Annotated in this window: 111 protein-coding genes and 4 pseudogenes (2 of these 115 only partly in view); 52 read left to right on the forward strand and 63 right to left on the reverse strand. The window is 67.4% G+C overall.

Annotated features, from left to right (window positions below):
* The 4 genes from AMYHA_RS22890 to AMYHA_RS22905 all read left to right on the forward strand — a co-directional run.
* On the forward strand, positions 1-825 hold the 3' portion of the coding sequence (locus tag AMYHA_RS22890; RefSeq protein ID WP_051400219.1) for a PucR family transcriptional regulator. 444 nt of this gene lie to the left of the window's left edge; only the last 825 of its 1269 coding nucleotides appear in the window; its start codon lies beyond the left edge, outside the window; the stop codon is at positions 823-825.
* A gap of 107 nt (positions 826-932) precedes the next feature.
* Positions 933-2579: a zinc-binding metallopeptidase family protein gene (locus AMYHA_RS26080; protein ID WP_051400220.1), complete on the forward strand. Its 1647-nt coding sequence runs from the start codon at positions 933-935 to the stop codon at positions 2577-2579.
* Positions 2576-3067 (forward strand): poly(ethylene terephthalate) hydrolase family protein, encoded by a 492-nt coding sequence (locus tag AMYHA_RS22900; protein WP_157362347.1) that lies wholly within the window; start codon positions 2576-2578, stop codon positions 3065-3067. The genes AMYHA_RS26080 and AMYHA_RS22900 overlap by 4 nt, the downstream gene beginning before the upstream one ends.
* A gap of 200 nt (positions 3068-3267) precedes the next feature.
* A complete protein-coding gene (locus AMYHA_RS22905; protein WP_084037448.1) occupies positions 3268-4464 on the forward strand; it encodes an FG-GAP repeat domain-containing protein in 1197 nt (398 codons plus the stop codon).
* Positions 4465-4520: 56 nt separating this feature from the next.
* On the opposite strand, the gene AMYHA_RS26085 is transcribed toward AMYHA_RS22905, so the two are convergent.
* Positions 4521-5474 carry an extracellular catalytic domain type 1 short-chain-length polyhydroxyalkanoate depolymerase gene (locus tag AMYHA_RS26085; protein WP_051400222.1) on the reverse strand — a complete coding sequence of 318 codons (954 nt, stop codon included), beginning with the start codon at positions 5472-5474 and terminating at the stop codon, positions 4521-4523.
* A gap of 4 nt (positions 5475-5478) precedes the next feature.
* Positions 5479-5718, reverse strand: a complete 240-nt coding sequence (locus tag AMYHA_RS27240) for a hypothetical protein (RefSeq protein ID WP_157362349.1) — start codon at positions 5716-5718, stop codon at positions 5479-5481.
* Between the two features lie 115 nt (positions 5719-5833).
* On the opposite strand from AMYHA_RS27240, the gene phaZ reads away from it, so the two are divergent.
* Positions 5834-6631, forward strand: a complete 798-nt coding sequence (gene phaZ, locus AMYHA_RS22915; RefSeq protein WP_231104868.1) for a poly(3-hydroxyalkanoate) depolymerase — start codon at positions 5834-5836, stop codon at positions 6629-6631.
* Between the two features lie 134 nt (positions 6632-6765).
* Here phaZ and AMYHA_RS22920 read toward each other — a convergent pair whose 3' ends face one another.
* Positions 6766-7962: a helix-turn-helix domain-containing protein gene (locus tag AMYHA_RS22920; RefSeq protein ID WP_051400223.1), complete on the reverse strand. Its 1197-nt coding sequence runs from the start codon at positions 7960-7962 to the stop codon at positions 6766-6768.
* 144 nt (positions 7963-8106) lie between these two features.
* Here AMYHA_RS22920 and AMYHA_RS22925 point away from each other — a divergent pair, with 144 nt between their 5' ends.
* A complete protein-coding gene (locus tag AMYHA_RS22925; protein ID WP_034274469.1) occupies positions 8107-9600 on the forward strand; it encodes a long-chain-fatty-acid--CoA ligase in 1494 nt (497 codons plus the stop codon).
* Entirely contained in the window at positions 9597-11282 is a 1686-nt protein-coding gene (locus AMYHA_RS22930; RefSeq protein ID WP_034274471.1) for a PHA/PHB synthase family protein, read from the forward strand. The genes AMYHA_RS22925 and AMYHA_RS22930 overlap by 4 nt, the downstream gene beginning before the upstream one ends.
* A 407-nt stretch (positions 11283-11689) precedes the next feature.
* Here the strand turns inward: AMYHA_RS22930 and AMYHA_RS22940 are convergent, their stop codons facing one another.
* Positions 11690-11893, reverse strand: coding sequence for a helix-turn-helix domain-containing protein (locus AMYHA_RS22940; RefSeq protein ID WP_034274475.1), 204 nt, complete (start codon positions 11891-11893; stop codon positions 11690-11692).
* The gene (locus tag AMYHA_RS22945; RefSeq protein ID WP_157362354.1) at positions 11893-12744 is read right to left on the reverse strand and encodes a DUF2975 domain-containing protein; all 852 of its coding nucleotides are present in this window, start codon (positions 12742-12744) and stop codon (positions 11893-11895) included. The genes AMYHA_RS22940 and AMYHA_RS22945 overlap by 1 nt, the downstream gene beginning before the upstream one ends.
* 213 nt (positions 12745-12957) lie before the next feature.
* Here AMYHA_RS22945 and AMYHA_RS22950 point away from each other — a divergent pair, with 213 nt between their 5' ends.
* A complete protein-coding gene (locus AMYHA_RS22950; RefSeq protein WP_034274479.1) occupies positions 12958-14184 on the forward strand; it encodes an acyl-CoA dehydrogenase family protein in 1227 nt (408 codons plus the stop codon).
* Between the two features lie 41 nt (positions 14185-14225).
* Positions 14226-15047, forward strand: a complete 822-nt coding sequence (locus AMYHA_RS22955; RefSeq protein WP_034274482.1) for an SDR family oxidoreductase — start codon at positions 14226-14228, stop codon at positions 15045-15047.
* On the opposite strand, the gene AMYHA_RS26090 is transcribed toward AMYHA_RS22955, so the two are convergent.
* The 16 genes and pseudogenes from AMYHA_RS26090 to AMYHA_RS23030 form a co-directional block, all read right to left on the reverse strand.
* Entirely contained in the window at positions 14993-15514 is a 522-nt protein-coding gene (locus AMYHA_RS26090) for a MarR family winged helix-turn-helix transcriptional regulator (protein ID WP_169732973.1), read from the reverse strand. The genes AMYHA_RS22955 and AMYHA_RS26090 overlap by 55 nt on opposite strands.
* 181 nt (positions 15515-15695) lie before the next feature.
* Positions 15696-16211, reverse strand: coding sequence for a hypothetical protein (locus AMYHA_RS22965; protein WP_034274484.1), 516 nt, complete (start codon positions 16209-16211; stop codon positions 15696-15698).
* Positions 16212-16221: 10 nt separating this feature from the next.
* The gene (locus AMYHA_RS22970) at positions 16222-16842 is read right to left on the reverse strand and encodes a hypothetical protein (protein ID WP_051400225.1); all 621 of its coding nucleotides are present in this window, start codon (positions 16840-16842) and stop codon (positions 16222-16224) included.
* Between the two features lies 1 nt (position 16843).
* Positions 16844-17959: an MCE family protein gene (locus tag AMYHA_RS22975; protein ID WP_231104869.1), complete on the reverse strand. Its 1116-nt coding sequence runs from the start codon at positions 17957-17959 to the stop codon at positions 16844-16846.
* Positions 17959-19122 (reverse strand): MCE family protein, encoded by a 1164-nt coding sequence (locus AMYHA_RS22980; protein WP_034274486.1) that lies wholly within the window; start codon positions 19120-19122, stop codon positions 17959-17961. Before AMYHA_RS22980 ends, AMYHA_RS22975 begins: the two co-directional genes overlap by 1 nt.
* A complete protein-coding gene (locus AMYHA_RS22985; protein ID WP_034274488.1) occupies positions 19119-20279 on the reverse strand; it encodes an MCE family protein in 1161 nt (386 codons plus the stop codon). The genes AMYHA_RS22980 and AMYHA_RS22985 overlap by 4 nt, the downstream gene beginning before the upstream one ends.
* On the reverse strand, positions 20276-21292 hold the full coding sequence (locus AMYHA_RS22990) for an MCE family protein (RefSeq protein WP_034274490.1): 1017 nt from the start codon (positions 21290-21292) through the stop codon (positions 20276-20278). The genes AMYHA_RS22985 and AMYHA_RS22990 overlap by 4 nt, the downstream gene beginning before the upstream one ends.
* Positions 21289-22278 carry an MCE family protein gene (locus AMYHA_RS22995; RefSeq protein WP_051400494.1) on the reverse strand — a complete coding sequence of 330 codons (990 nt, stop codon included), beginning with the start codon at positions 22276-22278 and terminating at the stop codon, positions 21289-21291. The genes AMYHA_RS22990 and AMYHA_RS22995 overlap by 4 nt, the downstream gene beginning before the upstream one ends.
* 53 nt (positions 22279-22331) lie before the next feature.
* Positions 22332-23474 carry an MCE family protein gene (locus AMYHA_RS23000; protein WP_051400226.1) on the reverse strand — a complete coding sequence of 381 codons (1143 nt, stop codon included), beginning with the start codon at positions 23472-23474 and terminating at the stop codon, positions 22332-22334.
* Complete coding sequence (locus tag AMYHA_RS23005; protein WP_084037662.1) at positions 23471-24334, reverse strand: MlaE family ABC transporter permease; 864 nt, start codon at positions 24332-24334, stop codon at positions 23471-23473. Before AMYHA_RS23005 ends, AMYHA_RS23000 begins: the two co-directional genes overlap by 4 nt.
* A 5-nt stretch (positions 24335-24339) precedes the next feature.
* On the reverse strand, positions 24340-25134 hold the full coding sequence (locus AMYHA_RS23010) for an MlaE family ABC transporter permease (RefSeq protein ID WP_051400227.1): 795 nt from the start codon (positions 25132-25134) through the stop codon (positions 24340-24342).
* Positions 25131-26168, reverse strand: coding sequence for an ABC transporter ATP-binding protein (locus AMYHA_RS23015; protein WP_084037451.1), 1038 nt, complete (start codon positions 26166-26168; stop codon positions 25131-25133). The genes AMYHA_RS23010 and AMYHA_RS23015 overlap by 4 nt, the downstream gene beginning before the upstream one ends.
* Before the next feature lie 11 nt (positions 26169-26179).
* Complete coding sequence (locus AMYHA_RS23020) at positions 26180-27895, reverse strand: aldehyde dehydrogenase family protein (RefSeq protein WP_034274492.1); 1716 nt, start codon at positions 27893-27895, stop codon at positions 26180-26182.
* Entirely contained in the window at positions 27895-29454 is a 1560-nt protein-coding gene (locus AMYHA_RS28495) for a GMC family oxidoreductase N-terminal domain-containing protein (RefSeq protein ID WP_034278526.1), read from the reverse strand. The genes AMYHA_RS23020 and AMYHA_RS28495 overlap by 1 nt, the downstream gene beginning before the upstream one ends.
* A gap of 168 nt (positions 29455-29622) precedes the next feature.
* Positions 29623-30444, reverse strand: a pseudogene (locus AMYHA_RS28500) (alpha/beta hydrolase); the annotation flags it as partial.
* A 13-nt stretch (positions 30445-30457) separates the two neighbouring features.
* The gene (locus tag AMYHA_RS23030; protein ID WP_034274495.1) at positions 30458-31951 is read right to left on the reverse strand and encodes a flavin-containing monooxygenase; all 1494 of its coding nucleotides are present in this window, start codon (positions 31949-31951) and stop codon (positions 30458-30460) included.
* A 188-nt stretch (positions 31952-32139) separates the two neighbouring features.
* On the opposite strand from AMYHA_RS23030, the gene AMYHA_RS23035 reads away from it, so the two are divergent.
* Entirely contained in the window at positions 32140-32766 is a 627-nt protein-coding gene (locus AMYHA_RS23035) for a TetR/AcrR family transcriptional regulator (protein ID WP_034274498.1), read from the forward strand.
* Between the two features lie 99 nt (positions 32767-32865).
* On the opposite strand, the gene AMYHA_RS23040 is transcribed toward AMYHA_RS23035, so the two are convergent.
* The 10 genes and pseudogenes from AMYHA_RS23040 to AMYHA_RS23080 form a co-directional block, all read right to left on the reverse strand.
* The gene (locus AMYHA_RS23040) at positions 32866-34164 is read right to left on the reverse strand and encodes a saccharopine dehydrogenase family protein (protein WP_034278528.1); all 1299 of its coding nucleotides are present in this window, start codon (positions 34162-34164) and stop codon (positions 32866-32868) included.
* 37 nt (positions 34165-34201) lie between these two features.
* Positions 34202-35692 (reverse strand): flavin monoamine oxidase family protein, encoded by a 1491-nt coding sequence (locus tag AMYHA_RS23045; protein ID WP_196776951.1) that lies wholly within the window; start codon positions 35690-35692, stop codon positions 34202-34204.
* Positions 35693-35780: 88 nt separating this feature from the next.
* Positions 35781-36221 (reverse strand): FAD-dependent oxidoreductase, encoded by a 441-nt coding sequence (locus tag AMYHA_RS27245; protein WP_051400228.1) that lies wholly within the window; start codon positions 36219-36221, stop codon positions 35781-35783.
* Position 36222: 1 nt separating this feature from the next.
* Positions 36223-37128: an NAD(P)-binding domain-containing protein gene (locus AMYHA_RS28105; RefSeq protein WP_034274502.1), complete on the reverse strand. Its 906-nt coding sequence runs from the start codon at positions 37126-37128 to the stop codon at positions 36223-36225.
* A 24-nt stretch (positions 37129-37152) separates the two neighbouring features.
* On the reverse strand, positions 37153-37356 hold the full coding sequence (locus AMYHA_RS23060; RefSeq protein WP_034274504.1) for a hypothetical protein: 204 nt from the start codon (positions 37354-37356) through the stop codon (positions 37153-37155).
* 10 nt (positions 37357-37366) lie between these two features.
* A complete protein-coding gene (locus tag AMYHA_RS23065) occupies positions 37367-38902 on the reverse strand; it encodes a class I adenylate-forming enzyme family protein (protein WP_034274506.1) in 1536 nt (511 codons plus the stop codon).
* Positions 38903-39078: 176 nt separating this feature from the next.
* Positions 39079-39384, reverse strand: a complete 306-nt coding sequence (locus tag AMYHA_RS27675; RefSeq protein WP_034274509.1) for a hypothetical protein — start codon at positions 39382-39384, stop codon at positions 39079-39081.
* Positions 39372-39482, reverse strand: a pseudogene (locus AMYHA_RS28465) (ABC transporter ATP-binding protein); the annotation flags it as partial. The pseudogene AMYHA_RS28465 and the gene AMYHA_RS27675, both read right to left, overlap by 13 nt.
* On the reverse strand, positions 39475-40836 hold the full coding sequence (locus AMYHA_RS23075) for an NAD(P)/FAD-dependent oxidoreductase (protein WP_034274511.1): 1362 nt from the start codon (positions 40834-40836) through the stop codon (positions 39475-39477). The pseudogene AMYHA_RS28465 and the gene AMYHA_RS23075, both read right to left, overlap by 8 nt.
* 42 nt (positions 40837-40878) lie before the next feature.
* Positions 40879-41574 carry a hypothetical protein gene (locus tag AMYHA_RS23080; protein ID WP_034274513.1) on the reverse strand — a complete coding sequence of 232 codons (696 nt, stop codon included), beginning with the start codon at positions 41572-41574 and terminating at the stop codon, positions 40879-40881.
* A 253-nt stretch (positions 41575-41827) separates the two neighbouring features.
* On the opposite strand from AMYHA_RS23080, the gene AMYHA_RS23085 reads away from it, so the two are divergent.
* Positions 41828-42463, forward strand: a complete 636-nt coding sequence (locus tag AMYHA_RS23085) for a TetR/AcrR family transcriptional regulator (RefSeq protein WP_231104870.1) — start codon at positions 41828-41830, stop codon at positions 42461-42463.
* A 91-nt stretch (positions 42464-42554) separates the two neighbouring features.
* On the opposite strand, the gene AMYHA_RS23090 is transcribed toward AMYHA_RS23085, so the two are convergent.
* The 7 genes from AMYHA_RS23090 to AMYHA_RS23120 are packed head-to-tail and all read right to left on the reverse strand — an operon-like array spanning position 42555 to position 50456.
* Positions 42555-44018 (reverse strand): aldehyde dehydrogenase family protein, encoded by a 1464-nt coding sequence (locus AMYHA_RS23090; protein ID WP_034274516.1) that lies wholly within the window; start codon positions 44016-44018, stop codon positions 42555-42557.
* A 17-nt stretch (positions 44019-44035) separates the two neighbouring features.
* Positions 44036-45145: a Zn-dependent alcohol dehydrogenase gene (locus tag AMYHA_RS23095; protein WP_034274518.1), complete on the reverse strand. Its 1110-nt coding sequence runs from the start codon at positions 45143-45145 to the stop codon at positions 44036-44038.
* 57 nt (positions 45146-45202) lie between these two features.
* Entirely contained in the window at positions 45203-45976 is a 774-nt protein-coding gene (locus tag AMYHA_RS28110) for an enoyl-CoA hydratase/isomerase family protein (protein ID WP_034274520.1), read from the reverse strand.
* A gap of 2 nt (positions 45977-45978) precedes the next feature.
* Positions 45979-47610: a class I adenylate-forming enzyme family protein gene (locus AMYHA_RS23105; RefSeq protein WP_084037454.1), complete on the reverse strand. Its 1632-nt coding sequence runs from the start codon at positions 47608-47610 to the stop codon at positions 45979-45981.
* Positions 47607-48389 carry a gamma-glutamyl-gamma-aminobutyrate hydrolase family protein gene (locus AMYHA_RS23110; protein WP_157362606.1) on the reverse strand — a complete coding sequence of 261 codons (783 nt, stop codon included), beginning with the start codon at positions 48387-48389 and terminating at the stop codon, positions 47607-47609. The genes AMYHA_RS23105 and AMYHA_RS23110 overlap by 4 nt, the downstream gene beginning before the upstream one ends.
* Before the next feature lie 23 nt (positions 48390-48412).
* Positions 48413-49783: a glutamine synthetase family protein gene (locus tag AMYHA_RS23115; protein WP_034274526.1), complete on the reverse strand. Its 1371-nt coding sequence runs from the start codon at positions 49781-49783 to the stop codon at positions 48413-48415.
* Entirely contained in the window at positions 49776-50456 is a 681-nt protein-coding gene (locus AMYHA_RS23120) for a hypothetical protein (RefSeq protein WP_084037455.1), read from the reverse strand. The genes AMYHA_RS23115 and AMYHA_RS23120 overlap by 8 nt, the downstream gene beginning before the upstream one ends.
* 228 nt (positions 50457-50684) lie before the next feature.
* On the opposite strand from AMYHA_RS23120, the gene AMYHA_RS23125 reads away from it, so the two are divergent.
* The 7 genes from AMYHA_RS23125 (at position 50685) to AMYHA_RS23155 (ending at position 60285) form a co-directional block, all read left to right on the forward strand.
* Positions 50685-51104 (forward strand): hotdog fold domain-containing protein, encoded by a 420-nt coding sequence (locus AMYHA_RS23125; protein ID WP_034274528.1) that lies wholly within the window; start codon positions 50685-50687, stop codon positions 51102-51104.
* Positions 51101-52627, forward strand: coding sequence for a flavin-containing monooxygenase (locus AMYHA_RS23130; RefSeq protein WP_034274530.1), 1527 nt, complete (start codon positions 51101-51103; stop codon positions 52625-52627). Before AMYHA_RS23125 ends, AMYHA_RS23130 begins: the two co-directional genes overlap by 4 nt.
* Before the next feature lie 134 nt (positions 52628-52761).
* The gene (locus AMYHA_RS23135) at positions 52762-53685 is read left to right on the forward strand and encodes an alpha/beta hydrolase (RefSeq protein WP_231104871.1); all 924 of its coding nucleotides are present in this window, start codon (positions 52762-52764) and stop codon (positions 53683-53685) included.
* Between the two features lie 5 nt (positions 53686-53690).
* On the forward strand, positions 53691-55055 hold the full coding sequence (locus AMYHA_RS23140; protein WP_034274535.1) for a flavin monoamine oxidase family protein: 1365 nt from the start codon (positions 53691-53693) through the stop codon (positions 55053-55055).
* Positions 55056-55099: 44 nt separating this feature from the next.
* Positions 55100-56674 (forward strand): long-chain-fatty-acid--CoA ligase, encoded by a 1575-nt coding sequence (locus AMYHA_RS23145; protein WP_034274537.1) that lies wholly within the window; start codon positions 55100-55102, stop codon positions 56672-56674.
* Between the two features lie 168 nt (positions 56675-56842).
* Positions 56843-57820 carry an adenylate/guanylate cyclase domain-containing protein gene (locus AMYHA_RS23150; protein ID WP_034278538.1) on the forward strand — a complete coding sequence of 326 codons (978 nt, stop codon included), beginning with the start codon at positions 56843-56845 and terminating at the stop codon, positions 57818-57820.
* A gap of 179 nt (positions 57821-57999) precedes the next feature.
* Complete coding sequence (locus AMYHA_RS23155; RefSeq protein ID WP_034274539.1) at positions 58000-60285, forward strand: ATP-binding protein; 2286 nt, start codon at positions 58000-58002, stop codon at positions 60283-60285.
* 26 nt (positions 60286-60311) lie between these two features.
* Here the strand turns inward: AMYHA_RS23155 and AMYHA_RS23160 are convergent, their stop codons facing one another.
* Positions 60312-61004: a lipase family alpha/beta hydrolase gene (locus tag AMYHA_RS23160; protein WP_231104872.1), complete on the reverse strand. Its 693-nt coding sequence runs from the start codon at positions 61002-61004 to the stop codon at positions 60312-60314.
* A 254-nt stretch (positions 61005-61258) separates the two neighbouring features.
* On the opposite strand from AMYHA_RS23160, the gene AMYHA_RS23165 reads away from it, so the two are divergent.
* The 10 genes from AMYHA_RS23165 (at position 61259) to amaP (ending at position 66596) form a co-directional block, all read left to right on the forward strand.
* A complete protein-coding gene (locus tag AMYHA_RS23165) occupies positions 61259-62260 on the forward strand; it encodes a TerC/Alx family metal homeostasis membrane protein (protein ID WP_034278542.1) in 1002 nt (333 codons plus the stop codon).
* Positions 62261-62468: 208 nt separating this feature from the next.
* Positions 62469-63083, forward strand: coding sequence for an RNA polymerase sigma factor (locus tag AMYHA_RS23170; protein ID WP_051400230.1), 615 nt, complete (start codon positions 62469-62471; stop codon positions 63081-63083).
* Positions 63080-63535 carry a hypothetical protein gene (locus tag AMYHA_RS23175; RefSeq protein WP_051400231.1) on the forward strand — a complete coding sequence of 152 codons (456 nt, stop codon included), beginning with the start codon at positions 63080-63082 and terminating at the stop codon, positions 63533-63535. The genes AMYHA_RS23170 and AMYHA_RS23175 overlap by 4 nt, the downstream gene beginning before the upstream one ends.
* 158 nt (positions 63536-63693) lie before the next feature.
* Positions 63694-63972: a GlsB/YeaQ/YmgE family stress response membrane protein gene (locus AMYHA_RS23180; protein WP_034274541.1), complete on the forward strand. Its 279-nt coding sequence runs from the start codon at positions 63694-63696 to the stop codon at positions 63970-63972.
* A gap of 37 nt (positions 63973-64009) precedes the next feature.
* Positions 64010-64483, forward strand: a complete 474-nt coding sequence (locus AMYHA_RS23185) for an Asp23/Gls24 family envelope stress response protein (protein WP_034274543.1) — start codon at positions 64010-64012, stop codon at positions 64481-64483.
* Between the two features lie 10 nt (positions 64484-64493).
* Complete coding sequence (locus AMYHA_RS23190) at positions 64494-64802, forward strand: hypothetical protein (protein WP_034274545.1); 309 nt, start codon at positions 64494-64496, stop codon at positions 64800-64802.
* A gap of 39 nt (positions 64803-64841) precedes the next feature.
* On the forward strand, positions 64842-65018 hold the full coding sequence (locus AMYHA_RS27475) for a hypothetical protein (RefSeq protein WP_034274547.1): 177 nt from the start codon (positions 64842-64844) through the stop codon (positions 65016-65018).
* On the forward strand, positions 65015-65401 hold the full coding sequence (locus tag AMYHA_RS23200) for an Asp23/Gls24 family envelope stress response protein (RefSeq protein ID WP_084037456.1): 387 nt from the start codon (positions 65015-65017) through the stop codon (positions 65399-65401). Before AMYHA_RS27475 ends, AMYHA_RS23200 begins: the two co-directional genes overlap by 4 nt.
* A gap of 62 nt (positions 65402-65463) precedes the next feature.
* On the forward strand, positions 65464-66000 hold the full coding sequence (locus tag AMYHA_RS23205; RefSeq protein ID WP_034278550.1) for a DUF6286 domain-containing protein: 537 nt from the start codon (positions 65464-65466) through the stop codon (positions 65998-66000).
* Positions 65997-66596, forward strand: coding sequence for an alkaline shock response membrane anchor protein AmaP (amaP, locus tag AMYHA_RS23210; RefSeq protein ID WP_034274549.1), 600 nt, complete (start codon positions 65997-65999; stop codon positions 66594-66596). The genes AMYHA_RS23205 and amaP overlap by 4 nt, the downstream gene beginning before the upstream one ends.
* A gap of 147 nt (positions 66597-66743) precedes the next feature.
* Here amaP and AMYHA_RS23215 read toward each other — a convergent pair whose 3' ends face one another.
* Genes AMYHA_RS23215 through AMYHA_RS23250 form a run of 8 tightly spaced genes read right to left on the reverse strand, consistent with a single transcriptional unit; the run spans position 66744 to position 75542 of the window.
* Complete coding sequence (locus tag AMYHA_RS23215) at positions 66744-67640, reverse strand: bifunctional 5,10-methylenetetrahydrofolate dehydrogenase/5,10-methenyltetrahydrofolate cyclohydrolase (RefSeq protein ID WP_034274551.1); 897 nt, start codon at positions 67638-67640, stop codon at positions 66744-66746.
* Complete coding sequence (locus tag AMYHA_RS23220) at positions 67637-68257, reverse strand: cyclodeaminase/cyclohydrolase family protein (protein ID WP_034278552.1); 621 nt, start codon at positions 68255-68257, stop codon at positions 67637-67639. Before AMYHA_RS23220 ends, AMYHA_RS23215 begins: the two co-directional genes overlap by 4 nt.
* On the reverse strand, positions 68257-69108 hold the full coding sequence (gene purU / locus AMYHA_RS23225; RefSeq protein ID WP_034274553.1) for a formyltetrahydrofolate deformylase: 852 nt from the start codon (positions 69106-69108) through the stop codon (positions 68257-68259). Before purU ends, AMYHA_RS23220 begins: the two co-directional genes overlap by 1 nt.
* A gap of 60 nt (positions 69109-69168) precedes the next feature.
* Positions 69169-70542 (reverse strand): L-serine ammonia-lyase, encoded by a 1374-nt coding sequence (locus tag AMYHA_RS23230; RefSeq protein WP_034274555.1) that lies wholly within the window; start codon positions 70540-70542, stop codon positions 69169-69171.
* Positions 70539-71153 carry a sarcosine oxidase subunit gamma gene (locus tag AMYHA_RS23235; protein ID WP_034274557.1) on the reverse strand — a complete coding sequence of 205 codons (615 nt, stop codon included), beginning with the start codon at positions 71151-71153 and terminating at the stop codon, positions 70539-70541. Before AMYHA_RS23235 ends, AMYHA_RS23230 begins: the two co-directional genes overlap by 4 nt.
* Complete coding sequence (locus tag AMYHA_RS23240) at positions 71143-74004, reverse strand: 2Fe-2S iron-sulfur cluster-binding protein (RefSeq protein WP_034274559.1); 2862 nt, start codon at positions 74002-74004, stop codon at positions 71143-71145. Before AMYHA_RS23240 ends, AMYHA_RS23235 begins: the two co-directional genes overlap by 11 nt.
* Positions 74001-74279, reverse strand: a complete 279-nt coding sequence (locus AMYHA_RS23245) for a sarcosine oxidase subunit delta (RefSeq protein WP_034274561.1) — start codon at positions 74277-74279, stop codon at positions 74001-74003. Before AMYHA_RS23245 ends, AMYHA_RS23240 begins: the two co-directional genes overlap by 4 nt.
* Before the next feature lie 18 nt (positions 74280-74297).
* On the reverse strand, positions 74298-75542 hold the full coding sequence (locus tag AMYHA_RS23250) for a sarcosine oxidase subunit beta family protein (RefSeq protein ID WP_034274563.1): 1245 nt from the start codon (positions 75540-75542) through the stop codon (positions 74298-74300).
* A 73-nt stretch (positions 75543-75615) separates the two neighbouring features.
* Here AMYHA_RS23250 and AMYHA_RS23255 point away from each other — a divergent pair, with 73 nt between their 5' ends.
* Entirely contained in the window at positions 75616-76284 is a 669-nt protein-coding gene (locus tag AMYHA_RS23255; protein WP_084037458.1) for a GntR family transcriptional regulator, read from the forward strand.
* 39 nt (positions 76285-76323) lie between these two features.
* On the opposite strand, the gene AMYHA_RS27255 is transcribed toward AMYHA_RS23255, so the two are convergent.
* The 8 genes from AMYHA_RS27255 to AMYHA_RS23295 all read right to left on the reverse strand — a co-directional run bounded on the left by AMYHA_RS27255 (position 76324) and on the right by AMYHA_RS23295 (position 87416).
* On the reverse strand, positions 76324-78639 hold the full coding sequence (locus AMYHA_RS27255; RefSeq protein WP_034274565.1) for an FdhF/YdeP family oxidoreductase: 2316 nt from the start codon (positions 78637-78639) through the stop codon (positions 76324-76326).
* A gap of 3 nt (positions 78640-78642) precedes the next feature.
* Positions 78643-80304, reverse strand: coding sequence for a BCCT family transporter (locus AMYHA_RS27260; RefSeq protein ID WP_051400232.1), 1662 nt, complete (start codon positions 80302-80304; stop codon positions 78643-78645).
* The gene (locus AMYHA_RS23270) at positions 80301-81497 is read right to left on the reverse strand and encodes an aromatic ring-hydroxylating oxygenase subunit alpha (protein WP_084037459.1); all 1197 of its coding nucleotides are present in this window, start codon (positions 81495-81497) and stop codon (positions 80301-80303) included. Before AMYHA_RS23270 ends, AMYHA_RS27260 begins: the two co-directional genes overlap by 4 nt.
* A 19-nt stretch (positions 81498-81516) precedes the next feature.
* A complete protein-coding gene (locus AMYHA_RS23275; protein WP_034274568.1) occupies positions 81517-83967 on the reverse strand; it encodes a GcvT family protein in 2451 nt (816 codons plus the stop codon).
* Positions 83968-84013: 46 nt separating this feature from the next.
* Positions 84014-84643 (reverse strand): MBL fold metallo-hydrolase, encoded by a 630-nt coding sequence (locus tag AMYHA_RS23280; RefSeq protein ID WP_034274571.1) that lies wholly within the window; start codon positions 84641-84643, stop codon positions 84014-84016.
* Positions 84640-85725, reverse strand: coding sequence for an S-(hydroxymethyl)mycothiol dehydrogenase (locus AMYHA_RS23285; RefSeq protein ID WP_034274574.1), 1086 nt, complete (start codon positions 85723-85725; stop codon positions 84640-84642). Before AMYHA_RS23285 ends, AMYHA_RS23280 begins: the two co-directional genes overlap by 4 nt.
* Before the next feature lie 30 nt (positions 85726-85755).
* Positions 85756-86442 carry a hypothetical protein gene (locus tag AMYHA_RS23290; protein WP_084037460.1) on the reverse strand — a complete coding sequence of 229 codons (687 nt, stop codon included), beginning with the start codon at positions 86440-86442 and terminating at the stop codon, positions 85756-85758.
* Between the two features lie 194 nt (positions 86443-86636).
* Positions 86637-87416, reverse strand: a complete 780-nt coding sequence (locus tag AMYHA_RS23295) for an IclR family transcriptional regulator (RefSeq protein WP_034274577.1) — start codon at positions 87414-87416, stop codon at positions 86637-86639.
* 146 nt (positions 87417-87562) lie between these two features.
* Between AMYHA_RS23295 and AMYHA_RS23300 the strand changes: the two genes are divergently transcribed.
* The 3 genes from AMYHA_RS23300 to AMYHA_RS23310 all read left to right on the forward strand — a co-directional run bounded on the left by AMYHA_RS23300 (position 87563) and on the right by AMYHA_RS23310 (position 89831).
* On the forward strand, positions 87563-87928 hold the full coding sequence (locus tag AMYHA_RS23300) for a bifunctional 3-phenylpropionate/cinnamic acid dioxygenase ferredoxin subunit (RefSeq protein ID WP_034274580.1): 366 nt from the start codon (positions 87563-87565) through the stop codon (positions 87926-87928).
* A complete protein-coding gene (locus AMYHA_RS23305; RefSeq protein ID WP_034274582.1) occupies positions 87925-89112 on the forward strand; it encodes an NAD(P)/FAD-dependent oxidoreductase in 1188 nt (395 codons plus the stop codon). Before AMYHA_RS23300 ends, AMYHA_RS23305 begins: the two co-directional genes overlap by 4 nt.
* Before the next feature lie 206 nt (positions 89113-89318).
* Positions 89319-89831 (forward strand): DUF4262 domain-containing protein, encoded by a 513-nt coding sequence (locus AMYHA_RS23310; protein WP_034274584.1) that lies wholly within the window; start codon positions 89319-89321, stop codon positions 89829-89831.
* 125 nt (positions 89832-89956) lie between these two features.
* On the opposite strand, the gene AMYHA_RS23315 is transcribed toward AMYHA_RS23310, so the two are convergent.
* Positions 89957-90316: an ArsR/SmtB family transcription factor gene (locus AMYHA_RS23315; protein WP_034274586.1), complete on the reverse strand. Its 360-nt coding sequence runs from the start codon at positions 90314-90316 to the stop codon at positions 89957-89959.
* Between the two features lie 104 nt (positions 90317-90420).
* Between AMYHA_RS23315 and merA the strand changes: the two genes are divergently transcribed.
* Positions 90421-91833 carry a mercury(II) reductase gene (gene merA / locus AMYHA_RS23320; protein ID WP_034274588.1) on the forward strand — a complete coding sequence of 471 codons (1413 nt, stop codon included), beginning with the start codon at positions 90421-90423 and terminating at the stop codon, positions 91831-91833.
* A gap of 21 nt (positions 91834-91854) precedes the next feature.
* Here merA and AMYHA_RS23325 read toward each other — a convergent pair whose 3' ends face one another.
* Entirely contained in the window at positions 91855-92319 is a 465-nt protein-coding gene (locus tag AMYHA_RS23325) for a hypothetical protein (RefSeq protein ID WP_051400235.1), read from the reverse strand.
* 247 nt (positions 92320-92566) lie between these two features.
* On the opposite strand from AMYHA_RS23325, the gene AMYHA_RS23330 reads away from it, so the two are divergent.
* The 6 genes from AMYHA_RS23330 to AMYHA_RS23355 all read left to right on the forward strand — a co-directional run bounded on the left by AMYHA_RS23330 (position 92567) and on the right by AMYHA_RS23355 (position 97229).
* A complete protein-coding gene (locus tag AMYHA_RS23330) occupies positions 92567-92791 on the forward strand; it encodes a heavy-metal-associated domain-containing protein (protein ID WP_034274591.1) in 225 nt (74 codons plus the stop codon).
* Positions 92788-95067, forward strand: a complete 2280-nt coding sequence (locus AMYHA_RS23335; RefSeq protein WP_196776952.1) for a heavy metal translocating P-type ATPase — start codon at positions 92788-92790, stop codon at positions 95065-95067. The genes AMYHA_RS23330 and AMYHA_RS23335 overlap by 4 nt, the downstream gene beginning before the upstream one ends.
* Complete coding sequence (locus AMYHA_RS23340; RefSeq protein ID WP_051400236.1) at positions 95064-95705, forward strand: DUF7482 domain-containing protein; 642 nt, start codon at positions 95064-95066, stop codon at positions 95703-95705. The genes AMYHA_RS23335 and AMYHA_RS23340 overlap by 4 nt, the downstream gene beginning before the upstream one ends.
* A gap of 19 nt (positions 95706-95724) precedes the next feature.
* Positions 95725-96150, forward strand: a complete 426-nt coding sequence (locus AMYHA_RS23345; RefSeq protein WP_084037664.1) for a heavy metal-responsive transcriptional regulator — start codon at positions 95725-95727, stop codon at positions 96148-96150.
* Positions 96147-96899, forward strand: a complete 753-nt coding sequence (locus tag AMYHA_RS23350) for a methyltransferase domain-containing protein (RefSeq protein ID WP_034274593.1) — start codon at positions 96147-96149, stop codon at positions 96897-96899. The genes AMYHA_RS23345 and AMYHA_RS23350 overlap by 4 nt, the downstream gene beginning before the upstream one ends.
* Positions 96900-97028: 129 nt before the next feature.
* Positions 97029-97229, forward strand: a complete 201-nt coding sequence (locus AMYHA_RS23355; RefSeq protein ID WP_034274595.1) for a hypothetical protein — start codon at positions 97029-97031, stop codon at positions 97227-97229.
* On the opposite strand, the gene AMYHA_RS28505 is transcribed toward AMYHA_RS23355, so the two are convergent.
* Positions 97215-97511 (reverse strand): hypothetical protein, encoded by a 297-nt coding sequence (locus AMYHA_RS28505; RefSeq protein WP_034274598.1) that lies wholly within the window; start codon positions 97509-97511, stop codon positions 97215-97217. The two genes, AMYHA_RS23355 and AMYHA_RS28505, sit on opposite strands and share 15 nt — an antisense overlap.
* 169 nt (positions 97512-97680) lie before the next feature.
* Here AMYHA_RS28505 and AMYHA_RS23365 point away from each other — a divergent pair, with 169 nt between their 5' ends.
* The 6 genes and pseudogenes from AMYHA_RS23365 (at position 97681) to AMYHA_RS23390 (ending at position 102414) form a co-directional block, all read left to right on the forward strand.
* Positions 97681-98460: a DUF427 domain-containing protein gene (locus AMYHA_RS23365; RefSeq protein ID WP_196776953.1), complete on the forward strand. Its 780-nt coding sequence runs from the start codon at positions 97681-97683 to the stop codon at positions 98458-98460.
* A 50-nt stretch (positions 98461-98510) separates the two neighbouring features.
* A pseudogene (locus AMYHA_RS23370) lies at positions 98511-99056 on the forward strand (IS630 family transposase); the annotation flags it as partial.
* Between the two features lie 123 nt (positions 99057-99179).
* Positions 99180-100445, forward strand: coding sequence for an IS256 family transposase (locus AMYHA_RS23375; RefSeq protein WP_034277011.1), 1266 nt, complete (start codon positions 99180-99182; stop codon positions 100443-100445).
* 93 nt (positions 100446-100538) lie between these two features.
* Positions 100539-101099 (forward strand): annotated as a pseudogene (locus tag AMYHA_RS23380) (IS630 family transposase); the annotation flags it as partial.
* Positions 101100-101123: 24 nt separating this feature from the next.
* Complete coding sequence (locus AMYHA_RS23385) at positions 101124-101675, forward strand: peroxiredoxin-like family protein (protein ID WP_034274604.1); 552 nt, start codon at positions 101124-101126, stop codon at positions 101673-101675.
* Between the two features lie 40 nt (positions 101676-101715).
* A complete protein-coding gene (locus tag AMYHA_RS23390) occupies positions 101716-102414 on the forward strand; it encodes a DsbA family oxidoreductase (protein WP_034274606.1) in 699 nt (232 codons plus the stop codon).
* Between the two features lie 10 nt (positions 102415-102424).
* Here the strand turns inward: AMYHA_RS23390 and AMYHA_RS23395 are convergent, their stop codons facing one another.
* Positions 102425-102862 (reverse strand): VOC family protein, encoded by a 438-nt coding sequence (locus AMYHA_RS23395; protein WP_231104873.1) that lies wholly within the window; start codon positions 102860-102862, stop codon positions 102425-102427.
* Between the two features lie 82 nt (positions 102863-102944).
* Between AMYHA_RS23395 and AMYHA_RS23400 the strand changes: the two genes are divergently transcribed.
* Both AMYHA_RS23400 and AMYHA_RS23405 read left to right on the forward strand, forming a co-directional pair.
* Positions 102945-103595, forward strand: coding sequence for a TetR/AcrR family transcriptional regulator (locus AMYHA_RS23400; RefSeq protein WP_034274610.1), 651 nt, complete (start codon positions 102945-102947; stop codon positions 103593-103595).
* A gap of 210 nt (positions 103596-103805) precedes the next feature.
* The gene (locus AMYHA_RS23405; protein ID WP_196776955.1) at positions 103806-104255 is read left to right on the forward strand and encodes a nitroreductase/quinone reductase family protein; all 450 of its coding nucleotides are present in this window, start codon (positions 103806-103808) and stop codon (positions 104253-104255) included.
* A gap of 75 nt (positions 104256-104330) precedes the next feature.
* Here the strand turns inward: AMYHA_RS23405 and AMYHA_RS23410 are convergent, their stop codons facing one another.
* Entirely contained in the window at positions 104331-104906 is a 576-nt protein-coding gene (locus tag AMYHA_RS23410) for a dihydrofolate reductase family protein (protein ID WP_034270230.1), read from the reverse strand.
* Between the two features lie 130 nt (positions 104907-105036).
* On the reverse strand, positions 105037-105369 hold the full coding sequence (locus AMYHA_RS23415) for a helix-turn-helix domain-containing protein (protein WP_034274613.1): 333 nt from the start codon (positions 105367-105369) through the stop codon (positions 105037-105039).
* 156 nt (positions 105370-105525) lie between these two features.
* Here AMYHA_RS23415 and AMYHA_RS23420 point away from each other — a divergent pair, with 156 nt between their 5' ends.
* Positions 105526-105957, forward strand: coding sequence for an Hsp20/alpha crystallin family protein (locus AMYHA_RS23420; RefSeq protein ID WP_034278574.1), 432 nt, complete (start codon positions 105526-105528; stop codon positions 105955-105957).
* 70 nt (positions 105958-106027) lie between these two features.
* Positions 106028-106234 (forward strand): hypothetical protein, encoded by a 207-nt coding sequence (locus AMYHA_RS23425; protein WP_034274615.1) that lies wholly within the window; start codon positions 106028-106030, stop codon positions 106232-106234.
* Between the two features lie 233 nt (positions 106235-106467).
* On the opposite strand, the gene ltrA is transcribed toward AMYHA_RS23425, so the two are convergent.
* Positions 106468-107730, reverse strand: a complete 1263-nt coding sequence (gene ltrA / locus AMYHA_RS23430; protein WP_231104874.1) for a group II intron reverse transcriptase/maturase — start codon at positions 107728-107730, stop codon at positions 106468-106470.
* A gap of 866 nt (positions 107731-108596) precedes the next feature.
* Here ltrA and AMYHA_RS23435 point away from each other — a divergent pair.
* Together AMYHA_RS23435 and katG are read left to right on the forward strand one after the other, a co-directional pair.
* Entirely contained in the window at positions 108597-109064 is a 468-nt protein-coding gene (locus AMYHA_RS23435; protein WP_034274617.1) for a Fur family transcriptional regulator, read from the forward strand.
* Positions 109057-111288 (forward strand): catalase/peroxidase HPI, encoded by a 2232-nt coding sequence (gene katG, locus AMYHA_RS23440; protein WP_034274619.1) that lies wholly within the window; start codon positions 109057-109059, stop codon positions 111286-111288. The genes AMYHA_RS23435 and katG overlap by 8 nt, the downstream gene beginning before the upstream one ends.
* Positions 111289-111433: 145 nt before the next feature.
* On the opposite strand, the gene AMYHA_RS23445 is transcribed toward katG, so the two are convergent.
* Complete coding sequence (locus tag AMYHA_RS23445) at positions 111434-112261, reverse strand: SGNH/GDSL hydrolase family protein (protein WP_034274621.1); 828 nt, start codon at positions 112259-112261, stop codon at positions 111434-111436.
* A gap of 279 nt (positions 112262-112540) precedes the next feature.
* On the opposite strand from AMYHA_RS23445, the gene AMYHA_RS23450 reads away from it, so the two are divergent.
* A protein-coding gene (locus tag AMYHA_RS23450) for a SulP family inorganic anion transporter (protein ID WP_034274623.1) crosses the window boundary here: on the forward strand, positions 112541-113160 show its start. It continues 871 nt past the right edge of the window; 620 of the gene's 1491 nt are visible here — the first part of the coding sequence; the start codon lies at positions 112541-112543; its stop codon lies beyond the right edge, outside the window.

Here is a 113160-nt window from a genome sequence, read left to right on the forward strand (position 1 = left end):
GCGGGCTACCTCGAGCAGCGGCGGACGATCTTCGACGACGAACATTCGGCCCGGCAGACGCTGCTCTCCGCGCTCCTGGAGGGCAGGCCCGCAGGCGACGCCGCGGCGCAGGCAGGACTGCGGCTGGCACCCGGTTACGTGGTGCTGGCGGTGGCGATCGCCCCGCACCCGCAGGAGAACGAGCCAGGCCTGGATACCGGCGTGGTCGCGCGCCGTAAGCTGCGCCGCCTGCGCACGGAGCTGGACCGGCGGCTGCGGGAGCCTGCGCTCTCCTCACTCACCACCGAAGGCGGCACCATCGTGATACCCCTGGCCGCCGCGCCGGGCCAGGGAGCCGACGACTGGGAGTGGGCGCGGATCCGCAAGGTGGTTGCGGCACTGACGACGGCGGCCGGGGTGGAGGTCGCCGCCGGAGCGACCACGGCCGCGCCCGAGCAGGTCGCCGCCGCCGCGCGAATCGCCCAGGAGGTCCTGGACGTGGCCGCCGCCAAGGGTCACACCCGGGGTGTGTTCCGGCTCGAGGACGTCCTGCTGGACTACCAGCTGTCCCGGCCGAGCCCGGCCCGGGACCGGCTCGCCCGGCTGCTCGACCCGATCGGCGACCAGGAGGAGCTGCTGGCCACGCTCCGCACGTACCTGCGACTCGGGGGCCGGCGGCAGGCCGCGGCAGAGCTCCACGTGCATCCGAACACCGTCGACTACCGAATCCGCCGGATCCACCAGCTCACCGGCCTGGATGCCACCCAGCCGGCTGACGTGAGCATTCTCGAAGGGGCTCTCGTGGCCCGGCGCGCGCTGCGCGAACCGGCAGGTGATCCTCCATAGGCACAACGGTGCCGCGCACGCACTTGTGCACCGGACCAACCTCGTCATCCGCGACCTGATCGGTCGATTCCCTAGCACCTCCTCGTACACGCACCGCAAGGAACACCATGGAGCACACGCTCTCCCGCCGCGGATTCCTCACCGGGACGGCCGCGACCCTCACCATCACCGGCATCGGGCTCGGCTCGCGCCCGGCAGGAGCGTTCCCCTTGCTCGGTGGCCTCAGCCCAGCGAGCAGCGTCGACCCGTCCCAGCTGCCGTCGGCGGGAGGCTTCCAGCGCGAGGTCCACAAGATGGTGCGGCTGGGCCCCCGCCTGCCGGGCACCTTGGCTCACGACCGCTTCGTCGACCGGCTGGACGCCGGGTTCCGCACCGCCGGCCTCTCAGTCACCCGCGACACCCACCACTTCGAGCGGTGGCTGGCCAAGGACTTCGCGCTGGAGGTTGTCGCCGGCAGCCGCGCCGGGGCCGTCGACGTCGCCTCCTACTACACGTACGCGGGCCAGACGCCCCCCGAAGGTGTCGTCGGCCCTCTGGCCTACCTCGGGCCGCTGCCGTCGCTGGGCATCACCGGCAACGGGACCGACATCCAGACCGTCGCCGAGTCGCTGAGCGACTTCACGGCGAATCTGCCGGACGCCGTCCGCGGACTCATCGCCGCCGTGCCGGGTGGTGTCGCCGACAAGATCGTCGTGATGGACGCGGTCGTGCCGCCGCTGCCGCTGGGAGCGATCTACCCGCTGCTGACCTACGCGCACGACCCGGACGGCACGATGTCGCCCGCCCACGACTTCAAGCGGATGTTCACCACGCTGATCACCCTGCCCGTGCTGACCCCGTTCAAGGAGGCCGGCGCGGCGGGGGTGGTGTTCATCCTCGACGCCTCCCCGGAGAACGCCCGCGGCCAGTACACCCCGTTCATCCACGGCTACCAGGACCTTCCGGCACTGCTGGTGGACCGGGTCGCCGGAGCGGGCCTGCGCACCGCGGCCGCGGACGCGTCGACCGCCCGGCTGACCCTGGTCGCGTCCCGCACTCCCGATGTGCCGTCCGACAGCCTGATGGCGGTGCTTCCCGGCAGCGGCCCGCGGAAGGACGAAGTCATGATCGTCCACACCCACACCGACGGCCAGAACGCCTTCGAGGAGAACGCGGGCATCGCGCAGGTGGCCCTGGCGCGCTACTTCGCCCGCAAGAAGCTCGACCGCACCCTGGTGTTCAGCAGCGTGACCGGGCACTTCGCCGCCGAGCTCCCCGAGACCCACGGGTTCATACACGACCATCCCGAGATCATCGACCGTGCGGTGGCGAACCTGACCCTCGAGCACCTCGGCGCCACCGAGTGGCTGGACAACGCCCGCGGCTACTACCCCACCGGGCTCGAGGAGCCCGCGGAGATCTTCCACTCGCTCACCCCGATCACCGCCAGCGGGATCGAGTCACTCCAGGCGACCGACCTGCGACGCACGCTGCTGCTGCGCGCGATCGGCCCGTTCTTCTTCGGCGTCGGCGCCGGGCTGCACGCCCAGGGTATCCCCAGCCTGGCCTACATCAGCGCCCCGAACTACCTCCTCGCCCTGGACGGCAAGAACGGCCACCTCGACAAGTTCGACGCCGCCCGGATGCGGCAGGAGACCCTCTGGTCGGCCGACGTGCTGCACCGCCTCGACCAGGTCGACGCCGCGCTGCTCCGCGCCGGTGACGCCGCGCTCTACGAAACGCTCCCCCTGCCCGCGTTTCCCCCGGAAGGATGATGGTCGCCGAAGACCAGCACCCCGGCAGCGTGTTCCACGGCAAGATCGACGAGACCAAGGTCGGCGCTGCGGGACACTCCCAGGGCGGCGGTGCGATCGCCGCGGGCGCCGACCCGATCGTCGACGCCACGATTCCGATCCAGCCCGGCCCACAGGGCACAGTGTCCGACCTCAAGGGACCGGCGTTCTTCGTCGCCGGCCAGTTCGACTGGATCGTGCCGTCGTTCTACGTCCAGTTGCGCTACTCCGAGGCCGGCCATGTGCCCGCAGTGTTCGGCGAACTGCGCGGTTCGGACCACTTCTTCCCCGGCGACACCCGGATCCGGCTGGCTGGAGCCGTCACCGCGTGGTTCCGCTTCCACCTGGCCGGCGACGAGAACGCGCGCGGCATCTTCTTCGGGCCGACCGCGAGCTGCGGCATCTGCACCGACACCCAGGCGTGGTCGAAAGTCGCCCGCAACGCCAAGGCACAAGCCATCCCCGGCTGAATCCACGCCCCCACGGCTCAGCCGCCCGTCACCATGAGGAGAGGTGACGGGCGGCTGTCTCTTTTCCGGCTGGAATCACGATGCGGGTTGATCTTTGATTCGTCACAACACCGCCGAGATTATTTCGTTCAGGTCACCACAAACGATCTCGTGATCCTTCGTTGAACCAGGCGTACCCGTAATCTCCAGTTGGGATCGGAATGACGAAAAAGCGATTCTCAGTGCTCCGTAGCACCTGCGTGCTACTCACTGCCGCGCTCGCCGGCGGCCTGACGGTCAGCGGCGCCGCGCACGCGGCTCCGGCCGCCATCTCGTTCGCACCCGCGACGTTCCACGCCACCGGCGAGGACGGCTCGGCCAGCCTCGACAACAACGGCACAGAGTCGGCCGATTTCGATCGCGACGGTCACATCGACGTCGCGCTCGTCGCGCCATGGCAGGACAACAAGATCGTGGTGATGTACGGCGACGGCACCGGCGACTTCAGCAGCCCACAGACCATCACGATCGGAGACTCCAACAACAACGTCTACGTGGGTGACTTCGACGAGGACGGCTGGACCGACATCGTGGTCACCTCGGAGTCCCTGGTGTCCGTGCTGCTCAACGACGGCGGCCGCGAGTTCCACGCCGGTGATACCTACGACCTGCAGCAGTCGCCGTTCCAGCAGGCAGGCGACACCCTCGACTCCGACGGCGACGGCACGCTCGACCTCGCCCTCAATACCCCGGATGGGATCAAGGTGCTCTTCGGCAACGGCGACGGCACCTTCGCCATGGGGCCGCTGACGACGCCGCCCGGCAGTTCGTCTGGTGGCATCGTGTCGGTGGACGCGGCCGACCTCAACAACGACGGCATCGTCGACCTGGTCGCCGGGGACGCGGGCAGCCAGCTGGTGTTCGCGCTCCTCGGCGACGGGACCGGGAGCTTTGCCACGTCCTCGACGAAGTTGGTCCCGTTCGAGCCGACCACAGTGCGCGCGGGAGACCTGACCCGCAGCGGATGGGACTCGGTGGTCGCACTGCCGGAGTCCAGCCCACCCGGCGCGACCGCTGCGGTGCTGCTCAACGACGGCGCCGGCAATCTCGACTCGCCGACCTACTACGACGCGGGGGTGGCGAACCCGGTGGGAGCGCTTGGCGACTTCAACGGCGACGGCGACCCCGACATCCTGTCGGTGAACACGGTCAGCGGTGACCTGGTCGTACTCGCAGGCGTCGGCGACGGCACATTCGTGGAGGCCGGGAAGTTCGCCAGCTCCAGCGGCGCACAGACCCCCACCATCGCGGACTTCGACGGCGACGACCGCGCGGACATCGCGGTGCCCGCGGACTGCCCCGACTCCTTCAACTTAGAGGACGAGATCTGCCTGGCGTCACTGCTGAACCAGTCGTGATCGCGCGAAAGGCGCCGGCCGCACCAGGGGCCGGCGCCTTTCGCCGTGTGCCGGACTCAGCCGCAGCCGACGCCGGGGCCGCCGCGCTTGTGGTCGAGCAGGAAGTCCAGCATCAGCCGCTGGAGATTGAGCCCCTCGTCCTCCGAGAGCAGGAAGCCGTTGACCAGGTGCTCGTGCGGCGAGGTCAGGAAGTGGCCCAGCTCGCAGGCTTCGTCGGCGGTGGTGTAATGCTCGACGGTCAGCGGCAGCGGGCCCAGGTCGGTATCCACCACGACCGGCTCGGCGCTGGACGGAAGCCGCGAAACCGAGCCGTTGTCCTCGCCGTCGTCGGCGAAGTCGTCGGTTCCCAGCCACTGCAGCATGTTCGCCCGGCCGATCGGGTAAATGCTGATCTCGTCCGTGGCCCCCTGCAGGATCCACGCGGGCATCGGGCGAGCCCGCTCACCCATCTCGACAAAGGCGGCCTCACCTGAGGGGTCGAAGGCGTAGGGCGCCCCCGCCGACGGCGCGATCGCGGCGTACACGTCCGGGTAGGCCGCGCCCATCACCGTCGACATCGCCCCGCCCGCGGAGTACCCGCCGACGTACACGCTATCGGGGTCGACCGAGAGCTCGTCGATCAGCGACGTCGTGATCCCACCGATGATCGACGCCTCGCCCTGATCGCGGTGCTGGTGAGCGTCCTCGAACCAGTTCCAGCACTGGCTGGCGTTGGCGTCCTCGGATTGCACCGGGTAGGCGAGCGTGAAGCCCTCCTCCTCGGCGACCAGCGCCAGCGCGTGGCCCGCCTCCATGGTCAGCGGGCCGCCGCAGCCATGCAGCCAGACCATCAGCGGGTTGTCGTTGGCGCCCGAGTTCGGGACGTAGAGGAAGTAGGTGCGGGTGCCGGCATCGTTGGTGTAGGTCCGCTCGACCATCTCCCCCGGCGGCGCGGACTGCGCGGCGACGGACGTGCCGGCCGGTATCAGCGCGACCGCGAGTAGGGCAGCGAGGAACAGGCGACGAATCATGGTTTCACTCCTCTGTTCCGTGCCGGTCCTCGGCACGCTTTACGGCGTCGGTCAGGCCGGCGTTGCGGATCACGACCGCGTCCCAGACCCGCCCGCCCGGCGACGCTACGCCTTGCGTGATCGGTTTCACAACACGAACTGCTCGGCACACGTCACGAACCGTTGTGAAATATCTCAGCGAATTACCAGAATTCTTGAGAAAGCTCCCAAGCTGTTGTTCACCATACTGTTCGGTGTTGTCCATGCTGGTTTCCCGGAGCCTTTTGTGCGAATGTTTGGTGACAACCTCAACGAGTGAGGAAGCCGAGTTTTCGATGACGAAGGCAATGCCGCCGCAGGCGTTTCATACCCGAAGCCGGATGATCGACGTTGACGGACAGCGGCTGCGGGTGGCGATCCGGGCAGGCGCGGACGACCGGCCGCCGCTGGTGCTGATGAACGGCATCGGCGCACCTTTGGAGGTTTTGCAACCCTTCGTCGATGAGCTGGATCCCGCCTGGGAGGTCATCCGGTTCGACGTCCCGGGCATCGGCGGCTCGCCGTTGCCACCACGGCCGTATCGCTTCCCGTCGCTGTCCCGGATGGTCGGGCAGATGCTGGACGGGCTCGGCCACGACACCGTCGACGTCCTCGGCATCTCCTGGGGTGGCGGCCTCGCGCAGCAGTTCGCGTGCACCGAGCGCCGCCGCTGCCGCCGGGTGGTGCTGGTCGGCACGGGGGCGGGGATGGCGATGGTGCCCGCGCGCCCCCGGATCCTGCTGCGGATGGCCACGCCACGGCGCTACCGCGATCCCGAGTACCTCCAGCGGGTCGCCGGCGAGCTGTACGGCGGCAGCATGCGCACCGACGGCGAGCGGACGGTCGAGTTGATGCACACCGCGATGCGGGGCGGCCAGCTCCGCGGCTACGCGTTGCAGCTGGCCTGCGGCGCCGGCTGGACCAGCGCACCGTTCCTGCCGCTGCTGCGGCAGCCGACGCTGGTGCTGGCCGGTGACGACGACCCGATCATCCCGGTGGTCAACGGCCGGTTCCTCGCCGCCCTGATCCCGAAGTCGCGGCTGCACATCTACCCCGGCGGGCACGTCGACCTCGCGGCGAAGCCGGACCTGCTGACCCCGCTCATCGAGGACTTCCTCAGCGAGGACGGCCATGCCTGACGGGCCATCCGCGACCGGATGATGCGAGTGGCGGGCATACCCGACTTCGACACCGAGGTGGCCGCCGTCGCGCGCGCGTTGCGTCCTGGCACCGGTGAGGTGGTGTTGGATCTGGCTTGCGGACTGCGGGCTGTTCAGCGCCTTCCTCCGGGCCCGATTCGGTGCGCTTGCATCGCGAGATAGATCTCGGCGGCCTCTGCGGGCTGCGCCAGATTGCGGCCGGTGAGCTCGGTGAACCGGTTGAGCCGGTACCGAACGGTGTTGCGGTGGCAGTGCAGTCGCTCGCCCGCCGCGGAAGGCTCACCTTTGGCGGCGAACCAGGCATCCACGGTGCCCAGCAGCACCTCACGGTCTCGGCCCGGCAGCTGCAGAACCGCTCCGAGCACCGCCTGAACCAGTTCGGCAGCGGCGTCGGGCGCGCTGGCCAGCAGGATCGGGATCGACGCCTGGTCGTAGCGGATCACCTCGCAGCTGCCCTCGGGCGCGGCGGCGACGGCAAGCCGCGCCTGCCGGGCGGCCTGGTGCGTACCGTCCAGGCTCGAATACGCGGCACTCACGCCAACCGGCGCGGTGGTGTGCGTCCGCAGGTAGGAACACAGGTCGTCGAGCGGCACGCGCTCGGTCAGCGACACCACGCCGACGTGAGCGTCGCGCTCGACACGCCACGCCGACCGCACGCCCCGCCACGCCAGCGCACCCTCGACCCCGGGAACGGCCTCCTCGGCCGGGCTCGCCGCGGCGCACACGACGGTGAACGTCCCATGGTGTGGCAGCCGCAGCATCGCGGCACAATCGAACAGCCGCGCCCCCTCGAGCAGGTCCCCCGCGAGGAGCGCATCAAGGGCGGCGTCCCGTGCCCGCGCGTCACGACGCATCTGCTCGGTGACCGCATCCTGGTACGCGGCGGTCAGCGCCTGCGAGTAGTCATCGACCAGACCCCAGACGTCGGTGGCCAACTCGAGCAGCGCCTGCGCGGCATCCGGGTCCTGCCCGGCGACCTCGATGAGCTTCCCCCACACGTAGCCGGTCCCGATCCGGTACGCGCGCAGCACCGCGGCCAGCGGCATCCGCTGCTCGGCGCGTTTCCTGCCGGTCTCCCCCGGCGCCGCGAGTCCGGGCCCCTTGACGCCGGCGAGTTGGCTGAGGATCGCGACCATGTTGTGCCGGTTGGTGGCGCGCAGGTCGGCGCGGCTGACCAGGTCACCGTCGCCGTAGGCCGGCTCCTCCTTCTCGATCAGCACGGACACCCCGTCGGCCAGCTCGTCAACACGGCCGAGCAGCGCCCGCGCAGCGGACACGACGAGGGGATGGGGGTTCAACGCCGAGCGCACCCATCCAGGGTAAGTCCGGAACCTTGATTGTGCACCAGCACAACGCGCGCCGTGACCGACCTGTTCCCGCGTCCATTGCTCCAAACAGCCCATCAGCGGAAGGTTTTCCCCAGGAGCCAACCACCCGGAAATCGGAGAGCCGCCATGAACATCACGGACAATCTTGTGCAGACCGCCAAAAGCCACGGCGACCGGGTTGCTCTGAAACTGGACGACATCGAACTGACCTACGCACTGCTCGAGGCGTCGACCCGCAAGGTCGCCGGGCTGCTGCGCGAGCACGGCGTCGAGCCGGGCGACCGGGTCGGGGTCATGCTCCCGAACGTGCCGCACTTCGCCGCGCTTTTCTACGGGATCTTGCGGGCAGGCGCCGTGGTCGTTCCGATGAACCCGCTGCTGAAGGAACGCGAGGTCGCTTACTACCTCGGCAACTCCGGCGCGAAGGTGCTCTTCGTGTGGGAACTGTTCGCCGCCGAGGCCGAGCCGGGAGCGCGGATCGCCGGCGCGGAGACGATCGTCGTGGACCCCGTCGAGTTCATGGCTAAGGTGATGGCGGCACAGTCGGTGGACGAGGTCGTGGAGCGCGCGGACGACGACACTGCGGTGATCCTCTACACATCAGGCACCACCGGCCAGCCCAAGGGCGCCGAGCTCACCCACGCCAACCTGGACCGCAACATCGAGATCTGCGTCGACGACATCCAGCACCTGACCGAGAACGACGTGATGTTCGGAGGGCTGCCGCTGTTCCACGTGTTCGGCCAGACGTGCGGGCTCAACGCCTGCGTGAAGGTCGGCGCATGCCTGACCCTGCTGCCCAAGTTCGACCCGGCGAAGGCCCTAGAAGTGCTGCAGCGGGACAAGGTGACCGTGTTCGGTGGCGTGCCCACCATGTACGTGGCGCTGGTCAACCACCCCGAACGCGACTCCTACGACCTGTCGTCGCTGCGGCTGTGCGTCTCCGGTGGGGCCGCGATGCCGGTCGAGGTGATGAACGCGTTCGAGGCAGCTTTCGGCTGTGTCGTCCTGGAGGGCTACGGGCTGTCCGAGACGTCACCGGTGGCGTCGTTCAACTTCCCGGACAACCGCCGCGCGGGCTCGATCGGCACCCCGGTGAACGGTGTCGAGTTCACGATCGTCGACGGCGACGGCAACGAGGTCGCAGACGGTGAGGTCGGCGAGATCGCCATCAAGGGCCACAACATCATGAAAGGCTACTGGGCCAAGCCGGAGGAGACCGCGAAGGCCATCGCGGACGGCTGGTTCCACACCGGCGACATGGGCCGCAAGGACGCCGAGGGCTTCTACTTCATCGTGGACCGCAAGAAGGAGATGATCATCCGCGGCGGCTACAACGTCTACCCGCGCGAGATCGAGGAGGTCCTGTACGAGCACCCGGCGGTCGGCGAGGCCGCGGTGATCGGCGTGCCGCACGACGAGCTCGGCGAGGAGATCGCCGCCGTCGTGGCCGTCAAACCCGGCGCCGAGACCAGCGCCGAAGAACTTCGTGAGTACGTCAAAGCCAAGGTCGCAGCCTACAAGTACCCGCGAATGGTCCGACTGGTCGATGAACTGCCGAAGGGACCGACCGGGAAGATACTCAAGCGCGAGATCAAGCTGACGGGAGCACCGGCATGACCCGCGCAGAAGAAGCCGTCCAGCTGGCGGCCCCGCTCGACACGCTCCTCATCGAGGCCGCCCCCGGCCCCGCGCAGCGTTTCCTTCCGGACGCCTCCACCGCCAAGTTCCTCGGCAGGCTGGCCAGCAGACCGCGCACGTCCGCGCGAACGCTCGGCACACTCGCCGCGGAGTACGGCCGAATCGTCACCGGCCGCTCCAGCACCAAGCCACACCCGAAGGACCGCCGGTTCACCGACTCCGGCTGGAAGACCAACCCGTTCCTGCAGCGCCTGGTGCAGGCCTACGTCGCCACCGGCAAGACCGCCGAGGAATTGATCGACGCCGCCGATCTCGATTGGCGTGACGACACGCGCGTCCGGTTCCTGACCTCGAACCTGATGGACGCCATCGCGCCGAGCAACGTGCCGCTGGTCAACCCGATCTCCGCCCGGGTGGCCGTCGACTACGGCGGCCTGAGCCTGGCGCAGGGCGTGGTCAACTTCGTCACCGACATGCGCTCCGCCCCGCGGATCCCCAAGATGGTCGACGGATCGAAGTTCACCGTCGGCGAGAACCTCGCGGTCACCCCGGGTTCGGTGGTGTACCGGTCCGAGGTGTTCGAGCTGATCCAGTACACCCCGCAGACCGAGCAGGTGCGGACGGTCCCGATGGTGCTGGTGCCGCCGACGATCAACAAGTACTACTCGGCCGACCTCGCGCCCGGGCGCAGTGTCATCGAGTACCTGGTGCAGAACGGGCTGCAGGTGTTCGCGCTGTCCTGGCGCAACCCCCAGGCCAAGTACAAGGACTGGGGCCTGCCGACCTACGTGCAGGCCGTGCTGGACGCCATGGACGCCGCTGAGCGGATCACCGGCTGCGGCCGCGCGCTGATGGCGGGTGCCTGCTCCGGCGGCAGTATCGCCAGCGTCACCGCGGCATACCTCGCCGCGACCGGCAAGCTCGATCGGGTTGCCGCGTTCAGCCTGCTGGTCACTGTCATCGACAACACCAAGGCGGGCGAACCGGCGGCGTTCGCGAACCGGCCGGCGGCCGAGGTCGCCAAGGCGATGTCGCGCCGCAAGGGTTACCTCGACGGCGCCAAGCTGGCGGAAGGATTCGCGTGGCTTCGGCCCAACGACCTGATCTGGGGCTACTGGATCAACAACTACCTCTGCGGGAACAAGCCGCCCGCGTTCGACATCCTGTACTGGAACTCCGACACGACCCGGATGGCCGCCCAGCTGCATGCCGACTTCATCGACATCGGCGTGGACAACGCCCTCGCCCAGCCCGGCGGGGTCAAGGTCAACGACGTACCGATCGACCTGTCGACGATCGACGTGGACTCCTACGTGCTGGCCGGGATCTCCGACCACATCACCCCGTGGCAGAACTGCTACCGCAGCGTGCACCTGCTCGGCGGCGAGACCGAGTTCGTGCTGTCCCGTAGCGGGCACATCGCCGCACTGGTGAACCCGCCGAGCAACCCGAAGGCGAAGTTCCAGCTCAACCCGAAGAACCCGGTCGACCCGCAGGAGTGGCTCGCGGGAGCGACCACCGAAGAGGGTTCGTGGTGGCCGCACTGGGTCGAGTGGCTGGCCGCGCGCGGCGGCCCGGAGCGACCGGCTCCCCGCGCGTTGGGTGGCGGCGGGCTGGAGCCGCTGTGCGACGCCCCCGGCACCTACGTCTTCGAGAAGTAGCACCCACGACGTGACGCCGCGCTCGGTCAACCTCCTCGTGACAGTCCTTCTCGTCACCGCGGTCGCCGGGGCTCCCGCGGCGACCGCGGTGACCCTGCCGTCCGCCGCCGAGGCGACACCACCGCAGGACGACCCGTTCTACACGCCGCCAAAGGGCCTCATTGTGAACGTCGTTTATTCAACCCCTGACCCGCGGGAACGCGGTCGGGGGTTGATCTTGTTTCGGCGTCCATAATGGACTGCGGACACCCAAAATGGGAGCAAACTGGGAGCACGCGTCTGCGTCGGCACCGAAATGGGGTCAGGTTTGCTCCCAATGACTGGCTAGTCGTCTCGGCTTGCGGGGATGGGTGTGTCGAACACGTCGACGACGGCCGTTTGCGAGCGGCCACGCCTCAGGACTGAACTCAATCGACGTACGTGAACAGGTCGCCGGGTTGGCAGTCAAGCTCTCGGCAGATGGCCTCGAGGGTAGCGAGCCGGACTGCTTTGGCTTTACCTGTCTTGAGGATCGACAGATTGGCCACCGTGATGCCGATCCGGTCGGCGAGCTCCGTGAGTGTCATCTTGCGCTCGACCAGCATCCGGTCGAGCCTGATCTCGATCGGCATCAGACCGTCAGCCTGCGTTCTGCCTCGATCGCGGCGCCGTGGCGGAAGATCTCGGCAACCAGGAGTATCAGCCCGCCAAGGGCAAGTTGCCCCAGATTCACGCCGCCCGGGTAGCCGGCAGAGCCTCCCGGCAACAGGTGCGGCGCGATCCCGAATGCCTCCCACGAGTATCCGAGTTGCCCGGCGCTCGCGAAGTGATCCAGTGCCGGTTCCAGGACGGAAACAGCGATCACCAGCCCTCCGATGCCCCGCAGATGTCGCACGGCGCGGTCGCTGAACGCTTCACCGGCGGCTGCCGCCGCGAGCAGCCGCCAGAGCAGGAGCAACAGCCCGCTGAGCACCGCCAGGCCGATCACGCTTCTGGCGACCGTGGCCGCGACGAGGGGGCTCCAACCGCCTGTCGTGGCGAGCTCGACCTCACCCCTGAGCGTCGCGTGCGTCGGCCGTACGTCCGCGTCCTGGCGGCGAAGCACCTCCTGGCCCGACTCGGCATCCTCGTGCACGAAGAACCTGAAGCAATCGCGGGAGGAGTTCTGCGCGGTGATATCGGCCGTCTGGCACACATCCGCCCCCAGCCCGACCGGCATCGAGACCGCGCTCCGGGCGGAGAACGGCCCAACATCGATCTCGACGGGGTACGTCACCTTGCCCGTCAGCGCTAGGACGCCGATCACCGCTGTCGTCACCGCAGCCGCCGCCATAAGTGCGCCGGCGACCAGGGCGACCCAGCCGCCGATCCGGAACGCACGTCGGATCATCATACCGTGGCCTCTCATGGCGTCTTTCGATGCGGATTTATTGAAAAACGATAATACTATATCGTAAAACGATATGTCAGAGCGGCCGGACACCTGCAAGCTCTGGCCAGCCGATCGGCAGAAGCGGTCTTGCCACGTCAGACCTAGTCTCAGGCACTGGCAAGCGGGAACTCCTCAGCCTGGCTCGACGGGAACGACTCCCGCCAACGGCCGTCGACCGTCTGGAACGGCGTCCACCTCTGCGCGTCCCCTGTTGCGGTAGTTCGCATACTTAATCGTACGTATTACGAATGATATGCTGCGCTCATGAGTAACGTTCCCGCACGTCAGGCCAACCAGCTGTTCCACGACCTGCTCTCCCCGCAGGAATCCCAGGAGGTTCGCGCTCGGGTCCGCGCCGTCGCCGAGAAGGTGGTCGCACCGCGAGCCGCCGCGATCGCGAACGGCGACGAGCGCACCGAGGGCTTCCCCCGCGACGTCTTCGATGCCCTGGCCGCCGACGGTGTTTTCCGGATCCCGTTTCCCGCCGATGTCGGTGGCGAGGGACTGACGCATCCCGCTTCGGCCACGGCGGCGGCGATCGAGGAACTGGCCTACTTCTCCAGCAGCGTGGCAGCGGTGTTCGATGTGCATTGCATCCTCGCGGGGACGGCGCTCAACCAAGGCACCGACGCCCAGCGGCAGCGCTGGCTGCGGCAGGTCGCCGACGGCAGCATCGTGGGCGCGTTTGCCACCACGGAACCGGACGCCTCCAGCGACCTGTCCCCGCAGGCGGTGCGGACCGTGGCTACCCGTACCGCGAACGGCTGGCGGCTCAACGGCCACAAGCGGTGGATCTCCAACTCCCCGGTCGCCGGGTTCATCGTGACGCTAGCCCGTACCGGTGAACGGCTAAGCATGTTCATCGTCGACACCACACTGCCTGGCGTACGGGTCGGCACCCCAGACCGCAAGATCGGCAACCGGGGCCAGCTCACCGCCGACGTCACCTTCACTGACGTCGAACTGTCCGACGAGGACCTTCTCGGTGGCGTCGAAGGCCAAGGGCTCAAGCACGCGCTGGCCACGCTGACGTTCGGACGGATCGGCATCGCCGCCGCTGGCGTCGGCATGGCGCAGGCCGCCTTCGACCACACCGTCGCGCACCTGTCCCAGCGACGCGCCTTTGGCAAGCCGGTCGCGGCCAACCAGCACTGGCAGTTCCTGCTCGCTGAGCGCGCCACCGAGATCGACAACGCTCGCACCCTCTACACCAAGGCGGCACTCCGGCTGGATGCGGGAACCACGTTCCCTGAGCCCGAGGCGGCGATGGCCAAGCACTATGCCACTCGCCTCTCCGTGGACATGGCCCGCGACGCGGTACAGGCCTTCGGCGGACTGGGCTTCGCTCGCGAAGTCGGCGCCGACGGGACGCCTGGCCCGGTCGAGGCGATCTATCGCGACAGCAAGATCGGCGAGATCTACGAGGGCACCAACGAGATCCAGAAGTGGGTCATCGCACGCCAGGTCTTCGGCCGCGACATCACCGGTTAGCTGCCGCGCGAACGGTCCTGACAGGGAAGAGGAACCAACGCATGACCCGCACCCGCGCTGAAAAGACCATCCTCATGTCCGGTGGCAGCCGAGGAATCGGTCTGACCATCGCACTACGGGCAGCCCGAGATGGCGCCAACATCGCCCTGCTGGCCAAGACCGCCGAGCCGCACGCCACACTCGAAGGCACCGTCTACAGCGCCGCCCGCGACATCGAGGCCGCCGGTGGCCAGGCGCTGCCACTCGTCGGCGACGTGCGCTCCGACGAGGACGTCATGAGCGCGGCGAGCAAGGCCGCCGAGCGGTTCGGCGGCATCGACGTCGTGCTGAACAACGCCAGCGCGATCGACCTGTCCACCACTGAACAGCTCGAGATGAAGCGTTACGACCTCATGCAGGACATCAACACCCGAGGAACGCTCCTGCTCAGCAAGGCGGCGCTGCCGTACCTGCGCCAAGCCGCGAACCCGCACGTTCTCACCCTGTCCCCGCCGCTGAACCTCTCCCCCGCCTGGGTCGGCGCGCATCTCGGCTACACCCTGTCGAAGTACGGGATGAGCCTGTGCACCATCGGATTCGCCGAGGAGTGGCAGGCCGACGGCATCGCCGCGAACTCACTCTGGCCCCGCACTCTGATCGACACCGCCGCCGTACGCAACGTCGTCGGCGGCGCGAACCGGGCCCGCACACCACAGATCGTCGCCGACGCCGCGCATGCGATCCTCACCCGCGACGCCCGAGACTGCACCGGCAACCACTTCATCGACGACGAGGTGCTCGCCGACGAAGGCATGACCGACCTGTCGGCCTACCAACCCGCCGATGGTGAACCGGCGCTGGACCTCTTCGTCGATCCCGTGTGATCGCGAACTCGGTCGAACTCGGTGGGCAGCGCGGCCCCCTCGCTCAACCGCTCCAGCTGCTTGTGCAGTGAAGCGTGGGACCGCCGCGGAACATCGCTGAGCACCTGCTCGTCGAGTTCGGCAAGTATCGCGTTCGCCTTCGCCAGCGCGTCCTGGCCCGCATCGCTCAGATCGACCAGATACCGCCGCCGGTCCTGCGGGTCACGGGTGCGGACCGCGAACCCTAGCGCTTCGAGGTCGTCCAGGGTGCTGACCATGGTCACCGGATCGATCCGCAGGTAGGCCCCGAGAGCGAGCTGGTTCATCGCACCGTTGTCAGCCAGCGCCTGCAGCACGCTGTAATGCCGCACCCGCATACCCAGCTGGTCCAGCCGCTCCTCGGCCAGCCGATACACCACCTGGCCCAGTTTGACCAGCAGGCAGCTCGTGTGCGCGCCGATCCCTCCTGGCACCAACGACCCCGCCACCATTACTCCTACTTATCGTTCGCGATACGTACGAGTCCATGGTACGGGGCCCACCTCGAGACGTACGCCCCATAAGCGGCCATGCCCGTATTTGATCTCCTTTGCTCCCTGAGCTACCAAAATTCGTTCCGATTGTCCGGTTCTGATGGTCAGCCAGGGAGCAAAGTAGATCATCTTCGCCTCAGAGCACGGTTATGCCGATGATTTTCCAGCCGTCGTCGGTATGGAGCAGCTCAAGCTTAACGCGCGCGCCGCCGAGGCTGGGCTGGTCGGAGCCCTTCTTCTGACCGCGTTGGTTGGCGAAGACCAGTACCGTGGCGTGGTCGTCGCGCAGTTGCTGGACGCCGACCGATGCCACCGATGTGTCCATGGACAGCCCATCGTTGCGGGCCTGGGACAGCAACGGGCCGTAGAGCTTCTCGTACTGTGCGACCGCATCGCCGCGCAATGTCTGCTGCGCGGTGCGCTTGGTCGCCGCGACCGTGTCCGGCGTGAAGCTGAACACCTTATCGGTGATGCGCTGCGCTTGGTCGGCGACCGCGGTGGTGCGCGGCTGGTCGACGTGTGCGTAGTTGATCTCGCCAGGGCGTGGCTTGCTCTCGGCGGCGATACCGAGCGCGACGGCAGCCGCGACAACCAGAACAGCAACGACGGCCAGGGCTACGCGCGTCCGGGACGATCGTGCGGACTCAGCCATGCGGACCTCCCTACTTCTCGACGGCGACCGAGGACAGCCCACCCAGCCGCCATTCGCCGCCGACCTTGACCAGGTCGGCGATATAGCGGGCACGCTTGGTGGTCGGTTCCTCCTCGGCGGGCCGGACCTTGATGTCGAGGACGGCCATTAGGCGTGCCTCGCCCTTGCCGAGTTCGGTGAGCGCCGCCGCCACGAGGTGCGCTGTTGTCCTGGACTTGGCCTTGCGCACGGCGGCGATCAGGTCTTCCTTGCTGGCTGCCAACTGCTCGCGCAACATCCCGGTCGACGCCGCCTGCCAACGCGCGATGCCGTCCTCGGCGGTGCGGTGGTCCAGCGTGTTCAACGTGACGACGGCTCTGCCGCCTGCGGCGAGGGCCGCGTCACGCTCCTCGGCCGCTTCGTGGTCCGCGCCGCTCGCCGCGGTGGCCAGCCGGATGGCGAACCACACCGCGGCAGCGACCGCCAGCACGATCACTACTGCCAGGCCGACCGTGATCCATGATCGCCTGCCGCGATCCGTTCCACCGCCCGCGTCGGCATCGTCAGGCTCGTCAGAACTGTCGGGCTCATGAGCCGTCTCGGGCTCATCGGCCGTCTCAGGCTCGTCCGAGACGTCGACGTGGTTCGTCATGTCAACCACCGCTTCCGTGGGGTGCGTTCTGCGCACCACGCACCGAGGTGGGGCTGCCCGGTGGTTCGGCGCAGTGTGCGTCGGCGTTGTACGGCTGTGTCGTCGTGGCACTGCCCGGCCGCAGCGTGGTGCCCTCGTATCCCTTCGTGCACGGCATCGGGTCGAAGGAGTTGGTGACAAAGCCCAGATGCGCGGTGCCGTCGCCGGGCACGACGGTCGGCGCGACGGCCGTCAGGTGCGGGTAGCTGACCAGGATCTGCTCAACACCATCGAGGCGTCGCACTACGACGTCGGAGGTCGTCAGCAGGTTGGCCATAAGAGCGCTCAGGCCCGGCCCGGCGCCGCGGATGAGCTGGTCGAGTTCGGACGCGGCGCCGGGGCCGGTGGCCAGGATCTCCCGCAAGTCGGGATCGGACTCGCGCAGCTGCCCGGCGAGTCCACGCAGGTCCCTGGCGAAGGATCGGATGTTGTCGGCCTGATCCAGCTGGGTGCGCAGGACGGTCCGGCTCTTGCTGATCAGGTCGGTAGTCGCGGGCAGGTGCTCGATCGCGGTGTCCAGGAGCGCGTTACTCGAGTCTATCGAGGACGCCAGTGCGGGGCCGGTGCCGCGGGTGGCGGTGCCGAGTTCATCAACCACGGTGCGCAGCGAGTCGAGCGGCACACTGGTCAGCGTCCGATCCAGGTCGACGAGCACCCTGTGGATCGGGGGCGGGGTCGACGTCCGGGACGCGGCGATGACAGCCCCCTCGCGCAAGTAGGGTCCGTCGGCGGTGTCCGGCCGTAGGTCGACGTACTGCTCGCCGATGACTGACCGGTTTGTGATCACGGCCCGCGCGTCGGCCGGGATGGGCGGTGCCGACTCGTCGATGCGCAGTTCGACGGCGGTGCCTTCGGCAGTGAGACGCATGTCCTCGACCGTGCCGACCGAGACTCCTCGGTAGGCCACCGCGGCGTCAGGGAATATCCCGCCGGTCTCGGTCAGGTTGACGGTCACCTGGTAGCCGTCAAGGCCGACCAGCCCGCCGAGGCCGACGTACCGGATCGCGGCGTAGGCGACGCCGAGCACCGAGATGATCACGAATACCGCGACCTGGATGCGCACGCGTCTGGTCAGCATCAGCCGCCACCTCCCAGCAGTGACATCGGGTCGCCGAGCAGCTCCGGCGACCCGCTGCCGCCGGTCAGCGGCAGCGGTGGATCGGGCGACGGATTCGGCGCCGGTGGCCCCGCCGAGCCGGGCGACCGCGTCGAACCGTCCGCTCCGTACGAGGAACGCGACGCGCCCGCGGTGAGGGTGCTCAGCAGGACGTCGAGGTTGGCCTGGAGCTTGACGTCGATGTTGGTGTAGTCGCCGCGGATGACGTCCATCGAGGCGTCGGTGAACGGGAAGGTCAGCAGCACCTCGAGCGAGCGTGGCAGGTGCTTGCCCGCTTGTGACAGCTTGCGCAGGGTCGGTGCGAGCGCCTTGAGATCGGCGATCATGTCCTCGCGGCTGCGCTCGATGGTGTCGGTGGCGACACCGGAAAGCGTGTCCAGCGAGCGCAGCATCGTGCGCAACTCCTTGCGCTGCGCGGCGAGCACCTTGATTCCGGGTTCGAGATCGGTCAGCGTCGTGTCGATGGTGTCGCGCTGCGCGGCGAGCGTCTTGCTCAGCCGGTTCAGTCCGGTCAGTGCGTCGGTGATGTCGCCGCGCTGGTCGTCGAGCTGGCCGACGAACTGGTCCAGGTTGGACAGTAGGCTCCTGATCTGCGCCTCGTTACCGGACAGCGCGGTGTTGACCTCACGGGAGATGGTGCGGATCTGGTCGATCCCGCCGCCGCTCAGCAACATCGCCAGCGCGCCGAGGATCTCTTCGACCTCCGGGTAGCGGTCGGTGCGCGAACTGTCGATGGTGTCGCCGTCGCGCAGCGTGCCACGCGGTTTCGCCGGGGCGGCGAGCTGGACGAACTTCTCGCCGAGCAGGCTGGACTGCACCAGCTGCGCGGTCGCGTTGCGCGGCAGCCGGATGTCGTCGTTGATCAACAAGGTGGCCTCGGCGGTCCAGCCGTCCGGAGCAACCTCGATGCGCTCCACCCGACCGACCGCGACGTCATTGACCTTGACGTCGGACTGCTGCACCAGGTCCAGGACGTCGGCGAAGTGCGCTGTCACCCGGTACGGGTTGGCGCCCACGTCGGCTCCGCCCGGCAGCGGCACGTCGTGCATACCCTTGAATCCGCAGCCAGTGACGGCCACGGCGACAGCCATCAGGACCGCGGCGAGGCGGGTACGGGTGCTCATCGCTCACCTCCCGGCACCAGGGGCAGTTCGAGATCTCCTTGCTGTGCTTGGGAGAGCAGTTCGGCGGCGGAGGGCGGCCGCGCTGAGTCGTCGACGATGTCGGCGATCTGACCGCAGGCCCGTCGCAGCACGTCGGGCACGTCAGACGGCTGGTGTTCGCGGATCAGCCCGCAGACGGTGACCAGCGGTGGCTCGGCCAGTTCGTTGAGGTTGCCGCGAACGTGCAGCCTGCCGGTTTTGGCGTCGTAGGCGTTGATCAGGTTGTTCAGCGCGGCCGGTGCGACGTCGAGGATCTCGGCGAGCGCGCCGCGCTGGTCGACCAACGCACGACTGGCCTTGGCCAATTTGTCCACATTGGACTTGATGAGACCGCGATTGTCCTTGACGAACGCCTTGACGTCCGCCAGCGCCACCGCGGAGGTTCGCAATGCCGATGCGAGCTTACCCTTCTCGTCGTCGAGGAATCCGACGACGTCGGCCAGCCGGGTGGTCAGCTCGCGGACCTGGGCATCACTTTCGGCCAGGGTCGCCACGAAGGTCCGCAGATTGCTCACCGAGCCGAACAGGGCCTCCCGGTTGTCGGACAGGGTCGCGGCCAGGTTGCTGATCCGGTCGAGTGTCTCGTTGATCGTGCGGCCGTTGCCGTCCAACGCATCGGCGCCGGTGTCCAGCAGCCGGGAGAGTGACCCGTCGGCATTGGCGCCGTCCGGCCCGAGCGCGGTGGTGAGCTGCTGGACGCTGGCCAGCAGCTCATCCCACTCGACAGGGGTGACCGTACGCGAGCGCGGGATCGTCGAGCCGGACTTCATCGTCGGGCCATTCCGGTATGGCGGGGTGAGCTGCACATACCGGTCGGCGACCAGGCTGGGCGCGATGACCAGCGCCTCCGCGTCGGCGGGGATGTCGATGTCGGAGTCGACGGTCATCTCGACCCTGACGTCGCGCCCCTGCGGATGCACGGCGACGACCTCGCCGACGGCGTAGCCGAGGATCCGCACCTCCGAGCCTTCGTAGACGCCGACGCCATTACCGAACAGCGCGGTGATCCTGTGCTGCCCGTTCTGCGCGGAGATGGTCCATGCCGCCGTGGCGGCGATGAGCAACACCGCGATGGCCAACGCAAGGCGGGAGGACAGCGTCTTGTGCGGGATCTTCATCGTCCACCCCCGGTGTGTGGCGGTTTGCAGCCGCCGGAGTTGAGGTCGAGCAAGTCGAGGTTGACGTGCGGGGACAGCAACCCACACACGTAGGTGTCGAACCACCTGCCGTTGCTCAGGGTGTTGGCGAAGAGCCGATAGAACGGCGCGAGGTTCTCCAGACCACGGCTGAGGTTGCGCTGGTTGCGCTCCAGGACACCCGCGACGCTGTCCAGCTTGCGCAGCGCCGGGTTGAGCTGACGCTGGTTGTCGGCGACGACACCGCTGAGCTGCTGGCTGAGCTCGCGGACGCCGACGAGCATCTTCTCGACCGCCTGCTTGCGTGCTTGCAGCTCCCGCATCAGCAGCGACCCGTCACCAATCAGGGCGCGCAATTGCTTGTCGCGGGCAGCCAGCGTGCCGGTCACGACCCGGGTGTTCGACAGCAGCCGCTCGAGCTCACGGTCGCGGCTGGCGACCGTCTCGGACAGCTTCGACAACCCGGACAGAGCCTCGCGGACCTGCTTACCGGATCCGGCGAACGTCTCGGAGATCGTGTCGAAGCTCTTGGCGAGCTGCTCGGTGTCGATGTCGGTCACCGTGCGCCCAAGCTGGTCAAGTGCTTCGCTGGCGTCGAAGGGCGAGCGGGTCCGCGCGCCAGCGATAACGCTGTCCGGGTCTTGCGGCTGGTCTCCCTTGGGCTCCACGGCGAGGTACTTCTGACCAAGCAGGGTCTTGATCTCGATGGACACCGTGGAGGCGTCGCCGACGTCGAGATCCTTGACACGGAAGTCGACGGTGACTTTGTCGCCAGCAAGTCCGATGTCGGTGACCTTGCCGACCCGCACCCCGGAGGTGCGGACTTCGTTGCCCACCCGCAGCCCGGCGACCTCGGCGAACTGGGCGGAATAGGTCGTGCCACCGCCGATGATCGGCAGGTCGTCGGAGTAGAAGGAGATCGTGAGCGCCACGACGACGCCGAGCACGCCCAGCACGCCGATCCGCACGGGGTTTCGTTCGGTGAAGGATTTCATCGGACACACCTCGGTGACTGCTCGGCCAGCGGCGTCGGGTACACCTGCTGCTCGATGTCCAGCGAGGGGATCGTGACCTTGCCGGAGCTCTGGCACAGGTAGAAGTTGAACCACGATCCGTAGGACGCGGTCGGGGTGATCGTGGCGACCTTGCCGGGCAGCCGCTGCAGAAACCGCTCGACGGTCTCGTTGTTGTCGTCGAGCAGGGTCGTCAGCGAGCGCAGCCCCGCGATGTCTCGCTTGAGCGGCTCGCGTGCCTCGCGCAGGAACCCGGCGGTCGTGCGGGTGAGATCCCCGACCGCGTCCACCGCCTCCCCGATCGGCTTGCGGTCCTCCGCCAGTCCGCTGACGTACCGCTGCAAGGTCGCCAGCAGGTCGGACAGGTCGTCGTTGCGGGCGGCGATTTGGCCCATAACGGTGTTGAGGTTCGTCACGAGCTCGCCGATGACCCGATCTTTCTCGGCCAGGGTCGTGGTCAGCGACGCGGTGTGTGCGAGCAGGCTGCGAACCGTGCCGCCCTCGCCCTGCAGCACTTGGATGATCTCGTAGGACAGCGTGTTGACGTCGTCTGGATCAAGCGCCGCGAACAGTGGTTTGAAGCCGTTGAACAGCTCGGTGAGGTTCAACGCCGGTGCGGTGTGGTCGAGCGGGATCAGACCGCCGTGCGGCAGCGGAGCCGCCTGCTTATCGGGCCCGGGGGTCAACGCGATATAGCGCTGGCCGACCAGGTTGCGAAACTTGACGGTCGCGCGGGTGTCCGCCGGGATCCGCCTGCCCTCGTCCAGCGAGAACTCGACCTCGGCACTGCCGTCGGGAGCGAGGCCGATTTCCTCGACCTGGCCGACGCGCACCCCGCCGATCCGCACGTCGTCGCCCGAGTGGACCGCCGTGACATCGGTGAACCGGGCGCGGTAGCTGTCGGTGGACTGCAGGCCGGTGTTGGCGATGGTCAGGGCCAGCAGTGTGGTGGACACGACGGTGACCATGACGAACGCGGCGACCTTCAGCAGTGTGGGAACCAGGTGACGACGCACGGCACTCACCCCTCTCCCTTGACGAGAGGGCCCGCTGGAGGTTCGGTCGAGCCGTCCTTGATCTTGCCGCCCGGCGGGTGCTGCGGCGCGCGGCCGGAGTAGGAGTAACAGGCCGGTCCTCGCTTGTCCGCATACCGCGGCTCGTCGCGGCCGGGCTGGTACTTCCCGCGCGGCTGCACGATCGCGACGTTCAGGTGCAGCTTGTGGTCTCCTGCCTCCTTGCCCCAGACCTCGTCGAGCCGCCCGCGGATGTCGTCGAGCTGCCGGTAGAAGCACGGGAACTCCGGGGCGTAGCGCGCCAGCAGCCGCAGCGTCGGCCTGCTGACCTTCGCCAGATCGACGACGTTGTCTCCGTTGGCCACCAGGAACTCGCGCGCGTCGTCGGCGGTGGTTGTCAGGGTGATCAGCAACTCCTGTAAGTCGTCCTGTTGCCGCAGCACGGTGCGGCTGGTGCGGCTGAGGTCGTCCAGCCCACGCAGCAGGTCCGGGGCGGCGTCGGCGTAGACGTCGGAGAGCTCGGCCAGCGACCGGAGGTTCTCGGTCAGCTCCGGCACGGACGGGTTGAGCTCGCCGAGGTAGCGGTCCAGCTTGACCAGCACCGCGCCGAGCCGCTCGCCGTTGTCGTCCAGCGCGGTGGCCGTCAACGTCAGGGTGGTGGCCAGCTGATCCGGCTTCACCGCCGTCAGCAGCGGCATCAGGTTGTCCAGCACCCGGTTCAGCTCGACCGTGGCCTTCGAGCGATCCTCATGGATAACGTCCCCGTTTTCGATCGCGTCGGCCGGCCGCGCGGGCATGAGCAGGTCGACGTAACGCTCCCCGAACAACGTCTTTGACAGTAGCCGAGCGGTGACGTTGCTCGGCACCATGTGGGTGTGGTCGGGGTCAAGGGCGAGCCGCAGCGTTACCCCGTCGGCGGCCGCGTCCACGGACCGCACCTCCCCGACCCGCACGCCCCGGATTTTGACGTCGGCGTGCGGCACGAGTTGGCTGCCAGCCCGCTCCGCCCGCAGGTCGACGTGGACCGCCTGCGTGAAGACCTGGCGGTAGACGAGCACGGTGAACACCAGGAACCCCACCACGCCAAGCAGGAACACCACGCCGAGCGCCCGGCGTGCGAGCGTGGGCAGCTCGCCTCTCTCGTTACTCATCCGGCCACCTTCACCCCGGTCGATGTGCCCCAGATCGCGAGGCTGAGGAAGAAGTCGAGGAAGACCACCAGCGTCACCGAGGTCCGCACGGCGCGCCCGACGGCGGCACCAACGCCCGCGGGGCCGCCGCTGGCGTAGTAGCCCTGATAGCAGTGCACGCCGATGATGGCCACCGCGAACACCAGCACCTTCCCGAACGACCAGAGCACGTCCTCAGGCAGCAAGAACAGGTTGAAGTAGTGGTCATAGGTGCCGACGGACTGGCCGTAGAACAGCGTGACCATGAACCGGGAGGCCGCGTACGACGACATCAGGCCGAGCACGTACAGGGGTATGACCGCGATGGTCCCCGCGATGATCCGAGTGGTGACCAGGTACGGCAGGCTGGGGATACCCATGACCTCCACCGCGTCGATCTCCTCGGCGATGCGCATCGCACCCAGCTGCGCGGTGAACCCGGACCCGACGGTGGCGGCCAGCGCGATCGCGGCGACCAGTGGCGCGACCACGCGGGTGTTGAAGTACGCCGAGACGAAACCCTCCAACGCGGCCACACCCACCTGGTCCAGCGCGGCGTAGCTTTGCAGCCCGACAACGGTGCCGACGAAAAAGGACAGCCCCGCCATCACGCCGACCGTGCCCCCGATCGCCGTCAGCGCCCCGCTGGAGAAGCTGACGTCGGCGATCAGCCGGACTATCTCCTTGGGATACCGGCGCACCGCGCGCGGAATCCAGGCGAGCGCGCGCACATAGAACCAGAGCTGGTCACCGTAGGCGTCGAGCGAGCGACCGGGACGTCGGGCCAGCGTCGCCGCGCGAGACTTTCGCTTGGTCTCCGGGGATTGGACAGTCATTGTCATCGAGGTCATCCCACCTTCGGCGGCACGACCTGCAGGTAGATCGTGGTGAGAATCCAGTTGATCAGGAACAGCAGCAGGAACGTGATCACCACCGACTGGTTGACCGCGTCCCCGACACCCTTCGGCCCGCCACGCGGATTCAACCCGCGGTAGCAGGCGATGATCGCCGCGACGAAACCGAACAGCACTGCCTTGATCTCACTGATCCACAGGTCCGGCAGCTGCGACAGGGCGTTGAAGCTGGCCAGGTAGGCGCCAGGAGTGCCGCCTTGCAGGAACACGTTGAACGAGTAGCCGCCGACGACGCCGACGATGCTGACGAAACCGTTCAACAGCACGGCGACGAACACCATGGCCAGCACGCGCGGGACGACCAGCCGCTGGATCGGATCGACGCCCAGCACGCGCATCGCGTCGATCTCCTCACGGATGGTGCGCGCGCCGAGGTCGGCGCACATCGCGGACCCGGCCGCACCGGCGATCAGCAGTGCCGTCGCGATGGGTGCGGCCTGCTGCACGGTCGCCAGGACACCGGCGGCCCCGACGAACGACTGCGCGCCGACCTGCTGGGTCAGCGACCCCAGCTGCAACGCGATGGTGGCGCCGTACGGAATGGACACCAGCGCGGTCGGCACGATGGTCACCCGGATGACGAACCAAGCCTGAGTCAGGAACTCCTCGAACTGAAATGGCCGCCGCGGCAACAGGCGCAGGACCTCAAGGCCAAGGGCGAACGCCCGCCCGATCTCGCTCGCGGCCGTCGTGGCGGCCGAACGAGCCTTGGTCGCGACGGCGGTCATCGGGCACCCCCGACACCGGTCATCTGGTGCGGTCGGACGCCGTAGCGCTGCCGGTCCTGTTCGGACAGTGATTCGATGATGCCTTCTTGGGCTGCGGGTGGCAGGGTGTGCAGGATCTGCATGACGCGGTCTTTGCGGCGGCGCTCGCCCTTGCGGTCCGGCAGGCCGGGGGTGGGCAGGATCTGTGGGACGATGCCGCGGACGTCTTCGGTGCCGCCGTGGTGGTGACCCGCGTCAGCCATCGCCTGCTCGGCGGCCATCTGCGCGGTGTCTTTCTCCTCGGACATGCCGATCGGGCCGAGCCGCTTACCGTTGAGGAACTGCTCCACCACCGGCTCCTCCGAGGTCAGCAACACCTCACGAGGCCCGAACATGATCAGCTCCTTGCGGAACAACATGCCCAGGTTGTCCGGCAGCGTCCGCGCCAGGTTGATGTTGTGGGTAACCACCAGGATCGTGGCGTCGATCTGCGCGTTCAGATCAATCAGCAGCTGCGACAGATACGCGGTGCGCACCGGGTCGAGACCGGAGTCCGGCTCGTCGCACAGGATGATCTCCGGGTCCAGCACCAGCGCCCGCGCCAGCCCGGCGCGCTTACGCATACCACCAGAAATCTCGCCGGGCAGCTTGCCCTCGGCACCCGAGAGACCGGTCATCTCCAGCTTCTCGAGCACGATGCGCTTGATCTCGGACTCGGACTTCTTGGTGTGCTCCCGCAGCGGAAAGGCGACGTTGTCGTAGAGGTTCATCGACCCGAACAACGCGCCGTCCTGAAACAGCACACCGAACAGCTTGCGCACCTCGTACATATCGCGCTCGGAACACTGCACGATGTCCGTGCCATTGATGACGCACTTACCCGAGTCGGGCTTGAGCAGGCCGATCATCGACTTCAGGAAGACCGACTTTCCGGTACCAGACGGGCCGAGCATCGCCGACACCTCGCCGGGCGGCAGCGTCAGCGTCACATCACGCCAGATGTTCTGGCTCCCGAAGGACTTGGTCAACCCCTCAACAACCACCTCGGCACCCATCGGACCTCCAATCAGCCGCGCAGCGCGGACGCGAAGATCCTCGGCAACGCGGACCAGCGGGGCTTGGCGGCGAAGTCGGTGAGAAGACGACCCGTGGTGGCCGCGGTACGGTTGGTGACGAACCACGGCGGCTTGGGCGACAGGGACATCTCCCCGTGCAAAACCGATCGGGGCGCCGGTCGGAACGGGCCTCGCACGACGGTGCGTTCCGGCCCGTCCAGCAGCACGGCGTTGTGCACGACGCCGATGCCGCTCTGCACGTCGTCGAGGGTGTGGCCGGGGAAAGCGCCCCAGGTGGCGGTCGCGGTCAGGTAGCCGACGCCGGTCCAGGCGTTCACCGCGACGGTGCCATAGCGGAGTTCGGCGATCGCCTCGTCGAGCACGGAGCCCAACTTGGCGATGGTGCGCGGGTGCGCGATGAGATTCGCACCAAGCGTGCCGGTGAACTTCTCGTTCGCGGTGACGACCGCCGCATCGAGGAACCGCCGGGTGTCGCCGGGCAGTTCGAGCACAGCGAGGACAGGGGCGAAGTACTCGGTCGTCAGGGCAGGACCTGGCTTATCGGGGTCGAGGTTCGTGATCAACACCCGGCCGTCGCAGACGTGTTCCGCGTCGGCGTACGACTCGACGGCCTGGGCCACCCGCTCGTCGCTGCCCGGATAGTAGGCGGGACGAGCAGGGGCATCGGACAGTGCCGCGCGCAGGTGCGCCAGGAACCGGTCCTTCTGCGGCCAGTCGGAGCTGACCACGACAACCTGGCTCGCCACGCAGTTGTAGCCGCCGTTGTGCAGCCGCTGGGTGGCGATGTGCTTGGCCTGGAACCGTAGATCCGCCTCGGACCACTCGCCCGGAACCACGATCGTCGGGGACACGCCGCCCAGTTCGCTGGTGACCGGCTTATCCAGCAGCGGAGACCCGGCCTTCTTGCGGGCAGCGCCTTCCGTGCCGGTACCGAAGACGATCGCGTCGTGGGTCGCGGCGCTGCCGGTCATGTGGACGTGGCTGGTCTTCGGGTGATGCACGAGGTATGTCCCGACGTCGGCACCGCCGGTCAGGATGCGGACCGCGCCGAGTTCGATGAGCGGGGCCAGCACGCGGCTGAAGACGTCGCAGAGACCGTCGGTGACCGGGTTGAGTTTCAGGGCAACGACCCGGTTGTGTGCGTACAGCTCATACAGGACGTCCAGGATCGGAATCGAGGTGATGTTGCCCGCGCCGAGGACCACGCCCACGCCCTGTGTGTCGGCAGGACTGCGCAGGCCAAGGCCCGCTCGGCCACGCACCGTCTCCTCCGTGACCCCGGGCGGCAGCCACACCTCGGCGCTGAACCCGCTCAGCAGCAATCGATCCCACACGCTGTGTGGCAGGACACTGACCGAGACGCGCCCGCCAGGTGCACGGCCAACGGTGAAGCCGTCCACGGGGCTACTGCCTTCCTCGAGGGCCTTGATGCTCGCGGCGAGCGCGCCCGCCGACGTCAGCACCGGATACGGTCCGGTAATCCACTCCTCGCCAACGAGCGGGCTGTGCTCTGGCACTCGCTTGTACGCGACGGCCGCACGCGCCCATGCGTCCGCGTGTTCAGCGGCGACCGCGTGCACCTGCTCCAGCAGCTCGCGCCGCTTCGCCAGGCCACAGGCAGCCCAGGCGGTCTCACCGCGGACCAACTCCTCGACGGCTTCGTCGATCACGGCCACCTGGTCGGTGGACGGCAGCGACGTCGTCATCACGCGACTCCCTTGATGAGGTCGGCCGCCTTCTCCGCAGCCATGATCGTGGGCGCGTTCGTGTTCCCGCGCGGAACCGTCGGGAACACCGAGGCGTCGACGACACGCAGACCCGGCACGTCGAACACACGCAGCTCGGGGTCAACGACCGAACCGATCGCGCACGTCGACGTCGGGTGATACAACGTCTGCCCGGCTCGTTGCGCCCAGGCAAGCACGTCCTCGTCGGAGTCCGAGGCGGGCGCGTCACCAAACGGTCCGGTCACGACGTCGGCCACCGCGGACTGCGCAGCGATCTCCCGCGCGATCCGGATTCCGGCGACGATGCAGTCACGGTCCTCGGCAGTCATCAGGTAGTTGTGCACGATCCGGGGCGCGGCGTCCGGGCGCGGCGAACGCAACGTCACCGCGCCGCGACTGGTCGGGGCCACCACGCACGGACCGAAGGCGAAGCCGTGCTCGGTGGGCGCACCAAGGCCCTCCTGGTGGAACAACACGGCAGCGGCATGGAACTGCACGTCCGGGGCGTCCAAGCCATCCCGGCTGCGGAAAAAGCCGCCCGCCTCACCGATGTTGGACGTCAGCGGGCCGCGCCCCTCGCTCTGCAGTAGCACGGCGTTGTCCGGACTCGCCGCGGTCATCAGCGACTCGACATCGGTACGGAAGTTCAGCAGCGTCATGTAGTGGTCCTGCAGGCCCTCGCCGACCGGCAGGTCGCGGACGACGTCGATACCGAAGGCGGACAGCGACGCGGCGGGCCCGACCCCGGACAGCATCAGCAGCTTCGGGGACTCGTAGGCGCCAGCGGACAGGATCACCTCACGTTCGGCGCGGACGGTCTCGACCCCGCCGCCGCGCTCCACCTCGACACCCGTCGCTCGGCCACCCTCGATGACCACGCGCTGCGCGCGAGCGGACGACAGCACGGTGAGGTTCGGCCGTTCGAGAGCAGGGTGCAGGTAGGCGACGGAGGTGCTGCAGCGCATGCCGCCGCGCTGCGTCAGCTGGTACCGCCCGACGCCGAACTGCGTCTCGCCGTTGAAGTCGTCGTTCCTCTTGTGGCCCGCCTGTTCGGCAGCGTCCACAAAGGCCGACGCCAGTGGGTGCTCTGACCGTCCGTCACTGACCGTCAGAGGCCCGCCGACACCGTGGAACTCGTCCTCGCCGCGCTGGTTGTCCTCGGAGCGCCGGAAATACGGCAGCACGTCGGTATACGACCAACCGGTGGCCCCTGCCGCTGCCCAGCCGTCGTAGTCGGCGCGATTACCCCGGATGTAGATCATCGCGTTCATCGAGCTGGAGCCGCCGAACATCTTGCCCCGAGGTAGGTAGGTCCGCCGACCGCCGATCCCGGGCTCCGGGTCGGAATCGAGGTCCCAGTCGAGGTCGCTCTTGAACAACTGCGGGAACGCGACGGGGACGTGGACCTCTTCCGCGGTGTCTGGGCCACCCGCTTCGATCAGCGCCACCTGTACGGTGGGGTCTTCCGACAGCCGCGCCGCCAGGACGGCACCCGCCGACCCCGCGCCGACGATGACGTAGTCGTAACTACTGCTCATGGCTTCTCCCTTGGTTGAAGGACTGGTCGAGGTGCTGGGCGCGGTATCCGCCGACGCCGGACGCCGGGGTGAACGCGACGGCTCGAGGGTGTGGCGGAGGAAGTCGAGCTGGTCAGCCAGCACCTTCTGCTGCCACGGCCCGTGGTAGACGTCGAAGTGGTCGACCGGATACTCGATCAGTCGCGCCCGCTGTCCCGCCTTCTCGGCGGTCCGGCGCGCCGCATCGGGAGGCGCGACGCTGTCGTTGGCACCGACCTGCATCAGGACCGGGCAGGTCACGCGGGCCGCGAAGGTGGTGGGCCGGTTCAACCCGACCTTCAACGCCGCGCGGGCATGCACCTCGTTGCGCCAGGTAGGCCCGGCCAGCGCGGCACAGATGTTTTCGGCGTCCGGGGTGGGGATCACCGCCGCCGAGCCAGGAACACCCACGATCGGCACCTGGTGCGCCCCCTGCCCGGTCAGGGCACGAGCAACGTCGAGCAGCCCGTGCCGGGTCGCGCGCAGCAACCGACCAACCCCGCCGGAGCGCGCGATATGCGCCAGTGTGGCGAGGCCGTCCGTCGCGGGTGTCATCGCGACGACCGCCGCGATGCGCCGGTCCTGTGCCGCGACCGCGATAGCATGGCCGGCGGAGTACGACGTCCCCCACAACACGATCCGGTCGGGGTCGACGCCCGCCTGGTGCCGGGCAGCCGCGATGGCCGCGTGGTAGTCCTGCCGCTGACGACGAACCGAGACGTCCTGACGGGGTGCGCCCTCGGAACTGCCGAAGCCCCGGTAGTCGAAGAGGAACACGTCGATACCGGCGTGGGCGAAGGCCTTGGCGTAGTCGAGCAGACCGGCGTCGCGGGTGCCGCCGAAGCCGTGCGCCATGACCACGCACGGTCGTCCGGCGGCACCGGCCAGCGCCTCGCTCTTGGCCGGGAGGTGCCAGGCAGCGCAGCGGACGCCGTGGCTGGGGAAGGTGATCTCGGTGGTCCGATTGGTCATGCCTTCGCTCCGATCAGGACGCCAGCGCGGGAGACTGGATGGTGGTGAAGGTGAGCGCGCTGTCGTCGACGGGTGCGTCGCGGAGCCGCTCGACGTCCTTTTCGTACGCGTGCTCAACCGTCCACGGGTCTCGTGTCCCTGCCCACGGGAAGTTGGCGATTCCTCGTTGGACGTAACCCGCGGTTAAGTCCATGTAGGGCACGCGCTCCATGTGCGGTGCGTCGAGCACCGGTTGGACGGTGTCGTAGCCGTGGGAGTCCATGTAGTCGAGCAGTCGGCAGAAGTGTTCGCAGACCAGGTCGACCTTCAACGTCCAGGAGAGGTTCGTGTAGCCGAGGGCGAACACCAGATTGGGCACGCCGGCGAGCATCATCGCTTTGTACGGCGCCCTGTCCGGGACGTTCACGGCCTGCCCGTCGACGCTGAGCTGGATCTTGCCGAACGGCGCTATGTTGAGCCCCGTCGCGGTCACGATGATGTCGGCGGCCAGTTCTTGGCCCGACTCGAGCTGGATGCCCGTCGTGGTGAACCGTTCGATCCGGTCGGTTACGACCGAGGCCCGTCCGGCCGAGATGGCCTTGAACAGATCGCCGTTCGGAACGATGCACAGCCGCTGGTCCCACGGCTTGTAGTTCGGGGTGAAATGGGTGTCGACGTCGAAGTGCTGGGGCAACTGTCTGCGCACCGCGGCGATCAGCAGCGTGCCCATCAGTTTCGGAGCGCGCCGACACGCCTTGAAGAGGCCTCGGGTGAGCATGATGTTCTTCCGCCGGATCACCCGGTGCGCGCGCTCGTAGCCGAGCACCGTGTTCAGCGCGTTGGCGATCGGATCTTCGGCAGGCAGCGACAGCACATAGCTCGGTGAGCGCTGCAGCATGGTGACGTGGCCTGCCTCGTCTGCCATCGCTGGGATCAGCGTGACCGCGGTCGCGCCGCTGCCGATCACCACGACGCGCTTGCCCGAGTAGTCCAGCTCCTCCGGCCAGTGCTGCGGGTGGATCACCGGGCCGTCGAAATCCTCGACACCGCTGAACTCTGGCGTGTACCCGGCCTCGTAGTCGTAGTAGCCGGTCCCCAGGAACAGGAACCGCGCCGTGAACGTGACGTTCTTACGGCTGCCGGATCGCTTGGCGGTGACGGTCCACAGCCCAGTTGCCGAGGAGAACTCCGCGCTGAGTACGCGGTGACCGAGACGGATGTGGTCGTCCAACCCGTTCTCGGTGATCGTCTCCCGCAGGTAGTTCTTGATGACGTGCCCGTCGGCGATCGCCTCGCGGTGGGTCCACGGCTTGAAGCCGAAGCCGAAGGTGGGCATGTCCGAGTCCGACCGGATACCGGGGTACTGGAACAGACTCCACGTACCCCCGATCTCGTTGCGCCCCTCAAGAATCGCGAACGACGTACCTGGGCGCCGCGCCTTGAGATGACTAGCCGCACCAATCCCCGAGATTCCGGCACCGATGATCAACACATCGACGTGCTTGGCCTGCGTCCGGCTCCTGCTCATACGGGTTGCCACTGAAGTCTCCGAGTCCTCGTTCCGACGCTGTCGCCGTGTCACGCGGTGAGTCCGCAACCTGCGTCGACGAAGCGAACGATAGATTAACTAAATCTCGAATCGAGTTTGACTTTATGGTGCGAGTCACGTTGCTGTCAACCTCTCGTCGACCCCACACGCTGATACGATTTCGAATCATGTTCGAGAAAACGTCGACCGCGGAGGCGCCCGCACGACCGGGCGCGGTCCTGCAGCGCCGCGGTGTAGAGCGGGTGCAGGCCATCCTCAACGCCGCTGAGGAACTACTCGCTGAGCAGGGATACCAAGCCGCCACTCTCAAGGCGGTCGGTGAACGGGCTGGTATCCCGACCGCGTCGGTCTACCACTACTTCGCCGACCGGCATCAGGTCGAGACCAAACTCATGCAACGCCATCTCAGCGCACTCGGCGAGCGCGTCGACGCTGCGTTTGACGACCCCTCGCTGCACACAGTTCGCGATGGTGTCGACGCCACTATCGACCCGATGCTCGACTACTTCCGCGAGTTCCCAAGCTGTGCCGAGCTGTGGTTCGCGGGGCGCCATGAGGAACTTGCCGAACTGGTGCAGACGTTCGACAGGGCGAAGGCAGAGCGACTCTGGCACCTGTTCATCGACCGGAATCTCCTCGCGGCCGACACCCCGCTTCGCGTCCTGCAGCTCGCCTTCGAGGCAGGCAGCCGACTGTTCGACATCGCCTTCCAGGCCTCCCCCACCGGCGACGAGTCCACGATGGACGAAGCACGCCGCCTCGTCACCGCCTACCTCGAGACGTACGCCCCGTAAGCCCCGCGCCGCCGTCAGGCCGGAGATACCGGCCCCGATGACGACGACGCACGCCGAAGCCGCCCGCGGCGGCTTCGGCGTGCACAGGGGTCACCTGGGTCATGCGCCTGTCGCTGCCACCGGCGCCGGGCGCGACACGGCCGAACTCGGTGTCACGACCGACTCGACAATCTCGTGGGGCTGAGCCCCGGTCAGCTCCAGCTTGGCGTAGAAGGCCTCGGGGTCGGCCCAGTCCTCCGGCGCCAGCACGCCCGCCAGGCCACCTAGGCCGTCGAGCGCGAGCATCATGAACGCGGCGGTGGCGGCACCGGTCATCGCGGCCATGCTGGTCACGAAGGTGCCTGGGCCACTGACCGGCAGGCGGCGGACGGAGACCACGCGTTGTCCGTCGCGAGTGCCGGTCAGGCGGGTGTAGTTGATCCCGCGGTAGGTGTAGTGCTTGCGGCGAAGGCCATCGGCGAGGTACCGCAGCACCTCGCCGCGTCCTACCTCACCGCGACGCACCTGGCCCCAGATACCGGCCAGCGCGTGGCGCCAGCCCTTCGCGTTGCCGCGGCCGTCGGTCATGATGTCGTCGAGGAAGTCGATGGCCTCTTCCATCGTCATCGCGCCCTTCTGCACCGCGACGCCGATGCCACGCAGGATGCCGTTCACCGGCTGCGGGTCCAGCGATCCGAGGACGCGGATCCGCTGCGCGTCCGGCCAGCGGCGGGGCATGGTCACGGCTTCGGGATGGGCGGACTCATACAGGCGGAAGTCGCCGAGCGTGTTGCCCAGCGGCAGAACGTCGGTCTCGACGAACGTCTCGTGCATCACCCGCTGCCCGTGTTCCCAGGTCACGCAGGGCCCCGCGGCGATGTGCACCGCGTGCTCCAGCACCGCGCGGCCGTACGGGTGCGGCCGCTCGTCCCCGGTCACCCAGCAGACGTCGATGCGCTCGACGGTGTCGAGGTCACGTGCGGCGTCGGCGGTCATCACGTTGGTCAGGCCGGGAGACGCGCCGCAGCCGAGCAGGATCGGCACGCCAGCCTTCCGCGCGCGGTCGTGGAGGGCGAGCGCGGCCTCGGTGCTCTCGACGTCGTCGTCGAAGTCGAGGTAGGGAGCCTTGGCTTCGAGGCACGCCTCGATGACCGGCTCGGACGTACGGATGTAGGGCCCAGCACCCAGGACGACGAGCGCGGCGCCATCGACCACCTTGCGGAGATCCGTGCGGTCGAACAGATCCAGTCGCCGGGTCGTGGCCCGCCCGGCGGGCAGGCTCCTGGCCAGTGACTCGAGCGTTTCTGGTCGGATGTCACACAGCTCAAGCTTCCAGTCGCCGCCCGCCTTGGCGAAGCGCTCGATCGCCACGCGGCACATCTCGCCCGCGGCTCCAATGAAGACGATTCGCTTGGTCATGGTTCTCCTCGATTTCTTGTTGGTGGTGCTGCCGTTGTCAGAGCGCATCGCGAACCTCCCGCGCGGCGCGCTCGGCGGCCCGGACCGCGCCGTCCATGTAGCCGCCGTTGATGTCGCCCGTTTCCGTGCCCGCCCAGTGGATCGGGCCCACTGGCTCACTGACGGCGTTCGTGTATCGGGTGGTGACGCCGGGTGCCCGCGTGGCGATGCACCCGTTGATCCAGGGCTCGTCGACCCAGTCCTTTTCGAGGTAGTCGATGGGGTGCGCCGCCTGCTGCCCGAACAACGTGGTGAGCGCGTTGAGGAACGCGCCCCGGCGGGCGTCGCGATCGCTGAGGATCGCTTCGTTCCACTTGAGACCGTCGCCCGCGCCTGCCGTGCCGATGAAGGTCAGCAGGATGCCGAGGCTGCCGTCGGGCGGCGAGTTGTCGATGACGTAGGGTGCGATCGGAATGTCGGTCAGCGCCTGCCCACTGAAGCCCATGTCACGCCAGAACGGCGTGTCGTAGACCGCGAACAGCTTGCTCATGGTGCCGTTGCGCCACTTGGTCTGCAGAACTCCGCGTCGGATCGGAAGCTCCGGTGTGAAGGCGATGCGATCGGCGTCCGCCGGTGTCATCGCGATGATCACGCGTTGGCATCGTGCCTCGACGCGCTCCGAGGTCACGACGACGCCGCCGTCCTCCTGCCGGATCTCGGTGACCGGCGAGTCGAGAACGACCCGCCGTCCGAGGTTCTCCGCCATCCGCCGCGAGATCAGCTCGGAGCCACCGACGATGCGCGACTCCTGTGCGCCGCCGGTCACGGTGAACATGTGCTCGATCCCGCCGGACGCCCGGATCATCTGCAAGGACCGCAGGAAGGACGTCTCGTGCAGGTCCTCACCGAAGATGGTGGTGAATCCCAGCGTCAGCAACCACTTGGCCTCGGCGCTGACCGAGTTCGAGTCGATCCACCCCCCGAAGGTCATGCCGTCCCAGGTGAGGGCGTTGTCGGCCGTCCACGGCTTGTCGACCGGGACGGTCGAGGCCATCTGCTCCAGCCTCTCCTGCATCTGGGTGAAGTCCACGATCGCGTCCGGTCCGAGCGGCGGGATGGTGCCCGAGGTGTAGGTCTGCTGGTTGCCGTCGCGCAGGTAGATGTGGTTGCCGTCGATGTAGGTCTTGAACGTCTTCAGGCCGAGCTCGTCGATCAACGCGAGGACCCGGTCCTGACCCGGCCCGACGTACTGTCCGCCTGCCTCGGTGATCACCCCGTCGGCGACGTCCATATTGATCGCCCGGCCGCCGACGTGGTCGCTCGCCTCAAGCACCAGGACTGACCCAATTCCGGATTGGACCAGGCGGCGTGCCGCCGTCAAGCCGGAAATCCCGGCACCGACGACGACCACGTCGGCAGTGGTACGCGACGCCGCAGCAGCGGCGGGCATCGGTCCCGAGGTGAGTCCCACGGCGGCAGCGGCCCCGCCGGCCACAAGCACTCCGCGCCGCGACACCTTGCCTGCGCTGTGATTCCCAGTATCGCTCACGAGTCACTCCTTACTAGATATCGAATCAATATTGAGTTTGTCGATGCTGGTCAGCTCGACGCTGTGACGCCGAGGCGCGGTACGGGCCTCACTCCGCCCTGCGGTGCAGGCGATCCGACATCCGGTCGACCGCCCACATGGCGCGCAACGCCGGAGCGCTGAAGATCGGTGCGGGAGCGAATCGCGGCCGCTGTCGCCACACGGCGCGGAGGTCCTCGTGGAGCTCATCGCCAGCGAGCCGGTCACCGAGCAACGTGCCGAGGTACGGCGCCTGGGCGAGGCCGTGGCCGTTGCAGCCGATGGTGTAGAAGACGTTCTTCGCGGCCTCTCCTGCGACCGGCAACCACGGCGGTGTCATCGCGATCCACCCTCCCCACGCCCGCTCCAGTGCGACGTCGCGCAGCGACGGGAACCGGGTGTGGAAGCCGCGAGCGATGTCGCAGGTGAGCTCGCCCTCGAGCGCCGACGTGACATCAGTGAGCGGATCTACCCAACCAGACGCTGAGTAGGTGGCTACCTCCCTAGCCATGTCACACCGCCTCGGCCTGCTCGGCGGTCGCGACCTTGGCTTGGGCAGTGAATCCGAGCGTTCCCAGGCCAGCCGCCTTGGCTGTCGCCAGGTTCTCGACGGCAGCTCCCAGGAGCCGGGCCCGCTGGCCCGATCGCCGCATGACGGCCAGGGCGGCCCCTGCCGCTTCGGCATACGTGTCGATAGTCGCCTGGTCTGTCGCGTGCCCGTCGCTCACGATCGCCGCGGCCGCGTCCACATTGCCCTTCCGAAGGCCGTCGATCGTTACCTGGGTGATCGCGTCCAGCACCTCGGTGGCGACACCGTGGCTGAGCACATACGTCGCTGCCTCGACGTAGGCGCTGAGCGCCGAAACGTAAAACCCCCCAACGACCCCGACGTTCAACGCGCTCGCGTCCGTCACCTGCTCGGACACGTACGCCGATGATCCAGCGAGACTCCTGAGCGTCTTCTCGTGCTCGGCCCACGCGGCCGACGACCCCGAGTAGAGAATCGCGCCCCCGGGGGTGCCGATGTCCTGGGGATAGCAGACGATGGACCCGTCGAGGTACTCGGCCCCTCGCTTCGCGGCCCAACTCTCCATCACGGTGGCCTCGTACGGCGCGCCGGTCGCGAGGTTGATCAGCGTGGTTCCGTGCCAGTCCGCGATCGGATCGAGCGCGGACAGCGTCGCTTCGTACGTCGTCAAGCAGGCGACGATCAACGGCGCCGATGCCACGGCGTCATCGACCGCCCCAACGGGCCTGATCCCGTCATCGGCGAGCGCTTCGGCCCGCTCGGGAGTCCGGTTCCACGCCGCGACCGAGTACCCGCTCCTCGCGAACGCCCGCGCGAGCGCCGCACCCATCGGTCCACAGCCGAGGACCGCGACGTCGTGATCCGATGAGCCGCCGTTGGGGTCAGTCATGTCGACCTCCGTTGTCTCGTCATGTCACCCGCCGACTTCCGGCAGTGCGCGGTCTCGACCACCGGCCGTGCCCTTCTCGCGTGTGTCATCCGGCGGCGACCTGCGCACGTGTCGCTGGCCCACAATCACGTCCTTGAGCGTTCCCGCCAGCCAACCGACGAGCGGCATCAGCACCGGTGACAGCAGCAGCGCTACCAGCGGCAGGAAAAATCTGAGGAATTCGGCCATTGGCCTGCTCCTAGCGCAGTGGCGCGCCCCACCGCACGTGGTGGCGCAACTGGTTTTTGAGGAGTTTGCCGCCGGGGTTGCGCGGCAATGCTTCGGTGACGACCGTCGCGTACTGCGGGACCTTGAAGTCGGCGAGATGGTCTCGGCAGTGGACGATCACCGCATCGACGTCGAGCTCTGTCTGGTCGGGCACGAGGACGGCGCCGACCTTCTCCCCCATCACGTCGTCGGGCACGGCGAGGACCGCGGCATCAGCGACCCCGGGAGCGGACAGCAACACCGCCTCGACCTCGACGCTCGAGATGTTCTCGCCACCACGATTGATGATGTCCTTGGCTCGGTCGATGATGTGGACGCGTCCGGCGTCGTCGACCCGGACGATGTCGCCGGTATGCAGCCAGCCATCCACAATGGATTCCGACGTGGCGTCCGGCCGGTGCCAGTACCCGGTGGTCACGTTGGCACCACGGACGAGCAACTCGCCGACGTTCGGGTCATCCCCGATCGGAGCGAGGGCGAGGTCGACCGAGAGCACCGCGTATCCAACGGAATCCGCGTGCTCGACCGCGTCCTGGTCCGGAAGCACGGTGATCAACGACGCCGTCTCGGTCATGCCGTAACCGTTCAGCACCGTCGCCTTCGGGAACGCCTCCTGCAACGACCGCACGAGCGACGGCGCGATCGGGGCACCGCCGTATGCCACCGTGCGCACTCCGGACACGTCTGCCTCGGCGAAACCCGGGTGCCGAAGCAGCAAGGAATACACCGCGGGCACGGTCACCAGGAAGGAAATCCGTTCCGCTGGCAGCGTTTCGATCAGCGTCGGCAGGTCGAGCTCCGGCATGATCACCGATGTCCCACCGACGTACGCGGCGACCAACAGTTGCGAGTTGCAGGCCGTGACATGGAACAGCGGCACCGAGATCAACGTGCGCAAGTCCTGCCCGGCATCGCGCGGAATTCCAGAGCAGCGAACCATGTTCTCGGCGTTGGTGACAAACGCTTGGTTCGTTGTGGGCACGCCCTTGGGGCGTCCGGTCGTGCCCGACGTGTAGAACAACGCGGCCACGTCGGTGGCGTCGAGGCCTTCCGCCACGTATGGGTCGCCGTCTGGCAGCGGAGTGTCCGCCGCCAGATCGACCGTCACACCGGCATCGCTGAGCACGAACTCCACTTCCGGTTGCGCGGACCGCGTATTGACCGCCACCGCGATGCCCCCGGCCATGATCGTGCCCCAGAAGGCGAGCACCCAGTTCGTGCCCGCCGGGTAGCGCACGGCAACCCGGTCCCCACGCTCGACACCGCTGGTGCGTAACCCGCCTGCCACGCGCGATGCTCGCTCCCACAGTTGCGCATAGGTGAGCCGATACCCGCCGAGCTCGACAATCGCCTCCGCGTCAGGCCGCGTATCGACCTGGGCGCGCAGCATGTCGAGCAGCGTCGCGGGCAGATTGGTGTAGCGCCGGATGCCGGTGGCGTCGCTCGTCACGCCGGAATCCGGGAAAGGGTTGTGTGAGCGGGCGATGGTGACGTCGTCAGTAGTCATGCGACACCTCCCTCGGGTCCATCGCTGACCGCTGCAACGTCACAACCGCTGGTCATGGACCTACTCCGTTCACTTGGCGACGACGTACGTATGCGGTGCGATCGATATCGCGGCCGATCATCTGGCAATACTCGAAGTCGAATCGAGTTTGAGATTAAGACCACAGCGAGGCGCTGTCAACTGCTGGCTCGTGCCCACCTCGCGCGACAGCCGGGACGGCGGTCGCCCTGGAGGTCGCCCACCGTCGATCCGGCTCCGCACGCCTCCGAAGCCTCTAGACCGTCAACGACATTCCCGCTGACGTACCTGTCGACGAGATAGCCGACTACGAGCACACCCTGGCCGAACTGGCGAGGGACGCCGAGCCGCGGCACGTGCGCAAGGACGGCGAGCGCGATAGTGGCGCCGTACGGAATGGACACCAGCGCGGTCGGCACGATGGTCACCGGGATGACGAACCAAGCCTGGGTCGCTCGGAGCACTGCACGATGTCGGTGCCGTTCACTACGCACTTTCCCGAGTGCGGACGCAGCAAGCCGATCATCGACTTTAGAAGGACCGACTTCCCCGTACTATGCGGTCGTCGATTGCGTGGCCTTCGACGCGCCTCGTCGGGCGTTGCGCCGGCTTCCGTTGACCAGATCGTTGAAACGGTCGACGGCCCAGATGGTTCGAAGCCCCAACCGGCCCATCATCATCGGACGAGGAAACGTGGGCTTGTCCATCCACAAGGTCTCCAGGTCCTCGTGGCGCTCACCATCGACGATCAGGTCGGCGATGAGGGTTCCGACGTACGGCGCCTGCGCGAGACCGTGACCGTTGCACGCGATCGAGTAGAAAATGTTGGCGTCGATCTGCCCGGCGAGCGGAAGCCATGACGACGTGATCGCGATCCACCCTCCCCAGGCACGCTCCACAGCGACATCCGCCAGCGCTGGGAATCGCGTCGCGAAGGCCTCCGCGAGTTCTTCGACGAGCGCGGGGTCGGGTGTCTTCTGGGGAAGTGGATAGCTCATGCCGCGCTCGAGCCGCCGGACGCCGAACACGATGGTGTTGCGCGACGTCAGGCGGTAGTTCTCCATGATGGCGTGCTGGGTAACGAGTCCCATGCGACTGGTCCACCCCAGCGCCGCCAGACGGTCAGGGTCGATCGGCTCGGTCTCCACCTCGATGATCCAGATGGGCACGGAGAGGTGCTTCGGAGTGATGTCCCACTCGCCGGCGAAGGCGTTCGTCGCCAGCACCACCTTGTTGGCCCGCACCCGACCCTGCGGAGTGGCCAGAACGACCTGCTCGCCGTCGCGTGTCACGTCGGTGACCTTCGTCTGCTCGAAGACTCGCGCAGACGAATCGAGTAGTGCTCCGCGCATACCCAGGGTGAACTTGCCGGGGTTCATCATTCCGCCGATAACCTCGCGCATCCCGCCGAGGAACCCGTGCGGAATCCCGAGCTCCTCGCTCGTACCCAGCTCCACGTGGCCGCCGGCGCGTTCAATGATCTTGGCCACCCGGCGTACCCGGCCCATCTGTCCCCGCGACACCGCCGCGAAGGCGTTGCCGGTCGGTTCGTAGTCGCAGTCGATGTCGTGCTTCGTGATGAAGTCCTCGACGTGGTGCGCGGCGTGCTCGGCGAGCCGGATCATGCCGGGCATCTTCTTCCGGTAGAGCAGGTTGAGTAGCTGGAGGTCACCGCCAGGGGCACCCGCCAACTGCCCGGCGTTGCGCGAGCTTGAGCCATGTCCGCAGAACTCGGCCTCCAGCAGCACCACGTCCTGACCGCGCTCGGCCAGCCGTAGCGCCGTCGACATGCCGTTGATGCCGCCGCCGATGACCGCGACATCGCAGGCGAGGTCGCCGGACAGCGCCGGCAGGACGTCCGCAGGCGGATCGACCCAGCCGCTGAAGGTGGTGTACTCGACGTTGTCGGTCTTCATCTGATTGCTCCTCACGAGGCGCTCTGGTCAGTCGTTCGCTGCTCAGGCCCGGACAACGCTGGGCTCGTTCGAAGCCGGTTCCGCCCCGATCGCCACGTTGTGGTTGTGCAGAGCGCGGTAGGCGACGTAGTAGACGCACATCTGGACGCCCCAGGTGGTCAGCGCGGCGATGTAGAAGAGCGTTCTGTGCTCGTCGTCGCCCGGGATCGGGAAGAAGTCGTAGGTGATCGCGATGACCGAGGCGGCCGTGGTCGCCAGCCCGGCAGCGACGGCGAGACCCTTGGCCCCGATCTTCCAGAGCCGCCACGAGAAGTAGGCCAGGAAAAGCGTCGTGAGCACGTTGACCACGACGTAGAACGTGGCCGGACCGACGTGGAGCTCGTGGCCGCGGAACTGCTGAAGGTACAGACCGGCGCCGATGGCCAGTGCGAACACACTGACGTCGACGGTGACGCTCGGCTTGTAGCGGTGCGTCACACGCATCAGGCCCAGGACGAGAATGAGGGTGATGCCGATGGATCGCGAGAACGCGTCGAAGAAGTACGCGACGTCGTACAGGAAGTTGCCCTGGTCCCCGCTGACGAGCGCCCAGACGAGGAAGTTCGTGCCCGACGTGGCGACGACCATCCATTCCAGACCGAGCAGGTAGTTGTCGTAGCGTCGGATGAACAGCCATCCGAAGTAGAAGCCGGCGAACATCATCCAGAGATCGGCCAGCATGAAGAGCAGGTCCTTCATGTCATTGATTCCTTCGGGTCATGCCTTCGTGCTGAAGGCGGCGTCCTCTCCGATCTGCCAACCGACCTCGACCCACGCTGGAGTGGCGCCGAGCCGGCTTCGTGATCCGGCTCATACGCTAACCCATAGTTGGTCATACGTTCAAGATGTATGACTAAGATGTTTGACTAAGAATTCCGCCGCCCTCATATCGACCACTAACCACGGATCCCAGTGCTAGGCTGAGTCTTGACTTAATCAATCGTCCAACTACGTGGATGACCTGCACCGGGAGGATTTCGTGCCACGGATCTCCGCCGCACAGCGGCGTAGCGACTTCGTCAACGCCGCCATCGAAGTCATCGCGGCCTACGGCATCGATGGAGCGACAACCCGGCGGATCGCCGACCAAGCTCAGGCGAACCTCGCGATGCTGCACTACTGCTACGACTCCAAGGACGACCTCTTCGCCGATGTCTACGAGTTCGTGGCGGGCAGATACCGCGATGTCATCCAAGACAGCGATCCGCACTCCACCCTGGCGGACACAGCACGGCAACTCCTACGCGGTGCCATGGAGGCCTACCTTGAGTCACCCAGCTTCGCCGCCACGACGCTGGAACTCATCAGCTGGGCACGGCGGCAGCACGGAGACCGCGGCATCGCGGTGTACGACCAAGCCCTCGAGTCGGTGCGCGCCGCGCTTCGCGGCACCTCCGCAGAGCACCCGGTCGAGCCGGAAACCATCGATCAGATCGCCTATGTCATCGCCACCTTGGCCGATGGTTTCGCCATGAACTGGTTGACCTATGGGGATCGGTCCGCCGCGACGGAGCAGATGGAAACCGTCGTCTCAGTACTCGACAGCTGGCTCGCGGCTCGGGTCGGATCTACCCCGGCCGGGGTGTAATCGGTGCTGCGGGAGCCCCGGGGTCGTGAGTGTTTCCAACGGTTCTAACCGTGATTACCACTCACGACCCCGGGGCTACAGTGTGGCGTCCTCACAACGGCAGGTCGGGCGAGTCGACACCGACGACCCGGTCGCCACAGAAGACGCGCACCGACTCGGCCGGTCCGTGGCCGCCGATGCCTGCCGGACCCCAGAAGCTCTGCGCCGAGTCGTCTCCGAGGTCGGCGAGCTTGGCGCCGTTGACGCGCACCTCGCCGGACAGGATGCGGGAGCCGACGTCGATCGCCCGATCGGTGTCGGCGCCGAACACGTAGGCGTCGAGGCCCGAGGGATTGGCATTCGCGACGCGCAGCGCCTCGTCGTCGGAGTCCACGGCGTGCAGCGAGACGACCGGACCGAACAGCTCGGCGGTGGCCGCAGCGGGGTCGGCGCCCGCGGCGACAGTCGGCGACAGGAAGAAACCGTCGAGCTCGGGCAGCTGGGCTGGCTGGCGGATGGTCGACCCGAGCTCGCGCAACTCCTCGATCCTGCGCTGCAATGTCTGGAAGTGCGGCGCATTGGAGATCGGGCCGATCTCCACATCCTCGTCCAGCGAGTGACCGACGACGAGCTTGGCGATCCGCTCGGTCAACGCCTCGAGAAGCGGGTCGACCAAACTGCGATGAGCGAGGATCTTGCCCGGCCCCTCACACCACTGGCCGTTGAGCTTGGTCGTGCCGTCGAGGATGCCGTCCGCGGCGACGTCGAGGTCAGCATCGTCCAGCACGAGCGCCGGATTGTTGCCGCCGAGCTCCAGCTGCAGGACCTTGAAATCCTCCGCTGCGGCCCGTGCGATGGCGCGGCCCGCGCCGGGTCCGCCGGTGAACGAGACGATCTTGATGCGCGAGTCGGCGGTCAGCGTGGCGCCGACGTCGCCGGTACCGTGCACCAGCTGCAGCGCACCGCTCGGCAGGCCCGCCTGGACGAAGCATTCGACGATGATCTGCGCGCTGCTGGGCGCGTGCTCCGATGGCTTGAGGATGACGGGACAGCCCGCCGCTATCGCGCTGGCGATCTTGGCAGCGGGGATGAAGCTCGGACCGTTCCACGGCGTGAGGATCGCCGCGGGCCCCCACGGCACCTTGTAGAGGCGGACGTCGCGGCCGTCGGCCGCCAGCGCGGTGACGCGTGGAACGGTCCTGAGGTCCGACGCCGACGCCCGGATCCTCGCGGGCAGGAACGCCGCGACCTTGCGCGTGACGCTGATGGGCGTGCCACTGGTCAGCGAGTCCGTCCGTGCGATGTCCTCGGCACGGGTCTCGATGATCTCGGCGGCGCGCTCGAGCATGTCGGCGCGCTCTCGCCGAGCGTCCTCGTCCCAGCGGCCGATGTCGTACACGCGCTCCGCGTGCCGCAGCGCGCGCTCGAGATCGTCGGGTGCGGTGGTGACCAGGCGGTGGACGGGCTCGCGCGTGTTGGGGTCGACGTTCCACGCGCCATGGACCGCCTCGCATTCGCTCCACTCGTCGGCGATGTAGTTCACCGGTTGGGGCATCGTGATCTCCTTGCTCGCCATGGAGCTCACCTCCGCATTCATTCGTTGGTCGCCGACTGGAGGTCGACGACGATGCGGGTCACGTCACCAGACTTCATCGCCTCGAAGCCCTCGTTGATCTCACCGAATCCGATGACACGCGTAACCATCTCGTCGAGCAGCAGTCGCCCCTGTTGGTAGAGGCGCGCGAGCTGGGTGACGTCCTGACGGGCCTGGCCCGAGCCCATGTAAGAGCCGATGAGTCGCTTCTCCTGGAAGAAGAAGTCCAGGGCCGGGACGCTGACCTCGGTGCCACCAGGTGCGATCCCGACGAGGCACGCGGTGCCCGTCGGGCGCAGGAGGGCCACGGCCGTCGCCGCAGTACGAGCCGAACCAACCGCTTCGAAGCAGTAGTCGACCCCCTCACCCAACTGGCGGTGGAGTTCCGCGACCGTGTCGCCGTCCCCGCCGTTGATGACGTGGGTGGCGCCATAGCCGCGAGCGGCCTTCAGCCGATCGTCGTCCAGGTCGACGGCGACGATGGCCGAGGCACCGGCGAGCCTGGCGCCCTGGATGATCGCGGAGCCGACACCGCCGCAGCCGATGACCGCGACCGTGCTGCCCGGACGCACCTGAGCACCGCGGAAGACGGCGCCGACGCCGGTGATGACGCAGCAAGCCAGAAGGCATCCGACGTGCGACGGCACGTCGGCAGGAAGCTTCACCAGCGCGTTCTCGCGCATGAGCACATGCTGGGAGAAGGCGCCGATGGCACCGAGCCGCTCGATCGGCTGGCCGTCGGTGGTCTGGAACGCCGGACGTGGGCGGCGCCGAATCTCCGCAAGGCGCTGGCACTGGGTCGAGTGTCCTGCTTCGCAGTTGGTGCAGCGGCCGCAGGACGGCGTCAGCGCGCCGACCACGCGGTCGCCCGGGCGCAGCCCCTCGACCTGCGAGCCGACTGCCTCGACCAAGCCCGCCACCTCGTGCCCGAGCACGGCAGGCAGGTCGGTCGGCACCGCTCCGGTCATGTAGTGCAGGTCGCTGTGGCACAGCCCCACGTTCGTGACCGCGACCCGCACCTCGTGTGGCTCCGGGTCGTCCACCCGGATGGCGGTCAGCTCGAGCGGCTTGTTGAACGCGGTCAGTACCACGGCCTTGGTGTCGATCATGTCGATCTGTCTTCTCTCGTTGGTCTGTTGCAAGTGATGGCGAGTCCAGTGCGAGGGTTACGCGCCAGTGCCCCGGGCGGACCAGAAGCCCTTGACCCCCGCTGTGAGGACTCCGCTCTCCCACGCCTTGTTGGCAGCGAGGTCCTCGCGGGCGAAGGCCGCTTCGATGTCCTCGGCCTGCGGGCGCAGAAGCGCGAGGTGGAGGGCTGCCGTGTTTCCCTCGGGCGTCCACTCGATGACGGTCTCGATCGCACGCTCGATCAGGGCGTCGGGCTCGACGATCTCGTCGAGGAGCCCGATCCGCAGGGCCTCGTCGGCCCCAATGCGCGGGGATCCGAGGACCATGCGCATCGCGTGATTCCCGACGACGCGCCGCAGCAGCACGCTGGACGCGTTCGAGATCGTGATGCCCCTGCCGTTTTCCGGCTGGTAGTACTCCGTCGCTCGGGTTCCGATGCGAGCGTCGCAGCACAGGGTGATCTCCGAGGCTCCCCCGACCGCGATTCCATTGACCGCCGCGATGACGGGGACCTGGGTCGCCAGGATGGCCCGGGTGATGTCGTGAAAGCTCTCGAACGCCTCACGGAACTCAGCGTCCGTGGCCGGAGCACTCTGGAGGTCCTCCCCCGCCGAAAACGCTCGCCCCTCACCGGTCAGCACGATCCCCCGCGCGCGCTCGCCGGTGCCGAGTTCGCGGATGACGGCCGCCAACCGGTGTCGGGTGGCGACGTCCAGGGCGTTCAGCTTCTCGGGACGGCGAAGCGTCAGCACCGCGACGTCCCGAACGACGTCGACGTCGAGGCACCCGGCTTCGGAAGTGCGATGCGACATGTCTAGGTCCTTCGGGCAGCGAGGTCGTGGGTGACGCCCGGATCGTCTGCTGCGCGCGCCTTGAGGGCAGGCTTGTTGACGCGTTCGGACGGGGTGCGCGGGAAATCGGCGACGAACTCGACGTAGCGTGGCACCTTGAAGCGGGCGAGCTCCTTGCCTGCCCGCTCGATGATCTGCTCGGCGGTGGCGCGCTCGGCCTCGACCCCCGGTGCGAGCTGGACGAAGGCCTTGACCTCCTCGCCGAGGATGTCGTCGGGTTCGGCGACGACGGCGGCCGAGATCACCAAGTCGTCTCGTTCCAGAGCTGCCTCGACCTCGACGCTCGCGACGTTCTCGCCACCGCGTCGCACCATGTCCTTGATCCGCCCGATCAGCCGGATGCCGTGGTCGGGATGGCGAACCACGACGTCACCGGTGTGCAGCCAGCCACTGCGCAGCACCCGTGCCGTGTCATCCGGCCGGTTCCAGTACCCGTTCATCATCGGCCTGCCCGCGACGACGAGCTCGCCCGACTCACCGTCGGCCACCTCGGAGCCGTCGGGATCGACGACACGAACCTGCTTGGTCGGCACCGGGTGCCCCAGGCTCCCGCTACCAACGGCGTCGGTGTCGCCGAACGGACTGAACAGGTCGATTCCGGACTCGGTCATCCCGTAGACCTCGCGCCACGGCGCGCCCCAGCGCTCCTCCAGCTGCGCGTGCAGACCGACCGGGATGCCGGAGCAGAACACCATGCGGAGGTCGTTGTCGCGGTCGTCGGGGGCAGGCGGCTGTTTGAACAGCAGCGTCGGCATCGAGCCCAAGACGTAGACGAAGGTCGCGCGATGCCTGCGTACGTCGGCCATGAAGGTGGACGCGGAGAATCGAGGCAGCACGACCAGCGGGGCGCCGAGCGTGAGAGCGAGCGCGGTGTTCCACTGTGGATCCATGTAGGAGAACGGCTGCGCCGTCAGTAGCACGTCCTCGGCCCCGAGCCCCGTGGCTGCGGCACAGTTCCAGCCCAGCCGCACCCAGTAGTCCTGCGTCAGCATGCAGGCCTTCGGGAAGCCGGTGGTCCCAGAGGTGTACTGCAGGTTCGCCAGGCTGCCCGCGTTGATCGACACACTAGGGGCTGTGTCAGGGAAGGCTCCTGACCCGTCGTCCGCGATGTCGACTACCCGCACGTCAGTGAGCTCGCCCGCCGCCCCGAGGACGTCGGCGACGAGCCCGGTGCGCTCGGCGTCGGTGAACACGACCCGTGCCCCCGAGTCCCTGAGGACGAAGTCGAGGTCCGCCCGCTGGTAGGAGCAGTTGACCGGGACGGCGACCGCGCCTGCCTTCTGCGCGGCGAGCCACACCACCGGCCAGTGCACGACGTTCGGGAGCATGATCGCGACACGGTCGCCCGGCTGGACGCCGTCGACCTCGATCAGCCGGTGTGCCAGCCGGGATGTCCAGGCGTCGATCTCGGCGAAGGTCCATGACCGCTCGCCGAAACGGAGGAACTCCCGTTCGCCAGAGTCCTGCGCCCGCCGCGACAGCAGCTCGGGCAGCGTCGGGATGGCGGGGTCGTCGCCCGCCCGGTCGGGCGTCACGACCGGCCCCGCACCCGAGCAGGCGCGACCGGCTTGCTCGCGTGCCACATTCGCAGTCATCGCACGCTCCTCCGCATCTCTCCGCCATGGCCGTCGGCCAGCAGCTTCTTCGCGGCCTGGACGACCCACGTCAACGTCGGGTCAGTGCTCTTCATCCACTCCGGGTGCCACTGGACTCCGAGCACCGGAGCGCCAGGGAGCTCGACCGACTCGGCCACGCCGTCACTCGTCCGCCCGGTCACGACCAGTCCGGCGCCGCAGCGGTCGACCGCCTGGTGGTGCCAGGAGTTGGTCGTCGCGTGCTCGCCGAACAGGTCGGCGGCGAGCGATCCCTTCTCGAACGTCACGAGGTGATCGGTAGTGCCGTCGGTTGGCGCGGCCTCAGTCGACAGGTGGCTCACGGATCCCGGCTCGAGGTGGGCGATGAGCGTGCCGCCGAGAGCGACGTTGAGCACCTGCATGCCCCGGCAGACGCCAAGCACCGGGATCCCGTGGTCCAGCGCGGCGCGGACGAGCGCGATCTCGTACTCGTCCCGCGCCAGGTCGTGCGCCATCGGGTCCATCCGGGGGTCGATGTCGCGGACCACGCTCGTGTCGCCGCCCCAGCACGCTGGGTGGACGTCCTGTCCACCGGTGATCACGACCGCGGACAGCCACTGACACATGTCCGTCGCGTCGCTGTCGTACGACAGGTACACCGGAAGCCCACCGGCCTCGGCGATCCGCGTCGCGAAGTCCGACATGTAGCTGTCCAGGCAGCGGTCGCCATACCTCTCGTCGGCTCCCTCGATCACACTGAGCCGGTATCGCCGTCCCGTGATGCCGATCAACGGCCGCATCACCACAGCCTCCTCCCCCGCACTCACGGGAACTCGAAGTAGCGTGTCGACTCCCACTGGGAGAGCTCGGCGAACGGATCGCCACCTTTGGTGTGGAACTCCATCCACTCCCATCGTCGTGACGCGACCCAGAAATCCACGAACTCGTCACCGAGGTACTCGCGCAGGAGAGGATCGGCGTCCAGGGCCGCACCCGCCTTGGACATCGTGTCCGGGATCCGGGTCACTCCGACGCTGTCGGGCAGGCACCACGCCATATCCGTGACCTGCTCCGGCGGCCCGATCTGCCGCTCGATGCCGGCCAGCACCCCGGCCAGCACGCCCGCGATCGCGAGGTACGGGTTGACGTCTGCTCCGGGAAGTCGGTACTCGAGACGCGAGTACTTGGGGTGTCCGCAGACGGCGCGCACCGCGGCGGTCTTGTTGTTGACGCCCCAGCTCACGGTGGTCGGCGGCCCGGTGAGGTCCACAAGGCGCCGGTATGACGTGATCTGTGGGAACACGATCGACGTGGCGCCAGCCATCGTGGCCAGCAGTCCACCGACCGCGTGCCGCATGAGCTCGGACGGACCGTCCTCGGCGAAGAACTGGTTCACCCCGTCGCTCTGGAGCGAGAGGTTGATGTGGGCGCCCTGGCCGAAGCCCGCGGTCGGCTTGGCCATGAACGAGACGGTGTGGCCCCGCTCGAACGCGACCTCGCGCATGACCTGACGGGTCCGCGCCCAGTTGTCACACAGCCTGACCGGGTCGGTCGGCGCCAGGTTCAGCTCGGTCTGCCCGGCGGCGGCCTCGTCGGTCCATGCCTCCCACGTGATCCCGACGCGGTCGAGCCGGTCAACCACGGCATCCATGTAGTCGACCCAGTCGCTGGACCTCGCCAGGTGATACGTCGCTCCCGTGCTGCCGCCCAGTGGCGTCAGGTCCCGATAGCCGACCTTGCGCGCTTCCTGAACGGACTCCTCGAACAGGGTGGCCTCGATCTCCACGGCAACCGTCGCGGCGTACCCGAGGGACTCCAGTCGTGCCACCATCTTCCGCACCAGGTTCCGCGGACAGATCGGCACGGGCGTGCCGTCCTTGAGCCAGTAGTCGCCGATGACGGAGTCCAGGCCCGGCTTCCACTCCACGAGCGTGGACATGTCCGGGATCATCTGGATGTCGTAGAGGTTGCCGCGCCAGTCCGGGAAGGCATCACCGAGGACGATCTCGTTGCCAAGGTCGATCGCGAAGAGGATGTCGGCGAAGGCGAAGCCGGCCTCCTTGCCGGCGGCGAACTTCGCCGGCGACACGTTCTTGCCCAGGAGGCTGCCTTCGTGGTTCGTCGCTTCGAGGCGGATGGCGCGCGGGGAACTCGAAGGAGCAGCGTCCTGAGTGGACTGAGTGAGGTCAAACATCAAAACGAACCTTCCAGGAAGCGGCCGTCATGACCGACATCTGTGACAACGTGCCCTTGATCTGCACACCGGCCGCCAAGGAGGCGAGGAAGTCGTCCGCCCCGCTGAAGACACCGGCGAGAAGGTCGGGAGGTCCCGCCATCAGGTACTCGGTCGCCCCGTCGCCGAACTGACCCCGCTCCGAGCCATCGGGGCCAATGGCGTCGACGGTCAAGACTTCGGGGATGCCCGGGATTCCGCGTGTCACTTCCCAGAACTGCTGGGCGGCCTCGCGCCAGTGGGGTAGCGGCGGCCGCAACGCGCGCAAGGTGCCCGCGGCCAAGGCAGCATCACCGGTGGGCTCCTGCGCCGACGCGAAACGTGCGTGCAGATCGACGACGACCGTCGCGTCTGGCTCGACCAGGACTCCACTGGTCACCTCGACCGTCTCGCCATCGAGGACGACCGTGGCGGCCTGCGGCGTGTCGTGGGAGCGGACCGCCACGGTGCCGACGGACTGGCCCAACACCTCGTCTGCGTGGCCGACGCGCGCTGAGTCACGCAAGGTGCGTCCGATCAGCCGGACGAGCGGAGTCGCATCGCCCTCGATCGTGACGGGAAAGGTAGAACCCTCACTCGCGGGCGCATCCGGGGACCTCGCGGGCACCTCGGGGAACGTCATGATCTCGGTCATCCTTCGGCCCTTCCGACCTAGTCGAATCTCGCGACCATAGTTAGTCATATGACTCGATCGCCTGACGAAGATGTTGGCTACCAGGTCGCCGATTGTCAACAGTCGCGCTGACGAGCCCTTGGCGGCGAGCGCTCGTGTCACCCCTTGACGAGGCATGGAAGTTGGCACAAACTGAATCAAATGACTTAATCACATGACCTATTCAATCCCGTGTCGCCAGGAGATCTCATGAAAGTCATCCATCAGCGCTACGTCGCCTACTCCGAGGCTCACTACGCAGGAAACCTCGTCGACGGAGCGTTCGGCCTGGCGCTGTTCGGTGACGCCGGAACTCATCTCGCGATCGTCACCGACGGCCACGAGAGCCTCTTCGCGGGCTACTCCTCCGTGGAGTTCCTGGCACCGGTGCGCGGCGGCGACGTCGTCGAGGTCGAGGCGCGGCTCGCGGCGAAAGGCAACCGGAGCCGGACGATCGACTTCGAACTGCGCGTCATCGCCCGAGCCACAGACGCCACGGGCAGAGCGGAAGTCCTCGACGAGCCCATCGTCGCCACCCGGGCCCGCGGGACCGGCGTCGTACCCGACCACCGGACTGACGAGCCAGCGGGCCTCCCGCAGGACCACGACCGAGAAGGAAGTGCAGCATGAAAGACACAGACACGACGGAGTCCGCCGACATCGTCATCATCGGCGCCGGGCTCTCCGGCATCGGTGCGGCGAAGTACCTCACGGACGACTTCCCGGACAAGAAGATCCTCCTGCTGGAGGCCAGAGACGCGGTCGGCGGCACCTGGGACCTGTTCAAGTACCCTGGCATCCGATCCGACGACTCCGTGCACACCTACGGCTACGAGTTCAAGCCCTGGCTGCACGAGGAGGCGATCGCCGACGGCCCGCTGATTCGCGACTACATGGCCGAGACCGTCACCGAGTTCGGGCTCGACGAGATCCTGCGGCTGCGCCACCGGGTCACCGCTGCCGACTGGTCCAGCGAGGAGGCGCGGTGGACGCTGCAGGTGACCGCGATCGACGAAGCAGGCAACGAGACGCACAAGAACATCCGGACCAGGTTCGTCTTCAGCGGTACCGGCTACTACCGCTACGACCAGGGCTACGAGCCCCACTTCGAGGGTCGCGAGGATTTCCGGGGCGACATCCTGCACCCGCAGCACTGGCCGGAGGACTACGACTACAGCGGCAAGCGCGTGGTCATCGTCGGCAGCGGGGCGACCGCCGTGACGATGCTCCCCGCGATGCTGGCGGGCGAGGGCGCGGCAGCCCACGTCACGATGCTCCAGCGCACCCCGAGCTACGTCGCCTCGGTCCCCCGGGTGGACAAGCTCGCCCAGCGGCTCATGAAGCTCTTCGGCACCAAGCGCGGGTACGCCGCCACGCGACTCAAGAACATCTGGTCCGACCACCTGCTCGTGACGGTGCTCTGCAGGTTCCCTAACTTCGGGCGCAAGCTGCTGCGCAAGCTGACGGCCAAAGAGCTACCGGGCGGCTTCGACGTGGACGCCCACTTCAATCCGCCGTACAACCCGTGGGACCAGCGTCTGTGCGTCACGCCGGACAACGAGTTCTTCAAGGCGATCCGCGAGGGGAACGCCGACGTCGTGACCGAACACATCGAGCGGTTCACCGAGGACGGCATCCTGCTGAAGTCGGGCCGGACGCTCGAAGCCGACGTCATCGTCACCGCGACCGGCCTGGTCATGCAGATGCTGGGCGGCATCCAGCCGACGGTGGACGGCACCCGGGTCAACATGGGCGACACGGTGCTCTACCGCGGCGCCCTGATCTCCGGCGTGCCCAACTGGGCCATGATGCTCGGCTACACCAAGGCGACCTGGACCCTGCGCATCCGCAACGTGTGCCGCCTCGCCGCAGACGTGATCCGCACGATGGACTCGAAGGGTTACGACATCGCCGTGCCGGTCCCGCCGGAGGGCATGCCCACGCAGGACCTTTTCGACCTCTCCGCCGGCTACATGCAGCGCGCAAAGGCTGAATTACCGCGTAAGGGCACCACCCTCCCCTGGCAGATGCACACGACCTTCGTCAGGGACAACCGACTCTTCAAGGGTCGGCTGATCGACGAGGGCCACATCCGCTTCGCGACCCGCACATCCGCGGCGCGCCAACTCACGACCATGGAGGCCGCGTCGTGAGCGCGCCGCGGTTCACCCTGGCCCAGCGGAGCCAGCGCGCCCTCCTGATCTCCCTGAGCCGCCTCCCGGCAGGGATCCAGCGACTGCTTGCCCGGCCGCCGGTCAACAGCGCCGGCGACCGCATGGAGTCCGACATGGCCCTGCTGATGAAGCTCAGCGAGTCGGGAGAGGACTACAGCGACCTCGAGCCGCCCGCCGCCAGGGCGATGACGGAGCGCGACCTGGCGCTCTTCGCCGACCGCATCTCCCCGTGCCTGGTCGAGGAGGAGGTCGAGATCCACCCGGGGCTTGTGGCCACGCGGTACAGCCAGGGCACTCCCGCGCGTAGCCTGGTGCTCTTCTTCCACGGCGGCGGCTTCGTCCTCGGCAGCCGGGCCAGCTACACCGCACCGGCCAGGATGCTCGCCCACGCCACGGGTGCCGACGTGCTGTCCGTGGAGTACCGCCTGGCCCCCGAGCACCCCTTCCCCGCCGCTCACGAGGACGCCCTCGCCGCCTGGCGGTACGCCGTGGAGCACGCCCCCGCCTGGGGCGTGGACCCCGCGCGCATCGTCGTCGCCGGCGAGAGCGCCGGCGGCAACATCGCCGCCGTCCTGTGCCAGCAGGTGCGCGGCGAGGCGGTGCAGCCCCTGCTGCAGGTGCTCATCCAGCCGGTGACCGACCTGTCCACGCATCGTCCGTCCCAGGACGAGTTCGCCGACTGCCCGGCGCTGACGGCCAAGCAGGTCACCTGGTTCATGCGGCACTACCTCCCCGAGGGCGCCGACCACCGCGATCCCCGGATCTCCCCGCTGCTGGGCAACCTGAACGGTCTCCCCCGCGCCATCGTGTCGGTGGCCGGGTTCGACTCCCTGCACGACGACGGCGTCGCCTACGCGACAGCGCTGCTCGAGGCCGGCGTACCGGTCGAGGTGATCCACGAACGGGAGCTCGTACACGGCTACATCTCCTTCACGGCCATCAGCCCGAGCAGCAAGGCAGCCACGACACGCCTCGTGGGAGCCATCGCAACGGCGCTGGACAAGACGGACCGAGACACTACGACAAGGAAGCGCTGAGAGCCGTGGCTAGATCGAGAAGGGTCCGTGACGAGACCTGCGAGGTCGTCGTGGTCGGCGCCGGCATGGCCGGGTTGATGGCGGCGACCACGCTGGCCGAGCGGGACGTCGTCGTGCTCGAGGCCGCCGGTCGGGCCGGAGGTCGCGTGGATTCGGCTCGCCTTGGCGACTACTGGATCAACCTCGGAACCCAGTTCACCGAGGGAACCGGGCCGCTGATCGACGCCCTGCATCGCCACCAGATCCCGATGGGAACACTGGAGGGCAAGTCGGTGGCACTCGCGCTCGGCGGGAAGCAGGTCGACACCTCGAATCCGTTCAGCCTGATGTTTCGGTCTCGGATGAGCTTCATGGAACGGGTCGGGCTGGCGGCGGTCGGAACTCGCATCCTCGCGAACGTGCCGTTTCTGGAGATGGACCCCGAGAAGCGGTGGGCGAAGCGGGTTCGGGCAAAGCTCGACGCTCGACGCGCCGACTTCGTGCTGCGTGGAGTGAAGTCCGAGCTTGCTCGGGAGATGGTCCGCTCCTGGTCCGGGCAGTGGATGGGATGCGAACCGGACGAGACCGCCGCGACGCAGTTCGTCTACTCGATGGGCATCCTGCTGACCGACCCCGAGAAGGTTCCGAACCTCTCCCTGCCAGAAGGCGGCAACCAGACGCTCACCGACATCCTGTCCGAAGACCTCGGCGATCGAATTCGGTTGAACTCACCGGTGAATTCGCTGGAGTGGACCGCGGACGGCGTCGTCGTGGACTACGAGGACGGGAAGGGGCCTGCGCGCCTGAACGCCAGGCGTGCCATCGTCGCGGTGCCCGCCGACATCGCCGTGAAGATCATGCCAGGGCTGCCGCCGGAGTATCGGAAGGCGTTCGATGCCATCCACTATGGCCGGTACGTGGTGGTTGGCTTCTTCACCCACGAGGAGGGCCCGCAGCGCTGGGACGACTACCTGGCCGTGTCGACACCGGAGCTGTCGTTCCAGGCGGTGTTCAACCATGCCGCGGCGCTGCGCCGAGGTAGTGCTCGCAAGCCCGGCGGCGCGCTGGCCTGCTTCGCAGGCGGCGCTGCGGCCGACACGCTGTTCGAGCTCACCGACTCCGAGATCGTTGCTCGCTTTAGGGCAGATCTCCTTGCGCTCTACCCCGAGCTGGAGGGGAAGCTCGGGGAAGGCATCCTGCGCCGTCACCCTCGGGTCGTGCCGTTCTGGGCACCCGGCGGACGCGCGTCGCTGCCGACGCTGCGCCAGAACCTCGGACCCGTCTACCTCGCTGGCGACTACCAGCTCGACATGCCCTCCCTCGCTGACGCGGCCAACTCGGGTCAGCAGGCCGCGGAGAACGTTCTGGCGAGCCTGTCCCCGCGCGGCTGACCACAACAACGAAACACCCACCGCGACGCTCATAAGGAGTCTCAATGCTGAACCTGTCGATCCTGCTCGAGGAGTCCGCCCGCAAGTACCCCGACCGCGATGCGCTGGTCCTTGGCCCGACCCGCCTGACATACAGCCAGGTGGACGGTGCGGCCAACCAGGTCGCGAACCTGCTCGTGGACCGCGGGATCGAGCCCGGCGACAAGGTCGCACTGATGTCCCCGAACGTGCCGTACTTCTCAATCGTGTACTACGGCATCCTCAAGGCCGGTGCCGTCGTCGTTCCGCTCAACGTGCTGCTCAAGGGGCGCGAGGTCGCCTATCACCTCGACGATTCCGATGCGAAGGCGCTGTTCGCATTCCAGGGCACCGAGGAGCTGCCGATCGGCACCGAGGCCAAGGCTGGCTTCGACCAGGTCGAGACCTGCGGGGAGTTCTTCGTCATCACTGGCGACCCGGCCGCGCCCTCGCCGATCGAGGGGACCGAGACCTTGGGCCAGGGTATGGCGAACCAGCCGCCGACCTTCGAAACGGTGCCCACCGACGAGGACGACACCGCCGTCATCCTCTACACCTCCGGTACCACCGGCCAGCCCAAAGGCGCGGAGCTACGCCACCGCAACATGCGCGACAACGCCTTGATCAGTAAGGAGCTGTTCGGCTGCGACGAGAACCGGCCGGACACCTACCTGTGTGTGCTGCCACTGTTCCACTCGTTCGGCCAGACCGTCATCCAGAACGGTGGCTTCGCCTTCGGGGGCACCGTGGTGATGCTGCCCCGTTTCGAGCCCGTTCCCGCGATCGAGGCGATGCTGACGGAGTCGGTGACGGTCTTCGCCGGGGTGCCAACGATGTACTGGGGGCTGCTCGGTGCGCTCGAGGAGGACACCGACGTGCGGACCCTGGCGAAGAACCTGCGGATAGCGATCGCTGGTGGCTCCGCACTGCCGGTCGAGGTCCACCAGGAGGTCGAGAAGCGCTTCGGCGTCTCGATCGCGGAGGGGTACGGCCTCTCCGAGACGTCCCCCGTGGCGTCGTTCGCGCCGTACGGCGAGCCGCCGCGCCCTGGCTCCATCGGCAAGCCGATCCCCGGGGTCGAGATGAAGCTCACCAAGCCAGGCTCCTGGGCCGAGATCGAGTGGTCCCCTGACGCGATCGGCGAGATCGCGATCAAGGGGCACAACGTGATGAAGGGGTACTACAAGCGCCGCGAGGCGACCGCCGAGGTGGTCGACGAGCAGGGCTGGTTCCGCACCGGCGACCTCGCACGACGTGACGAGGACGGCTTCTACTACATCGTCGACCGCTCGAAGGACCTCATCATCCGAGGCGGCTTCAACGTCTATCCGCGTGAGGTCGAAGAAGTCCTGATGACGCACCCGGACGTCAGCTTGGCCGCCGTCATCGGTGTACCCCACGACAGCCACGGCGAGGAGATCAAGGCCTTCGTCATCCGCCAGCCCGGTTCCTCCCTCACCACCGACGAGCTCGTCGCCTGGGCCAAGGGAGAGATGGCGTCGTACAAGTACCCGCGCATCGTCGAGTTCGTCCCCAGCCTGCCGATGACCGCCACCGGAAAGATCCTCAAGCGCGAACTGGCCGGCGGAACAACGGAGTGACACAAGAGACTCCCGGCGGCCAGCCTGGACACAATCAACCCTAGGGAGATGACTCGTGAGCGATACAGAGCAGGCTCGGGATGCGCGGTCTCGTACAGGACGGTTCACTGAGGCCACCGCCCATAGGCGCACTCAACGCCGACCAGCCAGCGAGTGGTAGAGGTGTCCATGCCCGATGCGGAGTCGTCGCCGAGCGGTGAGCTGGCGGAGCCGATCCTCGGCGAGCCGAGACGGTACAGCGGCCGCACCGCGGCACGGCTCGCCGGGATCTCACTGGACCGCGCCCACCGGTACTGGCGCTCGTTCGGATACGCCACGCTGGATGACGACGCCGTCGAGTTCACCGACAGCGACGTCGCCGTGCTGCGCATGATGGTCGGCTACGTAGACGAAGGCATCCTCGCTGAACGCGATGCCCTGCAACTCAGCCGACTGTCCGGCCACGCGATCGCCCGCCTGGTCCAGACACAGGTCGAGGTGGTGCTCGGCCGACTCGAACGGATCGGCGGCGCCACGACCACCCGCGACTACTTCCACGCCCTCGCGCACCGCGTCTTTCCTGACGTCCAGCTACTACTCGGAAACGCATGGCGCCGACACATCGCGGCCTCGATCAGCCACATCGACCCCGCTGCCGACTCCGGCCCAACCGTTGACCTCACCGTGGGGTTCGCCGACCTCGTCGGCTACACCGAACTCAGCAAGCGACTCTCCGACACCGAACTGACCAGCCTGATCGACGACTTCGAAGACACCGCGATAGCGATCATCACCGAACGCGGCGGCACGGTCGTCAAGACCGTGGGCGACGAAGTCCTCTTCGTCGCGAACACCCCGGACGTCGCCGCCGACATCGCCGCCGACCTTTCGACCACCTTCCACGAGCACCCCACGACACCGCCGCTCCGTATCGGCCTCGCCACGGGACCCGTCGTCCGACACCTCGGCGACGTCTTCGGCACCACGGTCAACCTCGCGAGCAGACTCACCGCGCTCGCCGCGCCCGACTCGGTACTGGTCTCCCCCGCCGTCGCCGCCACGCTCACCGACGACACCCGCTTCACACTGAGCCGACTCGACGAGGTCCACATCCGCGGCATCGGTCCCCTCACCCCCTGGCACTGGCACGCCACACGCCCTAGCTAGGAGCGAGCTGGACGTCACCTCCACGGGTGTCACGCACGCGACGTCGGCAACGCGAGGGAAGCTCAGTTCTCACCACCATCACCCAGCGTCACGCAGTGCGGCGGGCATTCAGACAGGTTGCTGCTGCGCCCGCCTGGCTTAGAATCGTCCTTCGACCAGAGAGCCGGGCGGAACGACGAATGGCACCGATCATCGAGACCGAGCGGCGCGGCCCGCTGACGAGCTACGTCGGCCGGGCGGTCGAGAGCGACGAGATCAGGCGGCTGCTCGGCAATACCCGGCTGGTCACCCTGACCGGGCCGGGTGGCGTGGGTAAGACCCGCCTGGCACGGCGGGTCGCCGACACGGTCCGCCGTGCGTACGCCGACGGCGTGGTGCATGTGAGTCTCGCCGAGGTGCGGGACGAACGCCTGCTCGCTGGCCTGATCGCACAACGCTTGGGGCTGCACGACCGTTCGACCAACTCTGAGCTCGAAACGATCGTCGGTTACCTGCGATCCAAGCGGCTGCTGCTAGTGCTGGACAACTGCGAGCACATCGTGGACTGCTGCGCCGAGCTGGTCGAGACGCTGCTGCACCGCTGCCCGCGCGTTGTCGTGCTGTCCACCAGCCGCCAGTCTCTCGGGGTGGCAGGTGAGCACGTGCTGCCTGTGCCGCCGCTGAGCGTGCCGTCCGACTACACGACCTCCGCCCGCGAGCAGGCGCGGTCCGAGGCCGTGCAGCTGTTCGTCGACCGGGCGGAGGCGCTGCTGCCATCGTTCCGGCTGACCGAGGAGAACACGGCGGACGTGGTGCGCGTCTGCCGCCACGTCGACGGCCTGCCCCTGGCAATCGAGCTCGCCGCAGCGCGGATCCGGGCCCTGTCGCCGGGCCAGATCGCCGACCGGCTGGCCGACAGCCTGGCACTGCTGACCACCACGGCCCGCACGGTCCCCAAGCGGCAGCGGACCATGCGCGCCACCGTGGACGCCAGTTTCGCGCTGTGCTCCGACGTCGAACGCGCGGTGTGGTCGCGGTGCTCGGTGTTCGCCGGATCGTTCGACATGGCAGCCGCCGAGTACGTCTGCGCAGGCCACGGCGTACCAAGCGGTGCGGTGTTCGCCGCCATCGATGGCCTGATCGACATGTCGGTGCTGCTGCGCGATGAGGGCCGCCAGACAGCGCGCTACCGGATGCTGGAGGTACTGCGCGACTACGGTCACGAGCAGCTGGCCGAGCAGGGCGACGTAGCCGAGGTCGCCCGCAGGCACCGCGACTACTACGACAAGTTGACTGCCGACGCCGACGCCGAGTGGTTCGGGCCGCACCAGCTTGAGTGGATGGCGCGGTTGCGCGACGAGCGGGCCAATCTGCGGGTCGCGCTGACGTGGTCGCTCAGCGAACCCGGCGAGGCACTCGCCGCGCTGCACATGGCGACCCGCATCTTCGAGTACTGGGTGATGTGCGGCGCCCCGCGCGAAGGCCGCGACTGGATCGATCGCGCGCTGGCCGCCACCGGCGAAGATGCCCCTGGCCGGGCCAAGGCGTTGGGCACGTCGGCGTTGTGCGCGCTGTTCCACTCCGATGTGCCATTGGCCAGGGAGCGACTGGAAGAGGCGACCAAGCTCGACGATCCCGAGGCGTACGCGCACCTGACCTACATGCGCAGCTTCGCCAAGATGACCGCCATCGAGCCCGGTGCCGCCGACCTGGCCGCCGAAGCGGTGCGGGAGTTCGAAGCCAAGGGCGATGTGCGCCGGCAGATGCATCCGCTGTTCATCCACGGCGTCTCGACCGCCTACCTCGGTGACCTGGAAACCGCCAGGACGTTGCTGCGCCGGATGCTCTCACTCGCCAAGAACGCTCGCGACGAGCACTATCGCTCGATGGCCCTGTTCGGGATCGGCGTCGTCGAGGTGTGGTTCGGCGACCTGGCCGTCGCCGACGAGGCGCTCGGCGAAGCACTGGCGATCGACGCGCGCGCCAAGGACTGGATGTCGGCCGCCTACCGGGTCGACGGGCTGGCCTGGGTCGCGTCCAAACAGAGCAAGCACGAATGGGCATCGAAACTGTTCGGCGCGGCGGCGACCCTGTGGGAGCGCTGCGGGGCGACTCCGGACGTCGCCGTGTCAATCCCCCACCGGATGTTCCTGGACGCCACCCGCGGCGCCCTCGGCGCCAAGCAGTTCGACCGGGCCTTCGCGGAGGGCCGGTCCCTCACCCCGGACGACGTCCTCCGGCACACTGGCGAGACCACGGTTTCGTCGCCACCGGCGCACGCGCTGGCCCCACTGACGCGCCGGGAGTCCGAGGTCGCCGAGCTGGTGGCGGGCGGGATGACGAACCGGGAGATCGCTGATCGTCTGGTCATCGCCCAACGCACGTCCGACACCCACGTCCAGCACATTCTGACCAAGCTGGACTTCACCAACCGCACCCAGCTCGCGGCATGGGTGACCGAACGCCGTGCGGCCCACGAAGACTGATCCCGCGCGGGCCGCACGGGATCGCCTCACGCCAAGGCCTCGGCCACCAGCGCGGCGACCTTGTCGTCCCTCAGCATGCCGAGATGGCTGACGCCGGGCACCTCGATGTTGTCCACGCCTTCCAGCACGGAGCTGCTGGCCGGGGTAACCACACCGTCGCTGCGCGACCAAATCACCGTGCCGTCGACGTCGCCTGGCAACGTGGCGCCCGCGTTGAGCTTGGTGATGAACGCCGAACCGACCTTCATCTCGCGACAGGTGACCTGCCAGAAGCACAGGCCCGCGTTGGTGGTGCCATTGTTCGGGCCTGCCAGCGACACCCAGTCGTCCACCTTGCCCGCGCAGTCGTCGTACTTGATGCAGTAACGGCTGTTCAGGCTGCCCATCGAGTGACCGACGATGTCCACTTCGGATGCCCCGGTCGCCGCGAGAACCTTGTCGACCTTCGCTGCCAGCTTCTCGGCGGTAGTGACGTTGGACTGGTAGGTGCTGTTGTAGCCAAAGGTATACAGTTCGTCGTCGGTGTAGCCGGCCTGCTTCAGCGAAGCGGTCACCTGGTTCCAGTTGCTTGGGCTGCCGAACAACCCGTGCACCAGTATCACCGGGTTCTTCTGGCCCGCGGCCGATGCCGACACCATCGTCAATTGGACGAGGGCCCCGACGACGACAACTACCAAGCCCATTGCCACGGCCGCGGCGCCGCGGCGGACACACTTCATCACATTCGCTCCTCACATCCGAGCCCGTGGATGACCGGGTCGCCAAGCACTCCCCGCCGAGTTCGTCGCTCCCCCATCGGCTGACTACCGCGTGGTCGCTCTGTACTGTCGTCCCGTACTGCCCGATACTCATCGGAGAGGGGAGTACTTCAGTAGGTCTGCCCGGTCAGTACGGACATCCCTTGGTGTCCCCGGGAGACCGCCCTCGGTGAGGGTGAAGGAGACCTCGAACGCTGGTGTTCGAGGAGGCTCCTGTGCCTGGCCATTCGGTTCTCACCGCGTCGTCGCAGTCGATCGGTTCGCCGTGGTTGTGGATTATTAGCTTTGCCGTGTTGATCGGCCTGCTGGTCACCGATTTTCTCGTGACTCGCCGCCCACATGAGGTCTCGATGCGCGAGGCCGCGGGATGGTCGGTGTTCTATCTCGCTTTGCCGCTGGTGTTCGGCATATGGCTGTTGGCGGTGTTCGGCGGTGACCAGGCGCTGGAGTTCATCACCGGATTCGTGGTGGAGAAGTCCTTGTCGGTGGACAACCTGTTCGTGTTCATGCTGCTGCTGACAAGCTTCGCCGTACCGCCCGCCGTGCAGCAGCGCGTGTTGCTGTACGGCATCGTCGGCGCGCTGGTGCTACGCGGCATTTTCATCGCTGCCGGTGCCGCCCTGCTGCAGGCAGGAACCTGGGCGTTCCTGGTGTTCGGCACCATCCTGTTCGTCTCCGCCGCCAAGATCCTGCACGAGGCGATCACCGGCGCGGCCTTCGACCGCGATGTGTCGCAGCTGCGATCGGTGCGGCTGCTGCGCAAGCTGATGCCCGTCACCGACGACTACCGCGGCACCCAGCTCACCGTCCGCGACGGGGCACGGCGCGCGCTGACCCCGCTAACCCTGGTCGTCGTGGCGGTCTTCGCCACCGACGTGGTGTTCGCCGTCGACTCCGTTCCCGCGGTCTACGGCATCACCGAGGACCCGTACCTGGTGTTCGTCACCAACGCCTTCGCCCTGCTCGGGCTGCGTGCCCTGTACTTCGTGCTGCATTCGGCGTTGGCCAAGCTCACCCATCTCAACCACGGGCTCGCGATCATTCTCGCGTTCATCGGCGTGAAGCTGGTCCTGCACTGGGCCCACGGCGTGTGGCCCGCGGTGCCGACGATCCCCACCCCGATCTCATTGGCGATGATCGTGCTCATCCTGGCGACCGTCACGCTGACCAGCCTGCGCTCCTCCCAACGATTCGAACGAACCAAAACCGGGAGCTGACATGATCACCTTCCTGATCGAACTTGCCGCGACCGTCCTCATACTCCTTGCCTTGCTGATCACTTGCGTGGTGCTGCTTTCCGTGCGACCACCCGGACCCAGACGTCGCTCGTAGGGCAGTGGGAGCGGATGCGCTGGCAGTCCACAGGGACACAGTAATGACAACGGACGCTGGATCGATGAGCGCACGTTTCGCTGCCGTGCTGGGATGGTGGCGTGTAACGGCGTGGTGGTGATCGATGTGGCGAGTGCTGACGGTGAGTTGGTGCGCAGGGCGGTCGGTGGCAACGAGACCGCGTTCGACGTATTGGTGCGGCGGCATACTCCTCGGATGTATCGCGTGGCGTTACGGATCGTCGGGAACCCGCTCGACGCGGAGGATGCGCTGCAGGACGCCTGGGTCTCGGCGTGGCGAGCACTGCCGCACTACCGTGGTGAGTCCGCCGTGTCGACCTGGCTCTACCGGATCGTCACCAACGCCGCGCTGGTGTTGCTGCGGCACCGCAAACCGACCTTACCGTTGGACGCTCACTGCGTTTCTGACCGGTCGCGCCGCTCACGGTTCGACGCCGCACCACTCGACGTCGTCGACGAACGCGCCGACCCGGAGCGCGACGTGATCGATTCGGAACAGGTGGATGTGGCGCTGGACGCGATCGCATCCCTCGAGCTGTCGCAACGGGTCCCGCTGGTACTACACGAACTTGAAGGATTGACCTACGAGGAGGTAGCCGAGGTACTGGGAGTGAGTGTTCCAGCCTTGCGTTCCCGGCTGCACCGCGCGAGGGTTGCCCTGTTGGACCGACTCAAGGAGCGACAGTGAGCGCCGACAAGAACGAGTCGCCAACCGGTGTGGATCCCCGGGATGACCCGCGCTGGAGGCTGGTACGAGCCGCGGCGCGGACCCCCGTTCCCACCCCGCCGGGTTTGCTTGACCGGGTACTGCGTTCAGTCAACGGCCTCCGCGGCAGCCTGCAGGGCGAACCGGTCGTTGTGCAGCAGGCGCGCGGTCGGCTGCGTATTGGTGAGCACGCGCTGGCGCTGCTGTGCCGGCACATCGCAGTGCGGACAGCACGAGACATCGACGGGGTACACGTCTGGGCGGTGGCGATCGATCCAGACGGGTTTGAGGTACTGATCACTGTCCGGTACGGGGTCGCCGCCGGTGACGCTGCGGACCGGCTGGTGCGCGACGTCCACCACTCGTTGGTCGGCTTGGTCGGCACCAGCCTGCCGGTAATCAACGTACACATCGCGGACGTGCGCCAAGACTGATTGAGAGAGCGCCAGTCTGACCCATTCAGGTGACTTTCCGGCACATCAGACGCACATTACGCATCGAACAAAGTAGGGCACCCGGCGAAAAGGCGACCGGTGCTGCGAAGCACGCCGCCAATTGGGATAAGTAGCCGCACCCGACGAAGGAGACGATCATGGGAATCCTGGGTTGGATCGTGCTCGGTCTGGTTGCCGGGGCGGTCGCCAAGCTCCTCATCCCCGGTAAGGATGTGGGCGGCCTCATCATCACGATGCTGCTGGGAATCGCGGGCGCACTGCTGGGCGGATTCCTCGGTAGCGCGTTGTTCGACACCGGGCTCGGCTCATTTTTCGACTTGCGCACCTGGATCGTCGCCGTCATCGGTGCGGTGATCCTGCTGCTGGTTTATCGCCTGGTCACCGGCCGCAAGACCCGTCGCAGCAGGGTGCGATAGCACTCAAGTTCCCGCGGAACCAAGGAGAGTGAGTTTCATGGCGCAGACCAGTTCGGAGAAGAGCAGTGCCACCGACACCTCGGTGCGGACCAAGGCGTCAGGTTCGTCGTCCACACGCAGCGATGAGGGCACCCCCGGCACCATCACTATTGCCTCCGCAGTGGTGCAGAAGATCGCGGGCATTTCAGCCCGTGAGGTCGCCGGGGTACACGAGCTCGGTGGTGAGGCCGCCCGCACGTTCGGTGCGGTCAGAGAACGCATTCCCGGGTCTGGCAGGGCCGTCATGGCGGGAGTCGCCGTTGAGGTGGGAGAGAAACAGGCCGCGGTCGATCTTGACGTCGTGATGGAGTACGGCGCGCGCATCGTCGACGTCGCCCGAGCGATCCGCCGCAATGTCATCAGCAACGTGGAGCGGATGACCGGCCTCGAGGTCATCGAGGTCAACATCGACGTCAACGACATCCGCCTGCCAGGGGAGGAAGGGGAGGAACCCGCCCCCCGCGTGGAGTGAGTCCTAGCCGATGACCGGGCAATCCGATATCGACCACGTGCGACAGCTGGCAGAACGAATCCGGACAGCGGTGGCGGCCGACCCGGCCGTTGCCAGGCTCGACGGCGGACCCAACGGCCTCGTGGCGACTCCCCTTCCCGGAGGGCGCGTCGAGGGCGTGCGGATCGGCGGGCCCGCCGATCCAATTGAGGTGTGCGTCGTCGCCTACCTCGAGCAACCAATACCCGAGATAGGCGAAGCGATCCTGCGACGAGTCCGCGGCGTCGCTGGCGACGTCGCGGTCGACGTCACGATCGCCGACGTTGTGGCTCGGAGCTGAGTGGCAGGCCTGCGTAACCATGATGCAACGGAGCGAAGCATGAACTTCACCCAGACCGGAATCGTCTCCGGCCTTGTTCTCGGCCTTGCTGCGACCCAGGGATTCACCGCATTCCTGGTGACCCTGGCCGTCGGAGCCATCGGCCTCGTTGTCGGCGGGATACTCGACGGCCGACTCGACCTCAGCGACCTCCGCGGCCGGGGACGGGGACGGTGACCACCCCGGCCACCTCCGCGGGCGAGACGGCACCGTTGGCAGATCCTGGCGAGCGCGGCAGATTGACGATAGACCAATCCGTCATTCGCAAGGTCGCCCAGCACGCCGCGGACGCGGTACCGGGCACCGCGCGGACACGGCACCGTATCGCCGGGATCGGGCTCAGCGAGCATGGCCCGAGCGTGAAGGTCACCGGCAGCGGCCCAGACGTCGACCTCGCGCTGGACATCGCGATGCACTACCCCAATTCCGTCCCGGCGATCGCCGCGGCCGTCCGGCAGCGGGTCGCCACAGAGGTCGAACGCGTTACCTCGCGCCGAGTCCGGACAGTCGACGTCAAGGTATCCGCTTTGCTGCCCGATCGTCCGTCCCGCATTCAGTGACCACGCCGCCGCCCGCCGCGGCTACCGCGGCACAGGTGGCGCACGAGAGGAGGAGCATCACCGTGCGAGCCGCTGTCCGCCTGCTCTCGGCCCTGCTCGGCCTGCTCATCGGCTCGGCAGGCGGTCTGCTGGCAGCGGAAACGACCTGGCACTGGTATCGCCCCCAAAACGCCCCGCTGTTGTTGCCCTGGCCAACGTGGCGTGATCGGCTGAACGAGCTCACGTGGGCCACGACCGAGGTGCGACTCGCCGCGGCGGGCGTCGCGTTCGCCGGACTATTGATACTGCTCGTCGCGCTGCTCGCGCGAGTCCGCATGATCCGGATGGTCAACCCGGCTACCACGGTCACCGTTGAGACGACACCACGTTCCCTCGCCCGTGCCGTCAGCCATCACGTTCGGCAGCAGGAGAACGTCGACACCGCCTCGGTCACCGCGACCACCAGAAAGGTCCGAATTCGGGTCTCGAGCAGCTTCGCCCCGGCAGCAGAACTCCAGCCCCAGCTCGTCGCCGCGGTCACCGACCTGCTGGACGACCTCCCGCTCAGCAGACGACCCAAGCTATCGGTGGCCGTTCGCTCGACACGGGAGCGACAATGACCAATACCGTTCCCAAGCGAGCGCAGCGCCGCCCCTACGGCGTGGACCGTACGCTGACCTTTCTCGTCGGCTTAGCTGTCTTCGCCACGGCTACCGCAGCGTTGATCGTCGGGTTCGGCCTGTTCGGGCAGGTCCGGTCCCAACGGCCGTTGCTTGACCCGATCGCCATCAATTGGCTCACCGCCGAGCCGACCGTCGCCCGGATCACGGCCATCACGCTCGGCGTCCTGCTGACCGTCTTGGGGCTATGGTGGTTTCTCTACGCGCTCCTGCCGGAACGAAAGCCGGACATCGACCTGCACCATCACGGCAACGGTCGACTCACCGTCGCCGCGACGGCGATCGCCGTGGCCGTGCGAGCGGATGCCGAACAGATCGACGGTGTCAGCAAGGCCACCGCGCGCACGGTCGGCAAGGCCGACCGTCCCGCCTTGCGGCTCGACATCTGGTTACACGAGAGCGCGGACCTCAAAGACGTATGGCAGCAACTCAACGACCACGTACTCTCGCGCACCCGCGAATCGCTTGGCATCGATACCCTGCCCACCGCCGTCCGCATCCAACTCGACGCGCCACGGCGAGAACCCGTCCGGTAGCACGTCCCACTGCCGCAACGGAGATCACCGACGACCACACCACCCTTGCCCTGTGATCTCGCGCGCGCTGGCCAAGCTAGTCACCGAGCGCGAGACCCATCCCGAGGCACTGGCAGAAGCACTCACCGAGTTCTTCTCGAAAGTGCATCAGCCGGCCTGACCCGCCAATCGACCAGCGTGCACCCGCGCGGCCTCGACGGTGTGCCACAGCAGCAACGCGGTGGTGACGGGGCCGACCCCGCCCGGCACCGGTGTCAGCGCCGCAGCCCTCCGCCCGACCTGCTCGGCGTCGACGTCGCCAACCAGTGACCCGTCATCGGCCGGGTTGGTGCCGACGTCGACCACCACGGCATCCGACGTGATGTGCTCACCGGTGACCAGGCCTGGCCTGCCGACCGCCACGATCACGATGTCCGCCCGCTGGGTATGCGCCGCGAGGTCGGCCGTCCGGGAATGGCACACCGTCACCGAAGCGTCCCGCGCCAGCAGCAGATGAGCCACCGGCACGCCGACCACCGTCGACCGGCCGAGGACGACCACGTCCCGTCCGGCGAGCGCGATCCCGTGGTGATCGAGCAGCGCGACCACGGCCTCGGCGGTGGCGGGCGCGAACGCGGGTGCGCCCGCGGCGAGCCGTCCGAGGCTGGCTGGGTTGGCGCCGTCGACGTCCTTCGCAGGGTCGATGGCCGAAACGACGTCCCGCGTCGCCACTCCCGGCGGCAGCGGGGTCTGCACGATGATGCCGTGCACGCCGACGTCATCGTTCAGCGCCGCCACCTTCTCCCGGATCGCCTGGTCCGGTGCGTCGGGGCCGAGGTCCACGACGTCGCAGTCGAGCCCGGCCTTGGTGGCGGCCTTCGCGATCGACCGGACGTACCAGTGGCTGGACTCGTCGTCGGTGGCGACGACGACCGCGAGCTTCGGCGGGGTGCCCGCGGCGGCCAGCTCCGAGGCTGCGTCGGCGGTGCGTGCACGGAGCGCGGCGGCGAGTTCGGAGCCGGAGAGCCGGGCCGCGACCCGCTCACCGGGAGCCGCCGCCCTCATGCGCCGATCCTGGCGCGAACGGCCGACGTGACCTTGTCCGCGCGGTCGCAGAGCTGGTCGACCCGGCGCACCGACGCGGCGAGGTTCTGCCGCTCGGCGTCGTCAGTGACGCCGCCCAGGTTCACCTCGATGTTGACCCTGGCGGTGGCCGCCCCCGCACGCGCGGCCTCCGCTGCCGCCGCAACGTCGGTGATGACGTTGCGGTTGCCGATCGGCAGCAGACGCTCGGCCAGTGCGACGATGCGGTCGGACAGCTCGATGCCGTCTGCCGGTGGCAGACATGCGCCGACAAGGGCGGCGGCGATCGCCCGCGAGCGCGCGGCGCGGTCGTGGGCACCGTCCTTGGGCATCGCGTACGCCTCGGCGACGCGGGAAAACGCGGCAGCGTCCTCCTCGGCCAGCCGCAGGGCGTCAGCGCGTAGACTGTCCGATTCGGACACTATCGCTGCGATGCTGTCCGCGTGCTCGGCGTACCTCGGTCCATCGCTGTAGCGAGCGACCATCCCGACCAGCGCCGCGGCCTGCGCCAGGTGCAGGGCGGCGGTCGCGCCGCCACCGGGAGCCGGGACCCGCGCCGCGAGGTCGGTAAGGAAGTCGTTCACCGTCTCATCACGCATCACCGGAACACCACCGTGCTGTTGCCGTTGAGCAGCACGCGACGCTCGCTGTGCCAGCGCACCGCACGCGCCAGCGCCAGCGCCTCGGCGTCGCGGCCGACTGTCGCCAGCGCCCTCGGGTCGTGGCCGTGGTCCACCCGCAGCACCTCCTGCTCGATGATCGGACCCTCGTCGAGCTCCGGCGTCACGTAGTGCGCGGTCGCGCCGACGTATTTGACGCCGCGGTCGTATGCCTGCTGGTACGGCTTGGCGCCCTTGAAACCCGGCAGGAACGAGTGGTGGATGTTGATCGCCCTGCCCGCGAGTTTCGCGCACAGGTCGTCGGAGAGCACCTGCATGTAGCGGGCGAGCACCACGAGATCCGCCCGGTACGCATCGACGAGCTCGAGTAGCCTGCCCTCCGCCTCCGGCTTGGTGTCCTGCGTGACGGGCACGTGGACGAACTCCAGCCCGGCCGCCTCCGCCATGGGACGCAGGTCCTCGTGGTTAGAGACAACCGCGGCGATGTCCGCGCCGAGGCTGCCAGCCCGCCAGCGGAAGATCAGGTCGTTGAGGCAGTGTCCCGCCTTGGACACCATCACCAGGACGCGGGTGGTCCGATCGTCGAACAGCTCGAACTCCATCTCGAACTCGCGCGCGACAGGACCGAACTCCCTTGTGAGGTCGGCGACGGTCACGCCGGGGCTCGGACAACTGAACGAGGTGCGCAGGAACAGCGCGCCTCGGACGCGATCGTCGAACTGCTGGTGCTCCACGATGTCACAGGCGCGGTTGACCAGAAAGGACGTCACCGCGTGCACGATCCCAGCACGCTCGGGGCATCGCAGGGTCAGCGTGAACAGGTCTGCCACGGCATTTTCCTCCACAGTGGCCCCATTGGGGTCTGATATGTCGGCGGCCATCCCGGCTCCTCAACACTCCACGACGTTGAGGGCGAGGCCGCCCCGGGACGTCTCCTTGTACTTGTCCTTCATGTCGGCGCCGGTGTCGCGCATCGTCTTGATCGCCTTGTCGAGGCTGACGAAATGCAAGCCGTCGCCGGTCATCGCCATCCGGGCCGCCATGATGGCCTTGATCGAGGCGATCGCGTTCCGTTCGATGCACGGGATCTGCACCAGGCCGCCCACCGGGTCACACGTGAGGCCGAGGTTGTGCTCGATCCCGATCTCCGCGGCGTTCTCCACCTGTGCCGGGCCGGCGCCGAGCACCTCGGCCAGCCCGGCGGCGGCCATCGAGCACGCCGAACCGACCTCACCCTGGCAACCGACCTCGGCACCGGAGATGGAGGCGTTCTGCTTGAACAGGATGCCGACCGCGCCAGCGGTGAGCAGGAAGTCCACCACGCCGTCGTCGGACGCGCCCGGCACGAACCGCCGGTAGTAGTGCAGCACGGCGGGAATGATTCCGGCCGCGCCGTTGGTCGGCGCGGTGACGATTCGCCCGCCCGCGGCGTTTTCCTCGTTCACGGCCAGCGCGAACAGCGTGACCCACTCCATCGCGTACAGCGGGTCGCCGACGTTGCCTGCCACGCCGAGGTGCTCCCTCAGCTTCGCCGCCCGCCGTCGCACTTTCAAGCCGCCAGGCAGCACCCCGGTAGTCGATGTCCCGCGATCGACGCATTCGGTCATCACCGACCAGATGTGCAGCAGCCCGGCGCGGACCTCGTCCTCGCTGCGACGGACCGTCTCGTTGGCCAGCATCAGCGAGCTGATCGACCGTCCGGTGCGTTCCGTGTGCGCCAGCAGTTCCTCCGCCGTCGAGAACGGGAACGGCACGGGCGTGGTGTTCTGAACCAGCTGTTTCGCGCCTGCCTCGTCCTCGCCGAGCACGAACCCGCCGCCGACCGAGTAGTAGGTGCGTATCGACAGCACCGTGCCCGCCCGGTCGAAGCTGTGGAACATCATGCCGTTGCTGTGGAACTCCAGCCGCTTCCTTCGATGCAGCACGACGTCGTCGGCTACGGAGAACCCGATGCGGGTGCCGCCCGCGAGCTCGAGCTCACCGGCCTCGGCGACCCGGTCCACCATGGGCTGCGCGGCCACCGGGTCGACCTCGTCCGGGGCATGCCCCGCGAGGCCGAGCACGACAGCCTTGACGCTGCCGTGTCCGTGACCGGTAGCACCGAGGGAGCCGAACAGCTCGACGCGCACCGACGCCACCCTGCCCAGCAGGCCCTCATCGGCCAGCGATTCGACGTACGTCTTGGCCGCGCGCATCGGGCCGACGGTGTGCGAACTCGACGGTCCGATGCCGACCTTGAACAGGTCGAACACGCTGAGGCTCATACCGGCACCTCCCGGTATTCGCGGTATTCGACGCCAGCGTCGAGCAGCCACGTGGCCAGGTAGATCGCGAACGACGCCCGCACCAACACCGTGAACTCGCCCGCATCCGCGTCGCGGACCAGCAGAACGATCCCGGACTGGGCGAGCAGCGCCTGGACGCACGTGCCGCTGGGTGACACCGAGGGGTGCAGATCGATGGCGCAGCCGTGTGCCAGCAGGTCGCGTGCCTTCGGCCCGGACAATGTCAACGTGGTGCGCTGCGCCGAGACGTCGATCACCGCGCCGGACGCGTCACCGATGGCTTGCCGCAGCGCGCTTTCCAGCGTGCGCTGCAAGCCGGGCTCCGCCAGCACCAAGTACTCGTCCGGGCCGAGCCACGCCACCTCGACCGGCCCGTGCGGGCCGTCGCCCCGGGTGAAGGTGCACGGCGTGCGCGGCAACTCGACACCGAGGACCGCGCTCACCGCGGCCGCCCTGCCCGCGTCTCGCAGCCGCAGCGTCACGTGCGTGCGGAATGGACGCTCGGCCACCTCGACGGCCGGTGCGAGTTCGGCCAGCCGCTCCGCCCAGCCGTCGAGCGGGCTGCGGCGGGTCCTGATATCAGCCGTCACGGCGGGCTCCTTCCTTGTCGTAGAGCACGGTTTCGGTCACGGTGACCGGGACGAGTTGGTCGTCGACCGGGGCGTAGAGCTTCTCGCCGATGCGGTCGCGCCCGGACCGCAGCAGCGCGAGGGCGAACGTCCTGCCGAGCGCGGCGCTGTCGTAGCTGGACGTGACGTGCCCGAGCATCCGCACCGGCGGCTCCGGCAGGTGATCGGACTCGATGATGTGCGCACCCTCGGGCAACAACACCGTGGGATCAGCGGGCACAAGACCCACCAGCTGCTTTCGGTCAGGACGCAGGTTCTCCGCCCTGCTGAAGGAGCGCTTGCCGATGAAGTCGGCCTTCTTCTTCGACACCGCCCACGACATCCCGAGGTCCTGCGGGGTGACCGTGCCGTCGGTGTCCTGGCCGACGATCGGGTAGCCCTTCTCGGCGCGCAGCACGTGCATCGTCTCGGTGCCGTACGGGGTGATGCCATAGGGCTCGCCCGCATTGATCAGCGCCTCCCACAGCGCGAGGCCGTCCCAGGCGTTGACGTTGATCTCGTACGCCAGCTCGCCGGAGAAGCTGATCCGGCAGATCCGCGCGGGAATACCGTCCGCGACGTCGAGCACCGCGTCCTGCCAGGTCATGAAGCCGAAGGCGTCGTTGCTGACATCGAGGTCCGGCGCCACCGCAGCCAGGACGTCCCTGGACTTGGGGCCGACGAGCGGGACGGTGACCCAGTGCTCGGTCACCGAGGTGGCGAACACCCGCAGGTGCGGCCATTCCGTCTGCAGCCACTCCTCGATCCAGTCGAGCACCATTGCCGCGTTGCCGGTGGTGGTCGTCAGCAAGAAGTGGTCGTCGGCGAGGCGAATCACCGTGCCGTCGTCGATGACCATGCCGTCGATGCCGCACATGACGCCGTATCGGATGCGGCCGACCTTGAGCGTGCTCATCATGTTCGTGTAGAGCATGTCGAGCAGTTCGGCCGCGTCCGGGCCTTGCAGGTCGATCTTGCCGAGCGTCGAGCCGTCCATCAGCGCGACGCCTTCCCGCGCCGCGCGGCACTCGCGCAGCACGGCGGCGTGCATGTCCTCACCCTGCCGCGGGTAGTGGCGGGCTCGCTTCCACTGCCCGACGTCCTCGAACTCCGCACCGTGCGCCACGTGCCAGTCGTGCAGCGCGGTCACCCGGATCGGGTCGTACAGCTCGCCCCGGTCGCGACCGCCCAGCGCGGCGAACGACACCGACGTGTAGGGCGGGCGGAACGTCGTCGGCCGCCGGTCGGCGAGATCGGCGCCCAGTTCCTCCGCGACGATCGCCGCCGCGAGCATCCCGGACGTCTTGCCCTGGTCGTGCGCGGTGCCGATGGTGGTGTAGCGCTTGACGTGCTCCAGCGACTCAAGGCCCGCACCGGTGGCGCGCGTGACATCGGAGACGGTGACGTCTCGTTGCAGATCGACGAATTGGGTGTCTTCCTCGGCGTTCTCGCTCCCTGGCACCCGCCACAGCACCGTTGCCGCCGCCTCATCGGCGCGGGCGTCGGCGAACGGCACCGGGATCTCGGCTGCGGGACGGAACCCGGCGGCGGTGACGGCCGCGCGACCGGCCTCGGCACCCTGCTCGATGCAGGCCATCAGCTCGATCGCGCCCGCCGCGGAGCCAGCCACGCGCGCCGACGAGAGGCTCTCGCCCGGCACGTAGGCACCAAGCTCCGGCGCGTACCGCAGGGAGCCGCCGAGCTGGCTGAACAGATGCACGGCCGGGTTCCAGCCACCGGAGACGAGCAGCGTGTCGCATACGACGGTGTCGGCGTGCCCGCCGGTGATCGATCTGATGTGGACGTCGGTGAGCCGTTCCTGGCCTTCGGTGCCGGTGACGACATGGCCCGGGTACACGTCGATGCCCCGTGTGGCGCACTCCGCGCTGAGCTTCGGCGGCACGGTGTGTCGCGCGTCGATCAACACCGGGACGTCCATGCCGGCCTCGGCCAGCTCGATCGCGGCGTGGTAGGCGCTGTCGTTGGTGGTGAATACGCCGATCCGCCTGCCTACCTGCACGCCGTATCGGTGCAGGTAGGTGCGGGCCGCTCCGGCGAGCATGATGCCCGGCCGGTCATTGTCGCTGAACACGATGGGACGTTCGTGCGCGCCGGTGGCGATCACGGTCTGTTTCGCCCTGATCCGCCAGATCCGGTGCCGGGACACATGTCGCGGTGCGTCGAAGCCAAGGTCGTCGGTGCGGCGTTGCAGCGCGAGCACGAACCCGTCCTGGTAGGCGCCGAACGCGGTGGTGCGGTCGAGCAGCAGCACGTCGGGTGCCGCCGCGAGCTCGGCGATGACGTCGCACACCCAGGCGTCCGACGACCGCTCGTCCAGGTAGTCGTCGCGGCCGAGCAGCGAGCCGCCCGCCTCGTTCTGGTCGTCGACGAGCACGACGCGAGACCCGGCGCGGGCGGCGGTGAGCGCGGCGGCGAGCCCGGCGGGACCCGCACCGACCACGAGAACGTCGCAGTGTGCGTGCTTGGCGTCGTAGCGCGCGGTGTCAGGTTCGGTGTCGAGCCTGCCGTGCCCGACAAGGCCGTCTGCGACGAGTCCGTCGCACAGCTCGACGGTCGTCGCGGTCAGCATCGGCTCGCTGAACGGCTCGGCGACCTGCACCAGCGCGTTGGGCTCCTCGACCCCGGCGGCCATGATGCCGCGCGGGCGGCCGTATTTGATGCTGGTGGTCACCTGGTGCAGGCCGTTGGCGAGCAGCGCGGAGGCGAGCGTGTCGCCCTTGCGGCCAGCCAGCGACTGGCCGTTGAAGGTGAAACGCAGCCTGGTGTCGCGGTCGATGCGGCCACCGCTTGGCAGCCTGAAGTCGGCGCTCATGTCGTCACCGGCCTTTCCTCATCGAGCCGGTACACGGCGTGCAGTTCGTAGCTGCGGGTGTCGCGGACAGCGTTGAACCAGCGGCGGCAGCCCGCCGTGTGGCTCCAGCGCTCCGCGAACGGCCCGCGCGGGTTGTCTCGGAAGAACACGAACCGCGCCCACTCCTCGTCGGACAGCGCGGCAGGATCGGCGGGATAGGAGACGTGGGCCTGGCCGCCGTAGTGGAACTCGACCTCCTCACGAGGCCCGCACCACGGGCAGGGGATGAGTTGCATGGGTACTCCTGGGGTCTGCTAGTGCGCGACGGCGGCGGCGCCGTGCTCGTCGACGAGGGCGCCGGTGGTGAACCGCTCGAGGGTGAACGGCTCGTTGTACGGGTGCGGCTTGTCGTTGGCGATGGTGTGCGCGAAGCAGTCGCCGACGCCCGGCGTGGCCTTGAAACCGCCGGTCCCCCACCCGCAGTTGAGATACAGCCCGTCCACCGGGGTCAGGCCGATGATCGGCGAGGCATCCGGGCTGACGTCGACGATGCCTGCCCAGGTGCGCAGCAGGTGGGCGCGGGCGAAGATCGGGAACAGCTCGAGTGCGGCCGACATCTGCCGCTCGATGATGTGGAAGGAACCGCGCTGGCCGTAGCCGTTGTAACTGTCGATCCCGGCGCCCATCACCAGCTCGCCCTTGTGCGCCTGTGAGACATAGACGTGCACCGCGTTCGACATCACCACCGTCGGGTGCACCGGCTCCAGCAGCTCGGTCACGAGCGCCTGCAACGGGTGCGACTGCACCGGCAGCTCGACTCCGGCCATGGCGGCCAGCTCGGACGAGTGCCCTGACGCGCACAACGCCACCTTGCCCGCCGCGATCCTGCCCCTGGTCGTGTTCACCCCGGTGACCCGGCCGTCCGAGGTCTCGATGCCGGTCACCTCGCAGTTCTGGATGAGGTCGACGCCGAGCCGGTCAGCCGCGCTGGCGTAACCCCAGGCGACGTAGTCGTGCTTGGCGATGCCCGCGCGGGGCTGGTAGGTCGCGCCAAGGACGGGGTAACGGACGTCCGGCGAGACGTTGATGATCGGGCAGATCTCCTTGACGGCGTCGGCCTCGAGCCATTCGGCGTCGATCCCGTTGAGACGGTTGGCGTTGACGCGGCGGACGCTGTCGCGAACGTCCTGCAGGCTGTGCGCGAGGTTGAGCACGCCGCGCTGGTCGAACAGGATCGGGTAGTCCAGCTCCGCTTCCAGCCCTTCCCAGAGCTTGAGCGCGTGCTCGTAGATTCCCGAGCTCTCGTCCCACAGGTAGTTGGAGCGGATGATCGTGGTGTTGCGGGCCATGTTGCCGCCCGCGAGCCAGCCCTTCTCCAGCACGGCCACGTTGGTGATGCCATGCACCGCGGCGAGGTAGTAGGCGGTCGCGAGTCCGTGGCCGCCGCCACCGACGATGACGACATCGTAGGACGACGCGGGTTCGGGGTTTCGCCAGAGGAACGAGGGGTGGTCGGGCAGGTCGGCGCCGGGCTTGGCGGGCGGGTTTCCAGTGGGCATCGCGGCACCCCATCCTTCTGGCATCCGTTTGGTCAACTACTGATATATCAGTCTGTGCGCTACAGTAGGTCAGGTGAGAACCCAGGTCAACACCCAACTGTCCGACGAGATCGGCATTTCCCTTGCCGAGCAGGCCTACCGGGCCCTGCGGGACCGCCTGGTGATGCTCGACATCAAACCGGGCGAGCCGATCAACGAGGACCGACTGAGCAGCGAGCTCGGCTGCGGCCGCACGCCGATCCGAGAGGCACTCAAACGCCTGACGAGCGACCGGCTGGTCGCCGCGTTCCCCCGCAGGGGAACCTTCGCCACCGACGTCAACATCGCCGATCTCGCCCACATCTCCGAGGTCCGCAGGGCGCTGGAGCCCATGGCGGCGTCTGCCGCCGCCGAGCGGGCGACGGCAGAGGACCGCGCGACACTCACCGAGCTACGCGACAAGCTGGACGCGAGCAAGGGCGCCGAGGACAACGACGCGCTACTCAGGATGGATCTCGACGTGCACCGCTCGATCTACCACTGCGTCTACAACCCGTACCTTGAGGACACGCTCGTCGGCTACGACAACCTGGCGACCCGCATCTGGTGCGTGTTCGCGCCCAGGATGTCCGGCATGGCCGGACACGTCGGCGAGCACGGCCCGCTGCTGACGGCGATCATCGACGGCGACGCCGAGAAGGCGGCGGACCTGGCGCTGCAACACGTCACCGGCTTCGAGACGGCCATTCGCGCGCTGATTTGACTCGTGAGTGCGCAGCAGGGTTCTAACACTGATAGCCACTCACGAGGCTTCGAGCCGCACCACGATCGCCTTCGACACCGGAGTGTTGGACTTCTCCGCCACCGCGCCGAGCGGCACCAGCGGGTTCGCCTCCGGATAGTAGGCGGCGGCGCAGCCGGGCGCCGTCGGATACGCCACGATCCGGAACCGGTGCGCGTGGCGCTCCTCGATGCCGCCGTGCGGATCGGTCCACTCCGAGACCAGGTCCACCAGGTCCCCGTCGGCGAAACCGAGCGCGGCGATGTCGGTCTCGTTGACCAGCACCACACGACGCGCGTCCTCAATACCCCGGTATCGGTCCGAGAGGCCGTAGATCGTGGTGTTGTACTGGTCGTGGCTGCGCAACGTCTGCAGCAGCAGCCTGCCCTCGGCGACCTCGATCGGCTCAGGGACGTTGACCGTGAAGTTCGCCTTCCCGGTGTCCGTCGGGAAGCTGCGGGAGTCGCGGGGCGGATGCGGCATGACGAACCCGTCCGGCTGCCGCACCCGCTGGTTGTAGTCCGCGCAGCCCGGCACCACCCGCGCGATGCGGTCACGGATGGCGTCGTAGTCGCGTTCGAACTCCTCCCAGCGCACCGGATGGTCCGCGCCGAGCAGCCTGCGCGCGAGGCGGCAGACGATCGCCACTTCCGACAGCAGATGCTCGCTCGCCGGGCGGAGCCTGCCCCGGGAGGCGTGCACCACCGACATCGAGTCCTCGACGGTGACGAACTGCTCCCCCGACTCCCGCACGTCCCGCTCGGTACGACCGAGAGCGGGCAGGATCAGTGCGGTGTCGCCGGGCACGACGTGTGAGCGATTGAGCTTCGTCGAGACGTGCACCGTCAGCGCGCAGCCGCGCAACGCCCGCTCCGTGGCCTCGGTGTCCGGGGTGGCGGCGGCGAAGTTGCCGCCCATGGCGAGCAGCGCCTTGATGCGGCCGTCGCGCATCCCTCGCAGTACCTCCACGGTGTCCATACCGTGCTCATGCGGCACGGTGACACCGAACTCGCGCTCCAGCGCACGCAGGAACGACTCGGGCATCTTCTCGTAGATGCCCATGGTGCGATCGCCCTGCACGTTGGAGTGCCCGCGCACCGGGCACAGCCCCGCCCCCGGTATGCCGATCATTCCCCGCAGCAGCACGAGGTTGACGACTTCCCTGATGGTCGCCACCGCCTGCTTGTGCTGGGTGAGGCCCATCGCCCAGCACACCACGGTGCGGTCGGAGTCGAGCAGCATCCGCCCGATCCGCTCGATCTGCCGCCTCGCCAGCCCGGTCGCGCGTTCGGTCGCCGCCCAGTCGATCGTGCGCGCCTGCTCGACGAACTCCGCGAAGCCGTGCGTGTGGGACTCGATGAACTCGCGGTCAAGCACCCAGCCCGGTGCCTCGTCGTCGGCTTGCACCACCAGGCCGGTCAACGCCTTGAGCAGCGCGAGGTCGCCGCCGATGCGGATCTGCGCGAACTCGTCGGCCAACTCGGTGCCACGGCCAACGATCCCGCTGACCTGCTGCGGGTTCTTGAACCGTTGCAGCCCGGTCTCCGGCAGCGGATTGACCGCGACGATCCGGCCGCCGCGACGTTTCACCTTCTCCAGCGACGACAGCATGCGCGGGTGGTTGGTGCCCGGGTTCTGACCGATCACAAGAACCAGGTCGGCATGCTCCACATCGGACAACGACACCGAGCCGGTGCCGACGCCGATGGTCTCCTTCAGTGCCTCCCCTGACGACTCGTGGCACATGTTCGAGCAGTCAGGCAGGTTGTTGGTGCCGAAGCAGCGCACCAGCAATTGGTAGAGGAAGGCCGCCTCGTTGCTGGTCCGGCCCGAGGTGTAGAACGCGGCTTCGTCAGGGGAGTCGAGCGCGGCCAGGTTCTCGGCGATGACGTCGAACGCATCGTCCCATCCGATCGGCCGGTAATGCTCGTCGCCACGGCGCAGGATCATCGGCTGCGTCAGCCTGCCCTGCTGGCCGAGCCAGTACTCGGTGCGCTCGGCCAGGTCGGTGACCGAGTGCCTGGCGAAGAAGTCGGGACCGACCCTGCGGGTGGTCGCTTCCTCCGCGACGGCCTTCGCTCCGTTCTCGCAGAACTCGGCTGGCTTGCGCCGGTCGCCGTCTGCCTCAAGCGGGTCCGGCCACGCACAGCCGGGGCAGTCGAATCCCGCTCGCTGGTTGAGCAGCGGCAACGTGCGCACGGTCCGGCCGACGCCCATCTGCTCCCAGCTGCGCTGGAGCGAGACCAGCACACCGGTGAGCCCGGCCGCGGCATGGCCGGGCTCACCGACGCGCAGCGCGTCCTCGTCGACGTCGTGGTCAGGAGCGCGCTTGGCCATACCTCACACCTTGTCTTTGACGGCGTCGTTGACGGCGGTCGTGCCGTTCGGATTGGTCCAACCCTCGTCGATCAGGTTCTGCGACACCTGTTCGGTGAGCTCTTCCCGCTGGAGCTTGCGCTCCAGGCGTAGCTGGGCGCGGCGCTCGGCGCCGAGTTCTCGCCAGGTCGCGACGCACATCGCCAGCATAACGAAGCTGAATGGCAGGGCGATCGTGATCGAGACCGTCTGCAGCGCGGCGAGCCCGCCAGCCAGCAGCAACGCGATCGCGACCAGTCCTTCCAGGACGGCCCAGAACACCCTGCTCCACTTGGGCGGATCGACGTCGCCGCCGGAGGCGAGCATGTCGACCACCAGCGAGCCGGAGTCCGATGAGGTCACGAAGAACAGCACGATCAGGATGATCGCCCCGGTCACCAGAGCCGTTCCCGCCGGGAGCTCGCTGAGCAGTCCGAACAGGGCACCGTTGGTGTCGACCGCGCCGTCCACGACGAGTCCGCCGCCACCGAACAACTCCCGATGCAGGGCCGTCCCGCCGAACGCGGTGAACCAGAGGAACGTCACGACCGACGGCACGACGAGCACACCCGTCACGAACTCCCTGACGGTCCTGCCCCGTGAGATGCGGGCGATGAATACGCCGACGAAGGGCGCCCAGGAGATCCACCAGCCCCAGTAGAACGCGGTCCAGCCTGCCTGCCAGTCCTGTCCCTCCGCGCCTTGCAGCGCGGTGGTGTCAAAGCTGAGCTGGATCAGGTTCTGCAGGTAGAGCCCGACGGACTGCACGGTCTCGGACAGGATGAACGCGGTCGGTCCCGCGACGAGCACGAACAGCGCCAGTCCTGCCGCGAGCACCATGTTGATGTTGGACAGCCACTTGATGCCGCGTTTCACGCCGGTGACGACCGAGAATACGGCCAGCGCGGTGATGCCGCCGATCAGGATGATGTAGGTCCAGTTGCCTGGGTTGGACACGAGGCCGAGGAAGCTCAGCCCGGACGAGATCTGCAGCACGCCGAGACCAAGCGAGGTTGCGACGCCGAACAGCGTGCCCACGATCGCGGCGATGTCGATGGCGTCGCCGGCCCAGCCGTTGACCCGATTGCCGAGCAGAGGTTCCAGCACCCAGCGGATGGAGACCGGGCGGTTCTTGCGGTGGATCGCGTAGGCGATCGCCAGCCCGGCTACCACGTAGATCGCCCACGGGTGCAGGCCCCAGTGCAGGAAGCTCTGCACAAGGGACTCCTGCGCGAGATCGTCTGGTGTTCCTCCCACGCCGGGCTTCGGCGCGACAAAGTGGTTCAACGGCTCCGCGACGCCCCAGAACACCAGCCCGATGCCCATGCCAGCGGCGAACAACATCGCGAACCAGGAGCTGCGCCGGAACTCCGGCTCCTCGTCGTCAGGGCCGAGGGTGATGTCGCCGGTGCGCCCCAGCCCCACGGTCAGCGCGAACACCACGAACCCGCTCACGATGAGCGTGTAGTACCAGCCGAAGTTTCCGATGATCGAGTCCTGGATGGAGCTGATCGCGGACGCCATCCAGCCAGGGGAGATCACCGTGGCCGTGACGAAGGCGACCACAAGGGCCGCCGACGGCCAGAACACCCTCGGGGCGACCGAGCGCCGTGCTGCCGCGATTGTGGTGCGATCTCGTGTGGTCATCGTGCCGCACCACCCTCCGTCAGCGTGGCCTGGACCCAGTCATGGAACAGTCCAATGTGGTGCTCTGAGGGGACGAGTACGCCGCCGTTGTCGTAGGCGCGCGAGGACATCGCCGGTTGGCACCGCTCGCAGGCGTCGAAGTCCTGCTGGTTGACCCGGTGGAACAACTCGACCGAGTGGGACACGTCGCGCCCGCTGGCCACGACGTCCTTCGCGTAGAGCCAGTCGCACTCGATGAGGGTGCGGTCGGCCGCGAGCGGGAACATCCGGTGGATGATCACGTGGTCCGGCACCAGGTTGATGAACACCTGCGGGCGCACCGTGATCGCGTAGTAGGCGCGGTCCTGCTCCTCGTTGACGCCGGAGAGCCGGTCGAACCCCTCGGAGCCGTCCACGGTGAAGCCATCGACGTCCTCGCCGAACGCCGCGCCGTGGCCGACGTAGTACTGCGCGGCGAAACCGTCGGCGAACTCCGGCAGCACCTCGGTCAGCTCCGGGTGGATCGTCGCGCAGTGGTAGCACTCCATGAAGTTCTCGATGACGAGCTTCCAGTTCGCCTTGACGTCGTAGGTGATCCGCCGCCCGAGCGTCAGCTCGTCGATGTCGTAGTTCTCGATCGCCTCGACGTCGCCAAGCCGGTCGGTCACGTCGGCCTGCACGGTGTCGACGAACGACGGCGGCTCCTCTGCCAGACACAGCCAGGCGTAGCCGAGCCATTCCCGCAGATGCACCGGCTTGAGGCCGTACTCGGTGCGGTCGACGTCCGGCATCGACTGCAGGTTGGGCGCCGCGATCAGCTTCCCGTCGAGCCCGTAGGTCCAGGCGTGGTACGGGCACTGAAAGGACCGCTTCACCGAGCCGGTCTCCTCGACGCACAGCCGCGCGCCCCTGTGCCGGCAGATGTTGAGGAACGCCCGCAGTGAGCCATCTCGCGACCGCGTGACGAGCACGCTCTCGCGTCCGATCTGGACGGTGCGGAAGTCACCTGGTTTGGGTAGATCCGCGCCGCGGACGGCGCAGAACCACATCGACTCGAAGATCTTGATCTGCTCCAGCTCGAAGATCGACGGGTCAACGTAGGTATTGCCGGGCAGGGTGCGGATGAGGCTGCCTGCCTGCGCGGAATCTGTGTCGGTATCGGTGTCAGTGTCGGTCGCTGGACAGGTGGCGGCAGCACTGAAGGTGTCGGTCATCGGTGTCTCCGTGAGAGTGTCAGGAACGAATCCGGGTCATGTCCGGGTCGAACAGGGGCTCGGCCGCGACGACCGCTGGCACCCGTTCGCCGAAGTACTCGATCTCAACCGCAGTGCCCGGCTCGGCCAGTTCGGCGGGCAGCCAGGCGTAGGCGATGTTCTTGCCGATGGTGTAACCGCGAGCGGCGCTGGTGACATAGCCGACCGGCCTTCCGTGCGCGTAGACCGGCTCGGAGCCCATGACCACCTGGTAGTCGTCGTCGATGGTCAGGCAGGAGAGCTGACGGGTGTTCGGCGACTCCGCCCGCTCCTCGAGCGCGTCGCGGCCGAGGAAGTAGCCCTTGTCCATGCGGACCGCGAAGCCGACCCCGGCCTCGAACGGGTCGTGCTCGGTGGTCATGTCGCCGCCCCAGGAGCGGTAGCCCTTCTCCAGCCGCATGCTGTTGAAGGCGCTGCGTCCCGCCGCGATGACGCCGTGCCGCTGGCCCGCTTCCCAGAGCGTGTCCCACAGCTTCAGCCCCATGTCGGCGGTGGTGTACAGCTCCCAGCCGAGTTCGCCCACATAGGACAGTCGCATCGCGGTGACGGGGACATCGCCGATGTACGCGTGCTTGGCCTTGAAGAAGCCGAGCGCCTTGTGCGAGAAGTCCTCCTTGGTGAGCGGTTGCAGCAGGTCGCGGGCCCGAGGACCCCACAGCCCGATGCAGCACGTGCCCGCCGTGATGTCGCGCACCTGCACGGTGCCGGTCGGGGGCAGATGGCTGCGCAGCCACTCAAGGTCGATGTTGCTGTTGGCGCCGATCTGGAACCGGTCCTCGGCGAGCCGGGCGACGGTGAGGTCGCTGCGCACGCCGCCGTCCTCGCCAAGCAGCAGGGTGTAGACCACGGCCCCCGGCTTACGGTTGAGCTGGTTGGTAGTCATCGTCTGCAGGAAGTTGAGCGCCTCGGGGCCGGTGACCTCGAGCCGTTTCAACGCCGTCATATCGAACATCGCGACCCGCTCGCGGGCGACCAGCGCCTCCGCTCCCGCGATCGGCGACCAGTACCGCGACGCCCACTCGTTGCGCTCGGGGATGCGCTCGATCTCGGGCAGGTTCGCGTTGGCCTCGTACCAGTGCGGCCGTTCCCAGCCGGACGCCTCGAGGAAGTACGCCCCGAGCTCGGCCTGGCGGTCGTAGAACGGGGACGTGCGCAGTGGGCGCGGTTCCTCGGCTGGCTGCAACGGGTGCAGCACGTCGTACACCTCGTTGAAGCTCTGACAACTGCGCTGGTGCACATAGCCGGGCGACAGTTGGACCTGCTCGAAGCGGTTGAGGTCGCAGTTGTGCAGGTCGATAGCCGGCTGGCCATCGACGAGCCACTCCGCCATCGCCTTCGCCACCCCGGCGGAGTGCGTGATCCACACGGCCTCGGCGACCCAGAACCCAGCAACGTCGGGGTGCTCGCCGAGCAGCGGGTTGCCGTCCGGCGTGAACGAGAACAGCCCGTTGATGCCCTCCTCGACCTTCGCGTCGGCGAGGCACGGCAGCAGGTCGACCGCGTCCTCCCACGACTGGTCGAAGTCCTCTTCGGTGAACGCCATCTCCGACGGCATGGTCGGGGCGACGTCGGGGTGGAGGATCTCGTCGACGCCGATCGGCATCGGCCGGTGCCCGTACGCGCCGATGCCAATGCGATCCACGTGCTCGCGGAAGTACAGGTCGGCGTCCTGGTGACGCAGCAGCGGCTTGCTCATCTCGTGCAACTCGTCGTTGACACCGTCGAGGATCGGCAACGGCGTGGTCTTGGCGTACTGGTGCGCCATCGGCACCAGCGGGATGTTGAGGTCCACCATCGCGCCGATCCGCGGACCCCACATGCCGACGCAGGACACCACGATGTCGGCCCGGAACTCGCCCTGCTCGGTGATCACCGCGCGGACCTTGCCCGCGTGCCGTTCGATGCCGGTGACCTTGTGGTGGGCGAGGAACCGCGCGCCCCGGTCGATGGCCTTCCGGGCCTGCGCCTCGGCGGCCCGCAGTGGCTTGGCCAGCCCGTCAGCGGGAATGTGAATGCCGCCGAGCACCTTGTCCGGGTCGAGCAGCGGGTGCATCGCCGCGCACTCCTCCGGGGTGACCAGCGAGGTCTCGACGCCCCACGACGTCGCCCAGCCGTGCTTGCGGTGCAGGTCGTTCCACCGCTCCTGACTGGTGGCGATCTCGAGCCCGCCGAGCTGCTGGAAGCACCACTTCCCGTCGAGCGTCAGCTCGGTGTACTTCTCGACTGTGTACTTGGCGAGCTGGGTCATCGTCTTGCACCCGACGGTCTGATACACCAGACCAGGCGCGTGCGAGCTGGAGCCGCCGGTGGCGAACAGCGGGCCCTGCTCCAGGACGGTGATATCGGTCCAGCCGCGTTCGCTGAGTTCGTCGGCCAAGGCACACCCGACGATGCCGGCACCGATGATGACGACGCGAGGCAGTCTTGCCATGAAGATACTCCTGGTGTGTCGTGGTTCGGGGAGAAGAGAGCGCCGGTCAGTGGCCCCGGCTGATCCAGTCGTCGAGGTGTGGAGCTTCCGCGCCGATCGTCGTGGTCGGTCCGTGTCCGGTGTGGACAGTCGTGTGAGCGGGCAGGGTGAGCAGCCTGGTGCGGATGGACTCGATGATCGTTCCGAAGTCGGAGCCAGACCTGCCGGTCGCGCCTGGTCCGCCCTGGAACAGCGTGTCCCCGCCGAACACCGCGGCCAGCTCGGGCGCGTACAGCGACACCGAGCCCCAGGTGTGGCCCGGAGTGGACAGCACCCGGAGCGCGGTGCCCGCGACCGTGATCTCCTGGCCATCGGTGAGCCAGCCGTCGGGCGCCCGGTCCGGATACACCGTGCCCCAGAACGCCTCGTCGTCCTGATTGATCAGCACCGGCGCCACCGTCTTGGCCGCGACCTCGCCCACCGCGTTGATGTGGTCGTTGTGGCCGTGGGTGCACACCACGGCCACGACCCTGCGATCACCGATGGCGTTCAGCACGGCCACGGCGTCGTGGGCCGGGTCGATGACGATCACCTCGGTGTCGTCGCCGACCAGCCAGACGTTGTTGTCGACCTCCCAGCTACCACCGTCGAGGCAGAACGTGCCCGACGTGACCACTCGCTCGATCCCGGCGCTCATAGCGTGACCACCGATCGCAGCACGCTGCCGTCGTGCATCGCGTCGAAGGCCTCTTCGACATCGTCCAGGCCGATGGTCTCGGTGACGAACGGCGACAGGTCGAGCCGTCCCTGCAGGTAGAGGTCGATCAGCATGGGAAAGTCCCTGCTGGGCAGGCAGTCGCCGTACCAGGACGACTTGATCGCCCCGCCCCTGGCGAACACGTCGATCAGCGGCAGCTCGACGGTCAGGTCCGGCGTCGGGACGCCGACGAGCACCGCGGTGCCCGCGAGGTCCCGGGCGTAGAACGCCTGCCGGAAGGTTTCCGGGATACCCACGGCATCGATCACGACATCGGCGCCGTTGCCGCCGGTGAACTCGCGAATCGACTCGACAACGTCCGCGGTGCCCGCGTTCACGATGTGAGTCGCGCCCATGCTCTGCGCCCACTCCAGCTTCCTCGGGTCGAGGTCAGCCGCGATGATGGTGGTCGCGCCCGCCAGGCGAGCGCCGACGATCGCGGCGTCACCGACGCCGCCGCAGCCGAGTACGGCCACGCTGTCTCCCCTGCCGACTCCCCCGGTGTTGATCGCCGCGCCGATCCCGGCCATCACGCCGCAGCCAAGCAAACCGGCGACCTCAGGACTTGCCCTGCGGTCGACCTTCGTGCACTGCCCGCTGTGGACCAGCGTCTTCTCGGCGAACGCGCCGATGCCGAGCGCCGGGCTCAGCGGTGTGCCGTCGGCCAACGTCATCGGCTGTGCCGCGTTGTGCGTGTCGAAGCAGTACCACGGCTCGCCACGACGGCACGCGCGACACGTCGCGCACACCGCACGCCAGTTCAGCACGACGAAGTCGCCAGGAGCCAGGTCGGTCACGCCGTCGCCGACCGCCTCGACAACACCGGCGGCCTCGTGGCCGAGCAGGAACGGGAACTCGTCGTTGATGCCGCCTTCGCGGTAGTGCAGATCGGTATGGCAGACGCCGCAGGCCTTCACCTCGACCAGCGCCTCGCCAGGGCCGGGGTCGGGCACCGTGATGGTCTCGACCGAGACCTTCGCACCTGCCACGCCCGCGACCACGCCTTGGACTGTCTGTGCCACGTCAACGATTCCTTTCTCAGATCCGGAGAGCTAAAGCGCGGCGTAGAGCGGGTGCTTCGCCGCGAGTGCTTCACAGCGGGAGCGCAGTCCCGCCAGGTCGGGTTCTGGCAGCAATGCGGCCGCGATGACGTCGGCTACCTCGGCGAACGCGGACGCGCCGAAGCCGCGCGCGGCCAGTGCGGGAGTGCCGATCCGGAGTCCCGACGTGATCATCGGTGGCCTCGGGTCGTTCGGCACCGCGTTGCGGTTCACCGTGATGCCGACATCGTGCAGTCGCTGCTCGGCCTGCTTTCTGTCCAGTTCGGACTGGACGAGGTCGACGAGCACGAGGTGCACGTCGGTGCCGCCGGTGAGCACCCTGATGCCGTCCGCGGCACAGTCGGCCGACGACAGCCGCTCGGCGACGATGCGGGCGCCGTCGACCACCCGGCGTTGCCGCTCGACGACGTCGACGTGCTCACAGCCGCCGTAGTAACGCCGCCCCGGGTAGCCCTCGGCGTACTTGTTCGTGAGCACTGAACCTTGCGCCTGCAGCACGGCTACCGGCGCGAAGTTCTCGGACGCGATCATCTCGAGCGTCGACCGTTGTCGGGCGAGTTCGTCGTCGATGGCGGCCGAGATCTCGGGATCAACGTGGTCGAGGAGCGTTTCCAGGCAGGCAGCATGGACCGAGGTCGAGGACACGGGACTCCTTCCGGAGAGACGAAAGTTGCGCATTACGCATCGCAGATCGCCATACGCAACGTTGTGCCGCCTAATGTGGAGCCCGTCGATGGCGCTGTCAAGAGGTGAACCGAAGATGTACGCGGAATGGCCGCACCGGGGGATGTCGGCGTCGTGAACGGTCCGGGCTGGACAGACAAAACGGGCGGCCCGCGAGGTATCGCGGGCCGCCCGTTCGGGAATCGGTGCTAGCGCATGTAGCCGAGCTGACCGGAGAGCTCGGCGGCGGCCGATCGAAGTTCGCGGGCGATCTGTCGGATTCGTTTGCGCGACAGCCGGTAGGCGGGCCCGGACGCACTGATCGCGGCCACCACGTCGCCGGACGGTCCGAGCACCTCGACCGCGACCGCGTGCAGCCCCGGCTCCAGCTCCTCGAAGCAGGTAGCGTAGCCATCCTCTGCCACGCGCTTGAGCACGGTGCGCAGCTCGTCCGGCTCGACGACAGTGCTCGGCGTGTACGCGGTGAGCTCGTCAGCGAGCACTTTCTCCTGGTCCTGCTCCGCCATCGAGGCGAGTAGCACCTTGCCGCTCGACGTCGCGTGGAGCGGGGTTCGCTGGCCGGTCCAGTTCTGCGCCGCCACCGCCGAGGTCCCTCGCGCCTGGCTGACGTTGATCGCGACCAGGCCGTCGAGCACCGCGATGTTGACCGTCTCTCCCAGCTTCTCGGCGAGCGATTCACACAGCGGCGTGCCCAGTCGGGCGAGATCGATCTGACCGGTCACCGCGCCCGCGAAGCGCAGCATCCCGATGCCGATGGTGAACCGGCCTCGTTCGCCGTGCTGCTCGACGAGGTCTCTCGTCTGCAGCGTGTAGACCAACCGAGAGGCCGTTGACTTGTGTACGCCCAGCTCATCGGCAATCTCGCTGATTCCGGCCTCGCCATCGCGCAGCAGCAGTTCGAGGATCTCGATCGCGCGGTCGACCGACTGCACTGTGACGGGCTCATTACTTCCAGATGAGTTTGCCATTACGCAACTGTAAGCGCTAAACGCAACTAGTGGAACCTTGACCCTGGATAGTCCTTGACGCGCCGGGGTGGCTTCGGCACTATCGCTAGCAGCGTGCTGTTGCGCATTACACACAGAGTTTCTTATAAAGCAACTGGAGGGCTCCGATGATTCCAGCCTGCGCCCTGACGGACCTGCCTCCGGGTGAGTCGGTCCGCATCCAGGCCGATGTGCCCATCGCCGTGTTCAACGCCGACGGCGACCTGTACGCGATTGACGACACCTGCAGCCACCAGGACGCCTCGCTGTCGGATGGCTGGCTGGAGGGGTGCTTCGTGGAATGCCCGCTGCATGCCGCCCTGTTCGACCTGCGCACCGGGATGCCGAGCTGCCTCCCCGCGAAGAAGCCGGTCCGCACCCACGTGGTGCTGGTCCACGACAACTACGTCTACGTGGACACCAGCGCGCACGAGCGCATCCACCAGCCGGCCGCCGAGCCCGTCGAGGCGACCGCGAGCGAGGCAGTCGCATGAGGACGGTGACCGTCGTCGGCGCCTCCCTCGCCGGTCTGCACTCGGTGCAGCAGTTGCGGCAGCAGGGCTTCGACGGACGCATCGTCGTCGTCGGCGACGAGCCGCACCGGCCCTACGATCGGCCGCCGCTATCCAAGGGGTTCCTGGCGGGGCGAGCCGCCGTCGACGACCTCTGGCTGTGCGACGAGGACGATCACGACGAGCTCGACGCGGAGTGGCTGCTTGGCGTCAGGGCGGAACAGCTCGATCCCGCCACCGGGCGAGTGCGGCTGTCGAATGGTGCGGAGATCGACAGCGACGGTGTGGTGATCGCGACCGGGGGCAAGGCCAGCCGCCTTCCCGGAACCGAGGACATGCGGGGACTGCACACAGTGCGCACCATCGAAGACGCGATCGCGCTGCGCGCCGAGCTGACCAGCGGCGCGGGCGAGGTGGTCGTGGTCGGCGCGGGCTGGATCGGCGCGGAGATCGCATCCACCTGTCACGAGTTCGGGCTTCACGTGACGCTGGTCGAGGCGGGTGATGTGCCGCTGTCACGCACCCTCGGCGACGCGATGGGGTCGGTGTTCGCCGCGCTGCACACCGACCACGGGGTGAGCCTGCGCTGCGGGAACCGGGTCGGCGGGATCACCCATGTCAGCGACCGGAACGGGCGGCGGGTCACCGGGATCTGGCTGACAGACGGGACCCAGCTGCCCGCCGACGTCGTCGTCATGGGGATCGGGATGCGACCGGCCACCGACTGGCTCGCCGGGTCGGGTCTCACCCTCGATAACGGCGTGTTGTGCGACCCCGGATGCGTCACCGAGCTGCCGTCGGTTGTCGCCGTCGGCGACGTCGCACGGTATCGCACCGCGACCGGCGGCACGGTGCGGCACGAGCACTGGACCAACGCGGCCGAACAGCCGGCGACGGCGATCCGCAACCTGCTCGCGGGCGCCACCGTCGAGCACTACCGGCCCAGCGGCTATGTCTGGTCCGACCAGTACGGGGTCCGGCTGCAGGTCGCAGGCGAGCTCGGCCAGCCGGACGAAGTCGAGGTGGTCGACGGTTCACCCAGCGACCGCAGATTCGTCGTCGCGTATCGCAGCGGCGGCGACACGGTCGGCGTGCTCGCCATGAACAACCCCAAGCTGTTCACCAGGATGCGCAAACAACTGGCGAACCGCGTCCCGTCTCCGTGACGACATTTCTCATTCGGCGTAGCGAATCATCGACAGCGATGACGGGGTACGCAGCCAGGCAAGCGCGGCGGCGTGTCCGTGTGGTGCGCACGGCCTGAGCTCAGCCCATGATTCGCACGGGCGCTGACACCTCACGTCGTCCGCGATTGTCGGTACCCACTCCTAGAGTTGTCGAATACAAGTTCGACAACTCTAGGAGGTGCCCCATGACCGACCCGCGGACCCAGGCGTGGCTTGACCAGGAGGACGCCAACATATCCGCGATCATCCGGCGATACGGCTGGTTCATCCAGTACGTCGGATCCGAGGGATGCGGCCATCCGGGCTGCGGTAGCGAGCTGGACGATGGCCCGCCATTCGCGTACACGATCGGACTGTTCGGCCTCGGCCACCCGGAGCTGCTCATCATCGGGGTCCCCATAGGGACCGCGCACGGGGTACTCAACGACCTCGGCGAACGCATCCGTGGCGGCGCGGATCTCGTCGCCGGCGAGTTGATCACCTTCGACGGCTGGCCGCACCGGATCATCCCAGAACCGGTACCGAACCCGGGGGACATCGTCTTCGGGGCCAACCGCCACTACCAACGGCCTCCCGTGTTCTCGGTTCCGGCACTGCAGCTGAGCTACGACGACAAAGCGGGCAAGTTCCCGTGGGAAGACTCCTACGCCGCGCCCGAGATGCAGCCCCGCCCCGGGACGTTCAACCCCGGCGGATGAGGAACCGGCCATAGCCGACTAACAGCCGAAAACGGACCACCTGAAACGGCCCTTCACTGTAAGGATCAGCATTGGCTGACACTGAACCCGACCAGTCCGCCAGGGCGCACAGTGCCTTCCCAGCCCTACGTGTCGATGCGCAGGCAGTTCGCGAGCGCGTCGACGTTGTCGGCGGCGAGCGATCGGGCCAGCATCACCAGCTCGGCCACCCGGGGATCGGTGACCTGGTAGTAGGCGAACCGGCCCGCGCGGCGTACCCGCACGTAACCGCAGTCGGCCAAACAGGCCAGATGAGTGGAAACTCGCCCCTGCGACAGACCGATATGGGCCACGCATTCGGTGACGGTGTGTTCCTCGTGCAGCAGGAACTCCAGCAACCGCAACCGCACCGGATCACCCAGCGCGCGGAAGAACTTGGCGACGATCTCCACTCCGCTCGCCTCCGACGGCAGCAGTGTGGATGGCACCGTGGATCGTCTGCTCACCGGCCAGCACTCCCTCCGCCCTTGTTGAGACATCCGCTCATGCAGATGCGACGTTTATATCATAGACTCATCCGCATAGACAGATATGAGAGCGGAGGACGTCAATGAGCTACGACCTGGCGATCATCGGTTCTGGCAGTGGGGCGTTCGCCGCCGCGATCAGCGCCCGGCGCAAGGGCAAGACCGTAGTGATGATCGAGCGTGGCACCGTGGGCGGAACCTGCGTGAACACCGGATGCGTGCCGTCCAAGGCACTGCTGGCCGCGGCCGAGGCCCGCCACGTCGCGCTCGACCAGCACTTCCCCGGCATCCACACCAGCGCAGAGCCGGTGGATGCCGCGGCGCTGTCCGGTGCCACCCAGGAGCTGGTGGCGAACCTGCGCACGGACAAGTACGTCGATCTCGCCGCCGAATACGGGTGGGACATCCTCGACGGCCAGGCACACTTCGTCGACGGTCCCTCGCTGCACGTTGACCTCGCCGACGGGCACCACACCAGGATCACGGCCGAGCACTACCTGGTCGCGACCGGCTCGACCCCGTACGTGCCACCGATCGACGGGATCGACGAGGTCAACTACCTCACCTCGACGACGGCCATGGCACTCGCGGCCCTGCCGGAATCGCTGATCGTGATCGGCGGCAACTACGTCGGCCTGGAACAGGCGCAACTGTTCGCCCACCTCGGCGTGCGCGTGACCGTGGTGGAGATGCTCGACCGACTAGCGCCGAACGAGGAGCCCGAGATCTCGGCTGGCCTGCGGCAGATCTTCACCGACCAGGGCATCACCGTGCACACCGGCACCACGATCACGGCCGCCGAGCGACGCGACGAGCAGGTTGTCGTCAGCCTGCGCGACGGCGACGGACACACCAGCACGGCGCGTGCCGACAACCTGCTGGTGGCCACCGGACGGACGCCGACCACCGATGGCCTGAACTTGCCCGCGGTCGGGGTGAAACTCGGCGCCCGTGGCGAGATCGTGGTCGACGACCACCTACGCAGTCACCACCCCAGGATCTGGGCCGCGGGAGACGTCACCGGCCATCCCCAGTTCGTCTATGTCGCCGCCGCGCACGGCGCGGTCATGGTCGACAATGCCTTCGACGGCGCGGGCAGGACTCTGGAATATCACCACCTGCCGCGAGTCACCTTCACCACCCCTGCCATCGCCGCTGCCGGGCTGACCGATACCCAGGCCGTCGAGCACGGCTACGACTGCGAGTGCCGGGTACTGCCCCTGGAATACGTACCGCGCGCCCTGGTCAACCGAGACACCCGCGGCCTGATCAAGCTCGTCGCCGAGCGCGGCACCGGACGACTACTCGGCGCCCACGTCCTCGCCGACAACGCAGGCGACGCGATCACCACCGCCGTCTACGCCCTCGCCAACACCATGACCGTGCACCAGATGGCCAACCTGTGGTGCCCGTATCTGACCATGGCCGAAGGCATCAAGCTCGCCGCCCAAGCCTTCACCCGTGACATCGCCACACTCTCCTGCTGCGCCTCTTGACGGCACGGGAACTGCATGTGGTCATGAGCGTGCGCGGCGGCGCAAGCCGTACAGCACACCACCGGCGATGAGGCCGAAGATGACATGGCCCATCAGGCTCATCCACTGGTCGCTACCGACCTTGAACACCATGTCGGACATCCCCGAATCGGCCGTGACCGACAGCCACAACGGCATGACGATCAACGCCCCGAGTACCCACCAGATAACGCCATACACCACTCCAGCGCCGAGAACCGCGGCGATCTTGTCGGCGAATCCCCACGCGAGCAACCCGAAGATGGCTCCGATGACCGCCGAGTTGACCAGATGCACCAGGAAGCCAACGAAGGCGTTCTCCACGCCGATGAGCATGCCCACCATGGGCAGCATGTCCATCATGGCCATGAGCATCCCGAACACGACGCCACCGACAACGCCGGCGATGGCACCGTTGACGAGACGGGCTCCGAACCCAGCTTGGGTGATGTGAGCGGTAGTGGACACGATAGAAGCTCCTTTCCCGGGCGGCACCGACTCTCGGTGCCGCCCTCACCGTGGCCGCATCCACCAAGGAGTTCGGTTACACGCGTAACACAACGCGATCCGCGTGACACGATCGTGACGTGCGAAGTGTGCGTACTCGTGTCGACAGCTGACCACCTCCGTGGCCGCATCTCAGCGGCCCACTGGATCGGTCTTGACCTTCCAGTCGACTGGAAGGTCAACACTGGTCTTACGGAAGGGAGGCAGCATGGCAGAACGACGCTTTACCGTGAGCGGTATTCACTGCGGCGGATGCGCCAGCAACATCGAGACCGGCTTGCGGCGCCTGGATGGCGTGCGGCGAGTCTCCGCCGATCCGGATACCCAGGTGGTGCGGGTCCGTTTCGATGACCAGAGCCTTGACGCCGACGCCGTGGCCGCACGCTTGGAACGGCTCGGGTTCCCGGTCGCCGATGCCGGGCGCGATTCGTGACAGCCACCGACGAGGCCGGTGAACCCGACTCGGGCCGGTTGCAGGTCACGATCGGGGGGATGCACTGCTCGTTCTGCGCACACACCATCGAGCGCGCGGTGGGGCGCATGGACGGCGTCGAGCAGGTGAGTGTGTCGCTGGCGCACGAAGAAGCGCTGGTCGTTCACGATCCGCAGCGGGTGCGGGCAGGACAGGTCCGCGAGCTGCTGCGCGACCTCGGGTACACGATCCGCGATCCGCGCAAGGTCGCCGCGCTGGCCGAGGCCGAAGCAGAGCTCGCGGAAGCGCGATGGCGGCTGGCCGCCGCCGCTGCGGCGACGGCGATCGCGAGCTGGTTGATGCTGCTGATGCTGGCCGGGTACCACTTCGCGCTGCTGCCGTGGATCATGCTCGCGCTGGCGATCCAGGTGGTGTTCGTGGCGAGCTGGCCGTTCTTGCGGATGGCGGTGGCGTCACTGCGTCGCGGGATCCTCAACCAGCACGTGCTGATGGTGGTCGGCGCGCTCGGTGGTATCGCTGGCGGACTGATCGGCCTGGTGGAGCCGACGTTTCCGGCCGCGCACTTCCTAGGGGCCGCGATATTCATCGCCACCTACCATCTGCTGTCCTCGTTCGTCTCGATCAAGGTGCGCGCCCGCTCCTCGGAAGCGGTGCGCAAACTGCTCAACCTGCAACCGCCGGTGGCACGGGTCGTCCGCGACGGGACCGAGCAGGAGCTGTCCATCGACGACGTCGCCGTTGGTGACCTGGTCCGCGTCCGCCCCGGCGAAGCGATCCCGGTCGACGGTCTCGTGGCCGGCGGAGCCTCCAGCGTGGACACGTCGATGGTCACCGGCGAACCCATCCCCGAGGAGAAGACATCGGGCGATGAGGTGATCGGCGGGAGCGTGAACCAGACCGGCACGCTGCTGGTCGAAGTCAGCAGAACCGGCGGGGACAGCTTCCTCGCGACCGTGGTGCGCTACGTCGAGGAGGCCCGTGCGCTCAAGCCGGGGCTTCTCGCGCTGGTGGATCGCATCCTGCGAGTGTTCGTGCCCGCGGTGCTGCTCATCGCCGCGAGCGCGCTGCTGTGGTGGACGCTCGGCGCGTGGCTGGTCACCGGGTCAGCCGATGTGCGCCGCGGCGTGTTCGCCGCGCTGGCGGTGGGGGTGATGGGCTATCCGTGCGCGCTGGGCATGGCGACCCCGCTGGCGATGATTCGCGGTGGCGGCGCCGCGGCCGAGCGCGGCATCCTGATGCGCTCGGCTGACGCCTTTCAGGTCTTCGGCCGCATCGATACGGTCGTGCTCGACAAGACCGGCACCCTCACCCAGGGCGCGCCCCGCGTGACGAGCGTCGTGACCGCTGCCGGACGCGACGAGCACGAGATGCTGCGGCTGGCCGCCGCCGTCGAAGACCCCTCGGAACATCCGCTGGCGCGCGCGATCGTCACCAGGGCCGAAGCGGACGACATCGACATCGCCGAGGTGCGTGACTTCCAGGCCAGGGTCGGCGAGGGCGTGTCCGGCTCGGTCGCAGGCCATCGGGTCATCGTCGGCAAGGCGAGCCTCGCCGCCGCCGACGGGCTGGACGAGTTGTCCGCGCGGGTGGCCGATCTCGAGGCCAGTGCCCACACCGTGGTCATGGTGCTGGTCGACGACACCGTGTGGGGCGCGATCGCGATCGCCGATCCAGTCAAGTTCGAAGCGGCCGACACCATCGCCGCGTTGCGCGAACGCGGCATCGACCCGCTCATGCTCACCGGCGACAACCAGCGCACCGCGACCGCCGTCGCCGAGCAGGTCGGCATCAGCACTGTGCACGCGGGTGTCCGGCCGGACGGCAAAGCCGAGCAGGTACGCGCGCTGCAGGCGGCAGGGCACCGTGTGGCGATGGTCGGTGACGGGATCAACGACGCGCCCGCGCTGATGCAGGCCGACATCGGCATCGCCATCGGCGCGGGCACCGACATCGCCATCGAGAGCTCCGACGTCATCCTCATCGGACACCGGCTCGCGGCCGTCGCCGACGCGTTCGACGTGGCCCGCGACTCCTATCGGCGGACCAAGCAGAACCTCGCGCTGGCATTCGCGTTCAACGGCATCGGCGTGCCGCTGGCTACCACCGGACTGGTGCACCCCGCCTGGGCCATGCTCGCGATGGCCACCAGCGTCACCGTGGTGCTGCTCAACTCCTTCGGCCTGGCCGCGCTCTCCCCGCGCGCCTGGCGCCGGTTCGCCACTCCGATCGGGGCACCCAGCGACCACCACCGCGACAGCCAAGGAGCCCACGCATGACGTCACCGCGTGAGACCACCGACGAGACCGCGACCGAACCAGCGCGGCGTCACTGGCCCTGGTGGGTGCCGTGGACGGCGGCGCTCGCCGTCGCCGCCATCGTGATCGGCGTCGGCAGCTGGATCGTCACCACCCAGGATGACGCAGACGACGCAGGAGCCATGGCTGGCATGAGCGATGGCATGAGCACTGACACGGGTGCGCTACCACCTCCGGTGACCGGGTACTACGACGGTGAACGAATTCAGTTCCTGCACACCGAAGCTTCCGACGCCGAGGTCGCGACGACCCTGACCGACATGATGGGCGGCTCCCCTGTCGTCCACGTGCCTTCACTGGCCGAGGTGAGCGACAGGCTCGTCGCACCCGTATACGTGTTCACCAATGGCATCCAGCCCGACGACGACCGTGGCCCGTTCGGCTTTCAACCCGACGTGTTCAGCACCGTTCCCGGCGATCCCGGCTACACGCCGCTGCGGGCGGTGCACCTGGTCGAATGGCAACCCGATGCCGAACCCGCCCTGCTCACGGCCGCTGACGACATCCAGCAGGCACAGCGGGCGGGCGACATCGCCGTCACCGAACCCGGGATCGTGGTGAACATGCCTATCACCATCTGGCCGGGCGGGCGGCGATAATGGAACCGAGGTGAACGACATGCGCATCGGCGAGCTCGCGGGCCAGACCGGCGCCAGCCCGAAAACCATCCGCTACTACGAGAGCATCGGGCTGCTACCCGAACCAGCGCGCACCCATGCCGGATACCGTGCCTACACCGAGCACGACACCGATCGGCTGGTGTTCATCAAGACCGCACAGCGGCTGGGACTGCGGCTCGACGAAATCCGGGAAATCCTGGCGCTCCGCGATCAGGGTGAACGGCCGTGTGACTACGTCAGGCAGACCCTGCGACGCCAGGTCAACGAGATCAATCAACACATCGCCGACCTGCGGCGGCTCCGCGACGAACTCACCGCGCTTGACGCACGCGCGGACGAACTCATCGACACCGACACCGAACACGGTTGCCCACTCATCGAGCGCGCACACGGCGCACCGACCACGCGGATCGACCCCGCGTGACCGAGTGGCGCGACTATGTCGGCGAGTTCCATGACCACCGGCCCGCCATCACCGAACGGCTACTCACGCGCACTGACCATTCGCCGTACGAGTGGCTGGCCGAGCCACTGCGCGGCATCGACGAGCCCATGCTGGACCTCGCGTGCGGATCCGCGCCGACTCGTGACCACCTGCCCACCGCGCACTGGGTCGGTCTCGACTTCTCCGCCGCCGAGCTCGCCGCCGCCCGCGAGGCAGGCCGGGGTCCCCTCGTGCGGGCCAGCGCCGACGCACTCCCGCTGCGGGACCGCTCGCTCAACGCGGTGTGCGCCGCGATGTGCTTGCCAGTGGTAACCCCGCTGGACGACGTGCTCGGTGAGCTGAACCGGGTGATGCGGCCGGGCGCCACGCTGGCGGCATTGGTTCCCGCCGGGCTAGGTCTGTCACCGGCGGGCTGGCTCGGTTGGCTCACCGTGATGCGGGCGCTCGGCATCCGAGGGCAGCCTTGGCCCAACCCAGAGGCGCGCGACGGTCTCGCCCGCCTGCTACGCACGCACGGCTTCGACATCGTCAGCGACGACCGGCGCGTCTTCCGCCTGGACCTGACCGCACCAGACAGTACGGATTTGCTGGTCGACTCGCTCTACGTGCCCGATCTCGACCCACATCGGGTCGACGACGCGAAGCGGATACTGCGTCGCCGCACGACGAGCCGCCAACGACTGCCGTTGCCACTGCGCCGGGTCGTCGCGTCAATGCCTGCCCCGTGAGCACGCGGCGGCACCTCTCCCGGTGAGGCAGCGACCAGCATCCAGGCAGCGCCCGATTCGCGAGAATCATTCATGTACCACGGTGACAGCGCGACTACCATGGCCGTAGCAGGAGAAAGGAGCAGCCAGATGGGTGAGGTCGCGTACCGATCGCATGTCAGTGTCGAGCGAGACAACGGCCCCCTCCGCTGGGCGACGCTCCCGGCTGAGCCGGAGCCGATCGCGTTCGGCGTGCACGGTGCGGTCGCCGAGCATTACGGCGTGAGCCCGCAGGACAGCCCGCCGCACGCCACCACGCTCGACTACGTCGTCGCGTCAGCCGCTGGTTGACTGGCTGGCACATTCGGGGGCGCGCTCGAAGCGCGCGGCATCCCCGCCGGAGGCGGTCGTCTCCGGGCCGACGCGGAAGGCGAGATCGAGTTCGAAGGCAGCGTGCTGGTACTCAAACGCATCCACGTGCGATACCGGCTCACCGTCGACGCCGACGCGGACACTACGGTCATCGAGCGGGTTCACGGCTTTCATGCCGACAAATGCCCGGTCGCCCGCAGCGTGCGCGGTGCCATCGAGATCAGCACCGAGGTCACGACTGAAGCAGCGTGACGCGAGCATCCCTTCTGACGCTATGACCGGCGGTCAATGGCGATGCGCGGGCCAGGGCGTCACCGGACAGCGTCCGGCGTCGTCATACGCCGGTCGTGTCATCCCGCTGACAATCGCCGCAGCACTCCCGTGTTGCCGATGGTGAAGTGGCCGTCAGTATCGAAGCGGGAGGAAGGCCATGGCAGAGCCGTACGACGTCAGCAGCCCGCCCAGCGGTCACCCCGCTTTAGCCGCCACGGACGCTGGTGCCGTACACGTCGAAACCAGCACCAAACGGGTCCGTGCGATGCTCGCGGGACACGTCGTCGCGGACTCCGCCCAACCACTGCTCGTATGGGAGCGGCCGCACCATCCCGCGTACTACTTTCCGCGCCAGGACGTGCGCACCGAACTGATCGGTCCCGCCGAACGCACGGAGCACCGGGCCGGGCTTGGCGAAGCACATCTGCACACCCTCAAGCTCGGCGAGCGTGAGGCACCCGAGGGCGTGATCACCTACCCCGATTCGCCCATCGAGCGGTTACGCGATCACGTCCGGTTCCGATGGAAAGCGGTCGACTCCTGGTTCGAGGAAGACGAGGAAATCTACGTCCACCCACGCGATCCCTACACCCGGATCGACATTCTCGTGAGCTCACGTCACGTGCGAGCGGCCATCGGTGGAGTGATGATCGCCGAATCGCACCAGCCTCGGCTGCTGTTCGAGACCAACGTGCCAACACGGTGCTACCTACCAAAGATCGACGTCCGGATGGACCTGCTCGAACCCAGCGAAACTAGGACCCGGTGCCCCTATAAAGGCACCGCGGAATACTATTCGGCACGGATTGGTGACACCCTCCATCCCGATGTCGCATGGTCGTATCGGACACCGTTTCCGGAAAGCCAGAAAATCGCGGGCTTGATCGCGTTTCATGACGAGAAAGCCGATCTCATCGTCGATGACGTGCGGCACTAGTGTCGCGTGTCGATAGTGGTTTGACGGTTCGGTGAGTGTCAGAATGCGGCATGGCGAATCGTGCTGCGGCTGCTCTGGTGTTGCGTGATGGTGATCGTGAGCGGCTGGTGTCGTTGACGCGGAGTTCATCGGTGCGTGCTGGGCTGGTGCAGCGGGCTCGGATCGTGTTGCTGGCCGCCGAGGGGGTGTCGAATACGGCGATCGCCGAGCGGGTGGGGGTGTCGCGGCCGACGGTGATCAGTTGGCGGGAACGCTACGAGAGTTTGGGTATCGACGGTTTGCACGATGAGCCGCGCTCGGGTCGGCCGCGGGCGATAGATCATCGCCAAGTCGTGGCGGCGACGTTGAAGCCGCCACCGAAGAAGCTCGGGGTGACGCACTGGTCGAGTCGGCTGTTGGCTGCCCGGCTGGGAATCAGCAACGGCACGGTGGCCCGGGCGTGGCGCGCGTACGGCGTGCAGCCCTGGCGGGCCGGGACGTTCAAGTTCTCCACCGACCCGGAGCTGGTCGCCAAGGTCACCGATGTGGTGGGGCTGTATCTGGCGCCTCCGGAGAACGCGATCGTGCTCTGCGGGGGTGCAAGATCTTTTGTGGAAGTGGGCGGGCCATGATCATCGGTGGGCCGGAGGGTCCGGGCCGGTGGAAGGGAACGCTACGTGACGACGGACAAGGCGCAGGATGCGGTCGAGGGCTCGGCGGCGGAGGAGGCTTCGCGGCGGTTGGCGGAGCTGGTCTCGCCGGAGGGTATTGATCGGATTCTGGCTGACGCGAAAGCGTCGGGGACGCCGTTGGATGGCCCGGACGGCATTCTGAATCAGATGAGTAAGGCGGTGATCGAGCGGGCGTTGGGCGCGGAGATGCATGAGCATCTCGGGTACGCGAAACACGACGCTGCGGGACGCGGAACGGGCAATTCCCGCAACGGGTATTCGGCGAAGACGGTCACCACCAACACCGGTAAGGTCCAGATCGAGGTTCCGCGGGACCGCACGGGCGGGTTTGAACCGCGGATCGTGAAGAAGCATCAGCGTCGGCTCGGCCAGATCGATGACATGATCTTGTCGCTGTATGCGAAAGGGATGACCACCCGCGATATCAAGGATCATTTGCTCGAGGTGTATGGCGCCGAGGCGAGCCACGAGCTGATTTCGAATGTGACCGATGTGGTGCATGACGAGATCAAGACGTGGCAGAACCGTCCGCTGGACCAGGTGTATGTGATCGCCTACATCGACGCGCTGGTGGTCAAGATCCGCACCAACGGGGTGGTGATCAACCGGCCGGCCTACATCGTCACCGGTGTCGACGTCGACGGGTTCAAGCACGTGCTGGGTGTGTGGATCGGCCCCACCGAGGGGGAGAGCAAGGCCCACTGGCTAGCGGTACTGACCGAGGTGAAGAACCGCGGCGTGGAAGACGTACTGATCGTGTGCTGCGACGGGCTGACCGGACTGCCGGACGCGATCCGCACTGTGTGGCCGAAAGCCGAGGTGCAAACCTGCGTGATTCATTTGATCCGGAATTCGATGAAATACGTGTCCTATTCCGACCGCAAGAAGGTTGCCGCCGCGTTGAAACCGATCTACACGGCCGTCAACGCCGAAGCCGCCGAGATAGCGCTGGAGCATCTCCGTAAAGAGTGGGGCACGAAATACCCAGGCATGCTCGCCGCGTGGGATCGCGCCTGGGAAGACTTCACTCCGTTCCTCAAATACCCGAAAGAAATACGAAAAGTGGTGTATACCACTAACGCGATCGAATCATTGAATTTTCAACTGCGGAAAATCATGAAAAACAGAGGACATTTCACCACCGAGGACGCCGCGATGAAGCTGCTTTATCTCGGCATCCGACACGTCACCGGACGCTACATCGACGGTGACGGTCATGTTCGCGCCAAGGGCGAACGCGGCACCGGCACTTACGGGTGGAAAGCCGCGCTCAACCACTTCGCCGTCCTCTTCGGCGACCGGCTCGTCCTCTAACGCGCCGTCACACACAGTGACGGATTCGACCACTCATCAAAAGCAACGAAAAGGATAAACAGGCCCAAACATCCACAAAAATCTTGACACGCTGTGCTCTGCGTCGATGAGAAGTCGCAGGTCCAGGCGCTGGATCGGACTCAGCCGATGCTGCCGATGCAGCCCGGACGTCCCGAGCGGCGGACCCACGACTACGTCCGCCACGGCACCACCACGCTGTTCGCCGCGTTGGAGATCGCCACCGGCACGGTGACCGCGGCCTGCAAACCAAGGCACCGGCATCAGGAGTTCCTCGCCTTCCTCAAGCAGGTCGCCAAGGCCTATCCCGATCGTGAACTGCATCTGGTGATGGACAACTACGCCACCCACAAGCGCGTCGAGGTCCGCGACTGGCTGGCGGCCAACCCACGGATCCACGTGCACTTCACCCCGACCTCCGGGTCGTGGCTCAACCTGGTCGAGGTGTGGTTCGGCATCATCGAACGCCAAGCCATCCACCGCGGCAGCTTCCGCTCCGTGCGCGACCTCAACACCAAAATCCGCGCCTTCATCACCGGCTGGAACGACCGCTGCCACCCCTTCATCTGGACCAAAACTCCAGACCAGATCCTGAAGAAAGCAAATCGTCAAACGACTTCAAACACGCGACACTAGCTCGAGTTCCCACTAAGGAGACCCATGCGACGACCTGTTCACGCTGGCGACCGGATTGACTCCCTGACGTTGTCCGACGTCGACGGCCAACCCGTCGAGCTGGCGGCACGGCTCACGTCGCCCGCGATCGTGCCGCTGGTGCGCTACTTCGGGTGCATGCCGTGCCAGGCGTACCTGCGTGAGCTCGAAACCAAGCGGGAACTACTTGAGGGCTGGGGGTTCGTGCTGCTCGGTGTCGGCGGCGCGGCCGACTACCAGGCGCGCCATCTCATGGCCAACGGCATCGGATTCCCACTGCTGCTCGATCCGGAACATCGGCTCTATGAGACGTTGAACATCCACCGCATCCGGTGGTGGAAGCTACTCAGCCCCGCGACCTGGTGGAAGTATCTCCGGTCGGCGCGCCACGCCCGCCAGGGCCGAATCACCGATCACCCGCTACAAGCCCCCGGACTTGTCATCCTCGGCACCGACGGCACCATCCACTACCTGTATCGAGGCGAAACCCTGGGGGACTATCCCGCGCTACCTGAGCTGATCGAGACGGCCAAGCGTATCGCGGCCACTGCGAACTAGACCCAGGAAGACACCAGGGCCTCAGCGTGTTGCACCGGGTATGAGGATCGACATCTGGTCGGACATCGTGTGCCCGTGGTGCGCGATCGGCAAAGCCCACCTTGACCTCGCACTCGCCCAGTTCGAGCACGCCGACGAGGTCGAGGTGGTGTGGCGCAGCTTCGAGCTCGACCCCGCCGCCCCTGCCGTCCGCGAGGGCGACTACGCCGAGATGCTCGCCCGCAAGTACGGCACCTCGGTCGAGGGCGGCCAGGACATGGTGCGACGCATGACCAACACCGCCGCCCAATCCGGCCTGCGGTTCCACCTCGATCGTGCGCGACCAGGCAACTCCTTCGACGCGCACCGGCTCGTCCACCTCGCCGCCGACCGAGGCAGGCAGCACGCCGTGAAGGAGCGGTTCCTGCGCGCCTACCTCACCGAGGGCGAAGCCATCGGCGAGCACGACACCCTGCAACGGCTCGCGACGGACGCCGGTCTCGATCCCGGCGAGGTGCGCGACGTCTTGGCCTCCGACGCCTACGCCGACGCGGTACGTGCCGACGAACGCGCGGCAGCCGACGTCGGCATCAGCGGCGTGCCGCTGTTCCTCGTCGACGGCAGGCTGGCCATACCGGGCGCGCAATCCAGCGACATCATTCTGCAGACGCTGCGCAGGGCATGGCGCGAACGCCAACCGGTCACCGTGGTCAGCGAGCAGACCGCCGACGGGCCAGCATGTGGCCCCGACGGCTGCTGAAGCACATGACTCACGCACCGCTTTCGGCCTGGCCGACCCGGCGCCCGTAACCGGCGCGACCGGTCTGGTCTATGCCGTGCGACTCCCAGGAGTACAGATGAAGCTCGATGCGATCCGGGTCGTGAAGCACCAGCAGCCAGCCGATGGACGCGTCGATGACGGGTGAATGAGCGATGCCGAGCGCGTCCAGATACTCCGCCCACGCCTCGATGCCGGCGCGATCCCGCACCGCGAAACCGACGGGATCGAAATCCTGGCATCCCTGCGCGGCCGACGCGTTCTCCCGGAAGGCGACCAGCGTATCGCCGAAGCCGGGCAGCTCCCCGGCAACACCCCGCACCACGCCGTCGCCGTCCGGGAACTCGAACAGGGCGCGGAACCCGAATACGCGCTCGTACCACGATTGCGAGCGCGGCAAGTCGGTGACCGGGATCTTCACGTGATGCACGCCTGCAAGCGAAGGACGTGTCATGTCTGCCTCCGGGATATTCGCCGCAGTTATACTGCGGTCAAATGATAGAATGACCCACATGTCCGATTCAGTCAAGCGGCACTATCGGTCACCACGACGGGAAGCGGCCGCGGCAGCCACCCGGGCCCGCATCCGGCACGCCGCCGCCGGGCTGTTCGTCGAGCGTGGCTATATCGCCACGACGATGAAGGAGGTCGCTGCAGCCGCGGGCGTCGGGGAACGAACGCTCTACGACGCCTTCCCCACCAAAGCAGCGCTGTTCGGGCACACCCTCGGCGTGGCGACGGTCGGCGACGAGGAACCGGTTCGCGTGGCCGACCGGCCCGACATCATCGCGGCACGAGAAGCACCGGACCCGACAGTGGCGGTCAGGCAGTTCGTCGCGTACGTCGTGCCGCTGTTCGAACGCGCGGGCGATCTCATCATGGTCAGCGTCGAGGCAGCGGGCGCCGATCCGGACATGCGCGCCATCGCCGACGCGGGCGCCGCGGCCACGCTCGAGGTGTGCTCGGCGTTCACCGCGAGACTCCACGAGCGGGGCGTCCTGCGAGATGGCCTCGACGCCGCAACGGCGGCCGACATCGTGTACGCCCTCTCCGCACCGCACTTATACCAACTATTACGACGCCACCGACGCTGGAGCCGCCAGCGCTACCAGTCATGGCTCGAAACCAGCCTCAGCCAGCAACTACTGCGCCCGCTGCGGTGACGGGATTCATGTCCGGATCACGGCTCGATGCTCTCGACTGCGCCGAGTGGGCCCGAAGTCCATCCGAACTGCGTCAACTCTGCCTGCCAGCTGCGGACACGGCTAGGCTGGCGTCCTATTCGTACTATTTGTGATCGCTGCCAGCCAGGCATATCGGGAGGCCGCCATGTCCGTCGAGCACGGGGAGATAGCACCGCGACTCCCGCCGCGTTGGTTCATCCGCACGGCCTGGTCGGTACACCGGGCATATACAAGGTCACGGCCGGCCGGCTCGGACTGTGGCGACCACGCGTCAACGGCTGGGGCACCCTGCGGCTCACCACCACTGGGCGCCGCACCGGCCAACAGCGCAGCGTCCTCATCGGGTACTTCGAGGACGGTCCGAACCTGGTCTCGTTGGCGATGAACGGGTGGGGTGAGGGCGAGCCATCCTGGTGGCTCAATCTGCAGGCATACCCGGACGCGACCGTCGATCTGGTCGGCGGGCGGCGGCTCGTGCGTGCTCACGCCGCGACAGCTGACGAGCGGTCGCGGCTGTGGGCCCGCTGGCGCGAGATCGAAACCAGCCTGGACGACTACGCGGCGCGACGCTCGTCCGAGACCGCGGTCGTCGTCCTCGAGCCAAGGCCCGGCGCATCGGACACGACGCGGGATCACTGATCCGCACCGACAAGCGAAACCCCGGGCCCTGCCACAGAGGACCTGGGGTTTCGCTATCGGCTCTGCCTCGGCGGGTCAGTGGATGACGTCGTAGACGAGTTTCTGGATGCCGTTGGGGTAGGTTTCGCTTTCGATGACTGTGAGCATGGTTTTGTCGGCGTCGGCGTTGCTGAATAGCCGCTTGCCCGCGCCGAGCAGGACGGGGAACACCAGCAGGTGGTAGCGGTCGATCAGGCCCGCGTCGGAGAGGTTGCGGTTCAACGTGGCGCTGCCGTGGACGATGATCGGCCCGCCCTCGGTTTCCTTCAACGCCGCCACCTCGTCCAGCGAGCGCAGGATGGTGGTCTCGCCCCAGTTGTCGACGAGGTCGTCGTCTTTGAGTGTTGACGACACGACGTACTTCGGCATCGCGTTGTACCCGGCGAACTCCTCGGTCATCGTCGGCCAGACCGGGCTGAACTGCTGGTAGCTGACCCGGCCCAGCAGCATCGCGGTGGCCTCGTCCTGCTCGCGACCCTTCAGTTCATAGACCTCGGGCTGGAAGTCGATGTCATTGAACGTCCAGCCCGCACTGCGGTGGTTCTCATCCGGGCCGGGGGCCTCGATGACGCCGTCCAGGGAGACGAAGGCGGTCGTGATCAGGGTGCGCATGGCTTCCTCCTCATAGTCAGGTGAACTCCCACTTCACCTGCTACGTCGGAGCCCACCACACCACTTCGACACAGCCGACGAACATTTTCTGATGAGATCAGACAGGCACCGATAACTCCCGCGCGACTGGCTACATAGCCGCGTCGTCATCATCGGACTGCTCGAGTTGCTCGCGTAGGTCGTCGATCTCTTCATGCGCGGCGGCGAGCTCATTCTCGAGCCCAAGGATTCGTGATGCCGCGGCGATGGTGTGGCCTTGGTCCAGCAAGTCGCGCATCCGGGCGACGGTCTCGAGCTGCCGCCGGGAGTAGCGCCGATGGCCACCTTCGGACCGCTCCGGCTTGACGATGTCCGCATTATCCAAATTTCGCAGGAAGGCCTGCTGCACGCCGAGCAGTGCCGCTGCCTGCCCGATCGTGAACGCCGGGTAGGCCGGATCGTCGAGCTTGTCCAGATCACTCACCCCGAAATGCTCCTCACGACAGGCGACTCATTCTCTCGTCGTATCCAAGATATCTTGTATAAACCATGAATAAAACCTATAGTTCTTGATGTAGGTATGAGTCAGAGGTGCCACCCGGCGGCACGTCCGCAGAAGGGAGAGTTGGAGGACATGTCGATGTTGATGCGTACCGACCCATTCCGGGAGCTCGACCGGCTTGCCCAGCAGTTCCTGGGTTACACCGGCACGTCGGCGAGGCCGGCGGCGATGCCGATGGACGCCTACCGCTCCGGCGACGACTACGTCGTGCAGCTCGATCTGCCCGGTGTGTCACCGGACTCGATCGACCTCGACGTCGAACGCAACGTGCTCACGGTCAAGGCAGAGCGCAAGGCCGAGTTCGGCGATGACGCCGATGTCCAGATCGCCGAACGACCGCGCGGTGTCTTCTCACGGGAGCTGTTCCTTGGCGACACCCTGGACACCGACAACATCAAGGCGGACTACGACGCCGGGGTGCTGACCATCCGTGTCCCGACGGCCAAGCAGGCCAAGCCGCACAAGATCGCCATCAGTGGAGGCGACGATCGCAAGAAGCTCAACGCCTAGAGTCGCGGGCGCTCTGGCCCCGGTGACAGCGACGGCGGCCGGAGCGCCCTCCCGGGAGGGAGGACACGCCATGAACGACGTCAAACCCCAGGCCGATGCGATCGAGCAAGAGCGCCCGGCCATCACCATCGTCGACGGCGACTCGCTCGACGACGCCAACCTGATCACCAGCGCCACACTGGACGCCAACCCGGCTGATGTCGCCGAGCAGCGGCGCCTCGTCCCTACCGACCCAGACGGCGTCACCGACGACACCAAGCAGGACGGCTCCCCCTGACTCACCGGTGGCTGACCGCGCACCTGATCTCATCGGCGACCATCGCCATCGTTGTGCGGGCGCGCTGCGGATCCTCGGTACGCGGCGAGGCGTGTACCCAGCCGTCTAGTCGCATGCTTCTTATTCGAACCAAGAGACGTCATGGCTCGGCTGAGAGTCGGGTGGCCCGGGGGAATCTCACCCCCGGGCTCCCTCAGAACGGAGCGTGACAGTCTCCCGTCACTCCGCTCTTCTCATCGCAGTCCCGCAAACGTGCGCACCCACCGCCAGTGGGTGAACAGTTCGGGCTCTCGATCGACGAGTCCGAACCACCACTGGGTGAAGCGGCGGTAGCCGCGCAGTCGCTTGTACTTCTTGCCTGCCCAGCGCATCAGGTAGGTGTTGATGCGCTGAAGGAGGGGATACATCTTCGACCGGTAGAACCGGCCATAGTAGTTAATCCAGCCCGCCACGATCGGGTTGATCGCCTCGGCGAGCTCGTCCAGGTCGTACCTGGTGCGTCGGTGGAGCCGCCAGCGGCGGACCTGCGCGTGCATCTTCTTGAGCGCGTCCTTGCTGACGGCAGGCTGGAAACTGACGAACAGCGTCCCGCCCTTGTCCACCGCTGCTCGCGGCTGAAACGTGTAGCCCAGGAACGTAAACGACGTGTGCTCGTACGCACCGCGCCGATTGTTGTCCTTGCAGTACACGATCCGGGTCTTGTCGGGATGCAGTTGCAGCCCCAGACCCTCCAGCCGCTCGGCCAGCGCCGCCCGCACCTGGCGGGCTTGGCGCTCGGTCACACAGTGCACGACCGCATCATCGGCGTAACGTTCGAACTCCACGGTCGGGAACTCCCGAGCCAGGAACATGTCGAACGCGTAGTGCAGCACCACATTCGCCAGGACCGGGGAGACCGCCGATCCCTGCGGGGTACCGCGATCCCGCTCGACCAGGGTGCCATCGGGCAGCTGCAGCGGCGCTGTGAGCCACCGCTTCACATACAGCAGCACCCATTTGCGGTCGGTATTGACCTTGACCGCCTTGACGACGAGACCGTGATCCAGCGAGTCGAAGAACTTACGGATGTCAAGATCGAGCACCCAGTCCTTCTTCCAACACCGCGTCCGGCACCGGGCCAGCGCATCATGCGCGGACCTGCCCGGCCGATACCCGTAGGAGTCGGGATGAAAGATCGACTCCGTCCGGGGTTCCAACTGCAGCGCGACCACGGTCTGCGCGATCCGGTCCGCCACGGTCGGAACCCCAAGGATCCGGGTCCCGTCGCCATGCGGCTTCGGTATCTCCACCGCCTTCACCGCAGGCGGAAAATACGTCCCCGACGACATCCGATTCCAGATCTTGTACAGATTGTTCCGCAGATCGGTCTCGAACATCTCCATCGTCACGCCATCCACCCCAGCGGCACCCTTATTGGCCTTAACGCGCCGATACGCCTCCCACACCAGTTGCTTCGAAATATCAAACGACTTGTCCACCGGACCTGACTTGCCCACCCGTCTCCTCCCGCGAGGACAGCTGTCCCCGGGTTGCTCGTGCGACCAAATCCACGATGAGCCGGCCCCTTCGCTCCACCCCCATTACAGGGCTTCACCACTACTACGAGCCGGTCCGCCAGCGAGCGCCGCCTCGGTACTCAACGCCTCCGGTTTCCGCCGTCGGCGCGCTCCCTCTCGCACACCCGCACCGCCGGGTGTGGACGTGCAGTATCGACACTCGCCTTCCCACGTTCCGCGCAGGAGCCGCAGACCAGACTCACGCCGCCTTCATGCCGGACACCACCTGGCCAATAAGTGGGCACCCACCAGGCTCATCCCGGGAACTCAACTTCTCCCCGGTTTCGATGCCACCTAATAGTTTCGACACCTCAACAGCGGTTCGCTCGCGCTCGTCTTCCTGATCCCCACCTGACACCTCTCGGGTGCCTTTTCCTCATCGCTCACCACGACGGTCTTCAGCCAACGCAGCATGAGGCGGTTTGACGCCTGCCCCCACAGGCCGACGCCGAAGGGCCACAACCTTCATCTCCCACACAGCACCGCATCAAGAAGCCCTACCTACATCCAGACTCCTCTCCACGCTCGTGGCGCACTGTTGATCAACTTCCCCCACGCTGTGACCATCACAATCGGATGAAAAGGACGAACTCCTGACACAACGCGCGGGTAGTTGATCAACAACGACAACCCGAGCAAAACAACGCCATCTGCGAGTGCCGCCCGCGGGCAGAGCACACTGCGAAAGCTGACGACCAGGGCCATCACAACCACGCCCGACACGTGCCTCACTCCCCCGGGCGGCATCGCCACGACACACCCACTGATTCTTGACTAATTCAAGAAAACGAACCATACTTCGGAGCGTGCCAACAACGTCGGACTTCGAGCGCATGCTGCGGGGGGTCTCGCTTCGCGTGACGCGCCCCCGGGTAGCGGTACTGTCCGCGGTGCACGACCATCCGCACGCCGACACCGACTCGATCATCGGTGCCGTGCGGGAGCACCTCGGCAAGGTGTCCCACCAAGCCGTCTACGACGTACTCGGCGCGCTGACGGCCGCGGGCCTGGTGCGGCGCATCCAACCGAGGGGCACCGTGGCGCGCTACGAGTCACGGGTCGGGGACAACCACCACCACGCCGTATGCCGGTCCTGCGGCGCCATCGCCGACGTCGACTGCGTCGTCGGCACCGCGCCGTGCCTGACCGCGTCCGACGACAGCGGCTTCGTGATCGACGAGGCCGAGGTCATTTTCTGGGGCCTGTGCCGCGACTGCTCGACGCGCTCAGTTTCTGAGCGCACCGTTTCATCTCGAAAGGATTCTCATGTCTAACGACGCCGTAACCGGAGAAGCAACCCAGGAGTCAGGGGGCTGTCCGGTCGCGCACGGCCGCGCGCCACACCCGACCCAGGGCGAGGCCAACCGAGGCTGGTGGCCGAACAAGCTCAACCTGAAGATCCTCGCCAAGAACCCCGCCGTGGCAGACCCCATGGGCGAGGAGTTCAACTACGCCGAGGAGTTCAAGACCCTCGACCTGCCCGCGGTCAAGCGGGACATCGAGGAAGTGCTGACGACCTCGAAGGACTGGTGGCCCGCCGACTTCGGCCACTACGGGCCGTTCATGATCCGGATGGCCTGGCACAGCGCGGGCACGTACCGGATCAGCGACGGCCGTGGTGGCGCCGGCGCCGGTCAGCAGCGCTTCGCACCGCTGAACAGCTGGCCGGACAACGGCAACCTCGACAAGGCGCGCAGGCTGCTGTGGCCGGTCAAGAAGAAGTACGGCCGCAAGATCTCGTGGGCCGACCTGATGATCCTCACCGGCAACGTCGCGCTGGAGTCGATGGGCTTCAAGACCTTCGGCTTCGCCGGTGGCCGCGAGGACGTCTGGGAGCCAGAGGAGGACGTCTACTGGGGTCCCGAGACCACCTGGCTCGACGACCAGCGTTACAGCGGTGACCGCGAGCTCGAGGATCCCCTTGGTGCGGTCCAGATGGGCCTCATCTACGTGAACCCGGAAGGCCCGAACGGCAACCCGGACCCGCTCGCCGCGGCACGGGACATCCGCGAGACGTTCGGCCGCATGGCGATGAACGACGAGGAGACCGTCGCGCTCATCGCCGGTGGCCACACCTTCGGCAAGACCCACGGCGCGGCGCCGGACAGCAACCTCGGCCCGGAGCCAGAGGCTGCCCCGCTCGAGGAGCAGGGCCTCGGCTGGACGAGCTCCCACGGCACCGGTAAGGGCAGGGACGCGATCACCAGCGGGCTCGAGGTCACCTGGACGTCCACGCCGACGCGGTGGAGCAACCAGTTCCTCGAGAACCTGTTCGGCTACGAGTGGGAGCTGACGCAGAGCCCTGGCGGTGCCCACCAGTGGCAACCGAAGGACGATGCGGGCGCCAACACCGTGCCCGACCCGGAGGACGGATCGCTGACGCGTCCGCCGACGATGCTGACGACCGACCTCTCGCTCCGCTACGACCCGATCTACGAGCCGATCGCGCGGCGCTTCAAGGACAACCCGGATGAGTTCGCGGACGCCTTCGCTCGCGCGTGGTTCAAGCTGACCCACCGCGACATGGGTCCGATCCAGCGCTACCTCGGCCCTGAGGTTCCGCAGGAGACCTTGATCTGGCAGGACCCGGTTCCCGCCGTGGATCACGAGCTCATCGGAGCTGACGACATCGCAGCCCTGAAGCGCCAGATCCTCGACTCCGGCCTGTCGGTGTCCCAGCTGGTCACCACCGCGTGGGCGTCGGCATCGACGTTCCGGGGCAGCGACATGCGCGGCGGCGCGAACGGCGCCCGCATTCGCCTCGAGCCGCAGCGGCAGTGGGAGGTCAACGAGCCCGAGAAGCTGGCGACGGTCCTGCGCACCCTCGAGGGCATCCAGGAGTCCTTCAACAACGCGCAGACCGGCGACAAGAAGGTCTCGCTGGCCGACCTCATCGTGCTCGGTGGCTGCGCCGGCGTGGAGAAGGCCGCCAAGGACGCGGGCTACGACGTCCAGGTGCCCTTCACCCCCGGGCGCACGGACGCATCGCAGGAGCAGACCGACGCGGATTCCTTCGCGCCGCTTGAGCCTGCGGTGGACGGGTTCCGCAACTACGTCGGGAAGGGCCAGCACCTGCCGACCGAGTACCTGCTGCTCGACCGCGCGAACCTGCTGACCCTGAGCGCGCCCGAGATGACCGTCCTCGTTGGTGGCCTTCGCGTGCTTGGCGCGAACTACCAGCAGTCGTCGCTCGGCGTCCTCACCGAGACCCCAGGGAAGCTGACCAACGACTTCTTCGCGAACCTGCTCGACATGGGCACGGAGTGGAAGCCGGCGGCCGACAACGGCGCTGACGCGGAGAAGTTCGAGGGCCGCGACCGCGCCACCGGCGAGGTCAAGTGGACCGGCAGCCGCGCCGACCTCGTCTTCGGCTCGAACTCCGAACTGCGTGCGCTCGCGGAGGTTTACGCGTGCGACGACGCGAAGGAGAAGTTCGTGCGCGACTTCGTGGCCGCGTGGGACAAGGTCATGAACCTCGACCGGTACGACCTGGTCTGATTCCCGCCTGATCACGAGTCCGGCCCGGTCGCACCAGCGACCGGGCCGGACTCGTCTCGTCAGCCGTTCGGAGCGCCGACGCGGCGAAACACACGAGGTTCGTTCGCGGGCGGCGATCCGCAACAGCGACGCTCGGGCCGATGTGTCAGCCCATGATGTCGCGGATCAGCGGCTTGAAGCCGTCCTTGTAGCCCTCTGGGCTCGGGTGGTAAGCGTCAGCGGCGTTGAGCTCCATCTTGCCGTTGACGTAGGGGAGGTCGGCGCACATGTCGTGGCCGGTGAACTGCTCGATGACACTGACGTGGGTGAAGCCCGCCGCCGCGCTGCGGTCGGCGATCGCGGCGTCGAGGTTGTCCGCGACCCCGTTGAGCGCTTCGGCTTCCTTCGCGGTGCTGCCATCGGCGTCGGGGCAGGAGATGTCGTCGCCGAAGAAGCGCGGGTAGCCGATCGTCATCACCGTCGCGTTCGGGGCGGCGTCGTTGATCGCCGCGTACGCCTTGTCGAGCTTGGCGGGCAGTTCCTCCTCGATCTTGCGATTGACGTCGTCCACCGTCGCCAGGCACTTGGCCTCGTCCCAGTGGTTCATGCAGTTGAGGATGAGGTCGGCGAACCCGATGTCGTTGCCACCGATACTCACCGTCACCCAGTCGGTCTCAGCGGACAGCGATGTCACCTGAGCGTTGACGATGTCACCAGTCTCCGCACCCTGACAGGCGGGAAAACTCAGCGTCGTGTCGGCCCGTTCCTCGGCGATCATCGGGCCGTAGGCTTTGCTGCTGCGATAACAGGACAGGCTGAGGTCAGGCAGCCGGGTGCCGTTACCCGAGGCCGCCGAGTCGCCCATCGCTACGTACTCCTCGCTGCTCGCACCGTGCGCCGGAGCCGCCGCGAGCGCCACGGTCGCCGCCGCGACCGCCCCGACCATGGCGCCGATGACCGTCTTGCTCCGCCACGTCCCAAACCTGCTGACCACGCTGTCTCCCTTCGACGCGAATGACTGACTCGTTCTCATGGAACGGCAGGTGAGCCGGTCACGGAACTGGCGGTCGAGCCAATCTTCACACCTCTGATTTGTGATCGGTCATATCCGGACGCCGGTCTGACTATCCGGTTGATCACATCGGATCAATGTCACAACGTGGCGCGGTAGACCTTCACGTGGCGGTAGGGTTCGCGTTGTTCGCGTGAGCCCCAGTGGTGCGGCTCCGCTGTCTCCCTTTTCTGCACCCCGTTCTCGATGTGAAAGAAGCTGATGTCGTTTCCTGCCGCGTTGCGCCCGAAACTCGCCCGTCCTGCCTGGTTGTCGCCGCGTGTGTTGCGGACTGAGGTGCTGGCGGGGCTGGTGGTCGCGCTCGCGCTGATCCCGGAAGCGGTGTCGTTCTCGATCATCGCCGGGGTCGATCCCCGGCTGGGGCTGTTCGCGTCGTTCACGATGGCGGTCACCATCGCCTTCACCGGCGGCCGACCCGCGATGATCTCCGCGGCGACCGGAGCCATAGCCCTCGTGCTCGCCCCACTGGTGCGCGAACACGGCGTGGAGTATCTGCTCGCCACCGTCGTCCTCGGCGGCGTCCTGCAGGTGCTACTCGCCGCCGGTGGCGTCGCCAGGCTGATGCGGTTCCTGCCGCGCAGCGTGATGGTGGGTTTCGTCAACGCCCTGGCGATCCTGATCTTCCTCGCGCAACTGCCCTACCTGATCGACGTGCCGTGGCCGGTGTACGCGCTACTCGCCGTCGGGCTGGTCATCATGGTCGGCCTGCCCAAGCTGACCAGCGCGATCCCCGCGCCACTGGTCGCGATCGCCGTGCTCACCACGTTCACCGTCGCGGCGGGAGTCGCGGTGCCCACTGTCGGCGACGAAGGCGCACTCCC

Source organism: Haloechinothrix halophila YIM 93223 (assembly GCF_000504245.1).
Lineage (GTDB): Bacteria > Actinomycetota > Actinomycetes > Mycobacteriales > Pseudonocardiaceae > Haloechinothrix_A > Haloechinothrix_A halophila.

Coding starts and splice junctions, on each gene's coding strand:
- AMYHA_RS23075 (WP_034274511.1), bottom strand. CDS start 40,836: ATGAAGACCGACAACGTCGAGTACACCACCTTCAGCGGCTGGGTCGAT.
- AMYHA_RS23130 (WP_034274530.1), top strand. CDS start 51,101: ATGAAAGACACAGACACGACGGAGTCCGCCGACATCGTCATCATCGGC.
- AMYHA_RS28505 (WP_034274598.1), bottom strand. CDS start 97,511: ATGCTCGCGTCACGCTGCTTCAGTCGTGACCTCGGTGCTGATCTCGAT.
- merA (WP_034274588.1), top strand. CDS start 90,421: ATGAGCTACGACCTGGCGATCATCGGTTCTGGCAGTGGGGCGTTCGCC.
- AMYHA_RS23170 (WP_051400230.1), top strand. CDS start 62,469: ATGGTGGCGTGTAACGGCGTGGTGGTGATCGATGTGGCGAGTGCTGAC.
- AMYHA_RS28110 (WP_034274520.1), bottom strand. CDS start 45,976: ATGTCGCATCGCACTTCCGAAGCCGGGTGCCTCGACGTCGACGTCGTT.
- AMYHA_RS23160 (WP_231104872.1), bottom strand. CDS start 61,004: ATGAAGTGTGTCCGCCGCGGCGCCGCGGCCGTGGCAATGGGCTTGGTA.
- AMYHA_RS23005 (WP_084037662.1), bottom strand. CDS start 24,334: ATGACAATGACTGTCCAATCCCCGGAGACCAAGCGAAAGTCTCGCGCG.
- AMYHA_RS22990 (WP_034274490.1), bottom strand. CDS start 21,292: ATGAAATCCTTCACCGAACGAAACCCCGTGCGGATCGGCGTGCTGGGC.
- AMYHA_RS28495 (WP_034278526.1), bottom strand. CDS start 29,454: ATGAGCAGTAGTTACGACTACGTCATCGTCGGCGCGGGGTCGGCGGGT.
- AMYHA_RS23240 (WP_034274559.1), bottom strand. CDS start 74,004: ATGAGCGCCGACTTCAGGCTGCCAAGCGGTGGCCGCATCGACCGCGAC.
- AMYHA_RS22950 (WP_034274479.1), top strand. CDS start 12,958: ATGAGTAACGTTCCCGCACGTCAGGCCAACCAGCTGTTCCACGACCTG.
- AMYHA_RS23095 (WP_034274518.1), bottom strand. CDS start 45,145: ATGATCGACACCAAGGCCGTGGTACTGACCGCGTTCAACAAGCCGCTC.
- AMYHA_RS23090 (WP_034274516.1), bottom strand. CDS start 44,018: ATGGCGAGCAAGGAGATCACGATGCCCCAACCGGTGAACTACATCGCC.
- AMYHA_RS23300 (WP_034274580.1), top strand. CDS start 87,563: ATGATTCCAGCCTGCGCCCTGACGGACCTGCCTCCGGGTGAGTCGGTC.
- AMYHA_RS23355 (WP_034274595.1), top strand. CDS start 97,029: ATGGGTGAGGTCGCGTACCGATCGCATGTCAGTGTCGAGCGAGACAAC.
- AMYHA_RS27475 (WP_034274547.1), top strand. CDS start 64,842: ATGAACTTCACCCAGACCGGAATCGTCTCCGGCCTTGTTCTCGGCCTT.
- AMYHA_RS22970 (WP_051400225.1), bottom strand. CDS start 16,842: ATGACGAACCACGTCGACGTCTCGGACGAGCCTGAGACGGCCGATGAG.
- AMYHA_RS23215 (WP_034274551.1), bottom strand. CDS start 67,640: ATGAGGGCGGCGGCTCCCGGTGAGCGGGTCGCGGCCCGGCTCTCCGGC.
- AMYHA_RS23185 (WP_034274543.1), top strand. CDS start 64,010: ATGGCGCAGACCAGTTCGGAGAAGAGCAGTGCCACCGACACCTCGGTG.
- AMYHA_RS27260 (WP_051400232.1), bottom strand. CDS start 80,304: ATGACCACACGAGATCGCACCACAATCGCGGCAGCACGGCGCTCGGTC.
- AMYHA_RS22900 (WP_157362347.1), top strand. CDS start 2,576: ATGATGGTCGCCGAAGACCAGCACCCCGGCAGCGTGTTCCACGGCAAG.
- AMYHA_RS27240 (WP_157362349.1), bottom strand. CDS start 5,718: ATGGACAACACCGAACAGTATGGTGAACAACAGCTTGGGAGCTTTCTC.
- phaZ (WP_231104868.1), top strand. CDS start 5,834: ATGATCGACGTTGACGGACAGCGGCTGCGGGTGGCGATCCGGGCAGGC.
- AMYHA_RS22980 (WP_034274486.1), bottom strand. CDS start 19,122: ATGAGCACCCGTACCCGCCTCGCCGCGGTCCTGATGGCTGTCGCCGTG.
- AMYHA_RS23425 (WP_034274615.1), top strand. CDS start 106,028: ATGAACGACGTCAAACCCCAGGCCGATGCGATCGAGCAAGAGCGCCCG.
- AMYHA_RS28105 (WP_034274502.1), bottom strand. CDS start 37,128: ATGACTGACCCCAACGGCGGCTCATCGGATCACGACGTCGCGGTCCTC.
- AMYHA_RS23270 (WP_084037459.1), bottom strand. CDS start 81,497: ATGACCGACACCTTCAGTGCTGCCGCCACCTGTCCAGCGACCGACACT.
- AMYHA_RS23080 (WP_034274513.1), bottom strand. CDS start 41,574: ATGAAGGACCTGCTCTTCATGCTGGCCGATCTCTGGATGATGTTCGCC.
- AMYHA_RS22940 (WP_034274475.1), bottom strand. CDS start 11,893: ATGCCGATCGAGATCAGGCTCGACCGGATGCTGGTCGAGCGCAAGATG.
- AMYHA_RS23180 (WP_034274541.1), top strand. CDS start 63,694: ATGGGAATCCTGGGTTGGATCGTGCTCGGTCTGGTTGCCGGGGCGGTC.
- AMYHA_RS23390 (WP_034274606.1), top strand. CDS start 101,716: ATGAGGATCGACATCTGGTCGGACATCGTGTGCCCGTGGTGCGCGATC.
- AMYHA_RS23150 (WP_034278538.1), top strand. CDS start 56,843: ATGCCCGATGCGGAGTCGTCGCCGAGCGGTGAGCTGGCGGAGCCGATC.
- AMYHA_RS22905 (WP_084037448.1), top strand. CDS start 3,268: ATGACGAAAAAGCGATTCTCAGTGCTCCGTAGCACCTGCGTGCTACTC.
- AMYHA_RS23220 (WP_034278552.1), bottom strand. CDS start 68,257: ATGCGTGATGAGACGGTGAACGACTTCCTTACCGACCTCGCGGCGCGG.
- katG (WP_034274619.1), top strand. CDS start 109,057: ATGTCTAACGACGCCGTAACCGGAGAAGCAACCCAGGAGTCAGGGGGC.
- AMYHA_RS23010 (WP_051400227.1), bottom strand. CDS start 25,134: ATGACCGCCGTCGCGACCAAGGCTCGTTCGGCCGCCACGACGGCCGCG.
- AMYHA_RS23020 (WP_034274492.1), bottom strand. CDS start 27,895: ATGACGACGTCGCTGCCGTCCACCGACCAGGTGGCCGTGATCGACGAA.
- AMYHA_RS23250 (WP_034274563.1), bottom strand. CDS start 75,542: ATGCCCACTGGAAACCCGCCCGCCAAGCCCGGCGCCGACCTGCCCGAC.
- AMYHA_RS23035 (WP_034274498.1), top strand. CDS start 32,140: ATGTTCGAGAAAACGTCGACCGCGGAGGCGCCCGCACGACCGGGCGCG.
- AMYHA_RS23125 (WP_034274528.1), top strand. CDS start 50,685: ATGAAAGTCATCCATCAGCGCTACGTCGCCTACTCCGAGGCTCACTAC.
- AMYHA_RS22930 (WP_034274471.1), top strand. CDS start 9,597: ATGACCCGCGCAGAAGAAGCCGTCCAGCTGGCGGCCCCGCTCGACACG.
- AMYHA_RS23245 (WP_034274561.1), bottom strand. CDS start 74,279: ATGCAACTCATCCCCTGCCCGTGGTGCGGGCCTCGTGAGGAGGTCGAG.
- AMYHA_RS23060 (WP_034274504.1), bottom strand. CDS start 37,356: ATGGCCGAATTCCTCAGATTTTTCCTGCCGCTGGTAGCGCTGCTGCTG.
- AMYHA_RS23400 (WP_034274610.1), top strand. CDS start 102,945: ATGTCCGATTCAGTCAAGCGGCACTATCGGTCACCACGACGGGAAGCG.
- AMYHA_RS23230 (WP_034274555.1), bottom strand. CDS start 70,542: ATGAGCCTCAGCGTGTTCGACCTGTTCAAGGTCGGCATCGGACCGTCG.
- AMYHA_RS23015 (WP_084037451.1), bottom strand. CDS start 26,168: ATGGGTGCCGAGGTGGTTGTTGAGGGGTTGACCAAGTCCTTCGGGAGC.
- AMYHA_RS26080 (WP_051400220.1), top strand. CDS start 933: ATGGAGCACACGCTCTCCCGCCGCGGATTCCTCACCGGGACGGCCGCG.
- AMYHA_RS23115 (WP_034274526.1), bottom strand. CDS start 49,783: ATGTTTGACCTCACTCAGTCCACTCAGGACGCTGCTCCTTCGAGTTCC.
- AMYHA_RS23275 (WP_034274568.1), bottom strand. CDS start 83,967: ATGGCAAGACTGCCTCGCGTCGTCATCATCGGTGCCGGCATCGTCGGG.
- AMYHA_RS23365 (WP_196776953.1), top strand. CDS start 97,681: ATGGCAGAGCCGTACGACGTCAGCAGCCCGCCCAGCGGTCACCCCGCT.
- AMYHA_RS23110 (WP_157362606.1), bottom strand. CDS start 48,389: ATGCGGCCGTTGATCGGCATCACGGGACGGCGATACCGGCTCAGTGTG.
- AMYHA_RS22975 (WP_231104869.1), bottom strand. CDS start 17,959: ATGCTGACCAGACGCGTGCGCATCCAGGTCGCGGTATTCGTGATCATC.
- AMYHA_RS23105 (WP_084037454.1), bottom strand. CDS start 47,610: ATGACTGCGAATGTGGCACGCGAGCAAGCCGGTCGCGCCTGCTCGGGT.
- AMYHA_RS23330 (WP_034274591.1), top strand. CDS start 92,567: ATGGCAGAACGACGCTTTACCGTGAGCGGTATTCACTGCGGCGGATGC.
- AMYHA_RS23065 (WP_034274506.1), bottom strand. CDS start 38,902: ATGACTACTGACGACGTCACCATCGCCCGCTCACACAACCCTTTCCCG.
- AMYHA_RS23000 (WP_051400226.1), bottom strand. CDS start 23,474: ATGAGTAACGAGAGAGGCGAGCTGCCCACGCTCGCACGCCGGGCGCTC.
- AMYHA_RS23145 (WP_034274537.1), top strand. CDS start 55,100: ATGCTGAACCTGTCGATCCTGCTCGAGGAGTCCGCCCGCAAGTACCCC.
- AMYHA_RS23295 (WP_034274577.1), bottom strand. CDS start 87,416: ATGGCAAACTCATCTGGAAGTAATGAGCCCGTCACAGTGCAGTCGGTC.
- AMYHA_RS23290 (WP_084037460.1), bottom strand. CDS start 86,442: ATGCGCAACTTTCGTCTCTCCGGAAGGAGTCCCGTGTCCTCGACCTCG.
- amaP (WP_034274549.1), top strand. CDS start 65,997: ATGACCAATACCGTTCCCAAGCGAGCGCAGCGCCGCCCCTACGGCGTG.
- AMYHA_RS27255 (WP_034274565.1), bottom strand. CDS start 78,639: ATGGCCAAGCGCGCTCCTGACCACGACGTCGACGAGGACGCGCTGCGC.
- AMYHA_RS22985 (WP_034274488.1), bottom strand. CDS start 20,279: ATGAAGATCCCGCACAAGACGCTGTCCTCCCGCCTTGCGTTGGCCATC.
- AMYHA_RS23190 (WP_034274545.1), top strand. CDS start 64,494: ATGACCGGGCAATCCGATATCGACCACGTGCGACAGCTGGCAGAACGA.
- AMYHA_RS23385 (WP_034274604.1), top strand. CDS start 101,124: ATGCGACGACCTGTTCACGCTGGCGACCGGATTGACTCCCTGACGTTG.
- AMYHA_RS23305 (WP_034274582.1), top strand. CDS start 87,925: ATGAGGACGGTGACCGTCGTCGGCGCCTCCCTCGCCGGTCTGCACTCG.
- AMYHA_RS23345 (WP_084037664.1), top strand. CDS start 95,725: ATGCGCATCGGCGAGCTCGCGGGCCAGACCGGCGCCAGCCCGAAAACC.
- AMYHA_RS23410 (WP_034270230.1), bottom strand. CDS start 104,906: ATGCGCACCCTGATCACGACCGCCTTCGTCTCCCTGGACGGCGTCATC.
- AMYHA_RS22995 (WP_051400494.1), bottom strand. CDS start 22,278: ATGGTCACCGTCGTGTCCACCACACTGCTGGCCCTGACCATCGCCAAC.
- AMYHA_RS22955 (WP_034274482.1), top strand. CDS start 14,226: ATGACCCGCACCCGCGCTGAAAAGACCATCCTCATGTCCGGTGGCAGC.
- AMYHA_RS26085 (WP_051400222.1), bottom strand. CDS start 5,474: ATGATTCGTCGCCTGTTCCTCGCTGCCCTACTCGCGGTCGCGCTGATA.
- AMYHA_RS27245 (WP_051400228.1), bottom strand. CDS start 36,221: ATGGCTAGGGAGGTAGCCACCTACTCAGCGTCTGGTTGGGTAGATCCG.
- AMYHA_RS23340 (WP_051400236.1), top strand. CDS start 95,064: ATGACGTCACCGCGTGAGACCACCGACGAGACCGCGACCGAACCAGCG.
- AMYHA_RS23120 (WP_084037455.1), bottom strand. CDS start 50,456: ATGACCGAGATCATGACGTTCCCCGAGGTGCCCGCGAGGTCCCCGGAT.
- AMYHA_RS23155 (WP_034274539.1), top strand. CDS start 58,000: ATGGCACCGATCATCGAGACCGAGCGGCGCGGCCCGCTGACGAGCTAC.
- AMYHA_RS22965 (WP_034274484.1), bottom strand. CDS start 16,211: ATGGCTGAGTCCGCACGATCGTCCCGGACGCGCGTAGCCCTGGCCGTC.
- AMYHA_RS23310 (WP_034274584.1), top strand. CDS start 89,319: ATGACCGACCCGCGGACCCAGGCGTGGCTTGACCAGGAGGACGCCAAC.
- AMYHA_RS23420 (WP_034278574.1), top strand. CDS start 105,526: ATGTTGATGCGTACCGACCCATTCCGGGAGCTCGACCGGCTTGCCCAG.
- AMYHA_RS23030 (WP_034274495.1), bottom strand. CDS start 31,951: ATGAGCAGGAGCCGGACGCAGGCCAAGCACGTCGATGTGTTGATCATC.
- AMYHA_RS23280 (WP_034274571.1), bottom strand. CDS start 84,643: ATGAGCGCCGGGATCGAGCGAGTGGTCACGTCGGGCACGTTCTGCCTC.
- AMYHA_RS22925 (WP_034274469.1), top strand. CDS start 8,107: ATGAACATCACGGACAATCTTGTGCAGACCGCCAAAAGCCACGGCGAC.
- AMYHA_RS23135 (WP_231104871.1), top strand. CDS start 52,762: ATGGCCCTGCTGATGAAGCTCAGCGAGTCGGGAGAGGACTACAGCGAC.
- AMYHA_RS23040 (WP_034278528.1), bottom strand. CDS start 34,164: ATGACCAAGCGAATCGTCTTCATTGGAGCCGCGGGCGAGATGTGCCGC.